84 protein-coding genes and 1 pseudogene are annotated in these 86,542 nt (G+C 58.3%); 45 read left to right on the forward strand and 40 right to left on the reverse strand.

Translation table 11 applies throughout. The features are described 5' to 3' along the window. Nucleotides 1–115 precede the first annotated feature (115 nt). The 17 genes from ACFSAG_RS00005 (at nucleotide 116) to ACFSAG_RS00085 (ending at nucleotide 18,866) form a co-directional block, all read left to right on the forward strand. The gene (locus tag ACFSAG_RS00005) at nucleotides 116–955 is read left to right on the forward strand and encodes a DsbC family protein (protein ID WP_381510338.1); all 840 of its coding nucleotides are present in this window, start codon (nucleotides 116–118) and stop codon (nucleotides 953–955) included. Continuing rightward, nucleotides 952–2,175, forward strand: coding sequence for a hypothetical protein (locus ACFSAG_RS00010; protein ID WP_381510340.1), 1,224 nt, complete (start codon nucleotides 952–954; stop codon nucleotides 2,173–2,175). The genes ACFSAG_RS00005 and ACFSAG_RS00010 overlap by 4 nt, the downstream gene beginning before the upstream one ends. Further along, the gene (gene traC, locus ACFSAG_RS00015; protein WP_381510342.1) at nucleotides 2,175–4,763 is read left to right on the forward strand and encodes a type IV secretion system protein TraC; all 2,589 of its coding nucleotides are present in this window, start codon (nucleotides 2,175–2,177) and stop codon (nucleotides 4,761–4,763) included. Before ACFSAG_RS00010 ends, traC begins: the two co-directional genes overlap by 1 nt. Next, nucleotides 4,760–5,143: a hypothetical protein gene (locus ACFSAG_RS00020; RefSeq protein ID WP_381510344.1), complete on the forward strand. Its 384-nt coding sequence runs from the start codon at nucleotides 4,760–4,762 to the stop codon at nucleotides 5,141–5,143. The genes traC and ACFSAG_RS00020 overlap by 4 nt, the downstream gene beginning before the upstream one ends. Beyond that, nucleotides 5,130–5,675, forward strand: a complete 546-nt coding sequence (locus ACFSAG_RS00025; protein WP_381510346.1) for a TrbI F-type domain-containing protein — start codon at nucleotides 5,130–5,132, stop codon at nucleotides 5,673–5,675. Before ACFSAG_RS00020 ends, ACFSAG_RS00025 begins: the two co-directional genes overlap by 14 nt. After that, nucleotides 5,659–6,177: a S26 family signal peptidase gene (locus tag ACFSAG_RS00030; RefSeq protein WP_381510348.1), complete on the forward strand. Its 519-nt coding sequence runs from the start codon at nucleotides 5,659–5,661 to the stop codon at nucleotides 6,175–6,177. Before ACFSAG_RS00025 ends, ACFSAG_RS00030 begins: the two co-directional genes overlap by 17 nt. Continuing rightward, complete coding sequence (gene traW, locus ACFSAG_RS00035; RefSeq protein WP_381510350.1) at nucleotides 6,174–6,824, forward strand: type-F conjugative transfer system protein TraW; 651 nt, start codon at nucleotides 6,174–6,176, stop codon at nucleotides 6,822–6,824. Before ACFSAG_RS00030 ends, traW begins: the two co-directional genes overlap by 4 nt. 35 nt (nucleotides 6,825–6,859) lie before the next feature. Further along, nucleotides 6,860–7,093 (forward strand): hypothetical protein, encoded by a 234-nt coding sequence (locus ACFSAG_RS00040; protein ID WP_381510352.1) that lies wholly within the window; start codon nucleotides 6,860–6,862, stop codon nucleotides 7,091–7,093. Further along, entirely contained in the window at nucleotides 7,090–8,109 is a 1,020-nt protein-coding gene (traU, locus tag ACFSAG_RS00045; protein WP_381510354.1) for a conjugal transfer pilus assembly protein TraU, read from the forward strand. Before ACFSAG_RS00040 ends, traU begins: the two co-directional genes overlap by 4 nt. Before the next feature lie 14 nt (nucleotides 8,110–8,123). After that, nucleotides 8,124–8,867, forward strand: coding sequence for a type-F conjugative transfer system pilin assembly protein TrbC (trbC, locus tag ACFSAG_RS00050; protein ID WP_381510357.1), 744 nt, complete (start codon nucleotides 8,124–8,126; stop codon nucleotides 8,865–8,867). Then, nucleotides 8,867–10,984 (forward strand): conjugal transfer protein TraN, encoded by a 2,118-nt coding sequence (locus ACFSAG_RS00055; protein ID WP_381510494.1) that lies wholly within the window; start codon nucleotides 8,867–8,869, stop codon nucleotides 10,982–10,984. Before trbC ends, ACFSAG_RS00055 begins: the two co-directional genes overlap by 1 nt. Nucleotides 10,985–10,986: 2 nt before the next feature. Beyond that, on the forward strand, nucleotides 10,987–11,367 hold the full coding sequence (locus tag ACFSAG_RS00060; RefSeq protein ID WP_381510359.1) for a hypothetical protein: 381 nt from the start codon (nucleotides 10,987–10,989) through the stop codon (nucleotides 11,365–11,367). Then, the gene (traF, locus tag ACFSAG_RS00065; RefSeq protein ID WP_381510361.1) at nucleotides 11,354–12,163 is read left to right on the forward strand and encodes a conjugal transfer protein TraF; all 810 of its coding nucleotides are present in this window, start codon (nucleotides 11,354–11,356) and stop codon (nucleotides 12,161–12,163) included. The genes ACFSAG_RS00060 and traF overlap by 14 nt, the downstream gene beginning before the upstream one ends. A 56-nt stretch (nucleotides 12,164–12,219) precedes the next feature. After that, nucleotides 12,220–13,641 (forward strand): conjugal transfer protein TraH, encoded by a 1,422-nt coding sequence (locus ACFSAG_RS00070; RefSeq protein WP_381510496.1) that lies wholly within the window; start codon nucleotides 12,220–12,222, stop codon nucleotides 13,639–13,641. Between the two features lie 9 nt (nucleotides 13,642–13,650). Next, on the forward strand, nucleotides 13,651–16,671 hold the full coding sequence (locus ACFSAG_RS00075) for a conjugal transfer protein TraG N-terminal domain-containing protein (RefSeq protein ID WP_381510363.1): 3,021 nt from the start codon (nucleotides 13,651–13,653) through the stop codon (nucleotides 16,669–16,671). Nucleotides 16,672–17,155: 484 nt separating this feature from the next. After that, nucleotides 17,156–17,944 (forward strand): type IV toxin-antitoxin system AbiEi family antitoxin domain-containing protein, encoded by a 789-nt coding sequence (locus ACFSAG_RS00080; RefSeq protein ID WP_381510365.1) that lies wholly within the window; start codon nucleotides 17,156–17,158, stop codon nucleotides 17,942–17,944. Nucleotides 17,945–17,948: 4 nt separating this feature from the next. Next, entirely contained in the window at nucleotides 17,949–18,866 is a 918-nt protein-coding gene (locus ACFSAG_RS00085; RefSeq protein ID WP_381510367.1) for a nucleotidyl transferase AbiEii/AbiGii toxin family protein, read from the forward strand. Between the two features lie 93 nt (nucleotides 18,867–18,959). Here ACFSAG_RS00085 and ACFSAG_RS00090 read toward each other — a convergent pair whose 3' ends face one another. Continuing rightward, nucleotides 18,960–20,501, reverse strand: coding sequence for a Fic family protein (locus tag ACFSAG_RS00090; RefSeq protein WP_381510369.1), 1,542 nt, complete (start codon nucleotides 20,499–20,501; stop codon nucleotides 18,960–18,962). A 411-nt stretch (nucleotides 20,502–20,912) separates the two neighbouring features. On the opposite strand from ACFSAG_RS00090, the gene ACFSAG_RS00095 reads away from it, so the two are divergent. Genes ACFSAG_RS00095 through ACFSAG_RS00105 form a run of 3 tightly spaced genes read left to right on the forward strand, consistent with a single transcriptional unit; the run spans nucleotide 20,913 to nucleotide 23,292 of the window. Continuing rightward, nucleotides 20,913–21,254, forward strand: coding sequence for a helix-turn-helix domain-containing protein (locus tag ACFSAG_RS00095; RefSeq protein WP_381510371.1), 342 nt, complete (start codon nucleotides 20,913–20,915; stop codon nucleotides 21,252–21,254). 3 nt (nucleotides 21,255–21,257) lie between these two features. Continuing rightward, nucleotides 21,258–22,505: a type II toxin-antitoxin system HipA family toxin gene (locus ACFSAG_RS00100; RefSeq protein WP_381510373.1), complete on the forward strand. Its 1,248-nt coding sequence runs from the start codon at nucleotides 21,258–21,260 to the stop codon at nucleotides 22,503–22,505. Further along, nucleotides 22,498–23,292 carry a GntR family transcriptional regulator gene (locus ACFSAG_RS00105; RefSeq protein ID WP_381510375.1) on the forward strand — a complete coding sequence of 265 codons (795 nt, stop codon included), beginning with the start codon at nucleotides 22,498–22,500 and terminating at the stop codon, nucleotides 23,290–23,292. Before ACFSAG_RS00100 ends, ACFSAG_RS00105 begins: the two co-directional genes overlap by 8 nt. Before the next feature lie 5 nt (nucleotides 23,293–23,297). Here ACFSAG_RS00105 and ACFSAG_RS00110 read toward each other — a convergent pair whose 3' ends face one another. Further along, nucleotides 23,298–24,404, reverse strand: coding sequence for a GntR family transcriptional regulator (locus ACFSAG_RS00110; RefSeq protein WP_381510377.1), 1,107 nt, complete (start codon nucleotides 24,402–24,404; stop codon nucleotides 23,298–23,300). Between the two features lie 9 nt (nucleotides 24,405–24,413). Between ACFSAG_RS00110 and ACFSAG_RS00115 the strand changes: the two genes are divergently transcribed. Then, a complete protein-coding gene (locus ACFSAG_RS00115) occupies nucleotides 24,414–24,977 on the forward strand; it encodes a hypothetical protein (protein WP_381510378.1) in 564 nt (187 codons plus the stop codon). 294 nt (nucleotides 24,978–25,271) lie between these two features. On the opposite strand, the gene ACFSAG_RS00120 is transcribed toward ACFSAG_RS00115, so the two are convergent. From ACFSAG_RS00120 to ACFSAG_RS00230, 23 genes are all read right to left on the reverse strand, one after another. Then, nucleotides 25,272–25,727: an SRPBCC domain-containing protein gene (locus tag ACFSAG_RS00120; RefSeq protein WP_381510380.1), complete on the reverse strand. Its 456-nt coding sequence runs from the start codon at nucleotides 25,725–25,727 to the stop codon at nucleotides 25,272–25,274. Next, entirely contained in the window at nucleotides 25,724–26,053 is a 330-nt protein-coding gene (locus tag ACFSAG_RS00125; protein ID WP_381510382.1) for an ArsR/SmtB family transcription factor, read from the reverse strand. The genes ACFSAG_RS00120 and ACFSAG_RS00125 overlap by 4 nt, the downstream gene beginning before the upstream one ends. 204 nt (nucleotides 26,054–26,257) lie before the next feature. Beyond that, nucleotides 26,258–27,469, reverse strand: a complete 1,212-nt coding sequence (locus ACFSAG_RS00130; protein ID WP_381510384.1) for a DUF1173 family protein — start codon at nucleotides 27,467–27,469, stop codon at nucleotides 26,258–26,260. Between the two features lie 18 nt (nucleotides 27,470–27,487). Then, complete coding sequence (locus ACFSAG_RS00135; RefSeq protein ID WP_381510386.1) at nucleotides 27,488–27,757, reverse strand: hypothetical protein; 270 nt, start codon at nucleotides 27,755–27,757, stop codon at nucleotides 27,488–27,490. Between the two features lie 192 nt (nucleotides 27,758–27,949). Next, nucleotides 27,950–28,396 (reverse strand): hypothetical protein, encoded by a 447-nt coding sequence (locus ACFSAG_RS00140; RefSeq protein WP_381510388.1) that lies wholly within the window; start codon nucleotides 28,394–28,396, stop codon nucleotides 27,950–27,952. 17 nt (nucleotides 28,397–28,413) lie between these two features. Next, the gene (locus ACFSAG_RS00145; protein WP_381510390.1) at nucleotides 28,414–28,620 is read right to left on the reverse strand and encodes a hypothetical protein; all 207 of its coding nucleotides are present in this window, start codon (nucleotides 28,618–28,620) and stop codon (nucleotides 28,414–28,416) included. Nucleotides 28,621–28,656: 36 nt separating this feature from the next. Then, nucleotides 28,657–31,650: a MobF family relaxase gene (gene mobF, locus ACFSAG_RS00150; RefSeq protein ID WP_381510392.1), complete on the reverse strand. Its 2,994-nt coding sequence runs from the start codon at nucleotides 31,648–31,650 to the stop codon at nucleotides 28,657–28,659. A gap of 4 nt (nucleotides 31,651–31,654) precedes the next feature. Then, entirely contained in the window at nucleotides 31,655–34,012 is a 2,358-nt protein-coding gene (locus tag ACFSAG_RS00155) for a type IV secretion system DNA-binding domain-containing protein (protein ID WP_381510394.1), read from the reverse strand. Then, a complete protein-coding gene (locus ACFSAG_RS00160; RefSeq protein ID WP_381510396.1) occupies nucleotides 34,005–34,286 on the reverse strand; it encodes a ribbon-helix-helix protein, CopG family in 282 nt (93 codons plus the stop codon). The genes ACFSAG_RS00155 and ACFSAG_RS00160 overlap by 8 nt, the downstream gene beginning before the upstream one ends. A 626-nt stretch (nucleotides 34,287–34,912) precedes the next feature. Then, the gene (locus ACFSAG_RS00165; protein WP_381510398.1) at nucleotides 34,913–35,221 is read right to left on the reverse strand and encodes a hypothetical protein; all 309 of its coding nucleotides are present in this window, start codon (nucleotides 35,219–35,221) and stop codon (nucleotides 34,913–34,915) included. A 330-nt stretch (nucleotides 35,222–35,551) separates the two neighbouring features. Next, the gene (locus ACFSAG_RS00170; protein ID WP_381510400.1) at nucleotides 35,552–36,508 is read right to left on the reverse strand and encodes a DUF2493 domain-containing protein; all 957 of its coding nucleotides are present in this window, start codon (nucleotides 36,506–36,508) and stop codon (nucleotides 35,552–35,554) included. Between the two features lie 423 nt (nucleotides 36,509–36,931). Next, on the reverse strand, nucleotides 36,932–37,102 hold the full coding sequence (locus ACFSAG_RS00175; RefSeq protein WP_381510402.1) for a DUF1289 domain-containing protein: 171 nt from the start codon (nucleotides 37,100–37,102) through the stop codon (nucleotides 36,932–36,934). A 4-nt stretch (nucleotides 37,103–37,106) separates the two neighbouring features. After that, nucleotides 37,107–38,039: a CDF family Co(II)/Ni(II) efflux transporter DmeF gene (gene dmeF, locus ACFSAG_RS00180; RefSeq protein WP_381510404.1), complete on the reverse strand. Its 933-nt coding sequence runs from the start codon at nucleotides 38,037–38,039 to the stop codon at nucleotides 37,107–37,109. Nucleotides 38,040–38,050: 11 nt separating this feature from the next. Beyond that, nucleotides 38,051–38,323 (reverse strand): metal/formaldehyde-sensitive transcriptional repressor, encoded by a 273-nt coding sequence (locus ACFSAG_RS00185; RefSeq protein ID WP_381510406.1) that lies wholly within the window; start codon nucleotides 38,321–38,323, stop codon nucleotides 38,051–38,053. Between the two features lie 185 nt (nucleotides 38,324–38,508). After that, on the reverse strand, nucleotides 38,509–38,727 hold the full coding sequence (locus ACFSAG_RS00190) for a hypothetical protein (protein ID WP_381510408.1): 219 nt from the start codon (nucleotides 38,725–38,727) through the stop codon (nucleotides 38,509–38,511). 146 nt (nucleotides 38,728–38,873) lie between these two features. Further along, complete coding sequence (locus tag ACFSAG_RS00195; RefSeq protein ID WP_381510410.1) at nucleotides 38,874–39,209, reverse strand: single-stranded DNA-binding protein; 336 nt, start codon at nucleotides 39,207–39,209, stop codon at nucleotides 38,874–38,876. A gap of 556 nt (nucleotides 39,210–39,765) precedes the next feature. Then, nucleotides 39,766–40,305 (reverse strand): DUF736 domain-containing protein, encoded by a 540-nt coding sequence (locus ACFSAG_RS00200; RefSeq protein WP_381510412.1) that lies wholly within the window; start codon nucleotides 40,303–40,305, stop codon nucleotides 39,766–39,768. 168 nt (nucleotides 40,306–40,473) lie between these two features. Continuing rightward, nucleotides 40,474–41,175 (reverse strand): RES family NAD+ phosphorylase, encoded by a 702-nt coding sequence (locus tag ACFSAG_RS00205; protein ID WP_381510414.1) that lies wholly within the window; start codon nucleotides 41,173–41,175, stop codon nucleotides 40,474–40,476. Then, nucleotides 41,162–41,599 (reverse strand): antitoxin Xre-like helix-turn-helix domain-containing protein, encoded by a 438-nt coding sequence (locus ACFSAG_RS00210; protein WP_381510416.1) that lies wholly within the window; start codon nucleotides 41,597–41,599, stop codon nucleotides 41,162–41,164. The genes ACFSAG_RS00205 and ACFSAG_RS00210 overlap by 14 nt, the downstream gene beginning before the upstream one ends. 127 nt (nucleotides 41,600–41,726) lie before the next feature. Beyond that, a complete protein-coding gene (locus ACFSAG_RS00215; protein WP_381510418.1) occupies nucleotides 41,727–42,266 on the reverse strand; it encodes an RES family NAD+ phosphorylase in 540 nt (179 codons plus the stop codon). Next, complete coding sequence (locus tag ACFSAG_RS00220; protein WP_381510421.1) at nucleotides 42,263–42,646, reverse strand: MbcA/ParS/Xre antitoxin family protein; 384 nt, start codon at nucleotides 42,644–42,646, stop codon at nucleotides 42,263–42,265. The genes ACFSAG_RS00215 and ACFSAG_RS00220 overlap by 4 nt, the downstream gene beginning before the upstream one ends. 726 nt (nucleotides 42,647–43,372) lie before the next feature. Next, a complete protein-coding gene (locus ACFSAG_RS00225) occupies nucleotides 43,373–43,873 on the reverse strand; it encodes a hypothetical protein (RefSeq protein WP_381510423.1) in 501 nt (166 codons plus the stop codon). 60 nt (nucleotides 43,874–43,933) lie between these two features. After that, a complete protein-coding gene (locus ACFSAG_RS00230) occupies nucleotides 43,934–44,755 on the reverse strand; it encodes an AbiJ-NTD4 domain-containing protein (RefSeq protein ID WP_381510425.1) in 822 nt (273 codons plus the stop codon). A gap of 54 nt (nucleotides 44,756–44,809) precedes the next feature. Between ACFSAG_RS00230 and ACFSAG_RS00235 the strand changes: the two genes are divergently transcribed. Both ACFSAG_RS00235 and ACFSAG_RS00240 read left to right on the forward strand, forming a co-directional pair. Further along, the gene (locus ACFSAG_RS00235; protein WP_381510427.1) at nucleotides 44,810–45,565 is read left to right on the forward strand and encodes a hypothetical protein; all 756 of its coding nucleotides are present in this window, start codon (nucleotides 44,810–44,812) and stop codon (nucleotides 45,563–45,565) included. Beyond that, nucleotides 45,562–46,437 carry a hypothetical protein gene (locus tag ACFSAG_RS00240; RefSeq protein ID WP_381510429.1) on the forward strand — a complete coding sequence of 292 codons (876 nt, stop codon included), beginning with the start codon at nucleotides 45,562–45,564 and terminating at the stop codon, nucleotides 46,435–46,437. Before ACFSAG_RS00235 ends, ACFSAG_RS00240 begins: the two co-directional genes overlap by 4 nt. 79 nt (nucleotides 46,438–46,516) lie before the next feature. On the opposite strand, the gene ACFSAG_RS00245 is transcribed toward ACFSAG_RS00240, so the two are convergent. Both ACFSAG_RS00245 and ACFSAG_RS00250 read right to left on the reverse strand, forming a co-directional pair. Continuing rightward, nucleotides 46,517–46,873 (reverse strand): hypothetical protein, encoded by a 357-nt coding sequence (locus ACFSAG_RS00245; protein WP_381510431.1) that lies wholly within the window; start codon nucleotides 46,871–46,873, stop codon nucleotides 46,517–46,519. 22 nt (nucleotides 46,874–46,895) lie between these two features. Further along, entirely contained in the window at nucleotides 46,896–47,279 is a 384-nt protein-coding gene (locus ACFSAG_RS00250) for a DUF3768 domain-containing protein (protein ID WP_381510433.1), read from the reverse strand. 137 nt (nucleotides 47,280–47,416) lie between these two features. Here ACFSAG_RS00250 and ACFSAG_RS00255 point away from each other — a divergent pair, with 137 nt between their 5' ends. Continuing rightward, nucleotides 47,417–47,908 carry a hypothetical protein gene (locus tag ACFSAG_RS00255; protein ID WP_381510435.1) on the forward strand — a complete coding sequence of 164 codons (492 nt, stop codon included), beginning with the start codon at nucleotides 47,417–47,419 and terminating at the stop codon, nucleotides 47,906–47,908. 31 nt (nucleotides 47,909–47,939) lie between these two features. Here ACFSAG_RS00255 and ACFSAG_RS00260 read toward each other — a convergent pair whose 3' ends face one another. The 7 genes from ACFSAG_RS00260 to ACFSAG_RS00290 form a co-directional block, all read right to left on the reverse strand. Continuing rightward, nucleotides 47,940–48,161, reverse strand: a complete 222-nt coding sequence (locus ACFSAG_RS00260; RefSeq protein WP_381510437.1) for a hypothetical protein — start codon at nucleotides 48,159–48,161, stop codon at nucleotides 47,940–47,942. 32 nt (nucleotides 48,162–48,193) lie between these two features. Then, nucleotides 48,194–48,793, reverse strand: a complete 600-nt coding sequence (locus tag ACFSAG_RS00265) for a DUF6927 domain-containing protein (RefSeq protein ID WP_381510439.1) — start codon at nucleotides 48,791–48,793, stop codon at nucleotides 48,194–48,196. Nucleotides 48,794–48,850: 57 nt separating this feature from the next. Then, nucleotides 48,851–49,525: a hypothetical protein gene (locus tag ACFSAG_RS00270; protein ID WP_381510441.1), complete on the reverse strand. Its 675-nt coding sequence runs from the start codon at nucleotides 49,523–49,525 to the stop codon at nucleotides 48,851–48,853. Nucleotides 49,526–49,591: 66 nt separating this feature from the next. Further along, nucleotides 49,592–50,491, reverse strand: coding sequence for an ArdC family protein (locus ACFSAG_RS00275; protein WP_381510443.1), 900 nt, complete (start codon nucleotides 50,489–50,491; stop codon nucleotides 49,592–49,594). An 80-nt stretch (nucleotides 50,492–50,571) separates the two neighbouring features. Beyond that, entirely contained in the window at nucleotides 50,572–52,635 is a 2,064-nt protein-coding gene (locus tag ACFSAG_RS00280) for a ParB/RepB/Spo0J family partition protein (RefSeq protein ID WP_381510445.1), read from the reverse strand. 86 nt (nucleotides 52,636–52,721) lie between these two features. Continuing rightward, nucleotides 52,722–56,924 carry a strawberry notch-like NTP hydrolase domain-containing protein gene (locus tag ACFSAG_RS00285; RefSeq protein WP_381510498.1) on the reverse strand — a complete coding sequence of 1,401 codons (4,203 nt, stop codon included), beginning with the start codon at nucleotides 56,922–56,924 and terminating at the stop codon, nucleotides 52,722–52,724. Nucleotides 56,925–56,992: 68 nt separating this feature from the next. Then, the gene (locus tag ACFSAG_RS00290; protein WP_381510447.1) at nucleotides 56,993–57,835 is read right to left on the reverse strand and encodes a DUF7146 domain-containing protein; all 843 of its coding nucleotides are present in this window, start codon (nucleotides 57,833–57,835) and stop codon (nucleotides 56,993–56,995) included. Between the two features lie 781 nt (nucleotides 57,836–58,616). Here ACFSAG_RS00290 and ACFSAG_RS00295 point away from each other — a divergent pair. Together ACFSAG_RS00295 and ACFSAG_RS00300 are read left to right on the forward strand one after the other, a co-directional pair. After that, nucleotides 58,617–59,720 (forward strand): replication initiation protein, encoded by a 1,104-nt coding sequence (locus ACFSAG_RS00295; RefSeq protein WP_381510449.1) that lies wholly within the window; start codon nucleotides 58,617–58,619, stop codon nucleotides 59,718–59,720. A gap of 86 nt (nucleotides 59,721–59,806) precedes the next feature. Then, nucleotides 59,807–60,022, forward strand: a complete 216-nt coding sequence (locus tag ACFSAG_RS00300) for a hypothetical protein (RefSeq protein ID WP_381510451.1) — start codon at nucleotides 59,807–59,809, stop codon at nucleotides 60,020–60,022. A 421-nt stretch (nucleotides 60,023–60,443) separates the two neighbouring features. On the opposite strand, the gene ACFSAG_RS00305 is transcribed toward ACFSAG_RS00300, so the two are convergent. The 3 genes from ACFSAG_RS00305 to ACFSAG_RS00315 all read right to left on the reverse strand — a co-directional run bounded on the left by ACFSAG_RS00305 (nucleotide 60,444) and on the right by ACFSAG_RS00315 (nucleotide 61,344). After that, complete coding sequence (locus ACFSAG_RS00305; RefSeq protein WP_381510452.1) at nucleotides 60,444–60,665, reverse strand: hypothetical protein; 222 nt, start codon at nucleotides 60,663–60,665, stop codon at nucleotides 60,444–60,446. Beyond that, the gene (locus ACFSAG_RS00310) at nucleotides 60,662–61,036 is read right to left on the reverse strand and encodes a hypothetical protein (protein WP_381510454.1); all 375 of its coding nucleotides are present in this window, start codon (nucleotides 61,034–61,036) and stop codon (nucleotides 60,662–60,664) included. The genes ACFSAG_RS00305 and ACFSAG_RS00310 overlap by 4 nt, the downstream gene beginning before the upstream one ends. 77 nt (nucleotides 61,037–61,113) lie before the next feature. After that, nucleotides 61,114–61,344, reverse strand: coding sequence for a hypothetical protein (locus tag ACFSAG_RS00315; protein ID WP_381510455.1), 231 nt, complete (start codon nucleotides 61,342–61,344; stop codon nucleotides 61,114–61,116). A gap of 189 nt (nucleotides 61,345–61,533) precedes the next feature. Between ACFSAG_RS00315 and ACFSAG_RS00320 the strand changes: the two genes are divergently transcribed. The 4 genes from ACFSAG_RS00320 (at nucleotide 61,534) to ACFSAG_RS00335 (ending at nucleotide 65,751) form a co-directional block, all read left to right on the forward strand. After that, the gene (locus ACFSAG_RS00320; RefSeq protein WP_381510457.1) at nucleotides 61,534–62,046 is read left to right on the forward strand and encodes a hypothetical protein; all 513 of its coding nucleotides are present in this window, start codon (nucleotides 61,534–61,536) and stop codon (nucleotides 62,044–62,046) included. A 269-nt stretch (nucleotides 62,047–62,315) separates the two neighbouring features. Next, nucleotides 62,316–63,044 carry a DUF6088 family protein gene (locus ACFSAG_RS00325; RefSeq protein WP_381510459.1) on the forward strand — a complete coding sequence of 243 codons (729 nt, stop codon included), beginning with the start codon at nucleotides 62,316–62,318 and terminating at the stop codon, nucleotides 63,042–63,044. Beyond that, nucleotides 63,041–64,087 carry a nucleotidyl transferase AbiEii/AbiGii toxin family protein gene (locus tag ACFSAG_RS00330; protein WP_129405169.1) on the forward strand — a complete coding sequence of 349 codons (1,047 nt, stop codon included), beginning with the start codon at nucleotides 63,041–63,043 and terminating at the stop codon, nucleotides 64,085–64,087. The genes ACFSAG_RS00325 and ACFSAG_RS00330 overlap by 4 nt, the downstream gene beginning before the upstream one ends. Next, entirely contained in the window at nucleotides 64,084–65,751 is a 1,668-nt protein-coding gene (locus tag ACFSAG_RS00335) for a VRR-NUC domain-containing protein (protein ID WP_381510461.1), read from the forward strand. The genes ACFSAG_RS00330 and ACFSAG_RS00335 overlap by 4 nt, the downstream gene beginning before the upstream one ends. A 502-nt stretch (nucleotides 65,752–66,253) precedes the next feature. On the opposite strand, the gene ACFSAG_RS00340 is transcribed toward ACFSAG_RS00335, so the two are convergent. After that, nucleotides 66,254–66,967: a ParA family protein gene (locus tag ACFSAG_RS00340; RefSeq protein ID WP_129405172.1), complete on the reverse strand. Its 714-nt coding sequence runs from the start codon at nucleotides 66,965–66,967 to the stop codon at nucleotides 66,254–66,256. A 198-nt stretch (nucleotides 66,968–67,165) separates the two neighbouring features. After that, the gene (locus ACFSAG_RS00345; RefSeq protein WP_129405173.1) at nucleotides 67,166–68,158 is read right to left on the reverse strand and encodes a hypothetical protein; all 993 of its coding nucleotides are present in this window, start codon (nucleotides 68,156–68,158) and stop codon (nucleotides 67,166–67,168) included. Nucleotides 68,159–68,326: 168 nt separating this feature from the next. Between ACFSAG_RS00345 and ACFSAG_RS00350 the strand changes: the two genes are divergently transcribed. The 3 genes from ACFSAG_RS00350 to ACFSAG_RS00360 all read left to right on the forward strand — a co-directional run bounded on the left by ACFSAG_RS00350 (nucleotide 68,327) and on the right by ACFSAG_RS00360 (nucleotide 72,326). Beyond that, entirely contained in the window at nucleotides 68,327–69,628 is a 1,302-nt protein-coding gene (locus ACFSAG_RS00350) for a site-specific integrase (RefSeq protein ID WP_381510464.1), read from the forward strand. Nucleotides 69,629–69,710: 82 nt separating this feature from the next. Further along, nucleotides 69,711–70,898, forward strand: a complete 1,188-nt coding sequence (locus ACFSAG_RS00355; protein ID WP_381510466.1) for an AAA family ATPase — start codon at nucleotides 69,711–69,713, stop codon at nucleotides 70,896–70,898. Between the two features lie 342 nt (nucleotides 70,899–71,240). After that, nucleotides 71,241–72,326, forward strand: a complete 1,086-nt coding sequence (locus ACFSAG_RS00360) for an LVIVD repeat-containing protein (protein WP_381510468.1) — start codon at nucleotides 71,241–71,243, stop codon at nucleotides 72,324–72,326. 73 nt (nucleotides 72,327–72,399) lie between these two features. Here the strand turns inward: ACFSAG_RS00360 and ACFSAG_RS00365 are convergent, their stop codons facing one another. Then, nucleotides 72,400–73,239: a hypothetical protein gene (locus ACFSAG_RS00365; RefSeq protein WP_381510470.1), complete on the reverse strand. Its 840-nt coding sequence runs from the start codon at nucleotides 73,237–73,239 to the stop codon at nucleotides 72,400–72,402. Between the two features lie 82 nt (nucleotides 73,240–73,321). On the opposite strand from ACFSAG_RS00365, the gene ACFSAG_RS00370 reads away from it, so the two are divergent. The 12 genes and pseudogenes from ACFSAG_RS00370 to ACFSAG_RS00425 all read left to right on the forward strand — a co-directional run bounded on the left by ACFSAG_RS00370 (nucleotide 73,322) and on the right by ACFSAG_RS00425 (nucleotide 86,501). Beyond that, nucleotides 73,322–74,374 carry an endonuclease/exonuclease/phosphatase family protein gene (locus tag ACFSAG_RS00370; RefSeq protein ID WP_381510472.1) on the forward strand — a complete coding sequence of 351 codons (1,053 nt, stop codon included), beginning with the start codon at nucleotides 73,322–73,324 and terminating at the stop codon, nucleotides 74,372–74,374. Nucleotides 74,375–74,480: 106 nt separating this feature from the next. After that, nucleotides 74,481–75,128 carry a protein-L-isoaspartate(D-aspartate) O-methyltransferase gene (locus tag ACFSAG_RS00375; RefSeq protein WP_381510474.1) on the forward strand — a complete coding sequence of 216 codons (648 nt, stop codon included), beginning with the start codon at nucleotides 74,481–74,483 and terminating at the stop codon, nucleotides 75,126–75,128. A 75-nt stretch (nucleotides 75,129–75,203) separates the two neighbouring features. Next, a complete protein-coding gene (locus tag ACFSAG_RS00380; protein ID WP_381510476.1) occupies nucleotides 75,204–76,001 on the forward strand; it encodes a CDP-alcohol phosphatidyltransferase family protein in 798 nt (265 codons plus the stop codon). Between the two features lie 81 nt (nucleotides 76,002–76,082). Then, nucleotides 76,083–76,790 carry an RNA polymerase sigma factor gene (locus ACFSAG_RS00385; protein WP_381510478.1) on the forward strand — a complete coding sequence of 236 codons (708 nt, stop codon included), beginning with the start codon at nucleotides 76,083–76,085 and terminating at the stop codon, nucleotides 76,788–76,790. After that, complete coding sequence (locus tag ACFSAG_RS00390) at nucleotides 76,780–77,718, forward strand: FecR family protein (RefSeq protein ID WP_381510481.1); 939 nt, start codon at nucleotides 76,780–76,782, stop codon at nucleotides 77,716–77,718. Before ACFSAG_RS00385 ends, ACFSAG_RS00390 begins: the two co-directional genes overlap by 11 nt. 388 nt (nucleotides 77,719–78,106) lie before the next feature. Beyond that, entirely contained in the window at nucleotides 78,107–80,092 is a 1,986-nt protein-coding gene (locus ACFSAG_RS00395; RefSeq protein ID WP_381510483.1) for a TonB-dependent receptor, read from the forward strand. A gap of 420 nt (nucleotides 80,093–80,512) precedes the next feature. Beyond that, nucleotides 80,513–80,617, forward strand: a pseudogene (locus tag ACFSAG_RS00400) (PEP/pyruvate-binding domain-containing protein); the annotation flags it as partial. An 82-nt stretch (nucleotides 80,618–80,699) separates the two neighbouring features. Then, nucleotides 80,700–82,289 (forward strand): HAD-IB family hydrolase, encoded by a 1,590-nt coding sequence (locus ACFSAG_RS00405; RefSeq protein WP_381510485.1) that lies wholly within the window; start codon nucleotides 80,700–80,702, stop codon nucleotides 82,287–82,289. Beyond that, nucleotides 82,286–83,488, forward strand: a complete 1,203-nt coding sequence (locus ACFSAG_RS00410; protein WP_381510487.1) for a hypothetical protein — start codon at nucleotides 82,286–82,288, stop codon at nucleotides 83,486–83,488. The genes ACFSAG_RS00405 and ACFSAG_RS00410 overlap by 4 nt, the downstream gene beginning before the upstream one ends. After that, entirely contained in the window at nucleotides 83,481–84,806 is a 1,326-nt protein-coding gene (locus ACFSAG_RS00415) for a lipopolysaccharide biosynthesis protein (RefSeq protein WP_381510489.1), read from the forward strand. The genes ACFSAG_RS00410 and ACFSAG_RS00415 overlap by 8 nt, the downstream gene beginning before the upstream one ends. A 58-nt stretch (nucleotides 84,807–84,864) precedes the next feature. Continuing rightward, on the forward strand, nucleotides 84,865–85,344 hold the full coding sequence (locus ACFSAG_RS00420) for a DUF2141 domain-containing protein (RefSeq protein ID WP_381510490.1): 480 nt from the start codon (nucleotides 84,865–84,867) through the stop codon (nucleotides 85,342–85,344). 125 nt (nucleotides 85,345–85,469) lie between these two features. Next, nucleotides 85,470–86,501, forward strand: coding sequence for a glycosyltransferase family 2 protein (locus ACFSAG_RS00425; protein WP_381510492.1), 1,032 nt, complete (start codon nucleotides 85,470–85,472; stop codon nucleotides 86,499–86,501). Nucleotides 86,502–86,542: the final 41 nt, after the last annotated feature.

Raw genomic sequence — 86,542 nt, forward strand, 5'->3', positions numbered from 1 at the left:
CATCTCTTCGGTCTCCTATTGCGAGCTCTAAACGCTCAGGTGACCGGCGCAAAACCGTTACAAGTCCAATCGTGTTTTTGGAAGGCGTGTTCATCAGCGGTTGAGGAGAGTGACAATGAAGTGGAAGCAACTTACCTGGGGCTTGGCCGCAGCGCTTCTGGGAAGCGGCGCATCGCTCGTCCTGGCATCGAACACCAGCGGATATGTGGCATCCGAGACGGACAAGTCCGTGCTTGCCCAGCTAAAGCAGCGACTTCCCAAAACGCAGGTTTCGCGGATCAACTGCCAAATTGTCAGCGGTGTTTGCGAAGTCACCGCTGGTTCGCAAATCTTCTACATCGATCAGGGCGCGCGCTATTTGATGATCGGGCGCATATTCGACCTCGAAACCCGCCAGGATCTGACGGCGGCCCGGCTGGTCGACGTCAATCCCGATCTTCTGATCGGTGGCGCTGCGGGTTCACGCCGTGAAGCGGAGACCAGCCAAGCACAATTGCGGGGCCAGAACAGCGCCATGGGCAGAGGCATGGCCAAGACCTTGTCGCTCGCCAGCCTGTCCGAGGCGGGCGCGATCATTTGGGGCAATCCGGCGGGTAAGACGGTCACCGTCTTTTCGGACTTTTCGTGCGGCTATTGCAAAGCACTGACCGTCACGCTCGAGCAACTCGACGTCCGCGTCATGGAACGGCCGATTTCCATTCTCGGCAGCCGCGCCATTGCCAACCAGGTATTTTGTGCGCGTGACCGCCGCAAAGCCCTGAAGGCTGCCTATTCCGGCCAGAACATCCCAGAGACACGCAATTGCGACACCTCGGCACTTGATGCCAATGAGCGTTTTGCGCGTGACAATGGGATTTCGGGTACGCCGGTACTGGTGCGCTCGGATGGTGCGGTGATCGAGGGCTATCGTCCCAAAGAGTATATCGCGAAGTGGTTGAACGAGGTCAGGTCATGAGCCGGTTGCTCTCTCGCACCGAAACCCGACGCCTTGCAGACGCGATCGCTGCGCGGTCGGGCCTGCGTCTTACGCAGTCGCGCCCGGCCTTGAACGAAGCTCAGGCTGTAGCATTGTGGCGGGCCGTTTGTGCGGAAGCGCCCCTCGTCACGAGCCACGACCCTAGCCGCGTTCAATTCCTCGGCGCGGAACAGATGGCGAGGCTCAATCCGGCGTTGACGTACCAATCGCGCGGGTTGCTGCATTGTGTGCACGCTCGGGTGACGACCGTTGAAGCCCATGCCTATTGGCGCATCGCCAGCGCGGTGTCGCCATCGCCGGTGTCGCGTGACGGAAAACGCTTCGCGCGTGGAGGCGGCGCCGTTGCGGCCTGCCTTGCGGCGTTGCCGCTCGCTGCCTGTGCGACGTTATTCGGCGGAAATGTGAAAGGAAATTTTTCATGCTCGGCGCCTGGCGGCACCTGTGCCCCGTCGACGGTGATTGACGATGCGGCTCTTGCCACCATTCAGAATGCGCGTCCAATGACGCCGTCTTCGGGTCGATGGCCACAGCCGCACATTCGCGGTGAGGGTAAGATCATTACAGCGGCGAACGGCGTTGTGCATCGTGATCGGCGCGTTGTGAAAGTTGTCTTCCCTTCTTATGTCGACCAGCGCGGCTATCTCCATGAAGCCCGAGTGGTCCATGCAGTTGCCGACGCAGGTGGCTGGATGGAGCTCGGCGCTGCTGGCCCTGGACCGCAAGCACCGACACCCATGTCGCGTGAGCAGGCGGCTCAGATTGCGCCCCTCCCTGCGGAGCACGGCGATTCCCAGGCAGGTTCGGCGGGTTGGTCGCTGGCGCGGGTTCAAGGCGGGCCCAGCACACAGGAACCGGATGGAGGGGGCGTGGATGCACGCGCGCCCGATCCCGCAAGCGTCGCTGCGGCGCGTGCGCGCGGTCTTGGGCGGCGGCCGACGACGCCAGCTGAGATCAAGGCTGCCGTCGACGAGCAGCTAAGCGGCAAAGCACAATCGGTCGCTGCCGGGCCCGGGCTGGGTGCTGGGGGTTTGACCCAGAATCCTCAATCGATGCCGACGGTCGGACCGGACTCAATGCTACCGGCCCGCGAAACCGAATTGAGCGGCGACAGCAAACCCAAGACCAAACGCCCAGTAGATGAGCAACCAGCAGTTGTGAACCAACCCACAAGCTTTCCCGGTACGGTGGAGCAGGACTGATGCCACAGGGCGCCGGCCTTTGGGATCGTTTCCTCACCATGTGTTTTGGTGACAGCGCCCAGCCCGAAGGCGAACGCGGTCGCTTGGGTGCGCCTATGCTGGCAAGCTGGGTGCCCTATCGCTCCTACGACACGCGCACACGGATGTTCGTCAACACCGACTCGCTCGGCTTTGTGCTCGAAACGGCTCCCATGATGGGGGCTGACGAGAAAAGCGGCGAAATACTCACCCAATTTCTGTCCGATGCGGTGCCTTCGGGTTGCCACATCCAGTTCATCCATTGGCAAAGCCCGAGTATCGGTGAAAAAATCGCTGACTGGGTGATGCCGCGGATCGTCGCCAAAGGTGTTTACGGACGCGCCGCCCAACATCGCGCGCGCTGGCTTCGGCGCGGCGCTTGGGAATCGCTGTCGCGCGATGCACCCTTTTATTTGAGGAATCACCGGGTCTTCATCAGTCTTGGTGCACCCTTGGACGGGGGTGTGACGCCCGAGACTTTGTCCAGCGTCCGCGACAGTCTGTACGGCACGTTACAGGCCCTCAGCATCCCCCACCGCGACGTCTCGCCTGTGGAGCTTATCGGCTATTTTGACGATTTTCTGTGCGCAGCTGTCGACAATGGCGACAAGCCCGAGACCTATAGCGAGCTCGATCCGATCGCCTATCAATGCGTGCGCCGCGATCTCGAGACACAGGTCACGCCCGACCGGTTGCTCTTTCACGCCGAACGCTTCCGCGCGACCGGCGAAAGGATCGATGGCGTACCGATCATTGGCGAAATCATCCCCGACCAGTTTGACTGGCGCTTCTTTTCGGTTCGCAATTTTCCAAAGCAGTGGGCGCCATGGGACGTCCAGAAGATCATCGGCGACATGATCAATGACAAGCTGCGCTTCGGCTGTAACGTGATGACGGTCCTGGGGCTTACCTATCCCGATGAGGAATCGGCCACTTCCAAGGCCGGTTTCAAGGTGATGCGCACGACCAGCCTTGCAGACACCAAATCCGCACGCTTCCTCCCCCAGCTCGCCGACCAGCGCGACGAGTGGCAGCATGTCCAGCAAGAGATGCGCCAGGGCCGGAAGCTGTGCCAGGCCTATTATGGCGTCGGAGCGCTGTCGCCGCTCGGCCGTGGCGACATCAACGAACGGATGCTCAAGAGCGTCTATAAGGGTGCCGGCTGGGACCTGATCGACGAGCGCTATTTGCAGCTGATGGGGTTGCTCGCGGTGATGCCACTGTCTCTCCCTAACGGGCTGAGTACCGACTTGGCGCGAATGAAGCGGTTCCGCACGATGTTGACGACAACCGCCGCCTCAATTGCTCCCATCCAGGGCGAATATTCGGGTGGCGCCATTCCGCATGTCCTGCTGATCGGGCGGCGCGGTCAGCCCTTCTTCTGGTCGCCTTTCCAGAACGCAGCGGGCAACCACAATGTAGCGGTGTTCGGCAAATCGGGCTCGGGCAAGTCGGTCTTTCTGCAGGACATCTGCGCCGCCATGGCCGGAGCCGGTGCCAAAGTCATTGTCATCGATGACGGCCGTTCGTTTGAGCATATGGCCCGCGCCTTTGGCGGCGCCTTTGTCGAGTTCAGACTCTCTTCAGGCTTTTCTTTAAACCCATTCGACATGATCGACGTCGATGCACTCGATCATGCCGAAGATGGCGAGGATTATGAGATCGAATGCCTGGCAATGCTCAAATCGATCATTGGCCAGATGGCACGGCAGCAGGATCGATTGAGTGACACCGAGCGCGGATTGATCGATGTTGCGGTTAGCCAGGTGTGGAACGCTCGCAAGCGCGAAGGAACGATTGACGATGTTGTTGCGGCACTTCGATCACAGCCGTCACCCTATGCCAATGACCTTGCCGACGCGATGTCACCCTTTGTGCGGGGCGGGACCTATGGCAAATTTTTCGATGGTCCCTGCTCGATCGATTTGAGCGCAGGGCTCACCGTCTTCGAGCTGTCGGACCTTTCCTCCAAGCCTGAGTTGCGGTCGGTCTCGCTGACAGCACTCATGTTCCTGTCGCTGCGCGTGATGCGCCAGATGGACCGGTCTATCCCCAAGGCGATGATGATCGATGAGGCCTGGCAGCTGCTGGGTGGTGGCCAGATGGGGCAGGCGATCGAGACCTATGCAAGAACCTGCCGTAAATATGGCTCTTCGCTGATCACGGCCACCCAATCGCTCAATGATTTCTACAAGTCCGAAGGCTCGCTCGCCGCGCTTGAAAATTCGGATTGGTCGGTGGTTCTCCAGCAAAAGGAGGAAACCATCAATGATCTCGCCAAACACCAGCGGTTCGAGATGGATCATTATACCGAGGCGTTGCTCCGATCGCTCAAGCGCAACGGGGTCGAGTATTCCGACGTGCTGATCAAAGGGCCCGAAACGCTGGCGGTGGGCCGCCTTGTCCTCGATCCCTATTCGGCGACGCTTTACTCGTCGAGCCCGAGGATATTTGCCGACATTGAAGCGCTGGTAAAAAGTGGAGTTCCCCTTGCCGACGCGATCGAACGGGTTGCCTTCCCGCATCATCAGCCAGAGCCAGCGGCTGAGTTCCTGGAGGCGGCAGAATGAGCGCCCAGGCTGCAACAACGCCAGTGCAGGCCGCAGGGCAGGGGACTCGCTTCTCTTTGCTCCACGGCATCCGCGTCGCGGACCTTTGCTATCTGGCGTTGCGGCTATCGGGTTGGGTGGTGGTGACCACCTGCTGTGTCGTCGCGGTCTATGTCGCATTCTTTTGGATGCTCGGAAAGTTCAGCCTGGCCGGTTTGATCCTGCACTTCGATAATTTCGGCGACCGTTTCCTCGCTGCAGACGCAGCGCGGCAGGCGCGGTTTGAAGCGGACCTTGCCGGCCTGAGTGCAGCCCTTTTTGCCCTGATCGGGTTTTTCCGGCGGCATTCATTCCCGCCCCTTTTTGCCGACAAGAAGGAGATAAGTGATGTCAGCAAGTAAACCTAGAACGCCGGTTTCGGGTGACGGTCCCCTGTTTGAGGGCGTGACGACGATAGCTGCTGCAACCACAGCGCATTCCATCAGCTGGGTCCCGGTTGCGGCTGTCTGCGCGCTCGTATGCACGGGACTTTGGGGCGCATGGGTCACTCGCGAACTGGTCAGCAAAGAGCATATCGCCCCCATGGCACGTATTCAGCTGTCAACGATGGTCGGCGAATATGTCCAGGCACAGGCGCGTTCGGCAACGCCGCCCGACCAGGTCACGGCAGAAACCAAGGCGTTCATGGCCGAGGTTGAAGGCAATCTCAAAGCCAGAGGACAAAAGGGCCAGATCATCTTGGTCGGTGAGGCCGTGCTGGCGGGTGACGTCCCCGATATCACGGCCGAAGTGCGAAAGCAGGTCTTTGCCAAGGTGAAGATGCCGCAACCGGCCCAGGCCCAGGCCGCCAGTGTGATGGGCGCGATGCAGCAGGCAATGGCCGATCCGGCCATGCTGCCGCCGGTGGGGATTGGCAATGGACCGCGCAACTAAGCTGCCCGACCACAAGCGCCGCTATCTGAGCATTGCACTGCTTGCTGCCGTGCTGGCAGGCACACAGATGCTTGGGGCTTGGCGCGACGGTCACGCGCTGTTCATCAACAGCAGTGCGTCACTCGCGCATTGGGCTTTCTTTGTTGAAAGCGGGCAGATGCCGAGAAAAGGCGACCTTGCCTTTTTCCGGGCACCCCAAACTGCGCTTGTGTCCAGGCATTTCGGGCGCACAGCGCCACCATTTGGCAAGATCGTCTATGGTGTCGCGGGCGATGTTGTGAGCCGTTCTAGCAATATTGTCGCTGTAAACGGCAAACCCGTGGCGATGTTGAAACCCGCGTCGCGGTTCGGAGAGAGGCTGCTGCCGGGGCCCACCGGCGTGATCCCCGATGGATGCTATTTCATGGCGACGCCGCACCGCGATGGGCTCGACAGCCGCTATGCCGATATTGGCTTTGTGTGCCGCCGCCAGATTATCGGCACCGGAAAGGCGATCCTGTGAAAAACAAGATCGCCATCGCCTCAGTGTTTGCCTTGTGCGGCACTGCCGCGCTCTTATTCGCCGCCCATGTCCAAGCGCATGACTTTGGTCAGATGGGCGAAACCTTCCCGATCATCGAGCAGGATTTGCTCACGACGATAGAGGCCCGGCTGAGGAATCTGGAATCGTCGGGGAAACTCGAAGCCCTCCAGGCGCAAATGCGCGAACAGGCCGTCGCCAGTGTCCGGCGCCCCAAACCCGTCGCCGGGCTCAGCGCAGCGACGCAAAAGCGCGCATGGCTTTTTGATCCGTCCACCGTCGTCACAGAGGACATTCGCGACGATAAGGGCAATGTCATCGCAACACGCGGGCAACGCGTCAACCCGATGGCTTTCGTCAAGCTGACACAGGATCTGGTATTCGTCGACGGTCGCGAAAAGGCGCAGGTCGACTGGGCGGTCGCGCGGTGGAGCACTTTGAAAGCAAAGATCATCTTTGTCGATGGTTCTCCCTTCGACCTGATGAAGCCCTACCAGCGCCGCTTCTATTTCGACCAGGGCGGGCAATTGACCGGTCGGTTCGGTATCCGGCACACGCCTGCGGTCGTCACCGCCGCAGGCGACATGCTCAGTATAAGTGAAACGCCGATCGGAGTATCTCCGACATGAGACGGCATGTGCTCCTCGAATTTATGGCGACGCCCATGGCTGCCCCCGAAACACCTGCATTGCGCAGGCTTCGCTGGGCTTGGGTCACGCTGTGCGCCTGCCTGTGCGTGGGCGTCGGCCTGATCCGCTTCTGGGCAGGGATAATTGGCCTTTGGGCTTCGGTCGCGGTTATCCTGCTTGCGATCGCCACATTGTGGATCGGCTGGGTCTACTTCACCGCCAAAAACCGTGCTGATGCGGCATGGAATGCAAAAGAGCCTGAGGCATGATCGGGCGTCTTTTCAAGCCTGTTTGGGCAGCACTGGCGTGCATATCAGCGTTTGTTGCGGCGCCCGCACAGGCGCAGAATGTGACCTGTCACGGCAAATTTGTGAACCCGATCACCGATATCTGCTGGTCCTGCCTTTTCCCGCTGTCGATCGGCGGCCTTGACATCTGGAAGGGCGACCGACCCGATCCCAAAAACCCCGCCAATCCCATCTGCGCCTGTGGCAGCCCGGTCCCGCGCATCGGTATTTCGGTCGGGTTTTGGGAACCGGTGCGGCTTGTCGATGTCACCAACAAGCCCTGGTGTTTTCCCAATCTTGGCGGGATCAAGCTCGATCCGGGATTCGACATTGGCCATGGCCATGTCCAGGGCCGCTCACAAATCGGCGGCAAGACGCAAAACTCGTCACAGTGGCAATCGCATTATTACATCTATCCATTGCTTTACTGGATGGAAATTTTGGTCGACTTTCTCTGCTTCGAGCAGAGCAGTTTCGATGTCGCCTATGTCACCGAACTCGATCCTTTATGGCAAGACTCGTCGCTCACCTCGATCATCAACCCTGAAGTTGCGCTCTTTGCCAATCCGATTGCGACCGCAGCCTGTGCCGCTGATTGTGTCCAGTCTACGCGCAAACTTCCAATCGACCAGCTCTTCTGGTGTGCCGGATGCAATGGCGGAATGTATCCGCTCAATGGCCATGTCGCGGCCCATGTAACCCAGGTACAGGCTTCGCGGCTGGTTGCTGAACGTATGCTCTACAAGGTGCATCGCCAGGCATTGGCCTGGGGTACCATGGGCTCGAAGGCGCTTTGCAGCAAATATCTGATGCCGGTGATGCGCAAGCAGCAATATCGTTTGCAGATGACCAATCCGGTCTCAACCACAAGCGGCAGATACGCCTGTGCACCGATCGGCGCCACCACCATCATCCCGCAGACAGGCAAAGCCTATCCGGTGAAGGGCGAGGATTTTGGCTATCTGGTCTGGCGCAAACGCAATTGCTGCATGCTGTGAAGGGGGAGGGACCGATGAAGTCAGCAATTGGATCCGCCGCTGCCCTTCTCGGCATCGCACTGGTGTCTGCCGCCGTCGCCCAGAATGTCGAAGGCATCGATGGGACCGCCATCAAGGCAAAGACCGCAGCAGAGATGAAGGAAGCTGAGGATTTTGTCGCGGGCGTCCTCGATCGCGGCAAGGCTTTTGAGGGAGAAGCGCAGGAGATACAGTCAAACGGCATGGCAGCACTCGCCAATATCCGGCCCGAGGATTTGCCCAAAGGCCCAACCGGCGACATTGATTTTGATGCCCTTGTTGCAGGTGCCGCAGCCAATGCCGACGCCCCTGACGGCAGCGGACCACTCTTCATTGTCTTTGCAAGCCTGTCGATGCCTCGTGAAGCGCTCTCGCGTTTGATCGTTGATACAACGCGGGCAGGGGGCGTAGTCGTTTTTCGCGGCTTTCCTGGCAATGACGCCAAAGCCTTTGTGAAAGGAATGCAGTCAGTCCTGAGCGGACCAGAGCAGCAGGCGCAAATTGCGATCGATCCGCGACTGTTTCGTGCCTTCAAAGTATCGGCAGCCCCTACCTTTGTTGCTGTGTCGACCGATTTTGAGCTGTGCTCAGGATTGAACTGCACATCGGCTGTGCCGGCGCATGACCGCATGATTGGCAATGTCACGCTTGAATATGCTCTCGAGTCCTTTGTCGATGGCCGCGGGCCTGGTGCTTCTGTTGCCGGGGTCGCGCTTGCCCGATACCGAAAGCAAAATTGATGAGGGTCGGTGCGCTCGTCTGGACGGCAATCCTGCTTGCCCTGCTTCCTGGCCAGCCCCTCTGGTCGCAAAGTCCGATCTATGTTCCGCCGCCGGTCGACCCGGTGGAGCCCATTGTCATGGAGCCAGATATCGATCCCGGCTTGCCCCTACCTGGCAATCCGCCTCCGCCAGCGACGGCGCTTCCGATGACAAATGCCGAAGCCAAAGCAGAGGCAAAGGCGATCGGTTCACAATTGCGCGAAAGCTACAAAGACATTCCGCTCAAGCCCGGGGCGGCAGGGCAGATTCCCTTTTATCAGGACGGTGTTCCGGCCCAAGCTCGCTATTATGATGATGCCGACGCCTTGTCGGGAGATGGCGTCGTCGCCAGCCTGTCGAATGAGGCTTACCAAACCGCCAACGACCCCAACCGCCCTGTCGTAGCGATCGCTCCTACCGACATTGCGCGCGCTGTTGCGATTGAGGATGCACCACAGGACTATCTCGAGGGAGAAAATTTGGGGTCGGGGACGGGCAGCTGTGTGCCTTTGCCGCCCGGCGGCGGCAGCACAAATTATGCCGAATGGACGTGCAACATCGGCTCGGCGGTAATCGATCAACCGCAGTCTTGCCGGCGCAGCCTGAGTGTCGAGGAGTGGAACGGGACCGCCTATCAATATCTGTGCGCCTATGGTGGCGGATTTGACAATTGTGGCTCGCTCGCAGGCAACTTGCAGTGCCGCCGCACGCAGAGTTTTCCTATTCCGGATTTTGGCATCACCATCGACTACTATGATTGTGCGACGCCGATCAGCGATCCCAATGTCTACCTTTATGGCACGACGATCCTACCCCCGCCACCCGGGGCGTTTGAGGTCAGCGACTCTGTCTATCGTTGCAACAATGAAGGATTGACGGGCGCATTCAACGTCGATCCGGTCTTTGGTTTCATCAACGGCTATGAAACCGGACTCCAGTCCTGCGCGCCAATGGCGGCAAGCCCAACCTGTACCAGATCTTCACCTTCAGCTGCGGGCGTCTCCGAGCGCACGCTCTGCAAAACGGTTGATTTCGTTGGCGACCCCTTCAGCGGCGGGTACCTGATATGCGCCGAATTTGCCGCGCCTGAAGAGATTTACCAATGCTCTTCGGCGATTGCAGGCGCGGTCGCGGAACGCAGAAGTTCGAAGTGGTTCACCGAAAGCTGGACCGAGCCGCCATGCAATATTGATCCCGCGCACTGCACCTACGCAAGCGAGCAGTGCACAGCAGGCGTCAACGAAACGCGGATCATAAACGGCGTCGCAATCACACGCAGCTGCTGGGAATATTCCAAAACCTATCAATGCCAGTCGATCGTTGGTGGCGGCAATGACTGTACAGCGCTTGCATCCAAACCATCCTGCGTGCTCGATCGCGAGATCTGCCTCGACGATCCTGCAGACGGCGCGTGCCAAGTCTCCGAACGGGTCTATCGCTGCCCAATTCCCGGAACAACGCCGGAGCCGGCGCAATATATCTGTGGCGACGATGTCTATTGCATCAACGGCGATTGCGAACCGATTGAACGTGAAGCGTCGACCGAATTCAAGGACGCGGTCGTTGCTTTGAATGCACTGGGCCAGGCCAATGCCGAGTTTGATGAAAATACGCTCACCCTGTTTCGTGGCACCCGCGAGACCTGCCACAAAAAGGTTTTCGGCCTGAGCAATTGCTGCTCAGGCAAAGGTGTTCCGTTGCTCACGCCGTTTCTGTGCAACGCGGCCGAACGCCAACTCGACGAGAAGGACGACAAGGGTCTCTGCCACAAAGTTGGCACCTATTGTTCCGACCGGGTGCTCGGCATCTGCGTAACCCGCAAGGATGCCTATTGCTGCTTCCAGTCCAAGATCAGCCGGATCTTGCAGGAACAGGGGGGGCCGCAAATTGGGAAGCCGTGGGGGGCGCCCAAGACCGAAAGCTGTCAAGGCTTCACCATCTATGAGTTTCAGCAACTCGATCTATCGGTCATGGACTTCAGCGAAGTCTATGCCGAGTTTCAGGATGCAGCGCGGCTCCCGGACGAAGCCGCAGCCCTGTCAGACATCCAGGCCAAGATCGAAGCCTATTACGCCAATCATGGGGGCAGGAATTGAGCGTGGCAGACAGGAACATCATCCCTTTGGGTCGTCACGGTCTGGTCACCGACATGTCGGTGACCGAGTTTCTTGTGGGCATGGCCCTGTGTCGTTGTGGCCCTTCTTCCTCGACCGTTATCGCGCGCGAAGTGTCCGGATGGCTCGATTGCAAACTTCGGGTCGCTGAACTGCGGCCGACATTGACCTCGGTCACGGCGCGTGGCTGGGTTCTCGCCGATGCGGGCGTCTACGCCATTGCCGATCCCGGCAGCGAGGCGGTGAAGGGTGTGTATGCCGCCGTAATCCGGCTGCTCGACCGCGGACAGCGCTTCCTCGATGTCGGGGTGTTCATGTCGATCATGAAGGATTTTGAAAGGAGCCTTGATCATGAAGTTGGGTGAACTGTGCACGACAGCCGTGATTGTTGCCTTGCTGGTCTCGAGCCCGATCGCGGCAAGCGTCGAAGATGGTGTGGAGGTCAGGCACCAGGAAGATGCGCTCTACTGCGCTGAGCGCAAGCTCGGAACCTGGTTCTATTGCGAAAAACCGAAGCCTCAAACCAAGCCGTCGCAGACCCCCCCAATGGTCTCCGCCAAAGCGCGGCTCGCGGCGATCACTGGCCAGCTCGAAGAGATGAAGGCGGCAGCGATTCTCGATCCTTCGCCGGAAAATGTCACCGCCTATGTCCGTTTCCAGCGCGAACAACTTGATCGATCGTCGCTCTTTGCAGACGTCTGGCAGCGCGCGTTGTGGCAAGATCCTGGCCTCGACTATACACTCCAGCGTCCCGTCTCGACGCTCGGCAAAAGGGCGTGGCTCGACCAACGCAAGGTCGATCGCGATATCATCCTGTCGCAATTGTCGCAGCGCTACGGCGTCTTCTATTTCTACTCTTCGTCGTGCGGCGCATGCGACATTTTTTCGCCAATTCTCAAGGCCGTCAGCGACAAATATGGACTGTCGGTCCTCGCCGTGTCGATGGACGGCGGCCCATCTGCGGTCTTTCCCAACTATATGGTCGACTCCGGTCAGTATGAGCGGCTCGGGCTCGGCGATCAACGCCAGGTCCCGGCGCTCGTTTTGTTCGACAGTGTGACCAAGCAACCCATGCCCATCGGCTACGGCATCCTGTCGCAGGACGAAATCATCGATCGCGTGTTCCAATTGACGCAAGTCGAGGCCGGAGGAGATTATTGATGTCTGACACCTGCAAGAGCCGTCGCCGGCTCAGAATTGCAAACTACGCCAAGCACATGGGTGCGAGCTTGGTTGCCTTGTCGGTGGTGTTCGCATCCCCAACGCCGGCATTCGCCAGTGTCGATGGCGAGATGCAATCCTTCATGAGCGATATGGGTGTGCAAGCGAATGCCACCGGACCGATCGCCTATCAGGGACAGGCCGCGGGCTATTACTCACTCGGCAATGTCTGGTCGCGCTTTCCCCAGAAGAATGTGCAACCCTTCAACCTGCAATTACCACGCGCCCGTGCAGGTTGCGGGGGGATCGACCTGTTCGCGGGCAGTTTCTCGTTCATCAACACGGCCGAATTGGTGGCGATGCTCAAAGCAACCGCCAATAACGCGCTCGGTTTTGCCTTCAAGCTCGCGATCGACACCATCTCCCCCGAGATCGGCAAGGTCATGGATGAGCTGGCGCAGAAGGTTCAGCAGATGAACCAGATGAACATTTCGAGCTGCGAGTCTGCCCAAACGCTCGTAAATGGCATCTGGAAAGGCGAGGCTGCGAGCAGCATCGTCTGCGAAATGATCGCCAACAGCCAAGGGGCGGCAAGCGATTGGGCCAAAGCCCGCCAGAATTGCAACAATGGCGGGCAACGCGAGTCCATAAAGTCGGCCAACAATGACCCCGCGATGGAAGACCAGCCATCGATGAAAGCCAATTACACCTGGAAGGCGCTTCAAGGAAAATATGGGGCGTTCGACGACGAGTTCAAAGAGTTTCTGATGACCATGGTCGGTACCGTCATTTATGTGCCAGCCGAAACCGACGGAGCCAGACCGCAAATCCGTTATATCGGCCCCGCAGACGCCTCCCTGATTAGCGCCATGCTCGATGGAACCAGCGCGGTTGGCTACAAGCGCTGGAAATGCGATGGCGGGAACGATCTTTCGGGCCGCTCCACCTGCCTCAATCCGACCCAGGTCGATCTGGTCATTTCAAACGGAGCGGCGATCAAGCCGCGTGTGCGTGCGCTCATCACCAGCATGGCCAACAAGGCACGCAATCCCAATCTCGCACTCACAACGCCGGAACTGCAGCTGCTGGGGATGGCGAGCATTCCCGTCTATAAGATGATCACGGTGAGTGCTGCTGCCGAGTTCGGGCTTTCCAACCAGCAGATCAACGACTTGTCAGAAATTGTCGCGGTTGACTTGGTCGGAACCATGGCGAGCCGGTTCATCGAGATCACTCTGAATGCCAAGTCCGATTTTCAGGGAGCAGACCAGGAATCCTTGAGTGACTGGCGCGAGCAGTTGCAGGCTGCACAGCGCAATCTGCAAGGGATATCGGCGAAGACCGCGGACCGGTTCGACCAGACGTTCCAGCTGATTCAGCGGACCCAGATGCTGGAGAAGACGCTCCGCACGCAGATGACACCGCAAATGACGGCATCTTTGCGCTTTTCGAAATCGCTCAGTTCGCAAATGCAATGAGGCAGCGTCATGCTTGAGGTGTTCACGGTCGGCGGGGGTGACTACCTCGTCAATACGTTCAATGCTGTTTCAGCATGGACCGGCTCGGGCGGGTTCAAGTCTCTGATCCGTGTTGTTATGGTGATGGGGCTGATTTTTGCGCTCACTGTCACCGCATTCAATCTCGACTGGCGGGCCTGGTTCCGATGGTTCCTTCAGGCAACGCTGATTTACAGCTGCCTGATGGTGCCAACCGTGGACATCAAGGTCACCGACCGTATCAATCCAGGTCTTGCCCCAGCAACGGTTGCAAATGTCCCGTTGGGCCTTGGTATGATGGCTTCGTTCACGAGCCAGGTCAGCGACTATTTCACGCGCCAGGCAGAGACAGTGTTCGTGATGCCCAGTTCGCTGCAATATTCGAATGGCGGCATCGTCTATGGCGCGCGGCTTTGGGACAAAGTGCGCAGTTTCGAGATCAAGGATCCGGTGTTTAGGGCCAATCTCGATGCGCATTTCAAGCAATGCGTGTTCTACGACATCCTCTACGGCAATATAAGCATGCGGACGCTCAGCGATTCCACCGACATGTGGGTAGAGATCGGCAACAATCCCGCCGTCAACCGCGCCCAGAAATATATGCGCGAGACGGGCGGTACTTTCGACATCGAGTATGTGACGTGCCGCGACGCCTACTCCGCATTGACGCAAAGCTGGAATACCTATCTGACCGCCAATGTCCCCAAATTTGCGCGAACCTTTTATCCCAAGCTGACCGAGGCGGCCGCGAACGCGCGGTTGGCCAACGATGTCCCTGTGGTGAGCCAGTTGCTGCATGGAACCGCCAAGACTGCTCCAGAGGTCTTGCGACAGAAGTCGCTGGTTGACGCCTTTGCAGCCGCCCAGCTCGATTTCGGCAATGACGAGGCGGATGGCTTTGCGCTTGAGCGTGCCGACACACAGGCCCGCAATTCGATGACCTCGGTAGCGCAGCAAGCGATGGTGTGGGTCCCGGTGCTGAACATTGTCCTCACGCTCGTCTTCTATGCGATGTTCCCGGTCATATTTCCTCTATTTCTCTTCCCGCGCACCGGCATTCCGGCACTTAAGGGCTATCTTGCAGGCTTCTTCTATCTGGCGGCCTGGGGCCCGCTCTATGTTTTGCTCCACATGTTCATCATGGACAGGATCGCAAACGAAATGGCGGCCGCTGCCCCTGGCGGCATTTCGCTCGCAGGATGGGGTGGGATCCAGGCGGTCAATCAGGACACTGCAACGCTTGCTGGATTCCTGATCATGTCGGTCCCGGCGCTCGCGGCCATGCTCGCGCGCGGGGCGATGGCAGCATCCAACAGCGCGGCAGGGTTTCTCCAGTCGGTCCAGAGTGGCGGCGAGGCTGCAGCGCTCGAACGCACAACAGGCAATTATGCTTATGGCGATGTCAGCTTCTCGAACTTCAACGGCAACAACCGGCAGGCCAATCAATGGACCGAGGCGGGCAATTATTTTGCCGGGGCGATGCGCAATTCGTTCAGGGGCAGTGATGGCGTGACCTATTCCGAATATGGCAATGGCCGCACTGTCATCGACTCCTCAGGTGGCATATCTCAGCTTCCGTTCAAACCAATGATGACGGCTGGCTATGCCAGCGACCTGCGGATGCAGGGCCAGAACTATCTCAATGAAGCCGACCGGATCGAGAATGGCACATCGACCACTTGGTCATCCTCCAAGTCGGCGTTCACCTCGGCCGTCTCCACAAATTCGAGCGTGACCGGCGATCGGAGCGAAAGTGGCAAGCAATCGAGCTTCACCAAGGATCGCAGGGAGCATCGTGGGACCGAAGGATCGGTCGGCGTTTCGGAGCGGACATCGACCAATAATGGGCTGCGGATTTCCCAAGGGAACAACCTGAGCAGCACTTTCTCTGCAACCGACACAACGGGCTTAAGCGGTAGCGCATCAGCGAGTGCAAAGATTGGTACGCCACTTGGAGGAATTGTTGGCTCGGAGGCGAATGTCGGCATCTCCGGTTCTGTGTTCGCCCGGCGTGAAAACACTGATGTGTCGTCGCGAACCAACAGCCGAGGTCTTGAAACATTCACCACCCGCGCAACCGACAATTCGGAAGACAATAGCGGTCGTTTCTCACTTGGCACCACGGATTCATCGACCTCATCTTCCGGCAGTTTCACACGGAATTCCAGCTACAGCGATAAGAGTCGCAGCGAGAGTTCGGCCACCGGCACCGAGAGCCGCACAAGTGAAGCGGATGAACGACGCGTCGCGGCTTCCCGTTACCGCGAAATCGGGAACCGGTTGGTCGCGGAAGCAAGCTACGCCCAAAGCAACGGATTCCAGATGTCCTCGGACCTCTCCAATCTGGTACAGGACCGCTATGAGGAGTTGCGGCGCCAGCAGCCCGAACTGCACCTTCCCGACCTCGCCAATCCAAATCTCAGCCTGACCGAGATGCAGCGGCGTGATCAGGGCGTTACTGCCGTCATGGCTGACCTCTTGTCTGATTTGCGATCGCGAAAGCTTTCAGAACTAGGCGATGTCGCAGGTATTGGTATTATCGGTACGTTGGGCTCTAACGCTGACCTCGGTATGCCGTCCGCGTCAAGCATTAGGTCAATTGCAGTGGACGAGCCCGGATCGGCTGCGTCACTGCCAGATGCTCCCGAGAGTAATGTCGATGGCCGGCCCTATGCGCGCGAACTTGGCATTGGACTTAAGCGAGGAACCAATATCAAGAGCATTGATGGCGATATGATCCCGGCAATGGCGGCGGTTGCGTCCGAAGCGCAGCGGCTAGGTCTTCCCAAGCCAGTTATCACGTCGGGCAACGATAGTACGCATACAAATGGCTCAGCTCATTACGACGATCGCGGGCTCGATTTTCGAGGCAAGACCATAACTGTTGAGCAGGGAAGGCAATGGGCTGACGGTGTTTCAGATACTCTCGGGAAGGGCTATGGCGTGCAGTTCGAGGTTTTCCCGAACGAGCCCGATCGCAATCACCTCCATGTCAGTAGGCGCAAAAACTAAATCGTGAGAAAGAGATAGGCTAGCAAGACAAACAATACTGCCACGACCGCTGTGCCCAAATAGGGGATGTGAGGTTGGTTAGTGTGCCCCCCAGCTAAATCCGTCTGAACGTAGGCAGGATCGGTGATATCGCGGGTAAGTGGATCTGCAGACTCAAGAGGCAGGATGCCGTCTTTACCGATTCCGATATACATTGATGGATCGTGTTTCATTGACCATGCTCGCTTGCTTCTGAATGCTATTCCTCCTCACTTTCCGAGTCAATTCTCTACTATCTTTCATCACCGCAAGGTGTTCCGAACCTGCGCGACATTGACACTCCGACTCCGACGCCGACTGCCGATTAAACCATGTGCATTACGGGAAATCTCGAGTGGGATCTAAAGCGGGAGTTTACCTGGTTACCAGAATGCATAGCTGAACTTAGCAAATATCAAATATCATAAACTAGACATTGGTTTGGGAATGTGCCAAAACACTAAGCATGGCTACGCGTTCCGATAGCAAATTAAACCGACTCCAGCAGGAACTTCCCGAGGGCCTTCTGGTCGATGCTGGCTGGCTGGAAGCCCACGGCTATTCATCGGCACTCCGTAGCCAGTATGTTCGTGCCGGATGGCTCGATAACCCGGCGCGGCGCGTTTATCGCCGTTCGCGAACGCCGCTGACATGGCAACAGGCCGTCATATCTCTCCAGACCTTGCTGAATTTACCGCTCGCCGTTGGCGGGCGCACCGCGCTCGAACAACTGGGTTATGCGCATTACCTCTCGGCGGAGCTGCAGGAGGTCCATCTTTACGGGCCGAAGCGAGCGCCGACATGGTTGGTCGATCTGCCGCTCGACGTGAAATTCCAGTGGCATAACAGCATACGGCTGTTTCCGAGCGATGCCGATGCACCGCCAGAGCCAAGTCCCGTCATGTTAAGCGCCGCAGGGATGCACTTGCCGATCCGATATTCGAGCAAGGAACGGGCCGTGCTGGAATTGCTCGACGAGTTGCCCGAGCGCGAAAGTTTCCACCAGGTCGATGCCCTGATGGAAGGGCTGAGCGACCTCAGCCCGCGCCGCCTGCAAACCCTGTTGGGAGCGTGCGCCAGCGTGAAAGTGAAGCGGCTATTCCTGTTCTTTGCCGACCGCCACCGCCATGCTTGGCGATCCCGGCTCGACGTGTCCCGCGTTGATCTCGGATCGGGCAAGCGCGTCCTCGTTAAAGGCGGCAGGCTCGACCCCACTTACCATATAACCTTGCCTTCCGATCTGGGAGGCAAGTGAATTTATGGCCTTTCTCGATACCTACCGGCAGCAGGTCGCACTTCTCATTCGCACCATTCCTTTCGTGGCGAAGGAAACGGCATTCGCGCTCAAGGGCGGCACAGCCATCAACCTGTTCGTGCGTAACATGCCGCGCCTGTCGGTGGACATCGACCTGTCATATCTGCCCGTCGAGGACCACGCCACATCACTTGCCGCAATCGACGCAGCAATGCTGCGGATCGCCGAACGGATCGAAGCTGGAATCCCCGGCGCGAAGGTCAACCCGTCCCGCTCAGCGGATGAGAAAATCGTCACGAAGCTAATCGTTCGCGCCGGAGGCGTTCAGATCAAAATCGAAATTACGCCTGTGCTGCGCGGCACGGTTTACGATCCAGTGGTGACACCCGTGATGCCGTCGGTGGAGGACGAGTTCGGGTTTGCCGAAATGGAGGTCGTGTCCTTCGCTGACCTCTATGCAGGCAAAATCGTGGCCGCGCTCGACCGCCAGCATCCGCGCGATCTGTTCGACGTGCGCGACCTGTTGGCACATGAAGGCATAAGCGACGAACTGCGGCGCGCTTTCCTAGTCTATCTCATCAGCCACAACCGGCCCATGGCCGAGGTCCTGGCACCGACCCGCAAGCCACTGGCAGAGGAATTCGCGCGCGGTTTCGTTGGCATGACGCAAGATCCCGTTGCCCTTGCAGATCTTGAAGCCGCGCGTGAGGCGATAATTGCGGCAATGATCGCCGACTTGCCCGACGCACATCGGCATTTCCTAGTCGGCTTCAAACGAGGGGAGCCGGACTGGGACCTTCTCGGCATACCGGGCGCCCCGCACTTGCCTGCCGTGCGCTGGAAGCAGCACAATTTGAGCAATCTCCCCGCTGACAAACGCCGAAAACTGGTCGAGGCATTGCAGCGGGTACTGTTTGGCTAATAATCCTTGCGGTTCCTGCTAAAATTCCCTCGCAATCCGGTCAGACGATATCTGAACGCGAAAAGAACGCGCAGATTAGGCCGAGCCTGAGCCTTATTCTCGCTGCCCAAATGCATCACCATAGAGTTGCTCGACCTGAACCACCTCTTCATCGGTCAGTGCTTCAAACTCTCGCGTTCTTGCCCGCTGCGAGAGGCGGCCGTCATTTTGTTGCAGAAACTTTTGCAAAATTTCGATGCGGTCAGCAGGCATATCGACGATTTCCTGCACACCTTGGCTGAAGCGATCAAAGGCTTCAAGGAAAGCCACTTCTGCTGGAAGATCTTCGACGATGGTCTGTTCGACGCAGCTATAGAGAAATTCTGTATGCGCGGTGGCATCGAAAAACCGATAAAACCCCGCAGTGTCATTCAGCACCTCAACATTGCCCTTGGCGGTTCGTTTCCATTCGATTTCCGGGAGAAGTGGCCTGGAATAGCTCTCGAGCACAGCGCGATAATCATCGAGGCGCCGCAATATTGCGGCGCTCACGGGGAAGACGAGCCCCGGGGGGTTATAGTCTGCAGCTGCGAGAGCGTGGTGCACAAGCCATCGGTGCAACCTGCCATTTCCGTCGACATAAGGATGAATATAAACAAATCCGAAAGCGAGCACGGCGGCAGTCGCCACAGCATCGAGGCCCCCGGCGCGGGCTCTTGCAGCATAAGCGACCAAGCCCTCAACAAGGTCGGTTAGGTCTTCGGCGCGCGCGCTTATATGGTCGGGGAGGGGATCACCGCTTTCGCGATCATGGACTCCTACAAAACCGCCTTCATCGCGTAGCCCCAATCGAACGAAGCGCGCGTCGCCAATGACGATGCGCTGCAGGCGATCAAATTCGGCGATGCTGAGCGCGCTGTTTCCGGCCTCGGAGATCGCTTGCCCCCAGCGAACCGCACGGTTTCCCGAAGGCCGCTCGCCTTCGATGGCAAAGGAAGATTTCGAGTCGTTGAGAAGTAGGAACGCCGCAGCGCGTGCGATCAAGTCGGGGCGCACCCGGCCAATTTGCGCGCGTGCTTGCGCATCGAGCTGTTTGTCTTCCGCTTCGACCAACAAATGCGAACGGCGCACCATCGGACAGAAGCTCGGCGTACCGGGCAAGTTGTTGTTGACCCTGTGGCGAGGTGATGGTTCGCCTCGATCAAGGCAGAATTGTTGCTCTTGATCGACGACAGCAGTGTACTTGATTTTGCCCGCATCGGGAATGTCCAGCTGCCTGCCGGTCAACCATTCATAGAGAAACCAGATCCTGCGCGCGAATATGCCCGTGGGTGTCGCTTTGATGACAGCGGTTATGGTCGCGATTTCAACATTTTGGAAGAGCTTGGCGAGAACGGCGAGATCAATCCCTTCCCATTTGATGGCGAAGGTCAGCTGGGCTGCAAGATTTGGGTCAGGCCGGTGGCGCGGCGTAAGCAGAAGCCAGTCCGCAGTCGCAACCGGATGGTGTCGCTCCGCGATGGCCGCCAGTCGCGGCGGGAGCGGAAGGGCGAGATCAAAGGCGGCGATCAACGCAGCATAGCCGACTGGCGTCGCAGGCTCAGGGAGCGCCCGTGTGCGAAAACTGTTCACCGCCTGTGATGGCCATTCACCCATATACTTCTCCGCGAAAATCAATCACCTCGGCTGCCGTCTCTCGCGAATCTCCTTCACCTTCTGCGAAACGCTATCACATGTAACAAATTTTGTGAATATTTATCACCACTCCATTGTCATGGCGCAGCTGTCAGGGCGGTCCGAGGTATTGGCGGTCTAAATCGCAAATCGCCCTCGGGGGACAGGCTGCTGACGCAGGAAGCATTCCCCATTGGCCGGAGTCCGGGCGATGTTTCTGGCTTGCGCCCGCCACAGAAGTGTATTGGGATCGGGATTATTCCTTACAATTGCGTGTTGGGACATTTTGGTTTCCTGCATCAACAGCTTATCATATGAGACATGCTCCCAGTTCTTCGCATGACATATCATTTTTAATTGAACTTTTACACATGATATGTCATGTATATAAGCATGCCCCGTTCATCTCGAGCCGCCAGCGGACTGCCGCCCCAAAGCCATCGTGCCATCGTTCAGCTTGGCAAGGATATCGCTTTGGCCCGTCGCCGGCGCAAATTGCCCCAACGGCTTATGGCGGAACGCATGCTTGTCTCGGTTCAAACGGTGCAGCGGCTGGAAGCGGGCGATCCAACCGTGGGGCTGGCCGTCCTTGCGAGTGCGCTGCACGTCTTCGGCATGACGCAGCGCCTTGCAGCACTGGTCGCACCTGACACGGACCTTGCAGGAATCAGCGAAGATCTGGCGCGCCTGCCCAAGACAACCCACGCCGCTAGTGACGACGGGCTCGACTTCTAGATCATGGCAAGTGTGCGCTCCTATGTTTTTGTCCATCTGCGCCATGGGGCGGTCCCTGCTGGATTGCTCACCATGACTGATGAGCCGCGGAACAAATTTGCGACCTTTGCTTATGGTCGCCGCTATCTTGAGCGGTCGGACCGGATTGCCGTCGATCCATTATCCCTGCCACTCCACGATTCCAGCGAAAGCCAGACCTTTCGGACGCAGGAAGGCTTTGCAGTTTTTGGGGGCATTCGCGACGCCGCGCCTGACGGGTGGGGCCAATATCTCATGTACAAGGCCCTGGGCGACCGAACACCAAGCGACATTGATCTCATTCTGGCATCGGGTGACCACCGCGTCGGCGCATTGGCCTTCGGACCCACTTTGGAACGGCCCGAGCGCCTAACGCCCTGGGGCGATGCCGATGCACCTGGGGAATATTTCACACTCGAAGAATTGGCAGAGGCCGCAGAACGCGCGCAGCATGTCGAATTGCTTGATGAGAATCTGCGACGATTGCTCACCGGATCGTCCCTTGGCGGAGCCCGTCCCAAGGCTGTGACCGAGATCGGCAAGCAACCCTGGATTGCCAAATTTCAGGCGCGCAATGACAGCTTTCCGGAATGCCGGGTCGAGCTCGCGACGATGCGTCTTGCCGCAGAATGCGGGCTTGATGTCCCCGCACTGGATTTCAAGCGCGTGCTCGACCGCGATATTTATTTGATCAAGCGCTTTGACCGGATTGCGCATGGCAACTGGATGGAACGGCGCCATTTTGTCTCGGGACTGACCATGCTCGGGGCGCATGAAAGCGAAGTCAGTCGTTATGGCTATGCAGATTTGGCAGCGGCGATCCGCCGCCATGGAACGCAAGTGCGTAAGGATCTGCACGAGCTGTTTCGCCGCATGGTCTTCAACATCCTGGTGACAAATGACGACGATCATCTGCGCAATCACGGCTTCTTGTGGGATGGGCAGGGGTGGCGGTTGTCGCCGCTTTACGACGTCGTGCCAAAGCCTCAGGTCGGTTTGGAACGTCGGCTGGTCCTTGCAGTCGGCCCGGCGGGGCGCGCGGCCACGATTGATAACGCGCTCGCTGGCGCTGCGGTTTTTGACCTTGGAGCGGTCGAAGCGAGGTTGATCGTCGACGAGATGCGCAGCCTTGTCGCTTCCCGGTGGGAAGCGCAATTTGAAAGCGCTGGTTTGAGAGAGGCAGATCGGCGTCGATTTGCGACCTGCTTCAGGCTAGCTTGCAACGATGGCTGAGAGCTCAACCACCAAATCGATTTACCTCGAGGTGCGCTTTGCAATCCTGCAAGGAGCTTATCGTCCAGGCCAGATTCTGGACCGCAACGAACTTTGCCAGGTCTATGGTTGCAAGTCAGCGATCGTCGTTGATGCGCTCAATGTTCTGGTCCACGAAGGCTATCTCGACATTCCCAAGCGAGGCGTCTTTGGCGTTCGCACGTGGAGCACGGTTGAAGTCAATGACCTGTTCGACATTCGAGCAACGATGATGGCGATGGCTGCGGCGCGTGCTGCAGAGCGGCGAACTGACCTCGAAGTCGGCATTCTGGGCCGCGCCTTGGAGTTCGCAGCACCCTTTGATTATTCGGATGCAGATGCCACCGAAAGGTTCATAACCAGCTGCGCCGGACTCCAGAATATGGTCGTGCAAATGGCGCGTGTTTCAACGATTTCGGAGATTGCTCGGAGCATGGGGCCCAATGCCTTGTTTCGAAAAAGCGTCTGGTCGCAAAACCCCCGACAGTTGAACAATATGTGGAAGCGGATGGAGCAAACCTGTCAGGCGATTGCCCACCGGGACGCCAATGATGCCCATGTTAGGATGACCGAATTTGTCGAGGCAACGCGCGCGCCGCTTCTTGTGTCGTTGAAGACGCTTCCCAGCGCCGCCTGGCCTGAGTTCCCCGCCATTTCACGCATAAACTGCTCGATCACCGTCAATGATTGTCGCTACGGCCCTGGCGACCGCGAAGTCGGTCTCGATGGCCGGACCATTCCATTTGGCGCACACCAGTCTCGGCAATAACCACATTAAGCCTCGAGATTCAGTGCTTTGAACGCCGCCCAGGACAAGGGCTCGCGCATGCCGCGATCGAAACGAGGGAGGTGCGCATCCGTCGTCCGGAACAGCGGTGCAAATGAAGTCATACCAAGGCGATAGTCGACTTCATCTTCGCGGGCGAGTGTGTTGAAACCCTCGTTCGCAGCGGATACCATGGGGGTAAAGGCTGCGAATTGATGGTCGAGCAACGCCCGACCTTTGGCGGTATCGCGTGCAGCCAGAGTGTCGATTAGCTTGGTCATGTCACCAAGCATCGAGCGCAGCCCCTCGCCGTCAAGCGCCGTTATAACCCGCCGCCGCAGCGCCGGGGGCATTCCCGTCAGCATCATCTTGCGGAAATTACGGACTTCAATCGTCGATATGATGGTATGGAAAAATATCCACCATCGGATCTGGAACGCCTCGACCTGTCCCGCCGTGATTGGATCACGAAACCCAAAATCGAGGGCTTCGCGCAGATGCGACAAACCTTCTTCGTCTATGCGCGACATGCATTTATCGATCGCAAGTCCGATCAGGTCATGACAAGCTTCGATGAGATCGACAAGTTGCTGGCTCGTCCAATGCACGACGCGCGCGGCTTCTGCGGACTGCATGGTCAGATAGCCATGATCGGAAAGCGCTTGAAAGACAGCGCGCGAAAGCGATTCTGGGACACCTGCCGCTGCTGCCAATTTGGCTGCGTCGATCAGCTGTCGCGGGGCAAAATGCGCCGTCAGGATCTGGTGGCGTACGTCAAGGAAGAGGGAGTCTCCTGTCGGGCCTAGGCTTTGCTCGCTCTCGAACGAGAGCATCTTGTGCTGCGATCCGACCACGCGGGGCTCTCCCATGAAAATCTGCCGACTTTGCCATGACCACCCGAACCGACTGTGAAGATGTCGTGAATGCATGGCAATAGCTCGCCGCAAGATTTTCGCCATGAGTGGCTGTTCTTTAACAAAAAAAACAAAACCCAACCGTGTCGAAGCCGAAAAGATGATCAGCCGTGACACTTTACCTTCGGGTAAAGTGTCACGGCTGACAAAATGCACGAGATCCAAGAAAGGGGATTCACAGGATTCACCTTTTGTGCTCAATACTGGTCCATGCAGAACCACACGCACTTTTCGGGCATCGGCTCCATCTTTGCGACGCTGGCAAAAGTGTCGGCGAGGCCACGCTATGCCTTCATGGTCCTTCAGCTTGTTATCGAGGCTGCCGACGCAAAGGGCAGGGCCGGACCGCTGGTTCGGGATGGCAGCAACCAGCCGCTTTACCTTCGTGACTGGCTATGCACCCAATTGCTGCCGTTGAGCGAACGCGATGATCGCCGGTCTGCGCTTCGAGCTCGTGTTGTCGCATCGCTTGGCGACCGTCTGACGGGCAACATCGAAACCGATGAAGCCATGATTGCGGAAGCCGTTGAAGAGCAGGTGCTCGCGGCGGGCAGAAGCAACATCAGCCGCGCGATTTCCGATCTGGTCAAGGCTGGCATCCTGAGCCGCCATTATGCTGGCTACGCCACCAACCATGCAAATCGAGGCGGCGGAAGGCATGCTGTCTATGTCGTCCAGCCCCAAATTCTTGGCGCGCTGCGACCCACGGCACTGCCGACGCCACGCGCTGTCAGTCGCATTCCTGCGCAGGGACAGCTGTTCGCGGTCGGATAGGTTGACCCAAGCTGAGTTTGAAGAAATCTGGGGACAAAAGTTTTGGCATTGGTTCCAATTGTTCAGACAGCCGTCTCCATGGGATGCAAAGGAGCACCATCGGTAGGTCGAGCAAACTGACACTTGAGACCGGTTTGAGCTACCTTGGCATTCTGGCTATTTGGCCACGTCTGGTGCCTATGAGTTGGCACTCGCTGCCCTTCCAAACATCGAACCGGGAAGCAGACACAATCGAGGCCGTTGGCTCGAAACAGGGTCCGTCCAGATCCCCAGCCTGTTGGTGACCGTCTGCTCCTAATGCTGCAGGAACGGCTGCAACCGGTTGAGCACTTCGTTCCATCCGGCGCGCCGTTGTTCGGCGGTATCCGCATCATCAAGCAGAGTGATCTGATCGCTAACGACGAGTTCACAGCCGTCGGCGGCCTCGATGAATTCGACGGCGATTAGCGATGTCGAAATTAGTCGACCGTCGCCAGCAAGAATGCGCTCAGAATTGATGATATGCTGACGGGTCCGAATATCCAGATATTGCGATTCTTCGCGATATGGCGCCTCTCCCTCGGGCCCGAAGACCGCACGTTTCATGCCCCCGACGACAAAGTCATGGGCTTCGATGCGGCTGGTCCAGTTGGCATCGCCGGGATAACACCATGCTTCGAGCTGGTCGGTTTCCTGGTAGGCCCGGAAAGCGTCACCAATCGAAGCGTCAAGTACACGGCGGACGATGATTGTGTCATGCACCAAGGTCATGTTCGGTCTCCCTTAATATGCTTCTCAAGCCGGTCGAAGCGACGATTCCAGTGCAGCCGTCGTTCGGCGAGCCAGTTTTCAGCGAACGCCACGCCGTCGCCATCGAGCCGGCACTGCCGCACCCGGCCGAGCTTTTCAGTCTTCACCAATCCGGCCCGCTCAAGCACGCCAAGGTGCTGCTGGACTGCGGGCAAGCTCATCGCCAGCGGTGCCGCCAATTGTCCTAACGACGCTGGACCTACAGCAAGGCGATCAATCATGCTTCGCCGCCCCGGATCCGAGAGAGCATGAAAAACGCAATCTAGCCGCGACTCACACTTAAGCATTTGCTTAAGTTATGTGATAGGACGTTGAAAGTCAAGCTGTGCCGTCGCACTTATGAGATACATTTGTCGATCGCGGGATGCCCTGAGGACGACAGCCTTCTAAAACCATGCAACTCCTGCATTTTGAGGCTCTACCCTGCTCTTCAAACAAGAGGCACCGATCCAGAGATCAAAGTGCGATAACAAAGATTATGTTAAATAAAATCAATGGTTTGTCAATTTCGCCTTATGCCGTGTGCCAGGCAACCGGTTGCCTGGAGAGACTACCACATGCGCCGATCCCTTGAAAGCCATGCGTTCAGCGAGAATTGAAAGCTCGTCGGCAGAGGCGCGACCATTGCTATGATAGAGCGCAGTGCTCATCGTCTCGGTATCGGTCAGGATGACGGCAGCGATCGGGCTGTCATGCGCGAGGTTCATTCGCATACCCTTGATGAAATGCCGCTCTTCCTCAATGCATTGGGTAACAAGCGCCAGATCCTCAGATGATTCAAAAGGGATCCATTGCTCATTGACCGGCATCAAGGTGAGCTCGCAGACATGCGGATAGTCCGCGCGGCTCATCTCAAACGTGGCACATATGATAAGGTGAGATCCCATATTCTGTGCCACCAGCTCGATCTCACGCTCGAAATTGCTCCGCAGGCGTCGTGCCAGGACATTGTTGAGGAACAAATTCCAGTCGGGCAGATGTTTGATGACGATCCGCTCGCCATTGATCGACACGTCGAAGCCTTTGACCTCGCCGATGATCATTCCGAGCTGCTTGGTGTGCTGCTGCGCGCGGGCGGTGATCTCGCGCCGCCTGCGCGCGATCTCATATTTTTTGGCCGCCTGAAATGGCTCAGGTATATAGAGCATCTCGGAGAAATGCTTTCCTTTGGTGATCTTCTGCTCGGCCGCGCGCAAAAGTTCGTTGCGCACCACGGCCCATCCCCTTTTGCCCTGCATTCTCGGATGCCAATGGGTCAGCTGTGCCTCGTTCCAGAGATAATGGAGCAGGCCGCGGATCGAGAGTTTGGTGCCATCGGATTTGACCGAAGGCTTGGTTTCATTCGCTGAAGCCATTGCCAGGCGGGCGGGACCTCGGCTCATCGGAAAGGCGAGCTTCAGCAATGTTTCGCCGGTCGCTTCATCGTCGATAATCGCCTGTCCGCGGAGCTGCCCGAGACCGGTCAGATCATCATGAGGTTCATAATGGTCGCAGCCCGGAGCATGGCCTGGCCCGCTATTGGGCATGCGTTTGAGATGATATTTCTCGAACCGGCGGGCGACATAGACTTCAATCCCGTTCCCGCCCGGCACGCACATGCATAAAGGCCGGATCCGGCGCGAATGGGCCATTGCGACCCGCGACAAGAACTTCGCATCATCGCTTGCGAGGATTTCTTCGCCAAATTTATAATGCTGTGACATGGGCTCTCTTCCTTCCGATCACATGAGCAGCAAGCCAAAAAGGGCGAGACCGATAAGCAGCAAACCAAAGGCACATTTGATTGAAGACTGGCGGCGCGCGGCCGCGCCGATATAGGGTCGCTGCCCACTGCGCATATGGCCCGAGCGGAGCCCCAAAAGGCCATCTGCAAGATCTGTAACTCCCTGGAGCACGAAGGCTGCAACACTTGCGCCAACAATCCAGCCAAGTGGTAAAAGCCGGGCAACGAGCGCGATGAGCAGCACCGAAGCCAGAAGCGCCAGGACCATGCGCACAGCTGCAAAAAGGCGAATGAGCCGATAAAGCTTGAAGGGTTTTCCCCTGACCCGGAGCATCAGCATCGGCCGCAAACATCGTTCGCAACATTGAACGAGCTGATGCTGCGGCCAGGATGTAATCCTGACCGCGCATGAAGGGCAACATACGCTGCTATTAAGCGCAGCATTCATCGCAGTGCCATCTCAGACCAAGCTGGCTTGGTCGGGGCAATCGACGCAGTCGAGCTTGAGGCTTGAACGACGCGTCTGGATAGTCTCCAGGCAGCGATCGTCGGCGCATGTTTCGCAGTCGGCACAATCATCGCATGCGTCGCAAACTGGCATGGTGGGGCCGTACCGACCGATCGAAACCGCATTGCGGTGCGCAGGTGCGGCTAGCGCAAGGGCGGTCTCTCTGAGCGCTTTCGCAACAGCGTCGCTACCTCGCTCTTCGCAGGGCCAGCCCCGCGCTTCCTCGCCATGCATCAAGGCGTGATCGGCAACAAACTGCTGCACTGTCGCGGCTTGGCTTAAGGCGGCCCCGATACGGTGCTCCACGTCGCCTCGAGACTGCGCCGTGGTTTCCCGAGCCAAGGCTGGTGTCGCCGACAGTGCGGCGGCACAGGCACAAATCAACGTCATCTTCTTCATGTCACTCTCCTTCAGTCTCACGAGAAAAAGCCGGTCCGACGGCCATAGGTAAGATCGCTCCTTGCGCTGTCGCCAAGCGCTGAGCGGCGGACACTCAAGGTCACGCCGCGGTCACCGCGATTGCGGATATGAAGATCAGCCAGGTCGATATTGTTGCGCTCGGCCCACTCGCGGGCGTCATGCTCCGACCCAAAATCACCTGCTTCATCAAAATCAAACGCCATTTTCTTGCTCCTTTCTGTTGGTCGATTTGTCGGTCATCACATGAGGTCGAGCCCAAGCTTCTTCTCAGGCACGGGCAAAGCGCGCGGCGCGGCTGCCGGACGTAGGGCCTCGATCTTGGCAAGCAGTTCCGGGCTCATCGCAAGCGGCGGAACGTCGCTCTTGCGTATCTGGTCAGCTGGCTTGGGATCAACGGCAAGATGGCCCAGCGCCTCGAGCGCGGAGGTCTTGTTGCCGGGGGTGCGATCGAGCTGCGTCTTCAACCGGTCGAGATTGTCGGTCACCACCTTGATGTCGTCGGTCGCCCTTGTGTTGAGCACATTTTGGGTGCGCTGGGTGGCAAGGTTGCGCTGGTAGGAGCCAATCACCTCGATGCTCTCGGGCTTGGTCATGCCCTGTGCCATATGGGCATTGAGCGCATAGCCAAGATCAAGTTTGGCGAGCATCGGATCCCTGCTCGCAAGCGTGAATTGGCGCTTATCTGCCAGTTCCACCGTTACGCCGTCACCGTCTGCTTTCAGCACTTTGGCATAGGTCGACTTTTCGACTCCGCGCGCGGAATCGCGCTCGCGCCACAATATCGTCTCGCCATTGTGAAGCCTGAGCGCGACGCGTTCGGACAGCACCATGCGGTCATGGCGGTTCTGGGGATCGATGCGTTGAGGATCGAATTTGAATGTCTTGCGGCCGTCATTCAAGGATACCCGTCCACGCTGGTCAATGCCAGTGACGGTATAATTTCCCTTGGCCAGCCCTATTTCAGCAACCGCTCTACGCACCTCGAAGATCTGCCCAGCCCGATAGGTCGAGCCATGCCGCAATTCTTCGCGGCTCGCATTGACGCTCTGGAGTGTTGTAACCTGATGCCCCTCGCCGGAAAGCTGCCCTTCCTTCAACAACCCTGCCTGCACCAGTTGGTTGATTTGCGCCCGATCGTCACGCCCGGCTGTGAATATGGCGGTACGCTCACGCGCCTCGGGCGACAGCCCCAGCCAGATTTCAGCCGCCTTAGCGACATGATCCGTCCCATCCTCGATCACGCGGCCATGGGCTGCCAGCAGATCGAGCGCCTGGGCCGCAAAGCCCTCGTTCGACAGTCCTGCGACGGCCAGAAGCAGTGGCGAATTGCGCTGGCGGATATTCTCGTCCATTCGCGCCATCGGCGCTCCTGCCGCTTGCGCCACGGCAAAACTCTTGCCCTGCTCGATCGCTGACAATTGCTGGCGATCGCCGATGAAATGGAGGCCGTCGATCGCGAAAGCGTTGGCGATTTCGCTAAGCCGCAACATATCTCGCGACGAGACCATCGAGGACTCGTCGATCAGCAGGACCGTGTTTTTGAGCTCGGCGCGGGCGGCCACAAATTTCGCGCCGCTGCCACGACTGGCAAGCCCTCCATAGCGCCCAATGAAGGAAGCGATGGTTTGCGCCTCAATGCCCTCCCCTCGCCCACCATCTGGCTGGGCTGGGCCGCGCAGGTCGGCAACCATCTTGTTCTGAAATGCCAGGCCAAGCACACGGACGCCTTCGGCATCAGCCGCGCGGGCAACGGCATTGATCATCGTCGATTTGCCGGCACCGGCAACGCCCTGGATCAGCGTTGAACGGTCACTCGACGACAGGATCATCACCGCGGCTGCGGTTTGCCCGGCATTAAGTTGGCGGCCTCCTGCCGCCTCCTGCAGACGATCGAGCACCTTGTCCGCTGACAGGATGACTCGGCCTTGTCCCTTGCCGGCATCGATATGCTCGAGAATGGCTTGCTCCATGGCAAGCGCAGCCGGCGTCGTCACCAGATCGACATGGCCATCCGCCCTGTCCGATTGGCCCGGAATCAGCCGACCAGTGCCGATCAATTCTGTAATGCGCTTTGTAACGCGCTCTACTTCGACGCCCTTGATCTGGAAGCCGAGCGCCGTCTTGATGATCTCGCCTTGCGAAAAGGCCGCTTCGCGCTCGGATAGATGCCGGACGGCCGAGGCTACGGCATGCTGCGCCTTGATTGTCTCAGCTGGCAGGAACAGCGCCGCGGCACCCGACACTGCAAGCGGATCGCTCGGTCGCAGCAACCCGCCCAGACGGTCGATCAAATCGGCCATGGTCGCAGCGGCCGAGCCAACCCGGCCTGGCGCTGGACTGTCTTGCGCGGCCTCGCGGGCCGCTCTTTGAAGGGCTGCGCCGTCAAAGCCCAATGCTTGGGCACGGTCTTTCCAGCTTGCAACCAGCGCGCCGCGATCTTCAACCACGCGTTTGTCGTCACGGGTGTTGATCACCACCTGGTCGCGCCCTTGCGGTGAACGTATTCCCAGCTCGCGGGCCTTGTCGTCGATCACCTGCTGGCGTTTGGAAAATTGGTCGCGAACCTCCTTGGGCACACCCTTGATTTCAAAGCCGCCATGTTTTCCGGCCGCTTCGGTTTCATAACCAAGCCTTTGCAGTTCGGCGCGCAAAGCTGCGTGATAGACTTGTCCGATAACCGTATTGTTCTTCCAGATTTCGCCGTTCCAAAGCGCCTTCCAGCTGCCGTTCACCAGCCGCGTGACATTGGCGACCACGGCATGGATATGACCCTGCGGGTCGAGCGCGCGGCTCGTGTCATGGGGGAAGAGCGCATAGACAAGCTTGCCGGTCTTTACCGGTTCGCCATTACGGTTGCGATCGTAGTTCCGGGCTTCGGCATAGGAGCGCTCGACAAAAGACATGGTCTTCTCGACCGCGCGCATATTGGCGCCAAGGATGCGGTCGTCGCCTGCAACATAGGCCATGACCGAGGCAGATTTGGGCATTGAGAAAGTGAGATCGAGACCTGCCCGCCTACCCTCGATCTGCCCGACCTTCTCGCCGCCCGGCAAATGGCCGTTGAGCACGGCCTCGAACATGTCCTTGTCGACCATGCCCTCCAGCCCGAGATCGCGCGCACCCGCCCCGCCCCAGACTCCCTTTTCCGCGTTCTCCTCGGCTGTGTAATAATTGTCCTTGGCAAAATAGGTTGCAGCACCACCGGACGAGCGAACAGGAGCAATGGAGTGCATGACGCTACAGCTCCGGCCCGTCAGTGAGCCCTATATCGGGTGCAGATACGCTGCGTTCGGTCCGGCTTTCCGGTTCGAGCGCTTCGCCAAGTTCGCGGCGTGCCAGATCGAGGCGATATTGATCCTGGACCGACGGCAAACGGGATCCGGCTATATGGGCGCCAGCCTGTTCATCTCCTGCCTTGGAAGCTGCAGCGGGATGACGTGTGTTTTCAGCTGAGCCGATATCGCCTTTGAAACTTCGGTCAATAAATGCCTGGCGCGCGGCAGTCAGCAAAGCTGCTGGACTGGCTTTCGGCTCAGCCTCCGGCGAAGTCTCGGGGTCGGGCTCGTCGGCCAAACCGGTGCGCAGCGCGGGAATAGAGAGGGCTGCGGGCTTGTTTTCAATCAGGATTTCGGGCGTTGCATTGCCTTCGCGGCCGCCCGCGTCGTTTTCGCCATTCTCGGCGGCGTCTTCTGCCAGAAAGTCCAGCGGCTCTACATTCTCGCGCGGTTCATAAGGTGCCGCGAGGCTAGGAAAATCCCTGTAGTGAAGTTGGACGCGTGCGGCATCAAAGCCTTCGGGAAACACAAGGAAGCCGCGCAGCGACGGCAATTTCATGATGTCATCGGGGAGAACGAGCGGCTCGACCTGCTGGCGCGGGGTAATTGTCGCCGCATCGCGGATATTGGAATAGCCATAGCTATAGGCCTCATCCATCATGCGCACTTCGCGGTGACCGATATAGTCCGAGCAGCGCTGCGCGGTGTCACGATCGGCGGTTGCGAGAATGAGTTTGGTGCGGGCGAGCGATGCGAGATTTTGCGCACCCTCTTCGCCGTAGGTTTCGGACAATTTGGCAAAGCTGTGAATGCCGAGAACAAAGGCGCCGCCAAATCCGCGCGCCGTTTGCAGACCATCCTCGATCGCCGGCAGACGGTGCAGCGCATGGACTTCGTCGAAGAAGAACCAGGTCCGCAAATCGCGCGTGCGCGGCAGCCGCATGAGGCGATGGACCGCGAGGTTCATCCAGACCGTCAGCAGCGCGCGGTTGAGCGCGAGCTCGTTATGCATTGAGGTGATGAACAATATGCTGCCAGGATTGTCGGTCTTGCCGATCCAGTCGCAGATCGAGAAAGGCGGATTGTCTTCGGGCAGGAAGCGAAGCGCCTGCGCATTGGTGTTAAACACCGCGCGGATCGATTCCGCCATGCGCGCTGCCTCTGGCGCGGTCAGCGGATCGGCCACGGTGTTTTCGAGGAGCTTGTGGACCGTTTTGAGGTCCGCCATCATTAACCGGCTCGCAAGATCGCGGTTGGTTGTCTGGCCCTTTTGTTTGAGTCGGATGCAGGTTTCGACAAAGAGCGTGCGCGCCGCGAGGATCCAGAAGGGTTCGGACGCCCCGCCATCGATGGGCATCAGCGCTGCCGCGACGCTGCTGAAATCGGCATGGTTCTGGCATTCCAGGAAGACCGACCAGGACGGGCATCTTTTGTCCATCGGGTTCAGGATGATGTCGGTTTCAGGGTTGTAGAAGGCCTCGACATAGGCGCCGGTCAGATCGAAGACGACCGCCCGGTCCTGGCGCGCGCGCATTTGCGCAATCATGTCGCGCATCTGCGTGGTTTTGCCTGTGCCGGTCGTTCCGATGAGCATCGTGTGCGACTGTTCGGTGCGCCAAGGGTAGCGCACGCCTGCCAGCTCATAGGGATGGTGCACACCGCAAAGCTTGCGCTTGATGAAATCCATCGCAAGGACTTCGCTCAGGCTGTTTTTGGGAAAGCAGCGCTGCGCTTCCTTTTCGAACTCCGCCATATTGTGTGCAGCAATCACAGCCGACAGGTCGTCAGCGTCAACAAGCATCGCGCCGCGCTGGTGGCGTTCCTCGAGAATCCCGCGCCCGCGTTTGTGTGACAAATCGACAAACCAGATGGTCAGCGGAACCGCGATCACGGCAGACATGAAGGCGGATCCCCAAAAAGCACGCATCAACCGCGCCCAGGCATCGATCACCGCCGGATGGCTCCCGACCATGTTGACGGGGGCAAGGATTGTTTCGCCGGACGGCAGTGTGAGGTTTATGACCTTGGCTGAATTAAACTCCATGAACTGCCATCCGGCAGCATAGATTTTCATGAGGATCATCTGCGCCTCATTCTCGTGGATCACGAGAAAGGAGGTGATCATGAAGGCGATCAGGAACAGAAAAAACCAGACGGTGAGTGGAATGCGCACGGAGCCAAACCACATCATGAATTCATGAGTGATCAGCTGGGAACCCCGGGTGAAGTTTCCCGCATTGCGCGGCATCGCTCCGCGCGCCGAGTGATGCGTCAGCTTCCCCGAACGACCGGTATCGGAATAGGTGTCGGGCCTAGGCACAAAGAGCTTTCGCCCGCGCAGCGGCTTCGTCAAGAATGCCTTGATAGGCGCCGTTATGCTTTTCACGGATGATGACGTCGAGCGCGAGGTAGATGAACTCGTCGGCCATCAGCCGGCGATATTCCATCTCGGATAATATGGTGTTCCGCTCGGCGAAGAAGTGCAGCCCTTCACGCATGATATGCGCACGGGGCTTGCCGCGCTTCTTGGCTATCGCGTCGAGTTCATGAAGCAGCTCGGGCTTGAGCCTGAGCGGAACATATATCAATGCCATCCATCCAGCTCCTATCGCGGAGCTGGTGGTTCTTACGCGCGTCTTTGGTAGCCTCTGTTCGGCAACATTGCAACAAGGACGTGATTTGGGTCTTGGCCTGGCGCCGGTCTAACAGCTCTCGTGTTAGACCTTTGTCCCAATGTTAAATGGCTGTCATCGATGCGCGTCGCCGGGCCTTGAAGAGGCAACAACGCGATTTCTTTGTAGAAGCGCGCGCCTTCGGTGGACCATTGTGACCGCCCTGTCCGGGGACCAAATAGCACGCAGATTGGCGGATCGCTTGTGTTCGGCATAACTATCTGAATATAATATATTTATCCACCGAGCGGTACAGCGAACACAAGCGGATCGCTCAGGGGCTCTCCTGGAAACCTCAGGATTTCTGGGATTTCTCAAAACTGCCCGCAGTGTAGGGTGTACCCCCTTATCCAGATTTTCAAGTCGGTTCATATTTCGCTTGTGGGAGTGCTCGTGTCGCATGACGCGGGCATTGACCGGTCGGCCCACAGGCGCCCTGACAGTAATGCCAGAAGGCAAGCAACGGCGTGGCTCAATGCCGCGCCGGGGCTTTGGGTTTCGCACAAAAAAGGGGGAAGGAGCCGTTCGGCCCCTTCCCCTGTCTGCGTTCAGAATGGGCAATCCTCGGCATCGAATTCGAGGTCGATCCCGGCGGCGATATGGGATGCGCGGCTATAGTCGGGAAGGTCGAAATCGTCTGCCATCTCCCCGGCTATGCTGTGGACAATCCGGTCGATCATCTCCTGCGTCAAGCCGTTGTAATCGCCTTCGTCGATGGCGATGAATCCGGCCTCCTCGTCCTCTATGATATGCTGGTCAAAGAAGCTGTGCTGGGCCCGGATTGATGCCGTGCGATAGGCTGCGTCATAAGCGGGCTGATTGAATGTGGCAATGGTCTGAACGGCAAGTGCTGACATGATAACCTCCTTGTTGAAAATCGAAGAGGCTTCGTGACCGAAGATCGGAGCTGGTCCGGGTCAAGGACCGAAGGCCGCGATAGCGGGGCGCGGGGGTGCCGATTTTTTCTGGAACGGAGCTCGAGCGCAGTGGAGGAAAAAATTGGGGGGACCGCGCATCCTTGAGGCGGGTCAGTTCCGGTCTTCATCCTAGGAGGTCTTGCGAGAGTGTGTGTTTGGGTTTTGGTTAAACCACCCTCCCCCGCACCCGCGCCGGACAGGTGCGAACGAACAAAAAAGGGCACCAGGCCAAATGACCTGGCACCCTTGGTGGTGGGGCTGCGGCGACCCTCAGCCGTGCATCGCCGACCGCTCGCGCAACACATGAAGCGGCACGCCTGCGGTCCGCAACTTGTCGGCGAGATTGGCCTGGATACCGGTTCCGCTGCACACGATCGCTTCCACCGGGCGGAAGCCAACGATGCGGTCATTGCGCACAAAGGCCGCACGGTTGCCCAAGGTACGGTCGAGACGGCACAGCACGACTTTCACGTCATTCTTTGCAGCCCAGCTTGCTGCGATCACGTCGGCGCCCTTGTTCTGCGAGGTAGTCGCTAGGATCATCGACGGGATGCGCGCCTTGATGCAGTCGAGATATTCCCAGATCAATTCATGGTCAGCCCATGTCTGACCGCCCGAAAAGGCAACGACGACCCCCGATGGTGCATATTGTTCGCGGCGCTGTTGGGCCCGGCTGGCGATATAGTCGCGTGCTTCGATCATCGATGCGGTCGCTTTGGAGGCAACCCGTGAGCCGCGCACCGGCGAGAAAGGCCTGCCGGTTTCGACATGGTAGATGCGGGCCGCATGTTCGCGCATGCATTCCATCGCGTCACGGCATTCGGACAGGCTCCGTGCTGTCATCGTCAGCTCCTCAACCTCGGTCTGATAGACTTCCGACGGGTCCCAGGTCTTGAGCAAGTCGGTGAGCTTCTGGCTCGCCGCATCCTCCCGGTCATCGAGCCGCTTGGCAACGACATGGAAGCTGTTGGCAATGCCCCATGCAACCTCGCCTGAGAAGTCTTCCATGCGGGTATCGCGGAACAGGTCGAAGACCGTTGCCATGATCATTTCCATGGCTGCCTGCGCCTTGTCCGGATCGGGCATCTCGGCTGTGGTGGGTTCCTCTGCGATCGACAGCCGCGCCATCTCGGTCTGTTCCATAAATGCGGTGCCATAGTCGGGTGTTGCGATCTGCTCGGCATAATGATCGGCGAGATCAGCGAAATTTGAAAAACGTTGGGTCATTTGATCCTCCAATTGAAACCCTCTCATCCCCGATGGATGAAAGATGGAGATCAGTTGGACGCTGGTGCCAGGCGGTCAGGGACGACGCGCGGCACGCGCCGTCGCGGCCCCGCCCGCCAGTGGGGGAACCGATTTTGTGCGCGGACAAGCGAAGCGGTCCGATGCGCAAAATTGGGGGGACCGCTGGTCCTTGACCGCCGCCAGCACCCAAGCGTCATGCTATGGCGATGAAGCGTCAGCCTGATGGCGAGATGAGAGAGAGAAATGGATTTGCCTGGCCCGCTTCAGCGGGCAGGTTAACAGCAAATCACCGTTTACTTTAAATCTGGACTAACTGCGCCTACAGTCTTGTGGATGGCTGGCTGTCCGCTTCTCTGTCTGCCGCGCTGAAAAAATTCAGGAGAAGTCATGTAATGTACCGTTTCAGCGGTCGTTTAGTTTGCCCAGCCTTCGGTGCAGGTCAGTAGCAACTTTGCGCTCCTGATGCGGTTGTGCGTTTTTCCAGCTTTGGCACTCGGGCTTGGTGCGTCCGCATCCTCGGCACGAGCCCGTACGCCCGTCAAATGAACAAAGATCAATGCACGGCGATTTCATCAGCTCAACGCATTTCGACAGTGAGATGCGCCAGCTCGTGAACAGGCGTGAGACGGGCACGGATCATGTCGCCATCGACCCCCTGCCGGCCGACCACACTTACGATTGCCGCATGAGCCTCCGGGCCGATCCGCCAGACGTGTAAATCGGTGATGCGCGCGTCGCCCGGCGCTTCGACCAACTCGCGCACTTCCTCGGCAACATGGTGGTCGGTCGTGTCGAGCAGTATAGAGGCGGTGTCGCGCATCAGCGCCCATGACCAACGGGCGATGACAATCGCACCGACGATGCCCATAACAGGGTCCATCCATCCCCAGCCAAGATAGCGACCTGCCAGCAACGCGGCGATCGCCAGAACTGAAGTCAGCGCATCAGCGAGGACATGGACATACGCTGCACGCAGATTATTATCATTGCTCTGCCCCGCATGGCTGTGATCGTGTCCGTGATGATGATCGTGCCCATGTTCGTGATGGTGGCCCCCGGACAGGAGGAGGGCGCTGACGATGTTCACGCCCAGCCCGACCACGACGATAATCGTGGCGGTTCCGAATGCCACGTTGATTGGCTCGAACAACCGCAGGACAGACTCGGCGCCGATCCCGAGCGCGATCACGCCTAGCATTAGTGCAGAAGCGAACCCCGACAGGTCGCCGACCTTGCCCGTCCCGAAGCTGAACAGCGGGTTGTTGGCGTGCCGTTTCGCATAGGCATATGCTCCCGCAGCGACACCCAGCGCGCCAGCATGGGTCGCCATGTGAAACCCGTCGGCGAGCAGCGCCATCGAACCGGTCATATAACCGGCAATGATTTCGCCGACCATCATCACAGCGGTAAGCGCGACCACCCACAGGGTTCGCCGTGCGTTCTCGTCATGCGACGAGCCCAAATAGACATGGTCGTGGGTATGGCCCGCAATGTGGGGCAAGGTAGCCAACAGCTCTTTCCTTATTTCGAGTAGCGACGGATTGCCGCAATGAGTTCCGCGGCACCTGAGGCGCGCTCGGAGTCGGTGAGATCGGGACGGGCCACATGTTCATGAACATGCGCCTCGATGATTGCGTCCATCAGGCCGTTCATGGCGCCTCTCGTCGCCGCTGCTAGATGGAGCATGGTCGCACAGTCTTTCCCCGAAATCAGCGCGCGCTCGATTGCAGCAACTTGTCCTGCGATCCGCTTCGTCCGCTTCAGCAGTGCTTCGTCGTTTGCAATATGTCCCATAACCTACCCCCCTATCCTATCTAGCTCAATCTGTCAAATATTGCACTGTTGGTCGCTACCGAGTCGTGCATAGGTCGCAGCGCTTCATTGGTGGTGTCCGGAGGTCTGACGAACCGATTGTGTCCAGCGGGAGCGCAGATAGCTGGACGGTGGACGTCCAAAAACTCGCCGGAAATTGACATCAATCAACCACGCGGCGGCACCGGCCCGCCATTTGCTGCAGCAAATGTCTCAAGCCGCTCAAAATAGCCCGCCTCGCAGATCGTCAGCACGACCCGGTCATGCTTGGTGAGCGTAACGGGCTGTACCAGCGCGAGATCGAGAAACTCACCGGTGTTGTTGTGAAAGCGGGTCAGAGGCACACTGACGCGCTCCCGCGTATCTTCTCGGCCTTTCTCAACCACGATCGAATCTCCTGGACAGTCTTTGCACCAAAATAGCAATTTTGGCCAATATGGGAAGAACGCTCGCGCTTCCGCAAAGAGCAGAAGGCATGAAAAAAGCGGCACTGCCCCGAAGGGCAGCACCGCCTGACGCCGGTCGGTTCGGCTTAGAGGAAGAGAACTTCCTCGGCGATGATTTCGACCGAATAGCGCTCGACCTGCTCCTTGTCGGTCCATTTGGAATAATGGAGCCGGCCCTGGACTTCGACCATATCGCCCTTCGCCTTGTGCTTGGCGACGGTCTGGCCAAGCCCGTTGAAGACGGTGATGCGGTGAAATTCGGGGATGGTCTCGGTGTAGCCCGCCTCGTTCTTGACGGTCTTGCCGTCGACGATGCGGGGCCGGTCGGTGACCAGAGTGAAGTTGGTGACGCTGGTGTTACCGCTGTTGCGGGTTTCGGGGGCCGAAGCGATGCGCCCGATGAGAATGACCAGATTTTTCATGACAAGTACCTCCTTGGTAAAACTCGCCGGAACTGCCCGGCGATGAACAGGAGGAGCGGCGGGATAAGGGGCGGAGGCACACCGCGCAAAGCCGCGGGGAACCGGTAAAGCGAGGAGTGGTGCGGCAAGCCCGCAGGGCTTCCCGGTCCGCTGCTTTACCGGTTGTGCCCCGACCTGACCGCCGCATGGTTCATCGCAACGCACGGGCAGATGCGGCAGTTTTCAAGTGAAGCCCGAAAGTGAAAAGATGCGTCATCCAAGCTTCGCGATAAGTCCACGCACTGCACAGGCGATAGCTCCCAGCCCCACTGTCCGGGCGCCGGATCGCCGCGGTTGGCAACCCGTGCTTCAGAAGGCGAAACCGCCATCCGATTCCATCGCATTTCCGCTGGGATGGAAGAGCGTCAACGCTCGGCCGAGGGGATCCGAAGTCCGAAACGGCACAGCATGGTCATGGACACAAAGGATCAGGCAATCGCGATCTGGAAAAAGCCAAGGGCCCGCTCGCCGAAGCGAACGAGCCCTTGGTGGAGGTGCTGGCTGTGCCCGGGAGGGATCAGGCGTCGACCAGCGGGGGGAGCGCGTCTTCGGTCTTGGCACCGGAGCCAGCATCGACATCGGCATCGACGCCGGCCTTGGCCTTGCCCTTGCGCGGGCCTTCGGCGGTGCTTTCGCCCAGGCCGTCGCCGCCCCGGTCTTCGGGGCCGCCGCGATTGTCCGCACCGTCGAACATGTCGCCTTCGCCATAATCGGCGGCCTCGAGCGTGGTCGCGCGTCGGCGCGTCGGGCGCTGCCAGGCAACGTTGAACGAACCGTCTTCCTGCGCGAACAGCGCGATGTAGAGCGGGCTCGCCATGCTCGGATCGTCGATCTTGCCCTGGTAAAAGCTCTCGCCAGTGGCATTGGCGGTGAGCTCGAACAGGGCTCCCACCACGACCCATTGGCGGGCGGCGTTGAGTGCCACGATTTCGAACTTGGGCGCGCGCGGATTGTTGCTCATCACGCTGCGCAGACCAACGGTCAGCGTGACAGCGAGCGTGCTCACCTGGCCAATGAGCTGGCCAGCGGCGTTCTTCTTGATCGTTCCGATATTCATCGATTGTCTCCTGATGGATGTTCTGGCCAAACCCTTGTCTGACCACTTTCCCCAATCCCCCTTCCCTTTCGGCCGCACGGCCGATCGCTGCGCGCTTGCCAGCGCGCAGTTTGACTTTGTGATGTGCTTGAAGGGCTCTCCCGCAACGCGGGAGGAGAGCGAAGGCCGCTAGATCGCTTCCCAGTGATAGTCCGGGGTGCCGGCCCAAATCAGCCGGAACATATCGCCCTGCACAACCGACTGGACGACATTGGGCCACAGCGCTGCGATACAGGTTCCGTGCTCGTGGCGGACAGAGGGATAGATGATCCCATTATGGCCCTGCGCACGTGCCGAGGCAGCAAGCGCATTGCCCGCCGCATAGCCAGTGGCGGGATCGGGATCGAGCGCCGGGTGGCCCGCTGCCCCGCGCAGGTCGATGAACAGCCCCGACATGCTCGCAAGCATCTCGCCATATTCAACCACGGCATTGAAATCGCCTGCATCGGCGAGCGCTTGCGTCAGATGATGACCGACCTCGGCGATACAGGTCTCAAGCGCGAGCGCGGCATACCAGGCACCCCGGTTTGCCGGATTGAACCGCATCGGCGCGTGCGGTTTGGCATAGGCGAAGCTTGCATTGATGAAGCGGGCATGGGGAATACCGTGGACCAGTTCATCGGGAGCAAGCGCGCCGACGCCGCGTTCCTCGGCGATCAGCCTGGCACTGGTCGCACTCTCGATTTCGGCAAGAAGGGCAAGTTCGCCGTCGTCATCGGCCAAGGGCGCAAGCACGGCTTCGCGCAACCGTGCGCTTGCCACAAGCCGGATTGTGCGCGGAAAGGCTTCACGGACCAGCGGCGGCAACGCCGCTGCCTCAGAGCCCGCCACGCAGCGCGTCGATATAGAGCCGGGTTTCAAGCATCCGCGGGATGCCGCCTTCGATCATGGCCGCGATGGGGGATTTGGAAGCAAATATCGGCCCCCGGTTGGGCAGGCGCGGCCAGCGATCGGCCATTCCATCAGCAAAAAGCAAATGGAGCCCCTTGAAGACGCCAATGAGCGCGGACGCGCGGGTCAGCTGGTCCTGATTGAGCGTACCGTTCCATGTCCCGGCCTTCATCCGGTCCCAGGTGCTTGGCGACACGCCGAGCAGCGCGGCACCTTCCGCATTGTCGCTGCCCCAGGCCTGGACAAGCCGGAGCACGGCTTTCACAGCAGCAGCGGTCAGCCGCCTGCGATCATCGTCACCGGCAAAGTTTTGAAGCCCGGCGGGTGCGGCAGGATGTTTCTCTTTGAGCGCGGCACTGGCCATAAAAACGTCTCCTGATGCGGATATACACATCATGTGGTGCGATTGTCAAGACATGTTGATCAACCGCCCATCAATATCCCCCTCTCCTCTCCCGAATAGAGATAAAGGGAGGACCGGAGCGGAGCACCTATTGAAGCGTCCAGCTGCTCATATTTTTGGGCAAGCGGTGTTCATCGTCGATCACCTGCAGCCGGTGCGGAAGAGCGTCTGACCAGTTGAAAAAGATCATGTTCCTGTCGCGCGCATCGGCCCTTGCGGCAAAGCTTGGCACAATGATCGCAGCAGCGCCTTCGGCGCGCAGCCGTTCGGCCAGCGCCCAGCTCGGCGGTTGCTTCTTTTGCCGAGCGAGATCTTCCCAGGCGCAGGCAAGAACCGCCATGTCCGACTGGCACCCAGCCAGCACATTCGGATCAGTCAGATCAAGCACATCGGTGCAATCGACGTCATAGGCGCACAAAGTCAGCGGCTGCGCCTTGAAGGCGAAGCCCTGCTGCGCCTCGGTCCAGGCGGTTTCGGGCCGCAAGGCGGTATAGAGTGTCGGCAGGCCCGGGGCGTTGAAGCGACCGCCAAAGCGTGCGGCACCAGCGCCCGACAGCGGGTCATAGGCCCACATCGGATGATGGCCGCGATAGACCGTGCCGGTAAACCGGCCGAACGGCAGGGTCACGCAAAGCCGCCTGCAGCAATCCGGTCGAGATAATGGCGTACATCGTCGGCTCGGCCGTCACGGACCAATTGTTCGGGGGTGACATCGCCGAACGATGGCAGGCTTTGCGACCGGTACCATGCATAAGCGGCGAGCGGTGAGCCTGCCCAAGGCAACACACGGTTGAGAATCTCAACGAGTTCGCGCAACCGCGTCTGAACGGTCACCGTTCGCACACGGTTCGACTTCGATACCGCTTCGCGCGGAATGCCCAAAGTGGCAGCGAGCTCAGCCTGGGTGATGTGAAGCACGTCAGTGATTCCGCCAGGAACGACAATGTCGCCAGCAAAGGCATTGGGGAAAATGGCAATGTCCATGCAATAAGCTCTCTTAACGGCCATATTTAGGGTCTCTATAAGAGACATTGTCGGTAAAATCAAGGCAGAATGGCCGCAGCCACAAAATCCCCCTCCCCTTTTCGTCCACGCCGCAGGCGCTGAACCGCTTCGGACATCCACTGTCCCGGCCTAGGCCTTACCGTCACCCGCAGGGCTGAGACCGGCGCAGCCGGGCTCAGTGAGCCTGGCCGCTTGCCGGCCAAAGGCGAATAGGGAAGGTTGCCCGAGCGCTGCCGAGAGGCCAGCGCGAGGGTCCTCCCCCAATGCAGACCAAAGCTTGTCTAAAGAATGGCTGACAAACCATAGTCCTTCCCCGCTGTCACCCGCATCCAGACCATCTGCGCGTGCCGACAGATCATGTCGGCACGCGCAGGAGGCCCGACGGTTGCTTGCAGCGAACCAGATGATGGAAATCCCGGTGCCAGCGACCAAGTGCGCGGGAGCGCATCGCCGGCGCTGGCCAGACCAAAACGGCACCCTGACCGGCAGGCCGGATCAGAGGCCAGGCGCGAAGGATGCGTGTGCCAGACGGGCGAAGGTCGTCTGGTCCGCACCCGAGCAGCAGGCCTCCCGGCAGGACGGCAGAGTGCCTGCGCGGTTTCGGATAAAGCCGCCCCCTGGCGCAGCGCAAGCGAAGCCAGTGGGCGACATCAGCCCGCGCACCTTTGTCGATCGCACGATCGCGACAACGAGAGATGTGACGGATAGGCTTTGGGAGGAAGGACAGACCTAAGTCTGGGGTCCAAGCCGTGGCAGATCATGCCAGCGCACCTGAATTTTGCCGCGCTTGGCTCGCGGCAGATATTTGCGGTCGATCAGCCGGCCTGCGATTTCAAACTCGGCATTGATCTTCACAACGAACAGCTGGCTGAAATTGCCGCTGGCCTTCACCTCGACGACATCGGTGTTTTTGAAAGGGGTGATTGTCTTCACTTCAACATGATCCTTGCCCAATCGGCCATCGGCTCCAGGGGCATAATTGCGGTTGAGTTTCATGCCATGGGTGATGGCGCAGAACAGCTCGCCGATGTCGCCATAGACCTGCAAATGGCTACCGGTCGCATTATGATAGTCTTCTGCAAGCGACAATAGGCCTTCGAAAATCGGAATGAGCGACCGATCCGCATTGGGATATTTGGCGCCCCATTCCTGATATTGAAGCTGCTGGTTGATCTCGTCCCAGCTCACCCATTCGCCATCGTCCCAAATGGCATTCTCCGGTCCGAGCATGCTTCCCTTTCGTGCTGTTTCTGAATCGGCATCTACCACGGTGCTGGAACCGATCCTCGGCTAGGCCTGGGGGCCAGACTGGGCGCGTTGGCGGTGGCGCAGAAGGTAGACGCCAGTTGCCGAAGCGATGGTAACGACCAACTCAGCCTCTTCGAAACTTGGTTCGCGGCCTTCGACAATGTGCCGTCCCTGCTCGGAGGCAAATCCCCACAGCTTATGGAGCGCAACATCAAGTGGTGGTGGGAAGGTCAGCCGAGCGATAATTTTGCCGAGCGTATCGGTGGACCCATCGATCTCACGCGCGACGCATTCCAGCGAAGCCATGGCATGCTGGATTGCACCCGTCACATCGGCATTTGGTCTGCGGGAGATGTCTTTCAGTGACTCGTGGATCTCCTGAGCAGCGGTCGGCATGCCCGCATTTTGCATGACGGCGACGGCGTCGCGCGTTGCCAGCGTGAAGGCTTCCGATCCGCGAGCGACCAGCTTGCCTTGTTGGAGTTCCCATCCGACGCCGAGCTCTCGGAAGCTCCGGTTGAGGCGTTCCTCAAACGAGCGCTGCCGATCTCCGGAAAAGTCGCCCTTCCCAACTTCGAGATAAAGCCGCTCAGCGAAATCGTAGATCTTGTACCAAGGCGCGCTGTCAATCAGGCGATGCACCTCGTTCTCGATGTTTCCCGGAGACCAGTTGCCAGGATCGGGGCGTTTGAGCAGAACTTCGCACAGGAGGTCGCGCATGCCGCCAGGTCCGAGATCAAAGGCATAGCCGAGCATAGCCACTGCACTACGCATCTCTTCAGGTGCATCTTCGCGGATCGTGATCTCGGCATCGGGTGAGTGAAAACCGAATCGCGCTGAAAAGGGTGTGTTTCCGTCATGCATTGCCCAGCTATAACAGATTGAAATGCTTGCGCACCGCCCGAATGACTGTTGGTGATGTGCTTCTCGCTCTTCAATGCATTTCAGGCTTTGGCCGTGTTTTTGTTCACATTCGGTGCTTATGCGGGAACAACTTGTGGGGAAGCGAGAAACAGTTCATCTGTCGGCGCAGGAGGGAAGTACGCGTTGTTCATCAACTGGTGCTATAAGGGAATCGCAGAGAGCGCGAGCTTCGATGATGCGATGGCCGAGCGGGTGATTGCCGACACTGGTCTGCTGAGCAATTGGGTTGTCGCGAATGGCGCCGCCGTTTTGGCAAGTGCACAAGGAGCATCGCAGAATGCGCTGTCGGCCGCCGCGCTCGACGATCACGTGAACGATTACAAGAAGGTTGCGGCGACGACTCCGTACATCTCACTCGGTGCCGGATGCGTCGAATACCAGGGGCGAAAGATGCCAGCTATGGTGGTGCCGGCACTGGCTACCGCGCTCAACTTCGCGACGCGCGGCGGAAGAACACCGGGCTATATTTTTCGATTGTGGGTTGTCACCACGCCCAAGCCAGCTGCTGACATTCCGGGGCTCGCTGAGGATGTCCGGGATTTGAGGCTATTTTCCGGGTTTCACAAATATCACTATCAAGGCGAGGTGACGGCCAAGCTCTACGTGCCGCGACGTCAGGTCGCCTGGGTCATGAAGGTTGATGCTCGGGGTGATCCTTTGGACGCGAGCTGGACGGGCGGTGACAGTGTAATTGCCAACACGGATTTCATTGCGCCACATGCGGTTTCAAATGTGATCGGTTCGCTATGAGGCTGCCAGGCACCGAAAGCTGGTCGGACGCGGACATCGAGGCGGCACTCGCCTTCGCCGACAATCTACGCGTCGCGACCGTGTCGATCGTGATTGCAGTGCGCGACAAACAGCTGCCGGGCGGTCCGATCGCTGCTGATGCGTGGGAGCCCACCGATCTCGTTTACCAGCTCGGTGACGCTGCTGGCCTGGCCTTTGCGACTGGAAGGGTTCGCGATGGCCTGGTGATCGCGTCTTCGCTTTCAGAGATCGGCGGTCCGCCGCCCCGCATGACACTCATGCAGACGATTTTCGCTGCAACGCTTGGAGCGATAGCAGGTACCATTACCGTTACCATGGTTGAGGATGAGGTGAACATCGAGATGGGCGCAAGGCGCGTCTACGTGAGTTTCGACCTTTCCGACCATGGGCTGGCGCGTCGGCGGCATCTCTTCGAACTGATAATTCCCGCCGCATTCGCTTCGCCGACTTTTCTAGACAAAATTCATGGGTTGGCAATCGGTGGTTTTGATCAGCCATACCATCTCCCCCCGCTCGATATGTTCGCGCGACTGTCGCCGATGGTTCGTTTTGCGCGCGACTGGAGGCGGGAAAGTCAGATGGACCAAAGGCTGCTTTTGGGCAGCCTCCTTGACTATGAAGGCTATATCGGAATCCTCCAGGCAGATAAAGAGGCCTGGATGGAGATGCCTTTTCGAGGCTCTCTGATCGACTGGCCGTTGCTGGCGATGCTAGTCGGCATGCATCGCTGGTCCGACACGCCGGCGGAGAACGATCTCGTGGTCGGCCCGGCCACCCGGTTTCTGCATGATCTGGCAAGAGAGATCGCCGCGGCGACTTCCCCGAAGGAGGAGATGGGTGCCCCAGCTTAAGTCTGCTGACCGAAGCGTCCGTCATTCCGTCACTGGCGTTAAGGGCTACCGGTCGCGGCCTTCAAGTTCCCGACACCTTTCAAGGTCTGCCATTCGCCTTGGGCGAGAATGCCGCCAGAAATGCATGGCTGGCCGGGTCGGCAACGCTTGCGGGTTCCGCTTCGCGGTCATTTGCAAGGTGGACCGCCAGTCCCTCGGGTATCGTTGCATAGGCTGCGGCAAGATCAACAGCCGCTTCGGGTGTCGGGAGCGCGCCGGGTGCTGTTCCTTCCCAGACGAGCGGCAAGAGTTCGGTTGCCTCGCAAGGGCCGCGACCGTCGTCGTCGGGGACCCCGAAGACGATGACAAAATAGGTCGCAAGCGCGCGGTCCCAACCAATGGCGACCTCGTAAACCGTGCCGAGGCCCGTCAAGGGCTTCAGGCTGTGACGGCTCATGTCGGTGGTTCCTTGCCCATGCTCAATATTCGCTGACGAGCATGATGGTGAGGACGCGGTGGGTCTTGGCGAGGTCGGTCGGGTCCTCCGAACCAAAGCTTAAGCTCGGATCATAATAGTCGATCTTCCAGAAGAGCCGTTTGCCCCGATGCTCAAAGGCACCGAAATCGCGCTCGCCATGCGGATCATCGCCTTCGGCAAAGACATGCCCGCGCACCTTGCCCAGAAGTTCGGCCTGCACCGCAAACAGGCTCAGGCGATCGTCGGGATCGCAAAAGGCGTCAATGCACCCCCTGGTAAAGACGGTCCGGGACTGTTTGAGGGTCCCGGCGCGGCATAGATCGTTGAGACGCGCGCATTGCTGCGCCCGAGCTGCCTCGCTGTCAGTGGCTGTGGTCGTCGTCATCGTCACACTCCTGTTGGTTTGAACAAGAACGGCCGCGCACCCACGCGTCCCACAACGAGCCCACCCCCTTCCCTCTCGCCGTGATTGACGCGCGGTCTATGTTCATGTTATGTTTCACGGCCAAACAGGAGATGAAGATGGACCGGCACCCGCAAATTCTCGCCGATTTTGACCTCGATATCGGTTTGCGCGATGCCGCCTGCGACCCGGAATTGCTGCCGCAGCAACGGGTTGTCGCCAATCTCAGCCTCGGCATGGAGATTGATGATGCCTATCTGTCGGTCCGCGAGCTGCACCAAGCCGTGGATTGGGTCCATCACGGCGTGCCAGAAGGCAGGGCGAAGCTGGCTGCGATCCTCAGCAATGGTTGCGATGATTTCCAGCGGGCGCTTTACTTTGCGCTTGCCGGCCGCGGCGTGATCGAAATGCTCGATACGCTTGAATGGCTTCAAGGGCTGCTCAAGGCACGCGGGCGGATCGCCGCTTCGTTGAGCCGGGCCCGGATCGCGCGGCGACCGCTGGTGACACCTTATGTTGCAGCAGAGCCTGACGGCCCGCTGGTTTCGGCCGACAGCGAGTTCGAGCTTGGCGCTGCCTGGTCGGTCGATCAAGGACCGCGAGCCTGCTGAAACACCGGCTCGGTCGTGGCCGTGTATCATCTCAACCTTGCGAACATTTGACGGTGCGCGAGACGATATTTCCGGCGACTGCGCAATTGGCGAGCACAACCCGGTAAGGCTGGACCGGGTTACCGGTACGCACCACGACCGTGTCACTTTGCGCATCATCGGCGACCTGGACTGCGAGGCGGTTGGCGTTTTCGATACTGCACAGCCGTGCACGCAGCGGTGAGCGGCCGGCGTCCTTGGGGCAGGTGGTCATGGGCAATCTCTCTTGAACCCGTGGAACCAGGATCACTGCTTGGTGGTAGAACCGGGCACAAGCGACCAGCGCCGTTCCATCAGCCGGGAAAGTTTGTAGAGGACACGCGCGTCGGGACGCTGGAGCAGGATTGCGCGCTGCCGGCGCACAACCTCAAACTCGCGACCTTCGTAACCGTCGGTGAACCGGATGGGTTCAGGGAAAATCAGCCGGTCGCCGCTTTGGGGTTGTTTGCGGCCCGTGAGCAGCAGCCGCGCCCAGCAGCGTGCCCGCCATTCGCGAGCATAGTCGTTCGCAGGCTCGGTGAGCAGATCAAGGATCCGTGCCGGGCATTGGCATTCATTGGGGCCGCAGCTTTCGTCCATATCCTTATAGGCAAAGATATAGCCATCGCGCGCCTTGGGGTTCCACCGGGTCAGACAGACCACCGCAAAGACCGATTTCGAGCTATCCGCATCGTAATTTTCAACCGCGGCATAATAGACCTGCCCGACCATCGACGAGCGCAACACGCGCAGGCCGGTGGGTCGGTCCTTCGCTGGGTCGGGCGCGAAGGTGAGCTGTGCATCGAGATAGGCCTTGGGCCGCTTATGGCCGCCCATTCCGGCAGCCGTCATCGAGAGCCAACCCATGATATGTCTCCTTTCAGAGGTTCGCCCGAAAGTCCGGGCGCGGGAATGTGGGCGCTTTCAGGCAGCCGTCGCGGTGGGAAGCGCGTCTTGCCGGGCGTTTCCGGGGGCGAGACAGAGCTCGCGCTGCAAGGTTCTCGCGAACCGCGCCGCATCGATGGCCAAAGCGATGTCGGCGAAATGGTTCCGGTCGCCGCAATAATCGCGCCGTCCCTTGCAGCGCCTGTAGAGGATCTCGCGCCCTGGCCCCATGATGCCGCAACTGATCTGGACATAGAATTTCTCGGAATGGAGCGTCACTTCGCCCGAAACCGCGATACCGCCTACGTTGATGCGCAGGTCATAATCGTCCGGCACCAGCCCCAGCTGGCGCGCAAGCGCTGCCAATGCCGCCCGGGCTTCGCGGTGAAAGGCGCGCTTGGCTTCCGGGTCATAACCAACACCGCGCCGCGCGAGCGGGACCAGCGCGGGCTTGGCGCGCAGGTCGGCAATCCGCTCGAAACAGGCCTGCCGTATGGCACCGTCCGCCGGATAGCTTTCCGCTGGATCGAGCCCCGATGCGACGCGACCCAGATGGCGGCCAAGCAGGATCACTGCGGGGTCACGCTCGATCTCGCAGCCAGCGTTTCGTGCGTCTTTCATGGCATCGACCAGCGCGGCGCAGGCATTTTGGATCGTTGTCAGCCCCTCGGGCTGGAGCGCGCGGGCAAAGCGGAATGCTAGGTCATAGTTCATTTGGGGTCTCCCCGCCCGTCTCGCCCGGGCGCACGAACAAAGTTCCCCCTCGCCTTTCATTGTCGCTCAGGCGGCGAGCTGCGCAGTCGCAGCGTCGTTGGCGGTGCAGGCGCGAAGCCAGGCCACCGCCTGCTCGGCCTTGGCGGCGGCATGGATGATCGCGGTCTTGTCGCGCTCGAGCACTTCAATCCATGATGCGATATAGGACGCGTGGCTGTCGTGAAGGCTGGCGGGAAGACCGAGTTCAGCCGAAATGAAGGACTGGCCCAGGCAGGCGACCAGCTCCTCAAAAGCATAGGCCTTGTCGCCGAAGCGCTTGCCGAACTGGCGCTTCAGCCGATGCGTCGCGCCCGTCGCGTGGACGCATTCATGCCCGCGCGTCGACCAATAATGATCGAGCGACTGGAAATGCCGCGCCCGCGGTAACTGGATATGGTCGCTTGTAGGGCTGTAATAGGCACGCTCACCGCCATGACGGACGGGCACGGGAATGGCGTTGAAGAAGTCCTCAATTCCTGCGCGCTGCTCGACCGGATCCTTGAGACAATCAGCGGGCTCGGGATGATAATGCGCCGGCAAGCCCTCAATCTGGTCTGCGTTGAAGACCGCATAGCATTTGAGGAAGCGGAAGACCCGGCCACCTTGCTCGGCTGTTTGCGCGCGAGCAGCCGCCTTTTTGGCGGTCGCATAATAGACGCTGATCGCGTACCGCTCGCCTGCCCGGACTTCGGCCCCGAGCTCGGCTGCCTGCCGTGCGGTCATCCAATAGGGGCTGGCAAACCCGCGCGCATCGGCGACCGCCCAGAGATAAAGCGTGTTGACGCCTGTATAGGGCAGGCCGTTATGGCGCGCCGGGCGCATCCCGGTCGTCGACCAGGGTCGAACCCAAGGCGCCGTTCCGGCACGCAGTTTGTCGAGAATGAGCGCGGTGACGGTCGCCGCCGCGTCGATCTTGCGAAAGCGCATATTGGGCTCCTCAGCTGCGTTGAAAGCAAGTGCCGCGCCGCCGCTCAAGCGAACGGCGCGGCAAAGTCGGATGCGAGCGGTCAGGCTTCGACAAAGTCCTCCACGTCAAGCTGTTCCTCACCTGCGCTCTCGACAGGTTCGGCGACCGGAGGCTCCACCGGATCACCTGCATCGCGGGCATCATCGCTGACAGCTTCAGTTGCCGCGCCGAACCGGATTGCATCAGGGACCCAAGCAATAGCCGCAGTCTTGACCTCCGTCGCGACGATGGTCTCGCCTGCGAAGAGTTTCTCGCAGGTCTGGGACAAGTCGCCCTTTTTGCTTGCCATGTAGCTCGCCGCCATCGTCGTCCCGCCGATGTCGGTGATGTGGCGGAGCAATTGCTGTTTGCCGACCCGGTCAAAATAATTGGCTGCGGTTGGGCGCCAATGCTGGGCCGCATCGATCTGCATCAGCCCGGCCAAATGATCGTGCAGATCATTGCCGCTCGGACCCTGATGACCAATGCGCGGACCGCCGATGCTGGGCTCGAGCGATTTGGCAACGACATAAGCGAGCCAGCCAGCCTTGGCGTCATCGTCGAGCCCGGCAAAGGCCTCGAAGCGGGCGACGGTGGTTTCGTGTTCGGTCCAGCTCGGATCCAGCCCGTCGCGGACCTCGGCAAGTTGCTCGAAGGCTGGCGAAGCCGGATAAGCGTCGAGATAGCAGGAGGGTTCGGGCGCGCGGATTGTCGTACCGCGCTCATCGCGGCCATAGGTCGGGGTGCGATCGGCAATGGCAAATATCAGCAAATCGAGCGCAACTGCCGGGTTAACCGCCAGGTTGGCGGCGAGAATGTCGCGCCGTTGGACCGACAATTCGCCAATCAGCCGCTGTGAGAGCGGCTTGATCGCCACCTCGCCATTTTCGCCGTCGCCCGTGCCGTCGCCAGCCCCGCTTCCATCGGTGCTGCCGTTCATTGCTGCCGTGCTGCGTTGCTTGCGTGGCGCAGTTTCGCTGTAGAGCGTTGGGTCGATGACGGGCATGCCTTCAGCATCCAATATGACAAAGCAGCCCACGCTTGGTTTGAGGTCGTCGGACACAATACCAGGCTTGTCCTGGATGCGCGCGAGTTCAGCCTCGAGTTTCGCATACCGGTCCTCGAGCGCATCGGCATCGCCGTCGTCGTCGAGACCCTCCTCAAACTTGGCTTCGATCTCGGCCATTTCGTCCGCGATGGACGCGATGCGGGCCTGTTCGTCCTCGCTCAAAGGTGCGGGCTCAACATGCACGGGATGCAGCGCTTCAACAGCGGCATGGTCGACCCGGGTGCCAACGAGCGGACGTACCCAGCCATAGCCAGTCTTGGTCGCGACCTCGACCGCAAAGGCCTGCAGTTTCTCGCCAGCGATCCGCAGGGCGATTTCGCTGTCGAGCCACTTGTCACCGGTTTCGGCTTGGAACAGGTCGGATTCGATCCGACCTCCGGCTTCGCGATAGGCGGTTTCGCCGACATAGCGGGCGATGGGCGAGGTCGAGGGCAGCGATGCATGTGCGATCATGCGGCGGATGGTGTCGGCATTGTTGCCTTGCCAATGGTTCGCCATCTGCTCCCACACCATCAGCTGACGCTCATGGCTCGCGGTGCTTGCATAGGCTTTGGCGATGTCGAGCGTGATCGTGCCTTCATCAAGTGCCGCAAAAATCGGCTCGGCCAGATCGGCAAGCCGCAGCCGCGCTTCGATATGGCGGCGGGTCAGCCCCAGACGCCGGGCAATGGCATCGACATCGCTGCCTTCGTTGATGAAATGCTTGAACGCGCGGATTTCGTCGGTGACGGTCATCTTCAACTGCAGGAAATTCTCGGCAAAAGAGACTTCGCTTTGCTGCGCCGTATCGCCTTGGAGCGACCGGCAATCGACGCTCGCATCTTTGGGCCATTGGTCCAGCTCAACAAGCCGGTTCATCGCGCGCAGGCGACGACCGCCTGCGGTCACGCAATAATGGCCCTTGGGCTTGGCCATCGGGGCGACGACAAGGTTCTGCAAAAGGCCGTTCTCACCGATATTCGCGGCGAGCTCGTCGATGAAGAGCTGGCTGTCATTCTTGCGGACGTTGGCGGGCGAAAGATGCAGCTTGGAAAGCGGAATCTGGATGATGCTCATCTGGGGTCTCCAATCAGGGTCAAGGCGCGACACATTGCAGCGCCACTCCTACCCACCCCCCTCCCCTCTTGATGTCGCAGGTGCCCTCAGGCGAGCAACTGGGCGAGGATCTCAGGTGCCGCATCAAGCGGAATGAAGACCCGCGTCTTGTAGGCGATGATTTCGGTAAAACAGCCCATCGCCTTGAGGTGCGGCAATTGTGCAGCTTCCAGCCCCGCAATCTCGAGCCGCTTCTGCCCATTGACGCGCGCTGTCTTGATTGTCGCATTGAGCGGGTGTTTGAGCGCGTAGCTGCGCCCGGCAAGGATCGCTTGCGCGAGCTTGTCGGGGGCGAGCACCACCCGGTCACTGACCCCGAGCCGGTCGAGCACGCCCTCGACATAGATGTCCGGAATGCGCCGCCCGAGCCAGCCATTGCCGGTCTCGTCGAGAATGCGCATCACGGACAGGTCTTCCTTGGGGAGAGCACCCCAGATGGGCAACAGCAGGCCCGTCGCCAGATAGAGCGTATCGGAAACCAGATCATTGGCATCTTCTTCGAACTCAACCTGCCAGGCAGCCTCGAACTCGGATTGGGTTATGATCTCCCAGGCACTTTCGGCCAGGTTGCGTTCGAGAATGAACTCGCTGCGCAAGGGCCGGACCAGCTCGAAGCGGATGAGCGTATTGCCCTGATCGTCCATATGCGGGTGTGCGGGGATGCGGAGCGCAACCTTGCCGCTGCGGCCATTGCGCAAACAGGCGGTGCGTTTCATCTCTGTCATCGCCTTGAGCCGATCCAGCGCCAGCGGCTGGCGGCGGCGCTGGGTGAGAATTTCAAGGAGGTGCGAAGTCGCCCCGGTTTGGGGATCGGTGCGGATGATGGTGTCACCCAAGAGTTCGCAGCGCTCGACAAGCAATGTCTCGACCCCGACATCGAAGGTGCCTGCGTCCTTGGCAGCCGAGACACGGGTTTCGACAAGCGCGATGAACTCGTCGAATATCGCATTCTGGGTGGCGATCCGAAGCGCCAGCAGCCGGTTGAGCCAGCGCTGGATCGGCGGCAGATCTTCGCAGATCACGCCGTCTTGGTCGGTCAGCTTCAACCCTGTGTCGCGTTCGAAGCTCGCAAGCGTGCAGCTCTGGAGCTTGCCGCGCACCAGCAAATGATACCAGTCGATGAGCGCAGCCTTGGCGTAATCGCTTTCAAGATTGTCCGAAGGATCGAACAGATTTTGCCCGCCGGTCTGGCGCTGGCCGCGGGTGAGCGCACCCAAGGCATCGAGACGCCGCGCGATCGTACTGGTGAAGCGCAATTCACCTCGGCAAGTGGTGGTAACCGGACGAAACAATGGCGGCTGCGCCTGATGGGTGCGATGCGTCCGGCCCAGCCCCTGGATTGCCCGATCCGCGCGCCATCCCGGCTCGAGCAAGAAATGCACACGCCGCGCCTGATTTTTGGCGTCAAGGCTGGCGTGGTAGCTTCGCCCGGTGCCGCCGGCATCCGAGAAGATTAGCACCCGTTTGGTGCCGTTCATGAAAGCCTGGGTCTCGACCAGATTGGACCGGGCCGAGCGGGATTCGAGCCGCTGGCCGCCGTCAGCCGATCGCATCAACCGTTTTGACCGGCCCGTCACTTCGGCAACCATGTCGGGACCGAAGCGCAAGAGGATCGCATCAAGCGCTGAATGGATGGGCGGAAGCGCGCAAAGTTGTTCGATCAGCGCATCGCGCGCCGCTTCGGCCTGGGCATTGTAAACCGCGTTGCCACCGGCATCAAACATTGGCCGCGAGCGGGTTTCGCCGGTCTGGTCCTGATATTCGACCATCTGCCGGGTCGGGAAGGCACGGACCAGATAGTCGATCACCAGCTCGCGCGGCGAAAGATCAAGGTCGAGTTCCTCGCGCGCCTGCGGATCTATATCGGCAAGCCGCCGGTCGAGAATGGCCTCCGCAGTCGAAACCAGCTGGATCACCACGCTGTCGCCCTCGTTCAGATGCTTGTCGATCGCGGGAAACAGCGATGGCAGTTTCATCGACAGCAATATCTGCCCGAAGAAGCGCTGCTTGGCGCTCTCAAAGCGCGATCGCGCGGCGGCTTTGGCCTGTGAGTTGAGCGTGGCATTTTCCAGCGCATCGACAATGCCGGTGATCTCGAGCGCTTCCTCCATATTGCGGTGAATGATCGACCAGCCTTCAGCATATTGGTCGTATATATCGATCTGGTCCAGGGTCAGATCGTGCTGAAGGATGTCATATTCGACCCCGGCAAAACTGAGCGCCCGCGAGAGATAGAGCCCGCTCGCCTTGAGATCGCGGGCTACCAACTCCATCGCTGCAATCCCGCCTTCGCGGATTTCGGTGATGAACTTTTCGCGGGATGCAAAAGCGGTTCCGGGACCCCAGAGGCCAAGCCGCACGGCATAAGCCAGATTGTTGATGTCGGACGCGCCCGTCGCCGAGGCGTAAAGCACGCGTGCTCTGGGCAAGCGGTTTTGGAGCATGACGCCAGCAATCCCCTGCAAAGAGCCATCTTTTTTGCCTATCGTGCCTTCGCCACCGGCGACCCCGCCGAGCTCATGGGCTTCGTCGAGCACGATCACGCCTTCAAAATCGGCGCCCGCCCAGGCAATGATCTGGTCGAGACGGGTCTCATCGACCCGCGCTGATCGGAGCGTTCCGTAGGGCACGAACAAAATGCCTTCGGGTGCCGAAATGGACTGGTTGATTCTCCATGCGGCCAGCTCAATGAGGTCGGCAGACAAGCCGCCGAGCGCTGTCCAATCGCGCCGTGCATCCTCGAGCAAGGGCGCGTTCTTCGAAATCCAGATGTGCCGACGCTTGCCGCGCAGCCATTGATCCATGATGCAGGCGGCGGCCTGCCGCCCCTTCCCGGCGCCAGTGCCATCCCCCAGAAAGAAACCGTAGCGATAGGCGTCACCATCGGCGGTTTCGCTGATCTGGACCGATTTGGGATCGACGACAAAGCGGCCCGGTAGCTCGCGCGACCAGGCGTCGCCTGCATAAACTACGGTTTCCAGCTGGGCCGCCGACAGCAGCCTTTTTGTGACAATCTGTTCGGGAAGTCGCGGAACATAGACAGGCTTGGGGGCGTTGATCGAAGCCATGGCGGCGGATTCAACCAGCATCGTTGGATGCTCGCCCGCGTCGGTCAACACCAAACGCGAAGGGCGAAAGCATGAATAGACGCCCTGCTGTTCGCCTGCAGGAGCAGGTTCATCAAGCACGGTATAGCCAACATCCGCCACTTCATTGCGCTGTGGCGCGCGCACGATGACCGGACGTGGTGCTGCAGATTTGACCGAACGGAAGAGCGAGAGCTTGCCCGATCGCGGCAAGGCCGGTCTTTCCGAAGGGGCCAGCAACGCCCGGGGGGGCACTGTGGAAATCGCATCAAGCAGATTGGCGGGGGTCGCGCGGTTGATGGTCACGCTGGAGAGTGAGCCCGGCACCTTGTCGATCACGTAGAGCCGCACCGCAACCGATGTACCGTGTTTGGCATAAGCCCCCCGGTCGAGGCGCAAGGATTGAACAACGCGCATCCCGTCGAGCGTCGTGCGAAACACCTGCTCCATGCGCGGGCCAGAGGCAAACCAGTCGGGCATGATTGCAACGGCGCGGCCACCGCGTTCGAGCCGGTTGAGGGCCGAGGCCAGATGGCGGGCAGCTGCATTGCGGTCACTGCCGCGCCCCAGCGATATCGAGAAAGGCGGGTTGATGAGAAGGACGCTTGGCCGGCGATCGACTGCGCGCAGCGTCGCAATCCGGGCACCGTCATGTTCGCTGACGTCACAGTCTGGAAAGATCTGGCGGAGCAAATGCGCGCGGACCGGATCATATTCGTTGAGTTGGAGCGAGGCCCCTGCCCGCTTGGCGAACGCTGCAAGCAGACCCGTCCCGGCGCTGGGCTCAAGCACAATGTCGGATGGTGTGATGGCGGCGAGGTGAGTCGCAAGCCAGCCAATGTCCGCAGGCGTCGAGAATTGCTGGAGTTCATATTGCGCTTCGCTGCGCACGGTTTGGGTCGGAAGCCGGGCAAGCATTGCCGTGATATCAGCAAGCTCCGCCCTTGGATCGCTTGCCCGAGCGCGCTGCATCACCCAAAGACAGACTGCCGCTTCTAGCGCCTCAAAGCTTTGGCGCTGCGTCCAGGCCCCTGTCGCATCAGTAGCCCCAAAGGCGCGTTCCATGGCCGCATTGAGCGCAGCTCGGGTTATCAATTGATCTGTATAGATAAGGCTGTGGATGTCGCGGGCGGCAAGGTCGAGCCCCTCCCCCAAGTCTGTCATCATGCGCATGGCTGGCCTCCTGATGCCCGTACCGATCGTCCGGCACGCCAGGCCCAGCCCCCCTTTCCTCACATAAACAGTTGGTCGGCCCAGTCATTTGCATGAGTCGGTGGGGGCGCATGTTCGACCTCCAATCCCTGGGCACTATAGGCGATCACGGCCTTGCGCTCGGCCGCCTCGCCCTCGGGATCATTGTCGCGCAGCAAAATGACCGTACGCACTTCAGACGGAAAACGGACCTGCGGCAGCCGCCGCGCCCCCATGCTCGACCAGGCCGGGATGCCGTGCAGTTGCGTAAAAGCAGCCGCAGTCTCGAATCCTTCGGCAAGTGCCACAGTTTTGCCCGCAACATCGTTGGTCCAGGCCGCGCCGATGGATTGGCCAAGGACAATCTTGGCGGTGCAGCGCGCGGTAGCAGGATCAAGAAACAATCGCTGGATTGCCGTCAATCGGCCGCCAAGGTGCATCCCCACAATGACTGCCGGTTCAAAGGTCGCGGCTTTGCCTCGTCCGCGCGGACATTTTGGGTGAAAACGTACATTGTTCAGCGGCTTGGTGAGCCTGCGGACGTCGCATAGATAACGCTCGCCCAGCGTTCCTGCGATCCTCTGTGAACCTTGCCAAATTGCCCAATGGGGGTTGCCCGACACTCTGGTTGGGCGCTCGATTTTCTCTTTGTTGGCGGAAAGAATGGGTGCCAATCGCGCGATGGCCCTGAGTACATCTTCGCTTGCACAGCCGGCAAAGCAGGTCACAAGAATCGCGCGGTCGCCCTGCCGGATGCTGAGCGACGGCGTACGGTCTTTATGTGCTGGACAGCGGCACATCGCGACATTTCCGTGCCAGGTGCCCCCTAGGCGGGCGACGAGCTGCAGGGTCTGGATTGTAGGCTTGTTGGCAATCGAACGCATGGTGCACCTCCTGCCTTACCGATCCCCCTTCCCTCCCGTCGCTGGTTGCCCGCAGATATTGTCGTTGGAGCGCCCAAGGTTGGGGGTTATACCCTTCAAATCCAATCCATAAAAAATCCCCAAACGCAGTGCGGGAGTTTTCCAGATTCAGGGATTCTAAGATTCAGGGCCATATTTTTGAGCAAAGCCAATGCGTTAAGGGCCGTCTTCATGAGGCCGCGGGGGCTGTAGCATGTGCGCCCGGGGGCTTCAAAATGTGGAATCGGGGGACAGATCGTGAGCGATTGGGGGATTATATGAGATATCGGGGGCGCCACCGATTCTGAATCAACTCAGCGCCATAAGCGACTGATTCACAGGGGCCTTGTTCAACAGTTAGCGACGATATTGCGCCATTCGATTCGTTTTACATGAGCAATTGGGGGTAAGCTCCGATCGAAGGCAGCTTCTTATGAGCGGATGGGGGCTGGTCGTCGACGAGCTGTTCAAGCCAGGCGGAAAATCGTGGATGATCTATTCGCGCGTCATGTTCATGTGAGCGATTGGGGGATGGCGCTAAAACCGCCTATTTCCGCAGCTTTGCGAAGGCCTTCATGTGAGTCGGCGGGGGTGGCCCGATTCTCGATCAAAAGGGGTATTTTCCCGGCATCAAGAAGCCCTCGTCATTGTGAGAAATCGGGGGCTTTCGGCCAAAAGCCGCAGGAATCCAAACCCTTTATATGAGCAATCGGGGGCTTAGAGTGAGTTGCTTAGTGTGAGCCACTCATGCTAAGAGACTCACATGGAGGTTGAGGCACTAGTCGAATCAGACTCGCCACAAGTTGGCCTGACCCTTCGTGTTGCCGAAAGGATCACGAAGAGCAACCAGGATTTTGTCAGCAAGCCAGGCGAGCTGGTCGAATCCGAGTTTGAAACCGGTTCGTTGAGCGCTGCTGCCCGCAAGGCATTTGCACTGATGCTGCGCAAAGCCGGAGGCGACGCGGCCGAAGACCGTGTGTTCACCATCACCAAGAAAGAACTGCGCCGCTCGCACAAGGGCAATGAGCGCATTCAGGCAGTGATGGACGAATTGATCCGCGTCATCGTCCGTATCAAGACCACGTCAAGCAAAGGTCGACCAGCAACCCTGTCACAGTCGCTTCTCTCGCGCTGCGTTGAGGAAGTGGCTGAGGATGGTTTGAGCGTTGTCGAGTTCGAGCTGTCCGATGCACTGCGCACGGTTCTGCGCGGCTCTGATTATTATGCGCGGGTCAATCTGGGTGTGACCCTGTCGCTCCAATCCCGTTATGCGTTGACACTCTACGATCTTGGTTGCCTGGTCATCAACCGGCAGAACCGCACGGTCAAAATGTCGATCGAGGATCTGAGGCGCCGGCTTGGCGTTCCCGATGGCAGCTTCAAAAATTATGCCGAGTTTCGGCGCGACGTCCTCAACAAGTCCAAGGCCGAGATTGACCAGCTGGCTGATTTCACTGTCGAATGGAACGAGATCAGGGGCTCGGGGCGCGGCAATCCGGTGAAGGAAGTGATGCTCAACTTCATTCCCAAGCCGAACGAGGATCAGGAGGCAGCGGCGCGTGAACTCGATCGGCCGCGCATCGGCCGCAAGGCGCGCCGCGATGGAACGGTCGAGCAGATTGTCCGGACCCCCCTCCCCCGGATCACCCAGGAACCGCTATTCCCTTCAGACTCGCTCCATTTTTGCGGGGACCAGAAACTGCTGACGATCGTATCCGACCATGGCGGCGGGTGGGACAAAGACATCGTCGCTCAAGGCTATCGCAAGTTCATGGGCGACAAGTTGCAAACGCTCCGCGGAGACAGGCTCTACAAATCCTGGGAAGGCTATTGCAAAGGCTATGTTAGGTCGCACGGCCGGCCTTGAAGTTTCAACGCGATGTAGAAATCGTTAGTTCGCTGAAAATTTTGTTTGCGCTTTTCACAGCCTAGGTGCTTCGAAATCTGCCAATTATGATTCAACGGGCGGTGTTCAGCAGCGCTCCTTCGCGTCCGATCGTGAAAGAGATAGCCTTCTACACCCGCCAGCATCTCAACCTCGATATCGATTTGCCTCCATCGCGAAAGCAGCTCGTTCTGCTAAACAAGGATGAAGTCGATGCCGCAGTTGCGGCTGCGGAAGCGGCAACGGTCGAAGCTATGCGCAAAAACGGTCATCTCGCGGAATGATTTCGAGACGCGCGGCACCAAATTGGCCGGTCCGACGCGGTGCTGCAACCAACCAAGCTAGAACGCTTCTTCGGAGCAATTATCGGGCTATTTCGCTTCCGCGCATTTTTGAACGTCTTTGGCACAATCGGGGGTGCGCTCCGGCGGCGGGATGACCGTAGTAGCCTTCGACGGTGGCTCTAATGCAGGCTGTTGGTTTGCTGGCGGTCTGGCCTGTGTCCGCTCGATAGGAGATGGATTGGCCTGTGGAACCGAAGTCAGCACACGTTCTACAACAATAACTTTAGGCACCGGCAGCTGCTGCACCGTATTGCGAAAACCCATAGCGTAAAAAAGCGGATCGAGCAGCAGCAGGAGGACGAACGTACCGAAAGCCCTCAGAAGGTGTTCATGAGTCACTCGGATGCGGGTGATCTTGGCGTTAGGCGCCCGTGATTTCGGAGAGGCGGAATTCGCCGCACGGGCCGGAAAGCGACAAGCCCGCGGGATCTCCTTCTTCCATCACCAGCTCGTGCTGCGGCAAATCCTCGGTGTTTAGCCGGATGAATGGCAAACCGCGACGGCGCATCTCGAGTACGACAAAATCTGTCGTGACATCGCGCTTGTTGGTGACGAGCAAGATCAAGCCGAGTTGCCCGTTCACCAGTATGGGTTCAACGCCTCGTCGTCTCGCTCTTGCTGGACGTCGGTTTTGGTTGTCCGCGCCGGAAGGCAGAGCGATGCATCTTCGTCGTCCGCCTCTTGGCGAACCTTTGTAAAGGTCCCCGTTTCCATCGATCCAAACTTCGCGGCATCGTCATCGTCGACCTCGACGTGTGTCATTGTCTTGCTTTGCGTCGCGACGAGCGAACCGCCTGCGACTTCGATGATCGGAACTTCTCCCTCCTCACTATCGATCACCCACACATCCAGCTTCGACGAATAGCGGCCTGGCATCTCCGCCTCGGCAGAGCGCGGCGTGGCAAAGCGGAACAGAAACGGATCAGGAGCGGTGATCGACGAGTGAAAGCTCATTTGCTTCAGTCCCTCATAGCGGTTATCATTTTAGAACGTATAGAGAATGCGGGTCGGGAAGGTAAGTGCCTAGATGATCAATTCGGTTCGGAAGAATGGTAGATGACGTTTTCTAAGTCTTTTTCGTCTATCCAGAAAAAGATGTCGTTAGTTTTGATTGCGTGAAGCCGGCTGAACTCCGCCAGCGCGTCCAGCGCTACATCCATGGCGACTGCAGAGTCGCAGATCTCGACCGGATCTTTTTGGGTTTGCGCGACCACTGCTACGGACTTGCCACCATTCGAGAGATTGGCGACTTCGTCGCGCATCGCAATCAGCGGGAAAAAGGGCCAGTAACCGACAAGATTAGAGACATCCAGCTTAGCCTGGAGTCCTGGCTCAAACAGGGCGAAGGCCGTTTTCCTGACCTAGCAACGGCCAAACGGATCAGTGCAGCCAACCTACGGACAGCCACTGATGCGCAACTGGATGCACGTCTGAATCTAAGGCGCGAAGTAGTGAAATCCGCTCTCAACCAAGCCATCAAAAAGATGCAGAGTGATCGCTTCGAGAAGCTGACACAGCGGGAGCGAGCGGTCTTCAACTACCTCTCGGCCGCATTCATCTGGAACCCGGCGTTTACAGATGAACAAGTGACCGAAGATTTAGCGGCCCTACTCATCAAGTGCGGGGCCCTGTTGGAGGAAGAACGTCACGCATTTGATGCGAACCAAGCCTTCCTTGCGCTATATGTCACAGCATTGATGCACGATTCGACGGTGGTCATGGATGGCGGCTCACGGTTCGAGCTTGTCGCAGGCTTTGCCAACGATGAGAACCGGATCGAGGTAAAGGCGCGCATCGAGCTTGCGGGTTTTAGCAAATCTGTCATCGCTCCAGTCTGTGTGTTCTGGACCAAGCTGATCGGCACAGAGCACTGTTCAGACGATCTTGCCGCAGCGCCCGGTGATTGGAGTGGAGCGATAGAGATTGATCCCTCGGGTCGCCTTGCACGCATCGTCCGAACGTGATCGCTATTCCATGATCAGAGACTTAGTTGGCGTCGTGCATCAACGCTTCGGATGCGGGCCTCCGGCCTGTGGGTTTGGAAACCAGCTGTGCCCTGCCCTCTGCGCCAACAGTGTTCGTTCGAAATTTTCGAGACTCTCCAAGTAAATTTGCTCACATCGTCCCAGAATTCTGCGATTGAATCAGAGAGTTAACGGAGATGGTCCATACGCAGCTTTATGCACTGAGCGCTCGGTATCGATGTCTTGGTTAGGTCAAGGTTCGGTGCGACATGTCCGGAATCCGCCTACATATTTCGGACATGAATAAATGGACATTGTCCGAAATCCTGCTACATATTTCGGACATGAGCGATGTGCCATCCGGTCTGAAAGCACAAATTCTCGATCGTATCGGCCGGGGAGCACAGGGTGCTGTCTGGACACCGTCCGATTTCCTCGATCTCGCCGGGCGTGATGCCGTCGACAAGACGCTCCAGCGCTTGGTCAAAGGGAGCGATCTGCGCCGGATCGACCGAGGACTCTATGACAAGCCGAGCTTCAACTGCCTGACACAAAACGACAGCGCCCCCGATCCTCGGGCGGTCATCGATGCCGTCGCGCGCCGTGACCAGATTCGTGTACTGGTCGATGGCATGACGGCGGCAAACGATCTCGGCTTCACCAATGCCGTGCCCGCGAAGATCGTTGTGCATAGCGAGGCGCGCCCGAAGTCGATCAAGCTCGACAATCTCACGATAACCTTCAAGCAGACCGCGGCCAGCAAGCTGTTCTGGGCCGGGCGCCCCGCCATGCGCATCGTCCAGGCGCTGCACTGGCTGCGCGACACCATGTCCGGCGGCGAAACCGACCAATGGCGCGGCCGGCTATCATCCCTGCTGGCCGACACCAGGCACGGCGCTGTGCTCAGGGCCGATCTTGCTGATGGCCTGACCACGCTTCCAGCCTGGATGCAGGATATGCTGCGGCCGCTCGTGAGCAGCGAGATACCTCTGGCATGAATGCCGCTTTTGACGAAATCCTGCGCGCAGACGCACGAACACGCAGCGGGCTGTTCATCGCCACGGCTCAACGCCTCGGAACGACGCCGCAGAATGTCGAGAAGGACTTCTGGGTTTGCTGGACGCTGGATGCGCTGTTCAACGGATTGGGCGCGGGACCGCGCCTGCTCTTCAAAGGCGGCACCTCGCTCTCCAAGGCATTTGGGTTGATCGAGCGATTTTCCGAAGACGTCGACGTGACCGTCTTCCGCGACGATCTGGGCCAAGCGGCATCGATCGAGGAACTTGCGGCGCTCAGCGGCAAGAAGCGCCAAGCTGCTCTCGACGCGATACGCAGCGCCTGCGAGGCTTACATAAACGGGCCACTGGCCGAACGACTGGCCGATATCTGCGCCGAAACCTGCGCGCGCGCAGGATTTGGAAAGGATGCCATTCGCGTCGAGCCTGATGCGTACGACGGCCAAACGCTCATGCTGGTCTATGCGAGCGTGACGCCGACCGATGCCTATATCGCCAAGTCGGTGAAAATCGAATCCGGAGCCAAGTCGGCGCTCGACCCGCATTCACGCCGGACGATCACGCCCTATGTCGATGCCGATGTCCCGGATATTGACCTCGCTGTGCCCAACGTGACCGTGGTCGATGCCGAGCGGACATTCTGGGACAAAGTGGTCATCGTTCACGGGCTGCGCCGGTGGTATGAAATACGCGACCAACTGCGCGGCAACGGCCAGCGAATTTCGCGTCACTATTACGACCTTTATCGCCTGATCCACTCCGAGACTGGCAAGGCCGCGACGGCAAATCTGGAGCTTGGCGAAGACTGCGTTGTTCACGCCCGCATGTTCTTCAACCGGCCCGACTTCGACCTGGCGTCCGCACGCGTCCCGACATTCGCGTTATGCCCGGAAGGCGCCATGATCGATCAACTGCGACAGGACTATCAGGCAATGAGCGGAATGATCTTTGGCGATCCGCCTCGGTTCGATGATGTGATCGAGGCCATTGCCGAGCTTCAAAATTCGTTAAACGCTGCCGCATGAAGGGGTTTCTCAAAGGATTGTTCGGCGGTGGCCGTGAAGTGGAACGGGCAGCTCAACCCGGTCGCGCCGTACCCCTGGAAATCGAGCCATTCGGCCACGGGCTTGTCAGCATTCCCAGCCTCGACTTCTTCGGCCCACATGCCGCATCGCCCAATGGCCGGTTTCATCTCATCTGGCAGGACCGAAACCCGGAAGGCACTATCAGCGGCCATCGCTATGAAGGCCACGGATCCTGGTCCTTGTTGAGCGGCAATGGAAATAGGCTGGCTACGGGCCGTCTCGAAAGGCCGCAGCATGGTCATGTCGCAGACACTGGCACGTTCATCCTGAGCGACTGGATGTTCGGCGATGGCTTGAGCGGCAGGCTCGTCGCCTTCCGCGCCGATGGTCACAAACTCGTCGAGCGTGAGTTCTCGGCCAACCTGGCAAGCAGCGACGTCTCCGCCGATGGCCGCTTTGCAATCTGCCAGACCGCCAATGCACCAGGCAGCGCTGACAGTTGCCGCTATTTCCTGTTCGATCTCGACCAGGGCTGCGAGATCGCGAACTGGGAGCAGGAAACAGGCTGGAGCGAAGACTATGCGTTCGATCCGGCCAACCGCCGCGTCTATTTGATCGGCAAAGAAGGTGAGCGCGTCGGCTATGATTTCGGCGGAGCAATGATCGATCGCGAGGGCTGGCAGCGCAATCGCATAGCGACCGGCGACATCCGGATCATACGGTCAATCTCGGACGCTGCTGCTGGCGAGCTTTCGCAGGAACAGCGGACTGCCATATTTGCCGGGCTCGACGTTGCGGAAGCTAGCGCAGAGGTCTGGCGGCAGGCGCAAGCCCTTCGCCTGCGCGGCGAGTTGCACGAGCACGCCGGAGAAACCGAGGCAGCGATCGCCGCTTATGACAAGGCGCTTTCAATAGATCCTCAGGTAGGCGTCTCCAGGAAACTGGCAAAACTGCAGCGAACTGCCGTGCCGAAGAACTCGGCGCGCGCGACAGTCAGGATTGGGAAATTCGAGCAGCAAGCCCAACGCTTCGGCATCGAGCATGAAGTTATCCACCTCGAGCGGGGGGCTGGAAAGGAATGGCGCCTGCGCCGGGACGATACGATGAAGCCGGTGGAACTGGCGGCGCTCGATCACTATGCGGCAGATGGGTGGAGCGGTGCCGCAGCCGAGGGCGGGCTAATCCTTACCTTGATAAAGGCAGCATCGTTCAATCCCCTTCCCCAGCGCCATGCCGACACATTCATTGAGGCACTCTATGCCCAGAATGTCGCTTTTCCCGAGGACCGCCTCGATCATGAACAGCTTCTCGGGACATTGGGCAACGCTTCGCGCAGGCAGGTCGAGAGCAACTGGGCGATCATTGCGGCAACCGCGGGTCATAGCCCGGCATATTATCCGGCGGTCAGACGCGAACATGTCCTCGGCCTTTTCGACTGCCTCGGCACTAAGCGGTTGCGCGAGATTGCCGAGCGGTTCGCCCAGGCCCCTTATGATCTGCGTGCTGGTTGGCCGGATTTGACGCTGTGGCGTGAGGGCGAAATTCGATTTGTCGAGGTTAAGGCTCCTGGAGACTCGATGCACGCAAGTCAGGCTCGGCTGATTTCCAAGATCCTCGTGTCGCTTGGATTCAGAACCGGTCTTGCCGAGATCCGGCCAGGCTGACCGGATAGACTTGCGGTTGGCCGCATCCAGCGATCACCGAGACGGCAAATGACGCCGAGGGCGGTGAAGCTGAACCATGGCGATAAAGCGGGCTCCTAGGCCAGAACTAGCCCCAAGTAGGGCTGAAGTTGAAGTATGCCCCTCCCCTGCCCCGGCGTTATGTCTGCGTTTGTTTATAGTGCGCGATCAAGATCATGATCGTGTCTGGGATTGATCGATTCAGCTCGTCGCAAAGCGCATTGAGCGCCGCCTGCTCGCTTGGCTTCATCCGAAAGTTTATCGCCTTGGTCCTGGTTTCCAGGTCCCCTCGCCTCCTGGGGCGCCCTCCCCTGCCCGTGTCTGGCGCAATATTGGCAACCGGAATTGTGGCTGGCAGCGAGTCTTCAATTGGCTTAGGGGCAAAGGCGGAAAGCGTATCAGTCAATGACGGCTTCGAGTCAGCCGATTTGGGCGCCTGTGTCCGCGCAAAGGGATCGGGCGGCGTTGGACGTTCTCCCATGGCCTATTTCCTTTCTTCTGCTTCGGAGGCCTTGATGTCTTCGATTGCCTGGTGCAGTATCTCTGCCGCATATGCCCTGGGCTTTTGGGCGTTGGCTACGCCTTGCTCTGCCACTTCTTCGAGCGTCAGTCCGTAAAGGTCCATCGCGGCATAAGCATCGTACTGACGCAGCTCGGCGTCGAAGACCGGCGCCTTGTTGCGCGTGGCGTTGACGACATGGCGTTCGTTCTTCGACATGATCAGCGGGTTGGTCATCGTAAAGAGGATGCGATGCGGAATGGGCCGCCCTCCCCTCATCTCGACGATCGCTTCCATATCGACATCGAGCAGATTGGCGGTCGCCGCGGCGTCGAGCGACGTTGCTTTTTGCGGAATGATCCACATGTCGGATAGCGATGCGGCCCATTGCATGCGCTGTGAGCGCATGCCGGCAGGATCGACGATCACGAACGGATATTTGGCGGCGGCATCCTTGATATGGGCGCGAATATCGATGTCGCGATTGAGGTTGGAGGCATCGATCACCGTAATCCCGTCCTTGGCCTGCCATTTCTGGTACCAATTATAGGCGCTCAGCTGGTCATCGGCGTCGATGATGCAGACTTCGGACCCTGCCGAGCGGATTTCTGAGGCAAGCGCGAGAACGGTGGTGGTTTTGCCGCAACCGCCCTTCGATGATCCCACGGTGATGACTGGCATAGGAGACTCGCTTTGCATTTGTAACGTGACATGTAACGCGCTTTCGCCTCGGAAAGACAAAGCACATTGCCGTTCGATAGTGCAAGGTAACGTGATAGCGCAAGCGAAAACGCACTATAAAAAGCGTTGCAACGCGAAAGCGCTAGACAATGCGAAGCGCATTGCAAGGCGATAGGTAACGCACAATGTAAAGCGCTTACACTCGGAAAGTCGCAGCTAATCGTCAAAACGATCCAATGTCGCCGGCTCCTCATCGACCGAATAGGACCGAAGCCAGGGCGCTTGTGCCCACCCAAGCCGAAAGCGCTCCACATGTCCATAAGCCGGGGCAGGGGGGCTGTGCCGCGCAAAGCCCGCGGCCACTAGCTGTCTCAACATCTTCCGCGCGCCAGGCTCAGAACAGTCCAGCAACTTGCCAAGCAGGGCAGGGGCCAATTCCCCGATTCCAGCCAGATAGGCATAGGCCAAACCAAGTCGGGAATGGTGTCTAAGCCCGGAAAACTCAGCTTCAAAGGCTCTTTGCCCATGGATAGCACCCAAAATTGCCTCTGAGAGCGTATGGGCAGACCCAGCAAGGGCCGAGCGCAAAGCGCGATCGCGCCATGATCTCGACCGATCAAAGCGCAGCATTTCACGCAGGAAGAGGGCGGGGAAGGGGGGTGACGCTTTAGTGCCCCCCAGGACCTTCATATGGAAAGCGCCGGCGAGGTTTAGCGCCCAGCAAATATCGCGGTCGTCCAGTTCTTCAAGCTTCTGACACCGATCGATCAGCAAGGCGCTACGACCTGTAGGATCCAGATCGACCGGAAGTCGCTGCAGCTGGTCGCAGACCTCAAGGAGCCTTTGCTGCTTCTCTTCAAATTCGCTCACATAGATGAGGCGTTCAGGGCCTGATAGGGCAGGGGAGTGCGCCCGAACCGCCGCGACGGCCGATCGAAGCGGTGCCCATTCGGCCAGCTCATCGACCAGCGCCGCGAACAGACGCAGTTCATAGCCATTGTCGAGACTAAAGAGAGTGCGGCCGTGGCCTATTCCGCAATCAACCCGGTATTGTGCCCAGAGCTTCGACAGCAGCCGGTAGGCCAGGATGGCGGTGACATTGTCGCGGGACGTCTCTGGTAAAAGTGTGAGAAACGAAAGGCTTGCACCGGCATGGCCGAGCATGAAAATGGCAAGGGCAGGGCTTGTCGAGTCGGTGATGGCGATCATCCCTTGCACAATTCCGGCTCCTCGCAGGTCGAGCGCGATGAATTTGGAAAAACCTAACTAGCCCATTGGGTTTGCTCCGTCTAGAGCCTTTCAGCCACTTTCCGTAATAATATGTTACGGAAACTATATACCTGGACAATCCCGCCGCAAACCGGCAAATAGCGCGCTATGAGCACGCTTCTAAAACCGGAGGCCGTCAATCGGCCCTCCATGGCCGCACAGGCTGCCGAGAGCGTTGTCATCGTGATGGCAGGGGCCGACCAACTGCCGGTGCGCCGAAAGGGTGGCGCCAAGCCTGTCAGCGTCGACCTTTTGGCGGCATTGGTGGAAGCGGCGCTGCCCGATGGCTTTGGCGGCGTCAGCCGAATCGGCTTTGAAACCGCGTGGGAAGCCATGGCTCCGGAAACCCGCCGCGCGCTCACCGATGATCTGACCTGCTATCTGGGCTGGAGCGCTTCCGAAAAGCGGCAGGCCTTTCCGGCAGACCCCGAAGATCTGGTGCGCTACCTCAGATGGTTGGAGCAGGGCAGGGGGTTCAGGCCTGCAACGCTCACCCGCCGCATTGCCAGCATCTCCCGAATCCACCGCATGCTGTCGCTCTCCTCCCGCGACACCCTGCCGACGCGCGCGGCCATGGTCGCGGATGCGCTCAAGGCTGCGCGCCGGCGGAGAGGCAGCCAGCAGCGACAGGCCGCAGGCGTCAGGCTGGGACCAATGATGAACCCGCAGGACGAAGTGGAAGGCGTGACGCTCGCCATGCTGTTCTCTGTTTGCACAAGTGATTTGCAGGGCTTGCGCGACGGTGCGCTGCTCGCGGTCGCGTTCGAGTCCGGGCTGCGCGTCAGCGAACTGGCTGCGATCCACATACGCGACGTTGATCCGCAGGCCGATGGGCGCGGGATTTTGACGATTGGCAAGACCAAGACCGATCAGGAAGGGGAGGGGCGCTACGCCTGGCTTTCGGTTGATACGATGCGGCGGATCGGGGCGTGGTTGGAGGCGTCCGGGCTTGAAGACGGGCCTTTGTTCCGCCGCGTGGGTGTGGACCGGCGTCAAGGTCGCCCCGCGCGCGCCCCACAGGACTATTTTAGCATCCCGGGGCATACCAGACATTGGCAGGAACGTTTGCAGGGCAGGCCCGCTGAGCCGCCTCTGGCGCGCTATGCCATTGGCGAGGGGCCGCTCACAAGGCAAGGCATTGGCGTGATCTACAAGCGGCTGGTGCGCGCGGTGATCGACGAAGGCATGGTCGAACTGGAGCCGGGTAGGGAAGGGGACCTTGTCCGGGCTATCAGCACACATTCGATGCGGGTCGGGCTCACGCAAGATCTGTTCGCCAGTGGTGAAGACGGGGCAGGGGTGTGTCAGGCAATTGGCTGGAGGTCGGTATCGACCGCGCTGCGCTATGTCCGCAAGCAGTCAGTCAAGGGTGGGGCAGTGTCGCGGGTGATGGATGGGCTGCGACGTTGAAAAATCCGCACTTAGGTAACGAGTTCTATAAGTTTTAGATAGTTCTATACGAATCATGTAGAACTGGGTAAAAGGCCTAGATATGGATCCACGACGTAATCCCTTTGCCCCAGGTGCAGGCAGCAGACCTCCCGAGCTAGCAGGTCGCGAATCTGCCATGGAAGGGGTTGCAATCGCGCTAGATCGAATCCGGAATGGCCGTCATGCCCAAAGTGCGATTTTGATCGGATTGCGCGGCGTCGGCAAGACTGTCCTACTTAACGAAATGCGCCGCGCCGCCGAAGGCGAAGGCATTGTTACAGTCCCTATCGAAGCTCCTGAGGGCCAATCCTTGCCTGCAATGTTGGTGCCGGCATTGCGGACAGCTTTGCTCAAGCTTGACCGCGGCCAAGCTGCGATGACTTTGGCAAAGCGGGGCCTGGGAGCGCTGGCCAGATTCGTGAAGGCATTCAAACTCAGTTACGGAGAACTGGAAGCATCGATTGATCTCGGTGAAATCGGCATTGCCGACAACGGAGACCTCGAATCTGACCTGATCGATCTCATCGATCTGGTGGGGGCTGCTGCGGGGGAACGAGGGACTTCGCTGGTCCTGTTTATTGACGAGCTTCAGTATGTGCCCGAACGGGAATTAGCTGCGCTCATAACGGCATTGCATCGCGCCAGACAGAATGATCGCCCCATAACGATGGTCGCAGCCGGCTTGCCGCAATTAGCAGGCCAAATGGGCAAGGCGAAGTCATACGCTGAGCGCTTGTTTTTGTTCACCAGTATCGGACCGCTCGATACGACCGCCGCAACTGCGGCAATTGTTCATCCGATCGAAGCAGAAGGCTGCAGTATCGAACCCGAAGCGATAGCCAGAATTCTTGAAATTACGCGAGGATATCCGTATTTTCTTCAGGAATGGGGAAAGCAATGCTGGGACACCGCAGAGCGGTGTCCGATCACGGCTGAAGATGTAGAGATAGCAAATCCGACGGCAATATCTGCACTTGATGATAGCTTCTTTCGAGTCCGCTTTGACCGGATGACCCCTTCGGAAAAGCTTTATCTGCGTGCCATGGCTGATCTGGGTGAAGGCCCATATAATTCGACAACCATCGCAGAGCGCTTGGGCCGCAAACCATCTTCCTTCGGTCCTGTCCGTGCCTCGCTTGTGGCAAAAGGGATGATTTACACTCCAGGATATGGGCAGTCTTCATTCACGGTTCCGCTGTTTGATGCCTTCATGCGCCGCATTATGCCGCCGTCAGAGGATGGAGCATGAAGGGGCCAATTGTGTTGATAATTGAGAGAGGTCATTGCAACCATTATTCCGCAAAACGTGGTTGATGAGAGCAAGGCGGGGCAACGGTATCGGTTTGCGACAGAATTGCGGACGCAACTGGCACGAAATAATTGTAATGACGCAGAGTGAAGCGTAACTGCGGTGGAGGCGGTTAAGTCGTCAATTTACCGGGGGAACCAGATGTTTCGTGTCTTGCTAGTTGCCATTCTAGCCTGCTCGTCGGTGGGCGCTATCGCACAAGCCCCGCCGTCCAATAGGGATGGTCATTCCCTCTTCGTTTGGACTGCCGACCAAGCGAAGCAGGGCAACGACTTCCTAGCAGTGATCGACGCCGATCCCGCTTCGCCCACTTATGGGAAGCTCATTGCCAGCGTCGGCACTGACATAAAGTCTGTGCGCATCCATCATACGGAATATGAAATGCCGGCGAACGGCATGCTGTTTGCCAACGACCACGACGCCAATCAGTCGGTAATCTTCGACCTGCGCGATCCGCTCACGCCCAAGGTAGCCGCGCGTTTCCAGAGTATGGGCGGCTACAGCATGCCTCACAGCTTCTTGCGACTGCCCAATGGGAATGTGCTCGCCTCTTTCCAATTCACAGATACTGGCGGCCATGCCGATCATGCGGCGATGATGAGTGGCAAGACCGGCGGGCTGGTCGAGATCGACGACAATGGGACGGTTGTCCGGTCGGTCAGTAATGCGGACCCGGTGCTGCCCGACGATGGCCTTTTGCCCTACAGCCTTGCCATCCTGCCCGACATCGACCGCGTCTTGGTCACCAACAGTCCGATGCAGGATCCCTACTTATTGTCCAGCAACACCTATCAAGTCTTCCGCTTGTCGGATCTCAAATTGCTCTGCACGCATCGCCTCGATCCGGGCTCAACAGGCAACGGCAATGTGGCACCAGAGGAGGCACGCGTTGCGGCCGACGGCTCGGTATATGTCCAGACATTATCATGCGGCATCCAGCGCATCACTGCTATCGATACTCCAAGGCCGATAGCGAAACTGGTCCACAAGTTTCCAGGCGATTTCTGCGGCGTTCCAACAATCGTTGGACGTTACCTTGTTCAAAGCGTGCCCAATTTCCATGGCTTTGCAGTACTGGATATTAGCGATCCGACAAACGTCCGCGAAGTCTCGCGTCTTACGGTCAGTGATGCGTTCAGCCCGCACTGGACAGGTTGGGACAGCAAGGCGAAACGCCTCGTCGTCACCTCGGGCAAGGAAGGGGATCGCCTTTATTTGCTTAAGCTCGATGACAAGACCGGTGCGCTCAGCTTCGATGAAACTTTCCGCGACACCGACGGCAAGGTCGGCTTCAGTTTCGCCAGTCGTCAGTGGCCACACGGCTGGTCAGGGGAAGGAACTCCTCATGGCGCGGTCTTCTCGCGTTAATGCTTTGGGTACGGACAGCGGTGCTCGCGTAACAAATTTGCATCATAATATCGAACATAAGGCCCAGCGCGCTTCAAAAGCGAAGAGTTGCAAAGACTGACGCACTGGCCTGGTTCAGCCGCGTTACAGAAGAGGGGATTAGTGACATGTCCGTCTTCTGTCGGCGCAAATCGAGCCCATAAACAAGACTTCCACGACGCTCTGTTGGAGCTGCGGCTAGCATGAAAGCAAAACCGGATGATTTTCGTATGCCGCCGGATGACAATTCGATCATGCGGTCGACAGTCGAGCGGCGACCGGTGGGCCCTGCGTCAAAGGCTGTCAAGCCAAGCCAAAGCCGGTCATCATGCGCGAGAATCAGGCCAGCCGATCGCTCGACAGACACAAAATAGTGTCGCCCTGGAACAAGCGTTGCAGGTCTGATACGGTCACGCTTCCAGCCCGCAAACAGGCTCAAACTGTCAGATTGTCCGATATCCATCTCGAATGCTGCCATCGTCGATAGTCTTGAGCTTCGCCTTGGCAGTTCTGGAATCAGCGAACGTACTTGACCTTTTTTGCTGCGTGCGACCGTGAGGACCAACCGCGTATCGCCAATGTCGCCGACAACGGATCGAGTCTTCATATTTTGCTCGCCGTGTGCGCCCGCTATCCGGCTGCTGGACGAAGGTGTAAGAGGCAGCCCTTGGCGAGGCGCCTGCTGCTCTGGTCTGACTGCAAATCGTTGATTTTCGATAGCACGACCTTCTGGGGTCGCTGATATTTGGGCGCTCGCAGCATCCGGGCAAAACAGTGTTAAGGCCACAATAAACGCATAGGCCTGCACCTCGAAAATTCTGTGCACGGTTTCTTCCTCCTCGGCAGCAACTGAAGCCGCTGTAAAGAAGACGTTCTGCGTTTGTGATATCCGCATGTGGCAACCGAAATGCGAATAAAGTGCGGAAAATGCCAGTCGCTGTCGTCAGTCCTTCATGGATACGGACAGGAGACTGAAAATGCGCAACAGGATTATAGCCGCATTGGCGCTCGTTGCAGTTGTGGCTCCGCTTGCCGCCATGACAAATACGCCAACAACGCCGGACGTTCTTGGCTCTGCCAAATCAGTTGAAAGTCCAGTAGCCGGCCCGGTTTCTATTCTCACTTACAATGTCAAAGGGCTTCCCTGGCCGATCGCAATCGGGAGAGCGTCTGCGTTCGAATCAATCGAACAGCGGCTCATCGGTTTACGTGCGGTTGGAAAGCAACCGCATGTCGTCGTTTTACAAGAGGCTTTCACTGGAAGGGCCAAGCAAATCGGCGTTCGGAGCGGTTACCCGTTTCGTGCAAATGGGCCTGCGGCTGGTGACATGGCCACCAATGAAACGGAAAACGAAGGTGCTGATTTTCTGAGCAACGCCTCATCTTTGAAGGGCGAGACTCAGGGCAGATGGCTTGATAGCGGGCTGATGCTATTTTCCGATTATCCAATCATATCCGTAAAGCGGGCTGCGTTTCCGAAAGCTGGATGCGCGGGCTATGATTGCCTTGCCAATAAAGGCATTTTGATGGTCGAACTGCGTATTCCCGGTCAGGATGTGCCGGTAACCGTCGTAACCACTCACCTCAATTCAAAGAAGGGGTCCGGGGTTAGCCAAGGCCGGTCACTCGAAGCCTATCGCCGGCAGGTCGCGGCTCTTTCAAGTTTCATGCGGACCTATCGAAACCCGGATAGTCCCTTCATTCTAGCGGGAGACCTAAATGCGAGCTCTCCTGCGCGGAGGCAGGTATTAACCGACGCCCGGTTAGCTGCTGAAGCAAGTTCACGGCCGCTACAATCCAGAAGCGGTCTGGATGCCATCCTGTTTCAGGGTGGATTTGCCAGTCACCTCGCCCCCGAGGCGAATTTCATCTCCAAAAGGGGACGCGATTGGCAATTTTTTGGTGACGGCCGAAATGCTTCGGTTCGACCAAGCAATCTGGAAATCCCTTTCGGCAAAGAAGCCGACGGTTCGATGCTGTCGGATCATCTCGGCTTCTCTATTACTTACCGCCTTACGCAGAAAGTTTGAGATGAAAGCGTTTCGCTGGATGGGCGGTCTGGCCGCCGCGATCGTACTTTTTGGAGCGTTGGCAGCGGCGTCGAATGCTGAAACTAGCCAGGATCCGCGGGCTGCCATGATGCACAAAGTCGAGTTGCGAGGCAAATCGGGGCGGATCAAACAGGATCGGTATTGGCACGACGCGCTGGCCGCAATGACGAAGCTTGACCGCGCTGACTTCGTGCCTTCGGACCAGCGCATCTCTGCCTATCGTGACACGCCACTGCCGATTGGCTTTGAACAGACCATCTCCGATCCCTTTGTTGTTGCGGTAATGACCAGCTTGTTGCGCATCGAAAAGTCAGACCGCATTCTCGAGATTGGTACCGGATCTGGCTATCAGGCGGCTGTGCTTGCGGGATTGGCGCTAGACGTCAGGACAGTCGAAATCGTAGAGCCACTGGCACAACGCGCAAGCGAAACGCTTGCACGCCTCTGTTTTGACAATGTGACCGTCCGAGCAGGCGATGGCTATGACGGATGGCCCGACGGTGCCCCTTATGACGCGATTATCGTTACCGCAGGAACCCCACGAATACCGCAGCCCTTATTGGATCAGCTTAAACCGGGAGGGCGGATGGTTATTCCTGTTGGAAAGGGATTCTGGGACGAACAACTCTTCCTTGTCACCAAGAGCCGCAAAAACAAGGTGACGCAGAAGTCCATCGGACCCGTCATGTTTGTCGATTTTACCGGCAAGGTGCGTGGGCAGCCCCAGCGATGATCGAGGTGCGACATTGCGCTGCTGACGGCGTCATTCACAGCATGACGGCTCATCATATGCACGATAGAAAAAGGATTGGCTTTGTTAGATGATCATGGCCCTAGTCCTTCATGTCAGATATCCATAGCGTCTCGCAAAGCCGCGAAGGGATCCGGCCCCTCACTATGGGCTGCACCCTGCGACAATGCTGTTATCAACGGCATTGACAGCTTGCCGCCTTTGGCGCGGATTCAACATAATCTTCTTGCAGCCCCTGAACGCAAGATATTGAACTGGCTGTGTGCCATTATGCCTGAAAAAATTATGCCCGATCATCTAACGATAGTTGGCTTCTTTGGGACCATGATGATTTTTCTGGGCTATGTTGCCAGTGAAAATAGCCCATATTGGTTTCTGGTCGCGATCGGGGGATATGCGATAAACTGGTTTGGAGATTCTCTGGATGGGAGCCTGGCACGATACCGGCATATGGAGCGCCCAAAATTCGGCTATTTCATCGACCATAGCCTCGATGCCGTTGGAAATCTTCTGACAATGGTGGGTTTGGGCTGTACCGCGTTTGTGCGCATGGACGTCGCTTTGCTGGCAGCCTCATGCTATTTATTGCTGTCTGTGCATACATTTCTTGCAGCCAGAGTCCTTGGCACATTCCGGCTTTCCTATGGTCTGATGGGGCCTACTGAACTTCGACTCGTGTTGATCGGATTGACGGTTGCGATGTTTTCACTTGACCCAATCGTTCCCCGATTGGGCGGGCATTCGGTGTTCGATCTTTTTGCGACTTTCGTTTCTGCGGCGCTGTTTGTGCTTTTTGCAAAGCAGACATTCGTCCTTGCTCGCGCGCTCCGCCAGTCTGAAGGCGGCTCGCAATAGATTAGGCCTAATTAGGCCCAGGCTGGGCGAAAAAACGAGATGATCGGTGCGGATTAGCCGCTGCTTCGGCGTCAATGCACTATGAACGCAGCAGCGCATTCCTATTTTGAGGTTCCGGCAGAGCCCGCCGGGTCGCAGCAGCCGCCATTCGTGCATGACATTGGATGGCGGCTGCACTATTACCGTAGGCATGATAAATTCGTTGAAACGGGTTGTTTGAAGGCCGACGGCGATCTTGAAGCGGTTTTCACATCAAATCGTGCCTTGCTGGGTCGTTTTGTGCGCGCACGATTGCGCGCCGATGACGCAGTCGACGATATTCTCCAAGAATTATGGGTCAAAGTGCACGCGCTGGAACCCGGTCCTATAGCAGAACCCTTGGCGTATCTTTACCGGATGGCCGATAACCTCGTCCTCGATAAAAAGCGCGCGGCTGCAAGGCAGATGGCTCGCGATCACGCCTGGTCAGAGCGGCGGTCAAACGGCGCATTACCCGATTCAGACCCGGCCCCTAATCCGGAGCGGGTCGCCGTGGCGCGCGATTTTCTGAATCAGGTCAATGCGCGCCTGAAATTGCTGCCGGCGCGCACAGTTGAAATTTTTCATGCCGTTCGGATTGAGAAACGTCCGCAAAAGGAACTTGCAGCTGAACTCGGGGTAACCATTAGCGCGATCGAAAAGCATCTGCAGCGAGCGTACCGAGAGGTAATTATCGTCCGCGAAGAGTTGGAATGCGATTCGGTGGCATCCATCCCTGCAGTTTTAGAGGGCGTGGCTCATGATGCCTGATAATGATTTACTCGATATCGCCCTTGGCTGGCACGCCAAGCTTGCGTCTCCGCAAGCGACTGGAAGCGATTGGGCCGAGTTCACCGAATGGCTTGAGGCCGATCCTGAAAATGGCGCGGCATATGACCGGGTCGCGTTGGCTGACCATGCCTATGACGAAGCCTTGGCGATCGACGCGCAGACACCTGTCGTGGCGCAGAATGATAATGAGCCAGAAGCCTGGTATCGCCGCAAGACTTTGTTCGCCGTAGCTGCCAGCGTCGCTTTGGCTCTGATCGCTGGTCCGCTGATATTGAACAATCGGGACTTGCAGACGATCCAAACGGGTCCTGGCGAAAATCGCGAGATAGCGCTTGGCGATGGTACGCTGGTCGCCCTGAATGGTTCCAGCAAGATCGAGATTGATATGGAAGGCAAGCGTTTTGCAAGGCTTGCAGAAGGCGAGGCGCTATTTTCAATTAAGCATGATCCGAACCGCCCGTTCACGGTGGAGGTGGACAATCACACTCTGGTCGACGTCGGGACCGAGTTCAATGTCCGTCAGGACAAAGACGGTATCGAAGTTGCCGTGAGCGATGGGGCAGTCGAGTTTAATCCCGATGATGCCGCATTGGTCGTGCGCGCCGGCAACCAGGTCAAGGTGGCGCGCAATTCTGCAAAGCCGATATTAAGCAAGACCGAAACTACCAGCGTTGGTGGTTGGCGCAAGGGCAGGCTGGCCTATAGCGACGTGCCGTTGAGCCGGATCGCCGCTGACCTGTCCAGATTATTGGGTGTGCCGGTGACAGCCGATCCGGCGGTGAGCAACCGCCGCTTTTCCGGTTTGATTCAAATCGATGGAAATCGCGATCAATCCATGCGACGCATGCAGGCACTGCTTGGAGTGACTGTGCGGCGAAACGATAAAGGGTGGGTCTTATCCAATTGAATTTATGATCCGCTACCTGTTCGTTCCATCAGTAATTGCAGCAGGCGTTGCTACACCATTAGCGGCCGCAGATACACGCAACTTTGCAATTCCAGCGTTGCCCATGGATCAGGCGTTAATGCGGCTGGGCGAACAGGCCGGGGTTTCGATTGGCGGGAGCGATCCCCGCATTCAATCAACGCGGTCAAGGCCGGTACAGGGCAGAATGACGCTGGCGAATGCCTTGCGTAAAATGCTCAAGGCAAGCGGCCTTACCTTCGTCATTGTCGATACTCGAACGGTGCGGATCGTAGCTATGCCTGCTCAGCGCCTGCGGCCAACAAAAGCAATTCCGAAGCCGAAGCCTCGAGCAAAGCCAAACCCTCCAGCCGATCGCGCGCCTGAACCTTTGGCCGAGCCTAAGGAAATTGTTGTTACAGCCAGCAAGCAAGGCCAACCGCTATCGCGTTATCCAGGGACCGCACGCGTCGAGCAGATCGGCGCTCCCGGCCTCAACGCTGAGCGCGGAACCGCCGCGCTTGTGGGAAGGCTCCCTGAACTATCATCGACCAACCTCGGGCCAGGACGTAACAAGCTGTTCATCAGGGGCATCTCTGACAGCAGCTTTTCGGGGCCGACCCAATCCACAGTTGGCCTTTATCTCGGCGATATGCGGTTGACCTATAACGCTCCTGATCCTGATCTGCGCTTCTATGATGTCGAGCGGATCGAAATCATAGAAGGGCCGCAAGGGACCCTTTATGGAGCGGGCGTGCTCGGCGGCATTGTCCGGATTATGCCCAATCGCCCGGATCTCGAGAATTTCGAGGCGCGGGCAAGTCTCGGCTCAACACATACTTATCGGGGTGCACGGGGTTATGACGCCGAAGGCATGATCAATGTTCCACTGTGGAAGGACCGGGTCGCGCTGCGTATTGTTGGCTATGAACAGGTTGAAGGTGGTTATATCGACAATCCGCAATTGGGCCAGCGGAACACCAACCGAACCACCATCGATGGAGCCCGTATCTCGCTCGAGATCGATCCCGGCGATGACTGGCGGCTTTCGGCGATGGGCGTCATTCAAAATCTCGACACAGGTGATGGGCAATATGCCCAGCGCGGTCTGCCGAAACTGAGCCACAATGCAGCGATCAGCCAGCCACATGACAATGACTTTCGCGGACTGAATGTCGTCATTGGCAAAAGCTGGCGTGACTTCGAACTGACCTCGAGCTTTAGCATCATCAATCATATACTTGATGAACGTTTCGATCCTGCACGTGTAGCAGGGCCGGGCACTGCATTCGACCGAATGAGCCGGTACAAGATGCTGGTGCATGAAACGCGGCTGTCGTCGCGGCCCGGAGCCTGGATAAGCTGGGTAGGGGGTATCGGCTATACCGATAGCCGCGACCGAACGGAGCAATTTTTGGGTGCATTGCCCGATCCGCCGCGCATCAGTTCGGTCCAAAGCGAGAAGAGCGAGATCGCTTTGTTCGGCGAAGCCACCGTTCCCGTCAGCCAACGATTGTCGATTACCGGAGGCAGCAGGATCGTTCGCGCCCAGGTGTCAGGCGAGATCCTTGGCAACGAAGCTGAACCCACGCGCCGGCAGTGGCGCGTTCTGCCTACTGCTGCGCTCTCGTGGCGGCCGCATGGCCGGCTCCAGGCATTTGCCCGCGTTCAAACCGGTTTTCGAAGTGGCGGGATTGCTATAGATCCGGCCGGTAGTACCAACCGTTTTCAGTCCGATCAAATCTACACTGTTGAGGGCGGCGTTAGATTTGGCGATGCGGCCCCACTATCCGGCACGCCAATATCGGGCTCTGCAGCCATATTTCACACAGGCTGGAGCGACATTCAGGCGGATTTGCTAGATGCCATTGGACTGCCGACAACGCTTAATATCGGACACGGACATATCGACGGCGTGCAAGCAGCGATCAACTGGCGCCCCGATCAAGAATTATCCTTCGAGGGAGCTGCGTTTGTGAACCAAAGCCGCCTCGACAGTCCCAGCGCCGAATTAATGGGTCTCGACAATATCCCACTGCCAAATATCCCACGTTATGGCGGCAGGCTATCTGCGCGCTGGGCCCGCAAGCTATCGGACGATCTCACCTTTCAGACCGATGCGATTATGCGTTATCGAAGCGGTTCGAATGTCGGAACCTTACCGCCATTATTATTGGAGCAGGGCGAATATGTCGAAACCGATCTGGCGGCATTGTTGCGCTCTGAAAACTGGCAACTGACCCTCGATATCACCAATGTTTTCAATGCCCGGAAAAACAGCTTCGCTTTTGGAAATCCCTTTACCGCATCGCTTGGCGATCAAATTACCCCGCTCCGGCCGCGGTCGCTGCGTGTAGGAATTTCATTTGGCTTTTGAAGCGCGTCCGGCGCCCAAGCTCAAGCGATAAACTGCCTGATAACAATCGACAGCATGGCCAATGCGAGAACGTGAACGGTCCATAACGAATTATTTTAAAGCAGTTCACTGAGCGAAGCAGGCATTAATTATATCCGTGCTTGTTATCTTTTCCCGAATATCATGAATGCGGCTTCAACCGGCATGAGACGCCCGCTACATCCGGTAGCAGCGGCCCTACATATCCTATACTGCTGCGATATTCTGCTTGAAAAATGACGACTATATGTGATTAATGCGAACGAGAGATGAAGTCAGAAAAACGATGGGCACTCTGTACAGCGAAAAACTTGGCTTGGATCCAGAATATCTGGGACGCGGGAGGAGCAAAGATATTTTCGTCAATCAAGGGAGTTTCAAAATGAAAAAATACGTAATATTGATGGCTACTTCGGCAGGGCGCAAGCCATCATCCAACAACGCGAAAGGATAAAACGACAGACCATCGAATATCGGCGCTTGCAACACCGCAAGATCGCCGCCTAATATCAACCCAATAGATGAGGCCAAGGCTCCACTAATTTACGCAGCCATCAGTGCCAAATGTTCTGACGACGGACAGATAGTTATGGATATCAAGGTAAGATTTCCATTTGATGACACGAAGCAGTGCTTGGCTGCGCTCGACTTCCCGCGTGCCGCTGGCACCAGTAACGCGCTCGGACATCCTGAAAACACAATCTGGAATGTCATACTTTTGGCGGGACAGCGTCCTGGACCCGACCCGCTAGCCAAGCATTTTGGCACCGGCGGCAAGGCGAGCATTCCGATCAACGGCAAGCCAATGTGGACATATGTGCTCAAAACACTTCTGGCGACTCCTCAAATTGGTAAAATTGTCATTCTGGCCCAGGACCGCTCGATGGTCTGCGGACCCGGCACAAGAGGCCTTATCGACAGCGAGCGAGTGATCTTTGCTGAAAGCGTTGGCGGTATCGCCCACAGCATTTCTTCGGTCATTGGCAAACCACCTTTGACCTGGCCAATCCTGATCACGACCGCAGACCATCCCTTGCTGACGCCTGCGATGGTCAGCGAGTTTATCAAAGGGGTCGGAACGTCCGATTTGGCTGTGGCAGCAGTCGAGCGCCGCACCGTCATGCAACGTTACCCGATGTCCAAACGCACGTGGCTGAAGTTTCGCCACGGTGCATTTTCAGGGGCAAACCTCTTTGCACTGAAAACTCCAGCCACAATCAAGGCCCTCGAACTATGGTCAAAAGCCGAACAAGACCGAAAGCAGGCGCTTAAACTTTTTTGGCATTTCGGGCCCGTTCTGGCGCTGCGTGCGCTGGCGCGGACGATCAGTTTTCCGGCCGCCCTCCAATCTGCCGGACGAAAGCTCGGTGTCAAAGCGTCTCTGGTTTTGCTGCGGCAAGCTGAGGCCGCAATCGATGTCGATAAAATAAGCGACCACAGTCAGGTCGAAAGCATCTTGCGCGAACGAGCCAAGACCGGAGAAAAAAGCACCGCCTTCAGTAATGGCGCGCTGAAACAGGTCTCAATCTTCGATCTGGACAGGACGTTGACTAGGCAACCTACATATACGGCATTGCTCGCGTATATTTCGTGGCGTGTTGCCCCATGGCGATTGTTGATGGCGCCCTTTGTCATTCTGGCCATGCTCGGTTATTTGTGCAAATTTTACTCGCGCAAGCGGGTCAAAGAAATTGAGCAGTGGCTCCTGCTGGGGAGCGGTTTGAAGCAATCGGTAATTGATCGTGAAGTCGGACATTTTGCTGACCGCTTGGTGGTTAGCGGACTGTTCGACGAGGGCCGCGCGACGATCGAGCGGGAGCGCGCTGCCGGGCACCGCGTGATACTGGCAACTGCAGCCAACGGATTTTATGCACATGCTCTTGCCAAGCGGCTAGGTATTGAAGACGTTGTGGCCACACCGTCGCTTTGGAAGGATGGGAAGCTCACACCGAAAATTGATGGGACAAATTGCTATGGTTCGGCCAAGCGCGAAATGGTTGAGCGTCATCTGCGCGCAAAAGGCTTAAAGCGCGAAAATCTTCACATCAGATTCTATTCGGACCACATTTCCGACCTACCAATGTTTGACTGGGCCGACGAACCGATCGCTGTCAATCCATCCATAAAACTGTTCAAATATGCGCTTGCTCAGAACTGGCGGATAAAATTTTGGACGTGAATATTGGCACATGGCGTAAAGCGGAGACGGCCCTGCTTAGAATCGGGTTTTTATTCAATCACGACCAAATACACCAGATTGCCCACAGCTTACCGGTGGCCAACGCGCTCGCCGCCAGATTACCCAATGCGTTGATCAGCTTGGCTGTTACGAACACTCGCATTGAACATGAGGTGAAACGTCTTTTGGGTTCAAATTTTCCGGCAAATTTGGAAGTGAAGAGGCTGGGAATTCACACCGCCGGCTCGCGGCTTTTGACCAACGCGCTTGGGAAATTGGTGCCCGCTGCGAAGGTGCTCCTGTACCGCGACAATCTGGCATATTTCAGGGCGCTAGACGCTCTGGTGGTCACCGAGCGCACATCCTTGATATTGAAACAGCATTTCGGCCTTACAAGACTCAAGATGATCCTGATCGACCATGGTGCGGGCGACCGCGCTATCGGCTTCGGCGCTTCAACCGCGAAATTTGATCACATCCTGGCATCCGGTGCAAAAATTCGCGACCGTCTGATTGCGGATGCTGGAGTGACGCCGAATAAAATAAAAATTGTCGGCTACCCGAAATTTGACGCCGCGAAGGCTGACCGAGAAAAACTTCCATTTCAGTGCAATGGCAATCCCACCATCATCTACAATCCCCACCTGTCGCCGCATCTCTCGTCCTGGTTTAAACACGGCCGCGAAATACTCGATTGGTTTATTACAAATCCCCAATATAATCTGATATTCGCGCCACATGTCATGCTGTTCCAGCGGCGCGTTGTTTTTACCGTGGACAAGTTTCGTGTGGCATTTCCTGGCAAACTGGACAAAAAATATCTCGAGGCACCCAATATTCATATCGACTTGGGCAGTGTTGCTTCCACAGATATGACATACACGAATGCCGCCGACATCTATCTGGGCGACGTGAGTAGCCAGATCTACGAGTTTTTGCGTTGCCCACGCCCTGCCATATTCATCGATAGCCAGGGAACGGATTTCAAGGATGATCCGAATTACGCTCATTGGCGGGCAGGGGAAGTCATTCGGACGGTCGATCAGCTGGGACTTGCATTGGATCGGGCCGACGCGCTCCATCGTGCTATGTATATAGCAGCGCAGAAGACATTGTTCGATTACACGTTTGAACTAACCAGCGAGCCATCGTCGCACCGCGCCGCGCGAGCTATCGCCGAAATCATCGGTCATGGATGAGGCCGCACTCCAGCATCGCGGCATAGTCCGGCGCATTTACGGAAATCTGGGGCTGCTGCTTGGTGGCAAAGCTGCGGCCGGAGTGATCAGTCTTGTCTATATCGCCATTGCAGCCCGGGTCCTCGGTCCTGAAGGCTACGGCGTACTGGTCCTGATCAATTATTATGCCATGTTCGTAGGAGGCCTCATTGCTTTCCCGGGATGGCATGCCATCGTTCGCTACGGCGTATTGGCATTGGCAGACGGTGACGAGGCAAAGCTGATCCGGCTCCTTCGCTTTGTCGGTGCCATCGAAATTGCCGTCGGCGTATTGGCGGTCTGCGTAGCAGCTTTGCTAGCGCCGATTGTCGGTGGGTATCTCGGCTGGACCGCGCAAGCGCAGATGCTAGCCATACCTTACAGTCTAGCTGTTCTGGCCACGGTGCGCGCAACCCCAGGAGGCTATCTTCAGATATTGCGCCGGTTCGACATATTGGGCGCTCATAATATCATAACACCCATAATGCGCCTGATCGGTACGCTCGTCGTCGTCGCATTCGGCTGGGGGTTGAGCGGGTTCATCATTGCATGGTTGATCGCCGCGCTGACTGAAGGGATTAGCCTTTGGCTTTTGGGCATATATTTGGCGCGACGCCATATGGCCGATCAGCCGTTGCTGGGTAAACTAACCGATGTTCGAAATGAACATCCGGGCCTGCTGCGTTTCACCATCTCCGCCAACACCGATATCATGCTCAGCGAGCTGGTGAACCGCATCACACCGCTGGTGATGGGATGGGTGCTAGGACCTGCGGCTGCTGGATTATACTCGATTGCTCACCGCACGACGGTGGTCATCGCCCAGCCTGCACAGATCCTGGGTCAAGCCGCGTATGCCGAACTTGCAAAGCTCGTTGCAACCGGCGCGTCGGGCAAGAATATCCGTCACGCATTGATGCGATGCGTGGGCATATCTTTTCTCGCGGCGCTGCCAATCATGCTGATTCTTGCGTTCTTCTCCGAACAGATCAGCATACTGATTGCAGGTCCGGCGTTTGCAGCAGCAGCCAGCGTGATGATCTGGCTTGCCTTGGCCCGGGTCTTGGCGCTCAGCGGACCACCGACAAGTGCCGCTCTGATCGCGCTGGGGCGACCTGGCTTATCAGTATCGTCCAACATCATCACCAGCCTGGGACTGTTGCCGTTGCTCCCGCTGCTGACAGCGGCGTGGGGTCTGGAAGGCGCAGGAATGCACGCCGTGATCCAGTCTATTCTCGCGAGCGGGTTGCTTGGCCTGCTTCTTTGGCGATGCACGCGTGAACAGGGACATACGGGGTGATGCCACTCGGTACGACAATGTCGTGCCGGAAAACAGTTAAACAGGAATCTAAGTCTAGATGAGAAACTCAGCTATTGCAGCCTTAGTCGCGATTGCGGCACTATCAGCCACCCCTTTGGCAGCTCAGAACGGGGCCTGCTCGGCAAGTTCCGGACCCGCAATTCATGTGGTCATTACCGGCTTGAAGCACAGGAAAGGAACGGTTCGCCTTCGGCTGTTCAGCGGAGACCCGAAGACCTATTTTGACAAGCGCTTCGCTCTTCAACGCGTTGAATTTGCGACGCCCGACAGTGGAAGTGTTGAATATTGTATCATGGTCCCCCGCCCGGGGATTTATGCCGTTGATGTCCGGCACGACACCAATGGCAATGGGAAATCGGACACAGCCGATGGGGCCGGCGTATCGGGAAACCCGAAGGTGTCGGCGCTCGATGTCGTTCTCAAAAAGAAGCCGCGTGCGGAAAAAGTTCAGATTAAAGTAGGCGATCGAGCCGCATCTGCGACCATTGCCGTACAATATTTTAGCGGCAGTAAGTAGTGAATCGAAATACTATGCCCGATGATACTTCAAAGTGCGTTAGCGCTTTTTCAAGCAATGATCCGTTGAAGAACTCCCCAAACAGGCTCCGTGCTCCATGTTATTGCCTTGATCCCAAGAAAAATATGAAAGATTCTTCGGGCCCATGGTTGAGCATCCTTTTACCTGTCTACAATGTTGAATCCTATCTCTCTGAGTGCATCCACTCCATTGTTCAGCAAGCTTCTGACGATGCCGGCATCGAAATCATCATCGTTGACGACGGCTCGACTGATGGCTCTCGTGGCCTTGCAGAGCGACTATGTGCGCAGTTTTCGCAACAGTTAAAGCTTGTATGCCACAACCGAAACCTAGGCGTGAGCGCCGCACGCAATCGGTTGCTTGATGAGGCGCGCGGCAAGTTTGTCTGGTTCATTGATCCCGACGACTACATCCTCACAGGAGCTATCGAAAAACTGCGCTCAGTCGTTGGGCGTCATGATCCCGATATGATATTGTGCGATTACCGCAAGAACCGCTTCTGGAAGCGACGCGCCTTTTTCGGTCCAGCGAGGCGGCTATCAGACGACAAAAGACAATTAATTCGAGGTGTTTTCAAAAGCCGGAAAATGTACTGCTGCGTTCGAGTTAGTAAACGGCTGATTTGGGGAGACGACTTACGCTTCCCAGTCGGCCGGGTCTTTGAAGACATTGCGACTACGCCCTTGCTGCTCCTGCGCACGAAAAACTTTTACTACATTCCTGAACCGTGGGTCCATTACCGGCAACGAAGGGGCAGCATAATGGATAGCGTAAAGCGACAGCCTGATGTTTTCGATGAAATGAAGCACCATGATTTAGCGCGCGCTCTTCTAGGTTACAAGGATCAGCTAAATAAATGCCTCATCAGCCGCGATGCTTCGATTGATTATTACGTGGCTGATTATTGCGCCAAGGAGTTTACGAAAACCGCTATCCGGATGATGCGAGCGCAGCAGGATGATCTGGCATCGATATCAATGCCCGAAAGGATGACTAAGCTATGCTCGTTATGGGAAGCATGTTCGCCAATTTCTTTCGAGCAGTTGACGGGGCACTATCTAAAACGGCTTCGCCTCGTACGCTACTTAATGTTGCACTACTTTCTGTTTGTCCGTCGTCAGAACATTTGGCACTGATGGCTGCGTAAATTAGTGGAGCCTTGGCCTCATCTATTGGG

It is taken from the genome of Sphingorhabdus buctiana (assembly GCF_042680825.1).
In the GTDB taxonomy this organism is placed as follows: Bacteria; Pseudomonadota; Alphaproteobacteria; order Sphingomonadales; family Sphingomonadaceae; genus Sphingorhabdus_B; species Sphingorhabdus_B buctiana.

Coding starts and splice junctions, on each gene's coding strand:
- ACFSAG_RS00265 (WP_381510439.1), bottom strand. CDS start 48,793: ATGGGTTGGCTCTCGATGACGGCTGCCGGAATGGGCGGCCATAAGCGG.
- ACFSAG_RS00245 (WP_381510431.1), bottom strand. CDS start 46,873: ATGAGCCGTCACAGCCTGAAGCCCTTGACGGGCCTCGGCACGGTTTAC.
- ACFSAG_RS00100 (WP_381510373.1), top strand. CDS start 21,258: ATGGCAAGTGTGCGCTCCTATGTTTTTGTCCATCTGCGCCATGGGGCG.
- ACFSAG_RS00290 (WP_381510447.1), bottom strand. CDS start 57,835: ATGCGTTCGATTGCCAACAAGCCTACAATCCAGACCCTGCAGCTCGTC.
- ACFSAG_RS00340 (WP_129405172.1), bottom strand. CDS start 66,967: ATGCAAAGCGAGTCTCCTATGCCAGTCATCACCGTGGGATCATCGAAG.
- ACFSAG_RS00120 (WP_381510380.1), bottom strand. CDS start 25,727: ATGACCTTGGTGCATGACACAATCATCGTCCGCCGTGTACTTGACGCT.
- ACFSAG_RS00130 (WP_381510384.1), bottom strand. CDS start 27,469: ATGTCACAGCATTATAAATTTGGCGAAGAAATCCTCGCAAGCGATGAT.
- ACFSAG_RS00230 (WP_381510425.1), bottom strand. CDS start 44,755: ATGCATGACGGAAACACACCCTTTTCAGCGCGATTCGGTTTTCACTCA.
- ACFSAG_RS00075 (WP_381510363.1), top strand. CDS start 13,651: ATGCTTGAGGTGTTCACGGTCGGCGGGGGTGACTACCTCGTCAATACG.
- ACFSAG_RS00325 (WP_381510459.1), top strand. CDS start 62,316: ATGTCCGGAATCCGCCTACATATTTCGGACATGAATAAATGGACATTG.
- ACFSAG_RS00020 (WP_381510344.1), top strand. CDS start 4,760: ATGAGCGCCCAGGCTGCAACAACGCCAGTGCAGGCCGCAGGGCAGGGG.
- ACFSAG_RS00030 (WP_381510348.1), top strand. CDS start 5,659: ATGGACCGCGCAACTAAGCTGCCCGACCACAAGCGCCGCTATCTGAGC.
- ACFSAG_RS00160 (WP_381510396.1), bottom strand. CDS start 34,286: ATGGCATTGATATATGTTCCGCTCAGGCTCAAGCCCGAGCTGCTTCAT.
- ACFSAG_RS00105 (WP_381510375.1), top strand. CDS start 22,498: ATGGCTGAGAGCTCAACCACCAAATCGATTTACCTCGAGGTGCGCTTT.
- ACFSAG_RS00330 (WP_129405169.1), top strand. CDS start 63,041: ATGAATGCCGCTTTTGACGAAATCCTGCGCGCAGACGCACGAACACGC.
- ACFSAG_RS00005 (WP_381510338.1), top strand. CDS start 116: ATGAAGTGGAAGCAACTTACCTGGGGCTTGGCCGCAGCGCTTCTGGGA.
- trbC (WP_381510357.1), top strand. CDS start 8,124: ATGAAGTCAGCAATTGGATCCGCCGCTGCCCTTCTCGGCATCGCACTG.
- traF (WP_381510361.1), top strand. CDS start 11,354: ATGAAGTTGGGTGAACTGTGCACGACAGCCGTGATTGTTGCCTTGCTG.
- ACFSAG_RS00090 (WP_381510369.1), bottom strand. CDS start 20,501: ATGGGTGAATGGCCATCACAGGCGGTGAACAGTTTTCGCACACGGGCG.
- ACFSAG_RS00145 (WP_381510390.1), bottom strand. CDS start 28,620: ATGGCGTTTGATTTTGATGAAGCAGGTGATTTTGGGTCGGAGCATGAC.
- traC (WP_381510342.1), top strand. CDS start 2,175: ATGCCACAGGGCGCCGGCCTTTGGGATCGTTTCCTCACCATGTGTTTT.
- ACFSAG_RS00085 (WP_381510367.1), top strand. CDS start 17,949: ATGGCCTTTCTCGATACCTACCGGCAGCAGGTCGCACTTCTCATTCGC.
- ACFSAG_RS00175 (WP_381510402.1), bottom strand. CDS start 37,102: ATGAAATCGCCGTGCATTGATCTTTGTTCATTTGACGGGCGTACGGGC.
- ACFSAG_RS00345 (WP_129405173.1), bottom strand. CDS start 68,158: ATGATCGCCATCACCGACTCGACAAGCCCTGCCCTTGCCATTTTCATG.
- ACFSAG_RS00310 (WP_381510454.1), bottom strand. CDS start 61,036: ATGAGCTTTCACTCGTCGATCACCGCTCCTGATCCGTTTCTGTTCCGC.
- ACFSAG_RS00220 (WP_381510421.1), bottom strand. CDS start 42,646: ATGGCCGTTAAGAGAGCTTATTGCATGGACATTGCCATTTTCCCCAAT.
- ACFSAG_RS00070 (WP_381510496.1), top strand. CDS start 12,220: ATGGGTGCGAGCTTGGTTGCCTTGTCGGTGGTGTTCGCATCCCCAACG.
- ACFSAG_RS00200 (WP_381510412.1), bottom strand. CDS start 40,305: ATGAATATCGGAACGATCAAGAAGAACGCCGCTGGCCAGCTCATTGGC.
- ACFSAG_RS00335 (WP_381510461.1), top strand. CDS start 64,084: ATGAAGGGGTTTCTCAAAGGATTGTTCGGCGGTGGCCGTGAAGTGGAA.
- ACFSAG_RS00425 (WP_381510492.1), top strand. CDS start 85,470: ATGAAAGATTCTTCGGGCCCATGGTTGAGCATCCTTTTACCTGTCTAC.
- ACFSAG_RS00040 (WP_381510352.1), top strand. CDS start 6,860: ATGGCTGCCCCCGAAACACCTGCATTGCGCAGGCTTCGCTGGGCTTGG.
- ACFSAG_RS00170 (WP_381510400.1), bottom strand. CDS start 36,508: ATGACCCAACGTTTTTCAAATTTCGCTGATCTCGCCGATCATTATGCC.
- ACFSAG_RS00365 (WP_381510470.1), bottom strand. CDS start 73,239: ATGCGGATATCACAAACGCAGAACGTCTTCTTTACAGCGGCTTCAGTT.
- ACFSAG_RS00280 (WP_381510445.1), bottom strand. CDS start 52,635: ATGAGCATCATCCAGATTCCGCTTTCCAAGCTGCATCTTTCGCCCGCC.
- ACFSAG_RS00255 (WP_381510435.1), top strand. CDS start 47,417: ATGGACCGGCACCCGCAAATTCTCGCCGATTTTGACCTCGATATCGGT.
- ACFSAG_RS00225 (WP_381510423.1), bottom strand. CDS start 43,873: ATGCTCGGACCGGAGAATGCCATTTGGGACGATGGCGAATGGGTGAGC.
- ACFSAG_RS00135 (WP_381510386.1), bottom strand. CDS start 27,757: ATGGTCCTGGCGCTTCTGGCTTCGGTGCTGCTCATCGCGCTCGTTGCC.
- ACFSAG_RS00055 (WP_381510494.1), top strand. CDS start 8,867: ATGAGGGTCGGTGCGCTCGTCTGGACGGCAATCCTGCTTGCCCTGCTT.
- ACFSAG_RS00095 (WP_381510371.1), top strand. CDS start 20,913: ATGCCCCGTTCATCTCGAGCCGCCAGCGGACTGCCGCCCCAAAGCCAT.
- ACFSAG_RS00010 (WP_381510340.1), top strand. CDS start 952: ATGAGCCGGTTGCTCTCTCGCACCGAAACCCGACGCCTTGCAGACGCG.
- ACFSAG_RS00140 (WP_381510388.1), bottom strand. CDS start 28,396: ATGAAGAAGATGACGTTGATTTGTGCCTGTGCCGCCGCACTGTCGGCG.
- ACFSAG_RS00185 (WP_381510406.1), bottom strand. CDS start 38,323: ATGGGACATATTGCAAACGACGAAGCACTGCTGAAGCGGACGAAGCGG.
- ACFSAG_RS00260 (WP_381510437.1), bottom strand. CDS start 48,161: ATGACCACCTGCCCCAAGGACGCCGGCCGCTCACCGCTGCGTGCACGG.
- ACFSAG_RS00295 (WP_381510449.1), top strand. CDS start 58,617: ATGGAGGTTGAGGCACTAGTCGAATCAGACTCGCCACAAGTTGGCCTG.
- ACFSAG_RS00240 (WP_381510429.1), top strand. CDS start 45,562: ATGAGGCTGCCAGGCACCGAAAGCTGGTCGGACGCGGACATCGAGGCG.
- ACFSAG_RS00080 (WP_381510365.1), top strand. CDS start 17,156: ATGGCTACGCGTTCCGATAGCAAATTAAACCGACTCCAGCAGGAACTT.
- ACFSAG_RS00125 (WP_381510382.1), bottom strand. CDS start 26,053: ATGCTTAAGTGTGAGTCGCGGCTAGATTGCGTTTTTCATGCTCTCTCG.
- ACFSAG_RS00420 (WP_381510490.1), top strand. CDS start 84,865: ATGAGAAACTCAGCTATTGCAGCCTTAGTCGCGATTGCGGCACTATCA.
- ACFSAG_RS00165 (WP_381510398.1), bottom strand. CDS start 35,221: ATGTCAGCACTTGCCGTTCAGACCATTGCCACATTCAATCAGCCCGCT.
- ACFSAG_RS00390 (WP_381510481.1), top strand. CDS start 76,780: ATGATGCCTGATAATGATTTACTCGATATCGCCCTTGGCTGGCACGCC.
- ACFSAG_RS00415 (WP_381510489.1), top strand. CDS start 83,481: ATGGATGAGGCCGCACTCCAGCATCGCGGCATAGTCCGGCGCATTTAC.
- ACFSAG_RS00385 (WP_381510478.1), top strand. CDS start 76,083: ATGAACGCAGCAGCGCATTCCTATTTTGAGGTTCCGGCAGAGCCCGCC.
- ACFSAG_RS00405 (WP_381510485.1), top strand. CDS start 80,700: ATGGATATCAAGGTAAGATTTCCATTTGATGACACGAAGCAGTGCTTG.
- ACFSAG_RS00115 (WP_381510378.1), top strand. CDS start 24,414: ATGCAGAACCACACGCACTTTTCGGGCATCGGCTCCATCTTTGCGACG.
- ACFSAG_RS00210 (WP_381510416.1), bottom strand. CDS start 41,599: ATGGCCAGTGCCGCGCTCAAAGAGAAACATCCTGCCGCACCCGCCGGG.
- ACFSAG_RS00235 (WP_381510427.1), top strand. CDS start 44,810: ATGTGCTTCTCGCTCTTCAATGCATTTCAGGCTTTGGCCGTGTTTTTG.
- ACFSAG_RS00315 (WP_381510455.1), bottom strand. CDS start 61,344: ATGCGCGACGAAGTCGCCAATCTCTCGAATGGTGGCAAGTCCGTAGCA.
- ACFSAG_RS00275 (WP_381510443.1), bottom strand. CDS start 50,491: ATGCGCTTTCGCAAGATCGACGCGGCGGCGACCGTCACCGCGCTCATT.
- ACFSAG_RS00375 (WP_381510474.1), top strand. CDS start 74,481: ATGATGCACAAAGTCGAGTTGCGAGGCAAATCGGGGCGGATCAAACAG.
- ACFSAG_RS00285 (WP_381510498.1), bottom strand. CDS start 56,924: ATGACAGACTTGGGGGAGGGGCTCGACCTTGCCGCCCGCGACATCCAC.
- ACFSAG_RS00355 (WP_381510466.1), top strand. CDS start 69,711: ATGGATCCACGACGTAATCCCTTTGCCCCAGGTGCAGGCAGCAGACCT.
- ACFSAG_RS00350 (WP_381510464.1), top strand. CDS start 68,327: ATGAGCACGCTTCTAAAACCGGAGGCCGTCAATCGGCCCTCCATGGCC.
- ACFSAG_RS00250 (WP_381510433.1), bottom strand. CDS start 47,279: ATGACGACGACCACAGCCACTGACAGCGAGGCAGCTCGGGCGCAGCAA.
- ACFSAG_RS00195 (WP_381510410.1), bottom strand. CDS start 39,209: ATGAAAAATCTGGTCATTCTCATCGGGCGCATCGCTTCGGCCCCCGAA.
- traU (WP_381510354.1), top strand. CDS start 7,090: ATGATCGGGCGTCTTTTCAAGCCTGTTTGGGCAGCACTGGCGTGCATA.
- ACFSAG_RS00300 (WP_381510451.1), top strand. CDS start 59,807: ATGATTCAACGGGCGGTGTTCAGCAGCGCTCCTTCGCGTCCGATCGTG.
- ACFSAG_RS00370 (WP_381510472.1), top strand. CDS start 73,322: ATGCGCAACAGGATTATAGCCGCATTGGCGCTCGTTGCAGTTGTGGCT.
- mobF (WP_381510392.1), bottom strand. CDS start 31,650: ATGCACTCCATTGCTCCTGTTCGCTCGTCCGGTGGTGCTGCAACCTAT.
- ACFSAG_RS00025 (WP_381510346.1), top strand. CDS start 5,130: ATGTCAGCAAGTAAACCTAGAACGCCGGTTTCGGGTGACGGTCCCCTG.
- ACFSAG_RS00270 (WP_381510441.1), bottom strand. CDS start 49,525: ATGAACTATGACCTAGCATTCCGCTTTGCCCGCGCGCTCCAGCCCGAG.